Annotated in this window: 104 protein-coding genes, 1 tRNA gene, 1 pseudogene, 1 riboswitch and 1 other annotated feature (2 of these 108 running past the window's edge); of the genes and pseudogenes, 62 read left to right on the top strand and 44 right to left on the bottom strand. The window is 48.6% G+C overall.

Annotation, left to right across the window (positions count from 1 at the left end; all coding sequences use genetic code 11):
• The 21 genes from FN001_RS08430 to FN001_RS08530 form a co-directional block, all read left to right on the top strand.
• Positions 1 to 732, top strand: partial view of an ABC transporter permease gene (locus tag FN001_RS08430; protein WP_142411525.1) — the 3' portion only. The gene continues 213 nt to the left of window position 1, outside the view; only the last 732 of its 945 coding nucleotides appear in the window; the start codon falls outside the window, past its left edge; the stop codon is at positions 730 to 732.
• Positions 732 to 1,712 (top strand): ABC transporter permease, encoded by a 981-nt coding sequence (locus FN001_RS08435; protein ID WP_142411526.1) that lies wholly within the window; start codon positions 732 to 734, stop codon positions 1,710 to 1,712. Before FN001_RS08430 ends, FN001_RS08435 begins: the two co-directional genes overlap by 1 nt.
• Positions 1,713 to 1,725: 13 nt before the next feature.
• A complete protein-coding gene (locus FN001_RS08440; RefSeq protein WP_118532769.1) occupies positions 1,726 to 2,829 on the top strand; it encodes an ABC transporter ATP-binding protein in 1,104 nt (367 codons plus the stop codon).
• Complete coding sequence (locus FN001_RS08445) at positions 2,801 to 3,736, top strand: ABC transporter ATP-binding protein (RefSeq protein WP_118532767.1); 936 nt, start codon at positions 2,801 to 2,803, stop codon at positions 3,734 to 3,736. Before FN001_RS08440 ends, FN001_RS08445 begins: the two co-directional genes overlap by 29 nt.
• Positions 3,733 to 5,214, top strand: a complete 1,482-nt coding sequence (locus FN001_RS08450; RefSeq protein ID WP_142411527.1) for a leucyl aminopeptidase family protein — start codon at positions 3,733 to 3,735, stop codon at positions 5,212 to 5,214. The genes FN001_RS08445 and FN001_RS08450 overlap by 4 nt, the downstream gene beginning before the upstream one ends.
• 217 nt (positions 5,215 to 5,431) lie before the next feature.
• Positions 5,432 to 6,013, top strand: coding sequence for a Crp/Fnr family transcriptional regulator (locus FN001_RS08455; protein ID WP_185911878.1), 582 nt, complete (start codon positions 5,432 to 5,434; stop codon positions 6,011 to 6,013).
• A gap of 251 nt (positions 6,014 to 6,264) precedes the next feature.
• The gene (locus tag FN001_RS08460) at positions 6,265 to 7,461 is read left to right on the top strand and encodes an ABC transporter substrate-binding protein (protein WP_142411529.1); all 1,197 of its coding nucleotides are present in this window, start codon (positions 6,265 to 6,267) and stop codon (positions 7,459 to 7,461) included.
• Complete coding sequence (locus tag FN001_RS08465) at positions 7,458 to 8,486, top strand: FecCD family ABC transporter permease (protein WP_142411530.1); 1,029 nt, start codon at positions 7,458 to 7,460, stop codon at positions 8,484 to 8,486. Before FN001_RS08460 ends, FN001_RS08465 begins: the two co-directional genes overlap by 4 nt.
• On the top strand, positions 8,483 to 9,283 hold the full coding sequence (locus FN001_RS08470; protein ID WP_142411531.1) for an ABC transporter ATP-binding protein: 801 nt from the start codon (positions 8,483 to 8,485) through the stop codon (positions 9,281 to 9,283). Before FN001_RS08465 ends, FN001_RS08470 begins: the two co-directional genes overlap by 4 nt.
• A gap of 34 nt (positions 9,284 to 9,317) precedes the next feature.
• Positions 9,318 to 10,205 (top strand): Rossmann-like domain-containing protein, encoded by an 888-nt coding sequence (locus tag FN001_RS08475; RefSeq protein WP_142411532.1) that lies wholly within the window; start codon positions 9,318 to 9,320, stop codon positions 10,203 to 10,205.
• A gap of 32 nt (positions 10,206 to 10,237) precedes the next feature.
• A complete protein-coding gene (locus tag FN001_RS08480) occupies positions 10,238 to 10,903 on the top strand; it encodes a cupin domain-containing protein (protein ID WP_243022350.1) in 666 nt (221 codons plus the stop codon).
• 263 nt (positions 10,904 to 11,166) lie between these two features.
• Positions 11,167 to 12,045 carry a YicC/YloC family endoribonuclease gene (locus tag FN001_RS08485; protein WP_118298142.1) on the top strand — a complete coding sequence of 293 codons (879 nt, stop codon included), beginning with the start codon at positions 11,167 to 11,169 and terminating at the stop codon, positions 12,043 to 12,045.
• Positions 12,046 to 12,130: 85 nt separating this feature from the next.
• On the top strand, positions 12,131 to 12,757 hold the full coding sequence (gmk, locus tag FN001_RS08490) for a guanylate kinase (RefSeq protein WP_118298143.1): 627 nt from the start codon (positions 12,131 to 12,133) through the stop codon (positions 12,755 to 12,757).
• A gap of 148 nt (positions 12,758 to 12,905) precedes the next feature.
• On the top strand, positions 12,906 to 13,223 hold the full coding sequence (gene rpoZ, locus FN001_RS08495) for a DNA-directed RNA polymerase subunit omega (RefSeq protein WP_118298144.1): 318 nt from the start codon (positions 12,906 to 12,908) through the stop codon (positions 13,221 to 13,223).
• Positions 13,224 to 13,405: 182 nt separating this feature from the next.
• Complete coding sequence (gene rimO / locus FN001_RS08500) at positions 13,406 to 14,743, top strand: 30S ribosomal protein S12 methylthiotransferase RimO (RefSeq protein WP_118321029.1); 1,338 nt, start codon at positions 13,406 to 13,408, stop codon at positions 14,741 to 14,743.
• Complete coding sequence (gene pgsA / locus FN001_RS08505) at positions 14,727 to 15,269, top strand: CDP-diacylglycerol--glycerol-3-phosphate 3-phosphatidyltransferase (protein ID WP_142411533.1); 543 nt, start codon at positions 14,727 to 14,729, stop codon at positions 15,267 to 15,269. The genes rimO and pgsA overlap by 17 nt, the downstream gene beginning before the upstream one ends.
• A complete protein-coding gene (locus FN001_RS08510; protein ID WP_142411534.1) occupies positions 15,269 to 16,003 on the top strand; it encodes a nicotinamide-nucleotide amidohydrolase family protein in 735 nt (244 codons plus the stop codon). Before pgsA ends, FN001_RS08510 begins: the two co-directional genes overlap by 1 nt.
• Positions 16,004 to 16,093: 90 nt before the next feature.
• Positions 16,094 to 16,414, top strand: a complete 321-nt coding sequence (locus tag FN001_RS08515; RefSeq protein ID WP_142411535.1) for a hypothetical protein — start codon at positions 16,094 to 16,096, stop codon at positions 16,412 to 16,414.
• Positions 16,411 to 17,700, top strand: a complete 1,290-nt coding sequence (locus FN001_RS08520) for a hypothetical protein (RefSeq protein ID WP_142411536.1) — start codon at positions 16,411 to 16,413, stop codon at positions 17,698 to 17,700. Before FN001_RS08515 ends, FN001_RS08520 begins: the two co-directional genes overlap by 4 nt.
• A 135-nt stretch (positions 17,701 to 17,835) precedes the next feature.
• Positions 17,836 to 18,237, top strand: coding sequence for a GerW family sporulation protein (locus FN001_RS08525; RefSeq protein ID WP_142411537.1), 402 nt, complete (start codon positions 17,836 to 17,838; stop codon positions 18,235 to 18,237).
• 596 nt (positions 18,238 to 18,833) lie between these two features.
• Positions 18,834 to 19,091: a hypothetical protein gene (locus FN001_RS08530; protein ID WP_142411538.1), complete on the top strand. Its 258-nt coding sequence runs from the start codon at positions 18,834 to 18,836 to the stop codon at positions 19,089 to 19,091.
• Positions 19,092 to 19,166: 75 nt separating this feature from the next.
• Here the strand turns inward: FN001_RS08530 and rpmB are convergent, their stop codons facing one another.
• Positions 19,167 to 19,352, bottom strand: coding sequence for a 50S ribosomal protein L28 (gene rpmB / locus FN001_RS08535; RefSeq protein ID WP_015554580.1), 186 nt, complete (start codon positions 19,350 to 19,352; stop codon positions 19,167 to 19,169).
• Positions 19,353 to 19,604: 252 nt separating this feature from the next.
• Here rpmB and FN001_RS08540 point away from each other — a divergent pair, with 252 nt between their 5' ends.
• From FN001_RS08540 to FN001_RS08615, 16 genes are all read left to right on the top strand, one after another.
• Complete coding sequence (locus tag FN001_RS08540; protein WP_118298152.1) at positions 19,605 to 19,961, top strand: Asp23/Gls24 family envelope stress response protein; 357 nt, start codon at positions 19,605 to 19,607, stop codon at positions 19,959 to 19,961.
• A 16-nt stretch (positions 19,962 to 19,977) separates the two neighbouring features.
• Entirely contained in the window at positions 19,978 to 21,684 is a 1,707-nt protein-coding gene (locus FN001_RS08545; RefSeq protein WP_118514091.1) for a DAK2 domain-containing protein, read from the top strand.
• 220 nt (positions 21,685 to 21,904) lie between these two features.
• Entirely contained in the window at positions 21,905 to 23,959 is a 2,055-nt protein-coding gene (recG, locus tag FN001_RS08550; RefSeq protein ID WP_142411539.1) for an ATP-dependent DNA helicase RecG, read from the top strand.
• 21 nt (positions 23,960 to 23,980) lie between these two features.
• Positions 23,981 to 24,487 carry an HD domain-containing protein gene (locus tag FN001_RS08555; protein ID WP_118298154.1) on the top strand — a complete coding sequence of 169 codons (507 nt, stop codon included), beginning with the start codon at positions 23,981 to 23,983 and terminating at the stop codon, positions 24,485 to 24,487.
• 60 nt (positions 24,488 to 24,547) lie between these two features.
• Positions 24,548 to 25,114, top strand: a complete 567-nt coding sequence (locus FN001_RS08560; protein WP_142411540.1) for a GNAT family N-acetyltransferase — start codon at positions 24,548 to 24,550, stop codon at positions 25,112 to 25,114.
• 162 nt (positions 25,115 to 25,276) lie between these two features.
• Positions 25,277 to 26,236 carry a DUF4340 domain-containing protein gene (locus FN001_RS08565; protein WP_185911879.1) on the top strand — a complete coding sequence of 320 codons (960 nt, stop codon included), beginning with the start codon at positions 25,277 to 25,279 and terminating at the stop codon, positions 26,234 to 26,236.
• Between the two features lie 146 nt (positions 26,237 to 26,382).
• Positions 26,383 to 26,925 carry a chromate transporter gene (locus FN001_RS08570; RefSeq protein ID WP_142411542.1) on the top strand — a complete coding sequence of 181 codons (543 nt, stop codon included), beginning with the start codon at positions 26,383 to 26,385 and terminating at the stop codon, positions 26,923 to 26,925.
• The gene (locus FN001_RS08575) at positions 26,925 to 27,509 is read left to right on the top strand and encodes a chromate transporter (protein ID WP_142411736.1); all 585 of its coding nucleotides are present in this window, start codon (positions 26,925 to 26,927) and stop codon (positions 27,507 to 27,509) included. Before FN001_RS08570 ends, FN001_RS08575 begins: the two co-directional genes overlap by 1 nt.
• Positions 27,510 to 27,828: 319 nt before the next feature.
• Entirely contained in the window at positions 27,829 to 29,748 is a 1,920-nt protein-coding gene (locus FN001_RS08580) for a DNA gyrase/topoisomerase IV subunit B (RefSeq protein WP_118298159.1), read from the top strand.
• A 14-nt stretch (positions 29,749 to 29,762) separates the two neighbouring features.
• Entirely contained in the window at positions 29,763 to 32,009 is a 2,247-nt protein-coding gene (locus FN001_RS08585; protein WP_142411543.1) for a DNA gyrase/topoisomerase IV subunit A, read from the top strand.
• 44 nt (positions 32,010 to 32,053) lie between these two features.
• Entirely contained in the window at positions 32,054 to 32,767 is a 714-nt protein-coding gene (gene deoD / locus FN001_RS08590) for a purine-nucleoside phosphorylase (protein WP_118298161.1), read from the top strand.
• A 143-nt stretch (positions 32,768 to 32,910) separates the two neighbouring features.
• Complete coding sequence (asd, locus tag FN001_RS08595; protein ID WP_142411544.1) at positions 32,911 to 33,996, top strand: aspartate-semialdehyde dehydrogenase; 1,086 nt, start codon at positions 32,911 to 32,913, stop codon at positions 33,994 to 33,996.
• A gap of 53 nt (positions 33,997 to 34,049) precedes the next feature.
• The gene (locus tag FN001_RS08600) at positions 34,050 to 35,099 is read left to right on the top strand and encodes an aldose epimerase family protein (protein WP_142411545.1); all 1,050 of its coding nucleotides are present in this window, start codon (positions 34,050 to 34,052) and stop codon (positions 35,097 to 35,099) included.
• A 10-nt stretch (positions 35,100 to 35,109) separates the two neighbouring features.
• Positions 35,110 to 35,994, top strand: a complete 885-nt coding sequence (locus FN001_RS08605; protein WP_118298192.1) for a DMT family transporter — start codon at positions 35,110 to 35,112, stop codon at positions 35,992 to 35,994.
• Between the two features lie 68 nt (positions 35,995 to 36,062).
• Positions 36,063 to 38,117 (top strand): DNA topoisomerase, encoded by a 2,055-nt coding sequence (locus FN001_RS08610; RefSeq protein ID WP_142411546.1) that lies wholly within the window; start codon positions 36,063 to 36,065, stop codon positions 38,115 to 38,117.
• A 94-nt stretch (positions 38,118 to 38,211) separates the two neighbouring features.
• The gene (locus FN001_RS08615; RefSeq protein WP_118298165.1) at positions 38,212 to 38,889 is read left to right on the top strand and encodes an acyltransferase; all 678 of its coding nucleotides are present in this window, start codon (positions 38,212 to 38,214) and stop codon (positions 38,887 to 38,889) included.
• A 275-nt stretch (positions 38,890 to 39,164) separates the two neighbouring features.
• On the opposite strand, the gene upp is transcribed toward FN001_RS08615, so the two are convergent.
• The gene (gene upp / locus FN001_RS08620; RefSeq protein ID WP_117470249.1) at positions 39,165 to 39,794 is read right to left on the bottom strand and encodes a uracil phosphoribosyltransferase; all 630 of its coding nucleotides are present in this window, start codon (positions 39,792 to 39,794) and stop codon (positions 39,165 to 39,167) included.
• Positions 39,795 to 39,925: 131 nt separating this feature from the next.
• Positions 39,926 to 40,789: a DUF4163 domain-containing protein gene (locus tag FN001_RS08625; protein WP_142411547.1), complete on the bottom strand. Its 864-nt coding sequence runs from the start codon at positions 40,787 to 40,789 to the stop codon at positions 39,926 to 39,928.
• 305 nt (positions 40,790 to 41,094) lie between these two features.
• Here FN001_RS08625 and FN001_RS08630 point away from each other — a divergent pair, with 305 nt between their 5' ends.
• The 12 genes from FN001_RS08630 to FN001_RS08685 all read left to right on the top strand — a co-directional run bounded on the left by FN001_RS08630 (position 41,095) and on the right by FN001_RS08685 (position 52,817).
• The gene (locus FN001_RS08630) at positions 41,095 to 41,808 is read left to right on the top strand and encodes an IMP cyclohydrolase (RefSeq protein ID WP_142411548.1); all 714 of its coding nucleotides are present in this window, start codon (positions 41,095 to 41,097) and stop codon (positions 41,806 to 41,808) included.
• Positions 41,809 to 41,855: 47 nt separating this feature from the next.
• Complete coding sequence (locus FN001_RS08635; protein ID WP_142411549.1) at positions 41,856 to 43,034, top strand: phosphoribosylaminoimidazolecarboxamide formyltransferase; 1,179 nt, start codon at positions 41,856 to 41,858, stop codon at positions 43,032 to 43,034.
• A 72-nt stretch (positions 43,035 to 43,106) separates the two neighbouring features.
• A tRNA-Leu gene (locus tag FN001_RS08640) sits at positions 43,107 to 43,189 on the top strand.
• 103 nt (positions 43,190 to 43,292) lie between these two features.
• Positions 43,293 to 43,640 (top strand): anti-sigma factor family protein, encoded by a 348-nt coding sequence (locus FN001_RS08645; protein ID WP_118532717.1) that lies wholly within the window; start codon positions 43,293 to 43,295, stop codon positions 43,638 to 43,640.
• A gap of 17 nt (positions 43,641 to 43,657) precedes the next feature.
• On the top strand, positions 43,658 to 46,291 hold the full coding sequence (gene polA / locus FN001_RS08650; protein WP_142411550.1) for a DNA polymerase I: 2,634 nt from the start codon (positions 43,658 to 43,660) through the stop codon (positions 46,289 to 46,291).
• Positions 46,292 to 46,885 carry a dephospho-CoA kinase gene (gene coaE / locus FN001_RS08655; protein ID WP_142411551.1) on the top strand — a complete coding sequence of 198 codons (594 nt, stop codon included), beginning with the start codon at positions 46,292 to 46,294 and terminating at the stop codon, positions 46,883 to 46,885.
• Positions 46,872 to 47,669, top strand: coding sequence for an MBL fold metallo-hydrolase (locus FN001_RS08660; RefSeq protein ID WP_118298172.1), 798 nt, complete (start codon positions 46,872 to 46,874; stop codon positions 47,667 to 47,669). Before coaE ends, FN001_RS08660 begins: the two co-directional genes overlap by 14 nt.
• A gap of 191 nt (positions 47,670 to 47,860) precedes the next feature.
• The gene (locus FN001_RS08665; protein WP_142411552.1) at positions 47,861 to 48,133 is read left to right on the top strand and encodes an ACT domain-containing protein; all 273 of its coding nucleotides are present in this window, start codon (positions 47,861 to 47,863) and stop codon (positions 48,131 to 48,133) included.
• A gap of 27 nt (positions 48,134 to 48,160) precedes the next feature.
• Positions 48,161 to 49,525, top strand: coding sequence for a PFL family protein (locus tag FN001_RS08670; RefSeq protein ID WP_142411553.1), 1,365 nt, complete (start codon positions 48,161 to 48,163; stop codon positions 49,523 to 49,525).
• 12 nt (positions 49,526 to 49,537) lie between these two features.
• Positions 49,538 to 50,176 carry a histidine phosphatase family protein gene (locus tag FN001_RS08675; protein ID WP_142411554.1) on the top strand — a complete coding sequence of 213 codons (639 nt, stop codon included), beginning with the start codon at positions 49,538 to 49,540 and terminating at the stop codon, positions 50,174 to 50,176.
• A complete protein-coding gene (locus FN001_RS08680; RefSeq protein WP_142411555.1) occupies positions 50,176 to 51,414 on the top strand; it encodes a class I SAM-dependent methyltransferase in 1,239 nt (412 codons plus the stop codon). Before FN001_RS08675 ends, FN001_RS08680 begins: the two co-directional genes overlap by 1 nt.
• Positions 51,415 to 51,557: 143 nt before the next feature.
• Positions 51,558 to 52,817 carry an FAD-dependent oxidoreductase gene (locus tag FN001_RS08685; protein WP_142411556.1) on the top strand — a complete coding sequence of 420 codons (1,260 nt, stop codon included), beginning with the start codon at positions 51,558 to 51,560 and terminating at the stop codon, positions 52,815 to 52,817.
• A 110-nt stretch (positions 52,818 to 52,927) separates the two neighbouring features.
• Here FN001_RS08685 and FN001_RS08690 read toward each other — a convergent pair whose 3' ends face one another.
• The 4 genes from FN001_RS08690 to tnpA (FN001_RS08705) all read right to left on the bottom strand — a co-directional run bounded on the left by FN001_RS08690 (position 52,928) and on the right by tnpA (FN001_RS08705) (position 57,112).
• Entirely contained in the window at positions 52,928 to 53,971 is a 1,044-nt protein-coding gene (locus tag FN001_RS08690; RefSeq protein WP_142411557.1) for a tyrosine-type recombinase/integrase, read from the bottom strand.
• Positions 53,968 to 54,939, bottom strand: coding sequence for a coiled-coil domain-containing protein (locus FN001_RS08695; protein WP_118532701.1), 972 nt, complete (start codon positions 54,937 to 54,939; stop codon positions 53,968 to 53,970). The genes FN001_RS08690 and FN001_RS08695 overlap by 4 nt, the downstream gene beginning before the upstream one ends.
• Positions 54,940 to 55,590: 651 nt before the next feature.
• A complete protein-coding gene (locus tag FN001_RS08700) occupies positions 55,591 to 56,709 on the bottom strand; it encodes an RNA-guided endonuclease TnpB family protein (RefSeq protein ID WP_142411558.1) in 1,119 nt (372 codons plus the stop codon).
• Entirely contained in the window at positions 56,672 to 57,112 is a 441-nt protein-coding gene (gene tnpA, locus FN001_RS08705; protein WP_142411559.1) for an IS200/IS605 family transposase, read from the bottom strand. The genes FN001_RS08700 and tnpA (FN001_RS08705) overlap by 38 nt, the downstream gene beginning before the upstream one ends.
• Before the next feature lie 419 nt (positions 57,113 to 57,531).
• Here tnpA (FN001_RS08705) and FN001_RS08710 point away from each other — a divergent pair, with 419 nt between their 5' ends.
• On the top strand, positions 57,532 to 57,927 hold the full coding sequence (locus tag FN001_RS08710; RefSeq protein WP_142411560.1) for a phosphatase PAP2 family protein: 396 nt from the start codon (positions 57,532 to 57,534) through the stop codon (positions 57,925 to 57,927).
• 115 nt (positions 57,928 to 58,042) lie between these two features.
• Here the strand turns inward: FN001_RS08710 and FN001_RS08715 are convergent, their stop codons facing one another.
• Together FN001_RS08715 and FN001_RS18435 are read right to left on the bottom strand one after the other, a co-directional pair.
• Positions 58,043 to 58,246 (bottom strand): hypothetical protein, encoded by a 204-nt coding sequence (locus tag FN001_RS08715; protein WP_142411561.1) that lies wholly within the window; start codon positions 58,244 to 58,246, stop codon positions 58,043 to 58,045.
• A gap of 81 nt (positions 58,247 to 58,327) precedes the next feature.
• The gene (locus FN001_RS18435) at positions 58,328 to 58,987 is read right to left on the bottom strand and encodes a helix-turn-helix domain-containing protein (protein ID WP_243121978.1); all 660 of its coding nucleotides are present in this window, start codon (positions 58,985 to 58,987) and stop codon (positions 58,328 to 58,330) included.
• Positions 58,988 to 59,232: 245 nt separating this feature from the next.
• Between FN001_RS18435 and FN001_RS08725 the strand changes: the two genes are divergently transcribed.
• Positions 59,233 to 60,225 (top strand): helix-turn-helix transcriptional regulator, encoded by a 993-nt coding sequence (locus tag FN001_RS08725; RefSeq protein ID WP_118321049.1) that lies wholly within the window; start codon positions 59,233 to 59,235, stop codon positions 60,223 to 60,225.
• Positions 60,226 to 60,872: 647 nt separating this feature from the next.
• Here FN001_RS08725 and FN001_RS08730 read toward each other — a convergent pair.
• Entirely contained in the window at positions 60,873 to 61,736 is an 864-nt protein-coding gene (locus FN001_RS08730; protein WP_142411562.1) for an AraC family transcriptional regulator, read from the bottom strand.
• A gap of 199 nt (positions 61,737 to 61,935) precedes the next feature.
• On the opposite strand from FN001_RS08730, the gene FN001_RS08735 reads away from it, so the two are divergent.
• The 9 genes and pseudogenes from FN001_RS08735 to FN001_RS08780 all read left to right on the top strand — a co-directional run bounded on the left by FN001_RS08735 (position 61,936) and on the right by FN001_RS08780 (position 71,350).
• A complete protein-coding gene (locus FN001_RS08735; protein WP_142411563.1) occupies positions 61,936 to 64,974 on the top strand; it encodes a glycoside hydrolase family 2 TIM barrel-domain containing protein in 3,039 nt (1,012 codons plus the stop codon).
• 48 nt (positions 64,975 to 65,022) lie between these two features.
• The gene (locus FN001_RS08740; RefSeq protein ID WP_142411564.1) at positions 65,023 to 66,420 is read left to right on the top strand and encodes an MFS transporter; all 1,398 of its coding nucleotides are present in this window, start codon (positions 65,023 to 65,025) and stop codon (positions 66,418 to 66,420) included.
• 49 nt (positions 66,421 to 66,469) lie between these two features.
• Entirely contained in the window at positions 66,470 to 66,589 is a 120-nt protein-coding gene (locus tag FN001_RS08745; protein ID WP_207705623.1) for an NAD-dependent epimerase/dehydratase family protein, read from the top strand.
• A pseudogene (locus tag FN001_RS08750) lies at positions 66,543 to 66,702 on the top strand (hypothetical protein); the annotation flags it as partial. The gene FN001_RS08745 and the pseudogene FN001_RS08750, both read left to right, overlap by 47 nt.
• A 400-nt stretch (positions 66,703 to 67,102) precedes the next feature.
• Positions 67,103 to 67,903 (top strand): AraC family transcriptional regulator, encoded by an 801-nt coding sequence (locus FN001_RS08755; protein WP_142411565.1) that lies wholly within the window; start codon positions 67,103 to 67,105, stop codon positions 67,901 to 67,903.
• 246 nt (positions 67,904 to 68,149) lie between these two features.
• Complete coding sequence (gene tnpA / locus FN001_RS08760) at positions 68,150 to 68,590, top strand: IS200/IS605 family transposase (protein WP_486463496.1); 441 nt, start codon at positions 68,150 to 68,152, stop codon at positions 68,588 to 68,590.
• Between the two features lie 8 nt (positions 68,591 to 68,598).
• Positions 68,599 to 69,924 carry an IS200/IS605 family accessory protein TnpB-related protein gene (locus FN001_RS08765; RefSeq protein ID WP_142411566.1) on the top strand — a complete coding sequence of 442 codons (1,326 nt, stop codon included), beginning with the start codon at positions 68,599 to 68,601 and terminating at the stop codon, positions 69,922 to 69,924.
• Positions 69,925 to 70,144: 220 nt separating this feature from the next.
• On the top strand, positions 70,145 to 70,693 hold the full coding sequence (locus FN001_RS08770; protein ID WP_015554548.1) for a hypothetical protein: 549 nt from the start codon (positions 70,145 to 70,147) through the stop codon (positions 70,691 to 70,693).
• Positions 70,694 to 70,978: 285 nt separating this feature from the next.
• Positions 70,979 to 71,350 carry a DUF2500 domain-containing protein gene (locus FN001_RS08780; protein WP_118298043.1) on the top strand — a complete coding sequence of 124 codons (372 nt, stop codon included), beginning with the start codon at positions 70,979 to 70,981 and terminating at the stop codon, positions 71,348 to 71,350.
• A 249-nt stretch (positions 71,351 to 71,599) separates the two neighbouring features.
• On the opposite strand, the gene FN001_RS08790 is transcribed toward FN001_RS08780, so the two are convergent.
• From FN001_RS08790 to FN001_RS08805, 6 genes are all read right to left on the bottom strand, one after another.
• Positions 71,600 to 72,652 carry a tyrosine-type recombinase/integrase gene (locus FN001_RS08790; protein ID WP_142411567.1) on the bottom strand — a complete coding sequence of 351 codons (1,053 nt, stop codon included), beginning with the start codon at positions 72,650 to 72,652 and terminating at the stop codon, positions 71,600 to 71,602.
• Positions 72,652 to 73,536, bottom strand: coding sequence for a tRNA lysidine(34) synthetase (locus FN001_RS08795; protein ID WP_243121979.1), 885 nt, complete (start codon positions 73,534 to 73,536; stop codon positions 72,652 to 72,654). The genes FN001_RS08790 and FN001_RS08795 overlap by 1 nt, the downstream gene beginning before the upstream one ends.
• 262 nt (positions 73,537 to 73,798) lie before the next feature.
• Positions 73,799 to 74,425 carry a hypothetical protein gene (locus tag FN001_RS08800; protein WP_117470261.1) on the bottom strand — a complete coding sequence of 209 codons (627 nt, stop codon included), beginning with the start codon at positions 74,423 to 74,425 and terminating at the stop codon, positions 73,799 to 73,801.
• 38 nt (positions 74,426 to 74,463) lie between these two features.
• The gene (locus tag FN001_RS18080) at positions 74,464 to 74,613 is read right to left on the bottom strand and encodes a hypothetical protein (RefSeq protein ID WP_185911880.1); all 150 of its coding nucleotides are present in this window, start codon (positions 74,611 to 74,613) and stop codon (positions 74,464 to 74,466) included.
• Between the two features lie 230 nt (positions 74,614 to 74,843).
• Positions 74,844 to 74,999 carry a hypothetical protein gene (locus FN001_RS18085; RefSeq protein ID WP_015554537.1) on the bottom strand — a complete coding sequence of 52 codons (156 nt, stop codon included), beginning with the start codon at positions 74,997 to 74,999 and terminating at the stop codon, positions 74,844 to 74,846.
• Between the two features lie 741 nt (positions 75,000 to 75,740).
• A complete protein-coding gene (locus tag FN001_RS08805) occupies positions 75,741 to 77,960 on the bottom strand; it encodes a C40 family peptidase (protein WP_142411568.1) in 2,220 nt (739 codons plus the stop codon).
• 225 nt (positions 77,961 to 78,185) lie between these two features.
• Here FN001_RS08805 and glmS point away from each other — a divergent pair, with 225 nt between their 5' ends.
• Positions 78,186 to 80,003, top strand: coding sequence for a glutamine--fructose-6-phosphate transaminase (isomerizing) (glmS, locus tag FN001_RS08810; RefSeq protein ID WP_142411569.1), 1,818 nt, complete (start codon positions 78,186 to 78,188; stop codon positions 80,001 to 80,003).
• Between the two features lie 139 nt (positions 80,004 to 80,142).
• Here glmS and FN001_RS08815 read toward each other — a convergent pair whose 3' ends face one another.
• From FN001_RS08815 to pyrG, 28 genes are all read right to left on the bottom strand, one after another.
• On the bottom strand, positions 80,143 to 80,775 hold the full coding sequence (locus FN001_RS08815; protein WP_118298039.1) for a cytidylate kinase-like family protein: 633 nt from the start codon (positions 80,773 to 80,775) through the stop codon (positions 80,143 to 80,145).
• A gap of 143 nt (positions 80,776 to 80,918) precedes the next feature.
• Entirely contained in the window at positions 80,919 to 81,830 is a 912-nt protein-coding gene (locus FN001_RS08820; protein WP_142411570.1) for an RluA family pseudouridine synthase, read from the bottom strand.
• A complete protein-coding gene (lspA, locus tag FN001_RS08825) occupies positions 81,827 to 82,342 on the bottom strand; it encodes a signal peptidase II (RefSeq protein WP_118321062.1) in 516 nt (171 codons plus the stop codon). The genes FN001_RS08820 and lspA overlap by 4 nt, the downstream gene beginning before the upstream one ends.
• Positions 82,343 to 82,351: 9 nt before the next feature.
• Positions 82,352 to 83,452: a 3-dehydroquinate synthase gene (gene aroB, locus FN001_RS08830; protein ID WP_142411571.1), complete on the bottom strand. Its 1,101-nt coding sequence runs from the start codon at positions 83,450 to 83,452 to the stop codon at positions 82,352 to 82,354.
• A gap of 12 nt (positions 83,453 to 83,464) precedes the next feature.
• Complete coding sequence (locus tag FN001_RS08835) at positions 83,465 to 84,220, bottom strand: YlmH family RNA-binding protein (RefSeq protein WP_142411572.1); 756 nt, start codon at positions 84,218 to 84,220, stop codon at positions 83,465 to 83,467.
• 11 nt (positions 84,221 to 84,231) lie between these two features.
• Positions 84,232 to 84,744 (bottom strand): cell division protein SepF, encoded by a 513-nt coding sequence (locus FN001_RS08840; RefSeq protein WP_142411573.1) that lies wholly within the window; start codon positions 84,742 to 84,744, stop codon positions 84,232 to 84,234.
• A 17-nt stretch (positions 84,745 to 84,761) separates the two neighbouring features.
• The gene (locus tag FN001_RS08845) at positions 84,762 to 85,445 is read right to left on the bottom strand and encodes a YggS family pyridoxal phosphate-dependent enzyme (protein WP_118298033.1); all 684 of its coding nucleotides are present in this window, start codon (positions 85,443 to 85,445) and stop codon (positions 84,762 to 84,764) included.
• A gap of 11 nt (positions 85,446 to 85,456) precedes the next feature.
• Positions 85,457 to 86,881 carry a biotin/lipoyl attachment domain-containing protein gene (locus FN001_RS08850; protein ID WP_185911881.1) on the bottom strand — a complete coding sequence of 475 codons (1,425 nt, stop codon included), beginning with the start codon at positions 86,879 to 86,881 and terminating at the stop codon, positions 85,457 to 85,459.
• A gap of 143 nt (positions 86,882 to 87,024) precedes the next feature.
• Complete coding sequence (gene thrS, locus FN001_RS08855) at positions 87,025 to 88,965, bottom strand: threonine--tRNA ligase (protein ID WP_142411575.1); 1,941 nt, start codon at positions 88,963 to 88,965, stop codon at positions 87,025 to 87,027.
• Between the two features lie 87 nt (positions 88,966 to 89,052).
• Positions 89,053 to 89,251 (bottom strand) — a binding site (T-box leader).
• Between the two features lie 4 nt (positions 89,252 to 89,255).
• The gene (locus tag FN001_RS08860; RefSeq protein ID WP_142411576.1) at positions 89,256 to 90,395 is read right to left on the bottom strand and encodes an ABC transporter ATP-binding protein; all 1,140 of its coding nucleotides are present in this window, start codon (positions 90,393 to 90,395) and stop codon (positions 89,256 to 89,258) included.
• A gap of 70 nt (positions 90,396 to 90,465) precedes the next feature.
• Positions 90,466 to 91,476, bottom strand: a complete 1,011-nt coding sequence (locus tag FN001_RS08865) for a FecCD family ABC transporter permease (protein ID WP_118533029.1) — start codon at positions 91,474 to 91,476, stop codon at positions 90,466 to 90,468.
• Between the two features lie 186 nt (positions 91,477 to 91,662).
• Positions 91,663 to 92,901 carry an ABC transporter substrate-binding protein gene (locus FN001_RS08870; RefSeq protein ID WP_486463497.1) on the bottom strand — a complete coding sequence of 413 codons (1,239 nt, stop codon included), beginning with the start codon at positions 92,899 to 92,901 and terminating at the stop codon, positions 91,663 to 91,665.
• 50 nt (positions 92,902 to 92,951) lie between these two features.
• Positions 92,952 to 93,890, bottom strand: coding sequence for a hypothetical protein (locus tag FN001_RS08875; RefSeq protein ID WP_142411577.1), 939 nt, complete (start codon positions 93,888 to 93,890; stop codon positions 92,952 to 92,954).
• Positions 93,891 to 94,040: 150 nt separating this feature from the next.
• On the bottom strand, positions 94,041 to 95,066 hold the full coding sequence (locus FN001_RS08880; protein WP_142411578.1) for a sirohydrochlorin cobaltochelatase: 1,026 nt from the start codon (positions 95,064 to 95,066) through the stop codon (positions 94,041 to 94,043).
• Between the two features lie 55 nt (positions 95,067 to 95,121).
• Positions 95,122 to 95,332, bottom strand: a riboswitch (cobalamin riboswitch).
• Between the two features lie 231 nt (positions 95,333 to 95,563).
• Complete coding sequence (locus FN001_RS08885) at positions 95,564 to 96,814, bottom strand: chloride channel protein (protein WP_142411579.1); 1,251 nt, start codon at positions 96,812 to 96,814, stop codon at positions 95,564 to 95,566.
• Between the two features lie 133 nt (positions 96,815 to 96,947).
• Entirely contained in the window at positions 96,948 to 98,180 is a 1,233-nt protein-coding gene (gene ilvA / locus FN001_RS08890; RefSeq protein WP_486463498.1) for a threonine ammonia-lyase, read from the bottom strand.
• Between the two features lie 120 nt (positions 98,181 to 98,300).
• Positions 98,301 to 99,236 carry a signal recognition particle-docking protein FtsY gene (gene ftsY, locus FN001_RS08895; protein ID WP_118321069.1) on the bottom strand — a complete coding sequence of 312 codons (936 nt, stop codon included), beginning with the start codon at positions 99,234 to 99,236 and terminating at the stop codon, positions 98,301 to 98,303.
• Between the two features lie 13 nt (positions 99,237 to 99,249).
• Positions 99,250 to 102,807 (bottom strand): chromosome segregation protein SMC, encoded by a 3,558-nt coding sequence (smc, locus tag FN001_RS08900; RefSeq protein WP_142411580.1) that lies wholly within the window; start codon positions 102,805 to 102,807, stop codon positions 99,250 to 99,252.
• A gap of 55 nt (positions 102,808 to 102,862) precedes the next feature.
• Positions 102,863 to 103,543: a ribonuclease III gene (gene rnc / locus FN001_RS08905; RefSeq protein ID WP_142411581.1), complete on the bottom strand. Its 681-nt coding sequence runs from the start codon at positions 103,541 to 103,543 to the stop codon at positions 102,863 to 102,865.
• Positions 103,544 to 103,612: 69 nt separating this feature from the next.
• Positions 103,613 to 103,843 (bottom strand): acyl carrier protein, encoded by a 231-nt coding sequence (acpP, locus tag FN001_RS08910; protein ID WP_015554516.1) that lies wholly within the window; start codon positions 103,841 to 103,843, stop codon positions 103,613 to 103,615.
• Between the two features lie 153 nt (positions 103,844 to 103,996).
• Positions 103,997 to 105,004, bottom strand: a complete 1,008-nt coding sequence (gene plsX, locus FN001_RS08915; protein ID WP_142411582.1) for a phosphate acyltransferase PlsX — start codon at positions 105,002 to 105,004, stop codon at positions 103,997 to 103,999.
• Positions 105,005 to 105,552: 548 nt separating this feature from the next.
• Positions 105,553 to 106,008, bottom strand: coding sequence for an IS200/IS605 family transposase (tnpA, locus tag FN001_RS08920; protein ID WP_142410635.1), 456 nt, complete (start codon positions 106,006 to 106,008; stop codon positions 105,553 to 105,555).
• Positions 106,009 to 106,239: 231 nt separating this feature from the next.
• Positions 106,240 to 107,673 (bottom strand): Asp-tRNA(Asn)/Glu-tRNA(Gln) amidotransferase subunit GatB, encoded by a 1,434-nt coding sequence (gatB, locus tag FN001_RS08925; RefSeq protein ID WP_185911882.1) that lies wholly within the window; start codon positions 107,671 to 107,673, stop codon positions 106,240 to 106,242.
• Positions 107,670 to 109,145 (bottom strand): Asp-tRNA(Asn)/Glu-tRNA(Gln) amidotransferase subunit GatA, encoded by a 1,476-nt coding sequence (gatA, locus tag FN001_RS08930; RefSeq protein ID WP_142411583.1) that lies wholly within the window; start codon positions 109,143 to 109,145, stop codon positions 107,670 to 107,672. The genes gatB and gatA overlap by 4 nt, the downstream gene beginning before the upstream one ends.
• A gap of 12 nt (positions 109,146 to 109,157) precedes the next feature.
• On the bottom strand, positions 109,158 to 109,451 hold the full coding sequence (gene gatC / locus FN001_RS08935) for an Asp-tRNA(Asn)/Glu-tRNA(Gln) amidotransferase subunit GatC (protein WP_118298020.1): 294 nt from the start codon (positions 109,449 to 109,451) through the stop codon (positions 109,158 to 109,160).
• A 38-nt stretch (positions 109,452 to 109,489) separates the two neighbouring features.
• Positions 109,490 to 110,821, bottom strand: a complete 1,332-nt coding sequence (aspS, locus tag FN001_RS08940; RefSeq protein WP_142411584.1) for an aspartate--tRNA(Asn) ligase — start codon at positions 110,819 to 110,821, stop codon at positions 109,490 to 109,492.
• A 378-nt stretch (positions 110,822 to 111,199) separates the two neighbouring features.
• Positions 111,200 to 112,414, bottom strand: coding sequence for an LL-diaminopimelate aminotransferase (locus FN001_RS08945; protein WP_118321076.1), 1,215 nt, complete (start codon positions 112,412 to 112,414; stop codon positions 111,200 to 111,202).
• 141 nt (positions 112,415 to 112,555) lie between these two features.
• Positions 112,556 to 114,304, bottom strand: a complete 1,749-nt coding sequence (gene pyrG / locus FN001_RS08950; RefSeq protein ID WP_142411585.1) for a CTP synthase — start codon at positions 114,302 to 114,304, stop codon at positions 112,556 to 112,558.
• A 689-nt stretch (positions 114,305 to 114,993) separates the two neighbouring features.
• On the opposite strand from pyrG, the gene FN001_RS08955 reads away from it, so the two are divergent.
• On the top strand, positions 114,994 to 115,343 hold the start of the coding sequence (locus FN001_RS08955; protein WP_142411586.1) for a glutamine synthetase III family protein. The gene runs 1,750 nt beyond the window's last position; the window shows 350 of its 2,100 coding nt (coding positions 1-350); its start codon is at positions 114,994 to 114,996; its stop codon lies off the right edge, out of view.

Genomic DNA, 115,343 nt, shown 5'->3' on the forward strand with positions numbered 1-115,343 from the left:
CTTATGCATAGGGATCTTGGCAAATCGATCGTTTTCCGTCCGAAGGTTCCGATCACAAAGATCATTGGACCGAAAGTTCCGTATTCCGTATATTTTGGACTTGCATCCATTGTGATTTCTCTCGTTGTCGGAATTCCTCTCGGAATGATGATGGCAAGGTTTAAGGGCAGGTTTTTTGATCATCTCGGGACAGGATATGTAGTGCTCATCAAGGCAGTTCCTGCTGCCGTTTATTATCTCTTCCTTCAGCTTTACGTATCGGGAGCGTTTCATGTACCGATGCTGTTTGATGAGAGAAAACCGGTGAGCTGGATCCTGCCGGCGATCTGTATGTCCCTGGGCGGCACAGCGACTTATGCAATGTGGATCCGCCGCTACATGGTCGACGAACTGAATAAAGATTATATCAAGCTTGCAAGAGCCAAAGGACTAAAAAATTCCCTTGTGATGTCCAGACATGTCATCCGGAATGCCTTTGTCCCGATGGCGCAGCAGCTTCCGACACAGATGCTGATGACAATCTCCGGATCCATCTATGTAGAATCTCTGTTCTCGATTCCGGGAATGGGCGGTCTTCTGGTTTCCGCGATCCAGAGACAGGATAATACCCTGGTACAGGCGCTTGTTCTGATCTATTCCTGCGTCGGAATCATGGGATTGTTCTTAGGAGATCTTCTGATGGCCCTTTGTGATCCGAGAATCAAGCTTGGAAAGAAAGGCGGTGGAAGATAATGGGAGCAAAGAAAAAAATCGATGCGCTGGAACAGGACGTGGGAAAGATCACCCAGGACATGTTCGAATTTGCAGAATATGATGCAGAAGCAGCGGAAAGAACCGGTTACTCCAACTACTCATACTGGGCTTCCACCTGGAGAGTATTTACGAAAAACAGGGTGGCAATGTTTTTCCTCGTGCTTCTGATCGGACTGATGACATTTACCTTCATCCAGCCGTACCTCCCGTCCCAGAAGGACCCGATCGAAGTTTATATCAACCAGGAGACAGGAAAGCAGGACAGAAATCAGGCGCCTGGCAGTGAATACTGGTTCGGTACCAATTCCATCGGACAGGATTTGTGGGCGAGAATCTGGAGCGGGACAAGAACCTCTCTCTTTATTGGCCTTGCAGTCGGTTTATGGGATGCATTTATGGGGATTCTGATCGGTTCTCTCTGGGGATATGTAAGAAAGCTGGATCCGCTCATAACGGAAGTGTATAACGTCGTACATAACATTCCCAGTTCGATCATTCTGATCCTGGCATCTTATCTGTTAAAGCCGAGTGTCAGCACAATCATTCTTGCAATGTGTCTTACCGGATGGCTTCCGACGGCGCGATTCATCCGCAACCAGATCGTTATTATCCGTGACCGGGAATTTAACCTTGCCTCCCGATGTCTTGGAACTCCGACCGGCCGCGTGATCACAAAGAACCTCCTTCCACAGGTGGTATCTGTCATTATGATGCGTGTTGCATTAGCGATTCCGTTAGCGATCGGACAGGAAGTATTCCTTACCTATATCGGTCTCGGACTTCCGTTAAGTGTTCCATCCCTTGGAAACCTGATCAATGAAGGCCGTATCGTTATGATGAGCCCGTCCCTGCGCTATCAGCTGATCTTCCCATCGATCATTCTTTCCATGATCACGATCTCCTTCTATGTGATGGGAAATTCCTTTGCTGACGCGGCTGATCCGCGAAATCACGTCTAGGGAGGGAAAGGATATGTTTGATTACAAAAACGCCGAAAAGATCTTGGACGCCCAGGATGTAAGAGTTAAATTCAACCTGAGAGGAAAGACACTGACTGCGATCCGCGGCATTTCCATGGAACTCTACAAAGGAGAAAGCCTTGCGATCGTAGGAGAGTCCGGATCCGGTAAATCCGTATTTACAAAGACTTTTATGGGTCTTCTTGATCAGAATGGCTGGATCGATTCCGGCTCCATTCTGTATTCCGGCGGGACATTCCGCAATCACCCGGCAGACCTGGCCGGATATAAGACAGAAAAAGAATGGCTCGGAATCCGCGGAAAAGAGATCGCTATGGTTTTTCAGGATCCGATGACAAGCTTAAATCCGTTAAAGACGGTTGGAAAGCAGATCCAGGAAACGGTAGAACTTCACCAGGGGTTGAGAGGAAACGCTGCGAAAGAAAAGACCATCGAAATTTTAAAGGATGTCGGAATTACAATGCCGGAGAGACGATACAAACAGTATCCGCATGAATTTTCCGGCGGTATGCGCCAGAGAGTTGTCATCGCAATCGCGGTGGCGTGCAATCCGGAAGTCCTGATCTGCGATGAGCCGACAACGGCATTGGATGTAACGATCCAGGCACAGATTTTAAAACTTCTCCACGAGCTGCAGGAAAAGTACAGCCTGACTATCATCTATATTACCCATGATCTGGGTGTTGTTGCGAATGTTGCGGACCGGATCGCAGTGATGTATGCGGGAGATATCGTAGAAGTCGGCTTATGTGAAGAGATTTTCTACAATGCAAAACACCCGTATACCTGGGCGCTGCTGTCATCCCTGCCGCAGCTCGGCATTAAAGGTCAGCCGTTATATTCCATCAAGGGCACGCCGCCGAACCTCTTCAATGAGATCAAGGGAGATGCGTTTGCCCCGAGAAATCCGCATGCGTTAAAGATCGATTTTGAGATCCGGCCGCCGTATTTCGAGGTCAGTCCGACTCACAAGGCAAAAACATGGCTGCTCGACCCGAGAGCACCGAAGATCGATCCGCCGCCGCTTGTAAGGCGCATGTTCGAAAAATGGAAAGGAGGCGAGGTCCTTGAGCAGAAAGAAGCTTCTGGAAGTTAAAAATCTGGACGTAGTATTCGGCTCCGGCAAAAAGGAATTTAAAGCCATCGACAATGTCAGCTTTGACATTTATGAAGGTGAGACGTTAGGCCTTGTCGGTGAATCCGGCTCCGGAAAGACTACGATTGGCCGCGCGATTATCCGTATCAATGAGGCTGCCGGCGGAGAGATTTTGTACGACGGAGAACGAATCAGCGGAAAGATCAGTGAGGAGATGGACCGGAAAGTCATCGAAAACATTCAGATGATCTTCCAGGATCCGATGGCTTCTTTAAATGAGCGCGCGAAAGTTGATTATATTGTTTCGGAAGGTCTTTATAATCTGCATAAATTTAAAGATGAAACAGAGCGAAAGAAGATCGTCGCGGAAGCACTTTTGGAGGTAGGACTGCTTCCCGAATTTGCGAGCCGTTTCCCTCATGAGTTCTCAGGAGGACAGCGCCAGAGGATCGGGATCGCGAGAGCTTTAGTCATGGAACCGAAACTGATCATTGCGGACGAACCGATCTCTGCTCTGGATGTCTCTATCCGCGCACAGGTGTTAAACCTTTTAATGGACCTTCAGCAGAAAAAGGGCTTCACGTATCTTTTTATCGCTCATGATCTGTCGATCGTGCGGTTTATTTCTGATCGTGTAGCCGTCATCCACAAAGGAAAAATCGTAGAGCTCGCGGAAACCGAAAAACTTTACAGTCATCCGCTTCATCCGTATACGAAAGCACTGTTGTCTGCAATCCCGCAGCCCGACCCGATCACAGAGAGGACGCGCACGGTGGAAGTGTACGATCCGTCCTGTCATCATTACGAGACGGATAAGCCGGAATGGGTGGAGATGGAGACAGGGCATTATGTTCTCGCAAACAAAGAGGAACAGGAAAAATACAGAGAAAGGCTGGGTAAATCATGAAGGTATCGATAACAAAAGAAATTCAGGGTAAATATGACGCGCTGATCATTCCGTTTATGAGGGACACAGCACTCAAAACCTCTCTTTCCGGTCTTGATCCGGTCGCTTCGGATGCAATCCGGAGTGCTCTGCAGAATGAAAAATTAAAGGCTGTTTACGGAAGCCAGTATTCCATGAACCTGTTTGTCGGGGAAAAATTTTTAAAGATCGTACTTGTATATCTTGGCGGTGAGTCGAACACAAACCGGGAAAGCTTTCTTGCCATGGCAAAGGCGTTCAAGAGCTGTAAGGAATCAAAAACTCCGGTGATCGGCGTCCTTTTTGACAATGTCCCTGAACTGGGGGACCGCCCGGATCTGGCAGAAAAATTTGCGGAGCTTCCGCACCTTGTGGCATATGAGTTTCATGCATATAAGACAGCACCGATCTCCAATTGTATGGAGGAGACCGTGATCGTCTCAAAGATTGACGGGATGGAGGAGATCGCAGATGAGGCGGCATGTGTTGCGGAGAGCACAATGTTCGCGAGAGATCTGGTCAATCATCCGTCCATGTATATGACGCCGCAGAAGCTGGTTGAGACAGTAACGGGGCGGTTTGCAAAGGAAGGACTTCCGATCGAAGTGGAGGCTTTTGGCGAAGATCAGGCAAAAGAACTCAGAATGGGGGCGTTTCTTTCCGTAGCAAAAGGTGCTGCCGCAAAACCCCAGGTCCTCGTCATGCGCTATCACGGCGGCGGAGAAGAGAAACCGATCGGTCTGATCGGGAAAGGCGTCATGTTTGACAGCGGCGGATACAGCTTAAAATCCAAGATGGCTACGATGCATGATGACATGGGAGGTGCTGCCGCAGTTATTGGTGCAATCCGCGCCATTGCGGTCCGGAAACTCCCGGTGAATATCGTAGCAATCGTTGCAGCCTGCGAAAACATGGTATCCGGTGAAGCGTATGTTCCGGGAGATATCCTGTTTTCCATGAACGGAAAAACGATCGAGATGCTGAATGCGGACGCCGAAGGCCGTTTGACTTTGGTGGATGCGATCACTTACGCGATCCGAAAGGAAAATGCGGGAACGATCATTGATATTGCAACTTTGACAGGCGCTGCGAAGGGCGCAGTCGGTGGAAGAAGTGCCGCAGTTATTGCAAATGATGATGCATTGTTTGAGAAAGTCAGACAGGCGTCGGTAAGTTCCTGCGAGAAAGTGTGGAGACTTCCGGCAGACAGGGAACTCTTTGACATTCTGCGTTCTGAAGTGGCAGATTTAAAGAGCAGTTGTCCGGGAAATACCATGGGAGGAGGAACGATCGTTGCAGCGCTTTTCATCCAGGAATTCACTGAGAACCACTCGTGGTGTCATATTGATATGGCTCCGGTCAATTGGCTTGCGGATGGAAATGCGTATTGCGTCCATGGAGGTTCCGGATATGGTGTAAGCCTGTTGTACGAAACCGTCAAGATCGCGTCACAAAAGTAATAAATAAGATCCATAAAAAAATGAACCGTCCTGTATTTGCCGGAATTTGGCAATTCAGGGCGGTTTGTTGACATTATGAATCATTTATGATAAGTTAGCTTAAACTAACATATAAAATTAAGGGGATTGCAAAATGTTGGAATATTATGAAATTCTAAAAAAATCCTACCTGTTTTCGGGAGTTGATAGGAGTGCTCTGGAGCACATATTACGATGTATGGAAGCTCACGTCTGCAGCTATGGAAAAGGAGAGATCATTTATCACTATGGGGAAAGAATCTCGTGGGCAGAGATTGTTCTGGATGGAAAAGTGGCCCTGGTGGCACCGGGAAAAGACGGGGAGGAGTCCCATATCCGGCTCGTTGGACCGTCGGAGTCTTTCGGCTGTTCCAATTCCTGCCTGGCAGAACAACCGGCGCTTATGATGGTTATGGCAAAAAAGAAAACGAAGCTCCTGTTTGTAAATCTTTCAAAACTTTTTCGCAGAGAAGCGTTGGGCTGTGCTTATGCGGGTCTGGTTACCGTAAACCTTTTAAAACAGACTGCAGCAGAAAACTTGACCCAGAGTCGCAGAATCCATATCATGAGCCAGAAATCGATCCGCGACAAACTAAAGCTTATGCTGGCACAGTTTTCCACAGATGGAAAAAGTGCCGTGCTTTCGATGAATCGGCAGGAACTTGCGGATTATCTGGGGGTAGAGCGCAGCGCACTGTCCCGCGAGATGGCGCGCATGAAAAAAGAGGGACTGATCGATTACCGGAAAAATGAGATCACGATCCTTTATCAAACAGCATAAAAAGTCCGCAGGAATGTGTGCAGATCCGATCATCGGTGCAGACATCCTGCGGACTTTTTATATTTCGGGGACGTTTGACAGGAATTTCCTGATATACCGTCGTGCGAAACGTAGGGAAGCAGCGGGCGGGAATGCAGCTGGGAATATATTCTTAAAAAAGATAGATTCCGTTGCAGATGCAACTGATTTTTGAAGCAAGTTAGTCTATACTACCCGAAGGTTAGATATAGCTAACCAAATTAGGAGGAGTTATGATGAGACATAATAAATGGACAAGTGCAGCAGTGATCCTTGCTGCATCCCTGGCAATTTCCGCATGCGGAAGCAACGCAGGAGCAAAAGAGACAACGGCAGCAGAAAACGTACAGACTCAGGCTGCAGAGACAGAGAGCAGTGCGGCAGCCGGCACGGAAGCAGCAGACACGGAACAGGCGGACGCAGAAGGGACCCATGAGGTGGTCGACCACGCAGGCAATCATGTTCAGGTCCCGAATGAGATCCACCGCGTCGTGATCGACCAGATTCCGATCCTTTCCACGTACATGGCATATTTTGAAGGTTCCGCGCCGAATATCGTCGGCTACTGCGGATCATTCAAGGACACAATCTCCGAGACGGTACTGAAAAACATCGCCCCGGAACTTATGGAGTCATCCGAGACCGTGTATGCGCAGTCGGACTTGAATATTGAGGAGATCATGAAGCTTCAGCCGGATGTAATCCTCTACAATGCAAACAACAAAGAACACGCGAAAGTCCTGGAATCAAGCGGGATCCCGGCGGTCGCTTTCGCAACAGTAGGTTCCGACAGTCCGGCTGATCCGCTGGAGCGCTACAAACAGTGGCTTTCCCTTTTGGAAGACGTGTTCGGGGAAGACGGAAAGATGGATGCCTTTTTTGAAAAAGGGGATGCGATCGTTGCTGATGTGGAAGGACGGATCGCCAAAATCCCGGAGGATGAGCGGCCGACAGCCATGATCTTATATAAAGTCAACGACGGCGTTCCGCAGGTAGCCGGAAAAGGAATTTTCGGTGATTACTGGCTCCAGCATCTCGGCGTCAAAAACGTGGCAGAAGAGGCGCAGGGATTCGCGCAAGTAAGCTTTGAGCAGATCTATGACTGGAATCCGGAAGTCATGTTCGTGAACGGACCTGGACTCTTCAAGGTCACAGAGACGGATATTCTTGAAAATAAGATCGAAGGTGTGGATCTCTCGACGATCCAGGCTGTGAAAGACGGACGCGTCTATGACACGACACTCGGTATGTGGAACTGGTTTACACCGAATCCGGATGCCCCGCTTGTCCTCGCATGGCTGGCATGCAACACCTACCCGGAGCAGTTTGTAGATTATCCGCTCGAGGACACGATCCGCGATTACTACAAAGAGTGCTACGGATACGAGGTGACCGATGAGGAACTGGAGGAAATGATTCACTTACGATGAAAAATACGATCTGGATTCGAAACAATCATTTTACCCCGCTTGCGATGATCATAATGATCGTTCTTCCGCTTGCGACAGCGCTCATCTGCCTCTGCATCGGAAGAATGAATCTCTCGGTTGGTGATGTCGCGGATACACTGATCCGGGTGTTTCTTCGCGGAGACAGGAGCAGCCAGAATTATTCCATTGTTGTAAACCTGAGACTTCCGAGGATCCTGATGGCGGTGATCGTCGGCGCGGGTCTTACCTGTGCCGGCGACACGTTCCAGTCCCTGTTTTCCAATCCACTTGCGACTCCTGACATCTTAGGAGTCACAAGCGGGACCTGCGTGGGTGCGATCCTGGCGATCTTACTGTTGAAAGGAATTCTAGAGACACAGATCATTGCCCTGATCTTCGGTCTTGTCTCTGTCTGGGTGACGATCCGCCTCGCAGGCAATAAGGACGGACAATCGGTCGTATTTCTGGTCCTGTCCGGTGTGATCATTTCTTCACTTTTCAACGCGATCGGCTCTCTTTTAAAGTACACCGCAGATCCGTCGGATAAGCTGCCGGAGATCACCTACTGGCTCATGGGAAGCTTCACGAGCGCTTCCTATCAGAAGATCATGATTGGCTCCCCGCTGATCTTTGCCGGGATCATTATGATCTATCTGCTCCGCTGGAAGTTAAACATCCTTTCGCTGAGCGAAGATGAGGCGAGAGCCAGCGGGATCGACCTGAAAAAGACCAGACTTGCATTTATCCTGGCTACTACCGTGATCACGGCCTCCAGCGTGTCCATGTGCGGACAGGTTGGCTGGATCGGGCTTTTGATCCCGCACTGCGCAAGAATGCTCACAGGAAGCAACAACCGGTTTGTGATCCCAGTAAGCATCAGCCTCGGCGCCAGCTTCATGATCGTGATCGATACCTTATCACGGAGTATCAGTGTTATCGAACTGCCGCTTTCTGTTCTGACAGCCATCATCGGTGCACCGGTGTTCATCTCATTATTAAAGAAGAACAGGGGGACTCTCAAATGATCTTGGAAGTGAAAAACGGCTGTTTTGGATATCCGAAGCAGCCGGATCTCTTAAAAAATGCGAACCTCAGTCTGGAAGAGGGACGGATCCTTGCGATCCTCGGACCGAATGGTGTCGGAAAGACAACCATGTTGAAGTGCATGACCGGGCTTTTATCCTGGCGAAGCGGGGACAGCTTTTTATACGGGAAAAATGTCCGGGAACTCTCCTCAAAAGAGATCTGGTCCTCCCTATCCTATATTCCGCAGACCCACAGCTTTGCCTTTTCGTTTACCGGTCTTGAGATGGTAATGTTAGGGCGCAGCGCCCATCTGGGAACCTTTGAACAGCCGGGAAAGAAAGAGCTGGAGATGGCGGAGGAGATGATGGAGCGCATCGGCATTACGAGACTTGCGAAAAAAGACTGCAACCGGATGAGCGGCGGGGAACTGCAGATGGTCCTGATCGCAAGAGCGCTGATCAATGAGCCGAAGCTCATCATTCTCGATGAACCGGAGACCGGACTTGATTTCCACAACCAGATCCTGGTTCTGGATCTGATCGGACGGCTGGCGCATGAAGAGGGGATCTGTGCGGTCATGAACACGCATTATCCGACAAATGCACTCTCGATCTCGGACGACGCTTTCATGCTGAACCGGGAGAGCAGCTATATTTACGGAAACACGGAAGAGGTATTGACAGAGCAGAATATTTCCAGATCCTTTGACGTGAATGTGGTCGTCAATCAGGCTCGATTCGGAGACCGGATCGTAAAGAGCATTATTCCGGTGTCGATTACCGGGCAGAGCGCATAAAAAGGCAGAATTTCGGAATAGAAGGAGACGAAATATGGAAGACTTAAGAGAGGTATTAAAACGCAACCGGGCATTGTATGAAAAATATCATGAAAAAATGCCGTATCTCTCGGAATTTGTCATGGGTTATCGCTGGCTCATGGCAGCAGATCAGGATGAGCGGATTTCCCTGGCCCTGCGGGTCGGCGAGGAGAAACCGGCAAGAGAGCAGGCAGCAATCTTAAAGAAATTTCTGGATCGTCCGGCCGATGAAGTTCTGGAAGAGATCATTGATGAGAATGATCCGGAAAAGAGAACCATAGCGGTAGCCCTGTCAAATCTGATGAGCAAGCCGTTTAATACAACGAAACGGCTTGCGGACCGCGGGATTCTCCGCACAGAAGGGCAGAAATTTCCTTACGATGTCGCAGGAAAGAAGGTCGGGATCATCGGATACGGCCTTTACAATAACTTTTTTCTCGGAAAATGCGCCGAATTTCACGCATTTGATTTCCGGAAGGAAAAGGATCTCCTGAGCATCCGGGTCGGAAAAGAGGAGACATTCTATCCGCAGAACATTCACTGGCATCTCGGGGAGAATGCCCTAGAACACATTGATGTGCTGGAAACACTGGATATTGTCATTATGACCGGCTGTACCATCGTGAACGACACGTACCGCGGGATTTTGAATGCATGCAGAAACGCTGAGATCCGCGGGATCTACGGACCAAGTTCCGAACTCAGCCCGGATTATCTGTTTGATCTCGGGTACAACTATATTTTCAGCGCTTCCGTCAGAAATAAAGAGGAGTATCTGAATGCAACTTTCGACGCGCTGCCGAAGGGAAATGACCTGAGTTATATGGATATCTATGAGCTTACAAAACGGCTGCCGGAGGCAGCTGGCGGTCGACAGGAGAATTTCTGCGCGCAGCCATGAAACTGCTGAATCATATGACAGGAGGTCAGGATTTGAAACCGTGTGTATTTGTGATCGCGAATGAACATATTCCGAAAGAGGCAATGACGGTGTCCACCACCGCTCACATGGGGAAGGCGGATCCCGTTCACTATTTTACGCTTGGTCCCGCCACAACGATCAGTGCGGAGACATACGACTGCCCGATCCTTTATATCGGAGCAGGCGGATCCGGGGAATTTCTCCTCGGAGAGCAGGAGAAACATGTCACAGTCCGGAAAAACGAGATCCTTTATGTGGCGCCCGGGACACTCTGCGGCTCCGCCGGAGGGGAGAACGGATTCGTGTATACAGAAATCTTATTAAATGGAGAAAAGGAGATTTCAATGAACAATTTACTGAAAGCAGCGGAGGTGTTCCGCTTAAAAGACATGATCGATTATGAGAAGGACAGCATTGCAAACATCGACCTGGTCGCGGAGAAAAATCTGAAATTCATGATCCTTTCCTTTGACGAAGGCTGCGCTCTTTCCGAACACCGCGCACCCGGAGATGCCCTCTTATTTGCACTGGAAGGCAAAGCAGTTATCGGATATGAGGGAAAACAGTATCCGATTCAGGAAGGAGAGAATTTCCGTTTTGAGAAGAACGGGCTTCACAGCGTGGCGGCAGACGGAAGATTCAAGATGGCACTGCTGCTGGTGAAGGATGCGGAATAAAGGAAAGAAAACTGTATGGAGACATACCGTGTAAAGAAAGGGGCCTGGGATTTAAAACAGAATTCCGGGTCCCTTTTACATTCATGCAGTCCTGCATTTTGTGATAGCAAACGCTTACTTTTCATGAAGGATCCAATCCGTTATATCTGGTCTGCAGTAGGAATAAACGCATATAACAGAATATTTGCACAGAAATCTGGTTGACTGTAATTTTTATTTGCCGTATAATAATGGTTATCTATGGGAAAGCGAGGCATGTCTGAATGATTAAGAGCATGACCGGATTCGGCCGCCACGAGTTAGTGACGGACGAGTGTAAGATTTCAGTAGAGATAAAGGCGGTAAACCACCGGTATCTTGATCTGGGAATTAAGATGCCGAAGAAATTCAATTACTTCGAAGCATCCATGCGTACCCTCTTAAAGGATTATATCCAGAGAGGAAAAGTAGATATATTTGTGACATACGAGGATTATACCGACGCAAAGGTATTCCTCAAATATAACAAGTCTCTTGCACAGGAATATATGGACAGCTTTAAAAAGATGGCTGATGACTTTGATATCGACAATGATGTGAAAGTGTCCATGCTGGCAAGATGCCCGGAAGTCCTCACGATGGAGGAAGTTCCGGAAGATGAAGACCATATGTGGGAGCTCCTGAAAGATGCGCTCTCAAGAGCCTGTGAGGGATTCGTGGAGTCCAGGATCCGCGAGGGCGAGAATTTAAAGAACGATCTCGTAGGAAAGCTCGAATATATGCTGACACTTGTCGACTTTATCGAGGAGCGCTCCCCGAAGGTGATCGCGGAGTACCGCCAGAAGCTGGAAGACAAGGTAAAAGAACTTCTCGCAACCGCATCCGTGGACGAGTCCCGGATCGCAACGGAAGTTACGATCTTTGCAGATAAGATCTGTGTGGATGAGGAGACCGTCCGATTAAGAAGCCACATCGAGGGAATGAAGAAGGAACTTTTAGCCGGCGGCAGTGTCGGAAGAAAGCTCGACTTTATCGCCCAGGAGATGAACCGCGAGGCAAACACGATCCTCTCAAAATCAACGGATCTCGAGATCTCCGACCGCGCGATCCTCTTAAAGACAGAGGTCGAGAAGGTAAGAGAGCAGATCCAGAACATCGAATAAAGCTTGTGTAAACACGGAATGCGGAGCAATCCGCGGTCCGCGAAACCAGCAGAATACATGATTGAGTAATCAGGAGGCATTTGTAATGCAGACAAAAGGAGTCCTCGTTGTAGTTTCCGGATTTTCCGGAGCAGGAAAAGGAACCGTGATGAAGGCGCTCTTGAATAAATATGATAATTACGCGCTTTCTGTATCGGCGACCACGAGAAATCCGAGACCAGGGGAGGAAAATGGAAGAGAGTACTTTTTCCTGACCGAATCCCAGTTCGAGGATATGATCAAAAATGACGAGCTGATCGAACATGCACGTTATGTAGATCATTATTATGGAACACCGAAAAAATATGTGGAAGAAAAGATGGCTGCAGGAAAAGACGTGATCCTTGAGATCGAGATCCAGGGAGCACTCAATATCAAGAAGAAATTCCCAGACGCGCTTCTCGTATTTATCGTACCGCCGACTGCGGAGGACCTGAAAAAACGTCTTACCGGCCGCGGAACTGAGAGCGCGGAAGTGATCGAAAAACGTCTCCGCCGTGCCGCGGAGGAGTCCGACGGAATGGATTCCTATGACTATATCGTAGTCAATGACGATATTGATACCTGCGTGGAAGATCTCCACAGCCTGATCCGCTCCAGCCACTTTAAAGAGTCCGCGAATACGGATCTTGTGGCGAGAATGAAGCAGGAGCTGCACGATATGACAAAATAAAGAATGTATCCGTAAAAATGCTACATGCAAAACCGGATACTTCAGATATTTAAAATTTATAACAAAAAACAGCAAAACTTCTCGCATCTTTACAGATGGAGAGAAAAGCTGCAACCAGGAAACTCATGATCTGAAAGGGGTATATTTTATGTTACATCCGTCTTATACAGACTTAATCGAAGCCGTAAACAGCGACGTTGAGCCGGGCGAGCAGCCGGTCGTTCAGAGCCGTTATTCCATCGTCATCGCAGCATCCAAGCGTGCGAGACAGCTGATCGCTGGTGACAAACCGCTCGTAGCAGGCGCTGCCGGAAAGAAACCGCTGTCCACCGCTGTTCAGGAGCTTTATGAGCAGAAAGTAAAGATCCTCACAGAGGACGAGGAGCCGGAGATCGAGACTGATTTCGAGGTGAAGGAGAGAACTCCGGAAGAGATCAAAAAAGAAGAAGAGTACGCGGAAGAATAAAAGCGATCCGCCCGGCCGTGTGATGCCAAGCCACGGACGGACGAACCGGAGAAATATGTTGGAAAGGAGAGGAAAACGGCTGAATCTGGCTTTAGTTTCCTCTTTTTTTCGCCGGCGGTTTCAAAAATGCCGGATACGGCTGCGGACCGCGAAGCTATACAGAGAAAGGAAAAACAAACAGAATGAATTTACTTTTCATATCACTGGGCTGTGATAAGAACCTTGTCGATACGGAAAAAATGCTGGGAATCCTCGGGAAAGAGGGCTATTCCTTCGTGGATGATGAAAATGAGGCAGATATCGTCGTTGTCAATACCTGCTGCTTTATCGGCGATGCAAAAGAAGAGAGCATCAACACGATCCTTCAGATGGCGGAGTTAAAGAAAACAGGCCGCTTAAAGGCGCTGATCGTAACCGGATGTCTCGCACAGCGCTACAAGCAGGAGATCATTGATGAGATCCCGGAGGTAGATGCGATCCTTGGAACGACTTCCTATGAGGCAGTCGGGGAGGCGATCAAAGAAGTCATGCACGGAGAAACACCGGAGGTCTTCGAGAGCATCGATGCGCCGGTGAGCAAGACTACAGACCGTCTTGTGACGACAGGCGGACATTATGCGTTCTTAAAGATCGCGGAGGGCTGTGACAAGCGCTGCACGTACTGCATCATTCCGTATCTTCGCGGAAAATACCGCAGCGTTCCGATGGAGCAGCTTGTGAAGGAAGCGGAGGAGCTTGCAGAAAAAGGCGTGAAGGAGCTGATCCTGGTCGCTCAGGAGACAACCCTTTACGGAAAAGATCTCTACGGCGAGAAGAAACTTCCGGAGCTTTTAAGACGTCTGGCAGCCGTATCCGGAATCCAGTGGATCCGTCTCCAGTACTGTTATCCGGAGGAGATCACCGATGAGCTCATCGAGACGATCAAGACCGAGGAAAAAGTCTGTAACTATCTGGACATCCCGATTCAGCACGCGAGTGATGCGGTCTTAAAGCGGATGGGCAGAAGAACAAACAATAAAGAGATCCGCGAGCTGATCGCGAAGCTCAGAAGAGAGATCCCGGATATCGCACTCCGCACGACGCTGATCTCCGGTTTCCCGGGAGAAACCGAGGAAGACCACGAGATCCTGATGCAGTTTGTCGATGACATGGAGTTTGACCGTCTTGGCGTGTTCGCGTATTCTCCGGAGGAAGACACCCCGGCCTTCAGCTTTGAAAACCAGGTTCCGGATGAGGTAAAACAGGACCGCCGCGACGAGATCATGGAACTCCAGCAGGAGATCGCTTTCGAGAAATCCGAGGCAATGAAGGGACGCACCCTGGAAGTCATGATCGAGGGCAAGGTTGCCGACGAGAACGCCTATGTGGGCCGCACTTATATGGACAGCCCGAATGTGGACGGACTGATCTTTGTAAACACCGGACTTTCCCTGATGTCCGGAGATTTTCTGAAGGTGCGCGTGACCGGCGCATCCGAGTATGATCTGATTGGGGAGGCAGAGGATGAATTTACCGAATAAACTGACCGTTTTACGTGTGATCATGATCCCGTTTTTTGTAGCTGCACTTCTTTATGACGGCGGTGCAAACCAGAATATGCGCTATGTGGCGGCTGCGATCTTTATCATCGCGAGTCTGACCGATATGCTGGACGGAAAGATCGCGAGAAAGTATAACCTGGTGACAAACTTTGGAAAATTTATGGACCCGCTGGCGGACAAACTTCTTGTCTGCTCTGCCCTGATCTGTATGATCGAGCTCCGTGAACTCCCGGCCTGGATGGTCATCATCATCATCAGCCGTGAATTCATCATCAGCGGTTTCCGCCTTGTGGCTTCCGATAATGGTGTCGTGATCGCAGCGAGCTACTGGGGAAAATTTAAGACAACGTTCCAGATGATCGGAGTGGTACTCCTGATCTTCAACATTCCGGCACTTTCCATGGTGACGACGATCGTGATCTGGATCGCGCTTGCATTGACTGTAATTTCACTTGTTGACTACGTCGTGAAGAATGCCGGCGTCCTTACGGAAGGAAAAATGTGATGATTCGAACAGAACGGGGTTATGCCCAGATCTTTAAAATTTACGGAAAAAGCGAGACAGAGGTAAAAGAGAAACTTCAGGACCTTTTAAGACAGGGCGGTGCGGTCGTGATCTACACGAGACGCCGCGGAAAAGATGTCCACGTTCTCGCTGAGACGGAGGCGGAGGATGAGGAATCCGCAAAGGCAGCCTTAAAACCAGTTGCCAAAGAGATCAAAAAGGCGCTGGGAGATATGTATTATTCCACAAAAGAGAATGAGACGATGGAAGAGACTGTCGTGCGTCTCCTCACAAAATACGGACTCATGGTGACAACCGCAGAGTCCTGCACCGGCGGTATGGTGGCTGCAAAGATCATCAATGTTGCGGGCGCGTCCGATGTATTTGAGCAGGGCTATATCACGTATTCGAATAAGTCAAAGAGAAAGATCCTTGATGTCAGCAAGGCAACATTAAAGAGGTATGGAGCGGTCAGTGAGCAGACTGCAAGAGAGATGGCGCTCGGCGGAGTCCTTGCAGCCGATGCAGATGCCTGTGTGGCCGTAACAGGACTTGCAGGACCGGACGGCGGAACCGACGAGAAACCGGTCGGACTTGTCTATGTTTCCTGCTGTATGAAGGATGATGTGATGGTGGAGGAATGCCACTTCCACGGTACGAGACAGGAGATCCGGGAACATGCGGCTCTGGCGGCACTTGATCTCCTGCGAAGAATGATCGTAAAGTCCAAATGATCGACAGCGTGCATTTTGACACAGTCTGTACAAAAACACGCAGCTCAGTCAGAGCAGCCGCAAAATATATAAGAAATGGGCAGGTGGATCATGCGCTGGTATGAAAGGCTGTATGTCGGGGAAAAGGCGAAAAAGCACAGATATGAGACGATCCAGGCAGTCCGGAACGGACAGGCCTTTGGCTTTTATGTCCTGACACCGGCGGCAGGGGACCGGAATCTTCTGGATATTTACCCGGCACTGACCTTAAAACTTCCTTACTATCAAAAGCAGGATCTTCTGATCGTGGGGATCGCCGAGGATTTCGAAGATGCGTCGATGCTTGCAGGGCGGATCGTTTCTGAGACCTACAAAAAGACCGGCGGATACGATGTGAACTCCTTTCTTTTCGGGAAGGGGTGCTACGAGTGATCCATGTTATACTGATGATCTTGAAGATCATCGGGATCCTTATTCTGTTGATCCTCGGTCTGATCCTTGCGGCAATCCTGCTCATTTTGTTCGTCCCGGTGCGTTATCGGGCAGATATCTCGTTTGACGGGAAACCGGACGGGGAGGCGGCAGTCAGCTGGCTTTTACAGGCTGTCCGGATCCGGGTGAGCTATCACGAACATGCGGATGTATCCGGGCAGGTACTCTGGTTCAAACTGTTTGATATGAGGCTGTGGCCGCCGGAGGATGAAGTCGAAGAGTTTGAATCTGAGTTTGAATCTGATCGGAATGATCCAAAAACGGCAGATGAAGAACCCGGACAGATACTTTCAGAGATAAACGAAATACCGGAGATTCCGGATAGGGGACCCGAAACCGGAACACCGGAAAGCTCTGCTTCGAAACCTTCTTTTTCGGAATCAACTACAGAACAAAAAGCAGATATTCTTGATCTTGAGCTGGAGAAACACGCCGGAAGCAAACTGACGGTTGTTCCAGAAGGTTTAAAGGAAGACGATGAACTCATTGTGCATGCGACAGAGATTTCATCAGGATCAGATGTGCTTCCAGAAGAAGATGCAAAAACTTGCTCTGAAGATCAGCAGATTCCTTCTTCGAAAGGACAACGGAGCGCGACGGAAGAGGAAGATGAATTACTAACTGGTACTTCTTCTCAGAAAACGCCTGCTGCTGATGTGCAGATAACTCAGTCGAATAAAGAAAAGACATCAAAAGAGGAGCGAACAGGATTCGCCGCAAAAATAAGAGAAAAGTTCGCCCAGCTCATAAAGAAACTGCGCGCGCTTTTCACCCGTATCCGCGAGCTTCCGGGAAAGATCAGGAAACTGGCCGACGGGATCTTGAAAAAGAAGATCTCCCTGGAAAAGACATGGAACAGTATTTCGATGTTCTGGCATGATGAACAGAACCAGAAAGCGTTCCGCCTGATCCGGAAACGGATCGGGAAGCTTGTCCGGTATGTGCTTCCGAGAAAACTTTCAGGGCGGATCCATTTCGGATTTGATGATCCTTATGACACGGGACAGGTTCTCACGGCCGTCAGCCCGTTCTATGGCTTTTATGCGAAGACTCTGACTCTTGAACCGGATTTTACAGGAACTGCGCTTGACGGTGAGATCCATTTAAAAGGTCGGATCGCACTGTGGTATCCGCTGTGGACGGCGGCGCGACTGTTTATCAGTAAGGATTTCAGGCGGCTTCTGAGATTTTTGAGGAAAAGAAACGCCAAAAAGCAGAGTAGATAGTTTCCTGCTTTTGCGGATACTTCCTATTATGAACCGGCAAAATCCGTGACGGCTATTGTATTGTGCGAAAATTTTAGTTTATGGTCGTGAAAGTAACTCTGACTGAGATAAAATGTAAATTTAGGAGGAATCGGTATGGCAGAAAATCAGTTTCCATCTACCGTAGATGCACTGTTTAAGGGGATGGATCATTTCATTACATCGAAGACCGTTGTGGGCGAGCCTGTGAAGGTGGATGAGAACACGACGATCATTCCGCTTGTGGACGTGACCTGCGGCATGGCAGCCGGTTCCTTTGCCCAGTCCGCAAAGACAAACGGGGGCGGCGGCATGAGCGCGAAGATGAGCCCGAGCGCGATCCTCGTGATCCAGAACGGCATGACAAAGCTCGTCAACATCAAGCATCAGGATGCCGTCACAAAAGTTCTCGACATGGTCCCGGATCTCGTAAACCGCTTTACCGGCGGAAATGATGTAACTCCGGAGGCAACGGCAAAAGCGGAAGAAATGGCTTCCAAGATGGAGAAAGAAAAATAAATACGGAAAATAAAATTCCCCGGAGCGATTCGGGGAAGCGTTTTATCTGGGAATCATTAGATTTGAGACCGCATAATCTGTCATAGAAATTCCTTTTAGGGAGTATGAGTATGAAGCGATTATGCGGTCTCATGCTGTTCTGCGTGGGTTTTGGTATGACCTGGGCCTTGATATTGCCGACAACCTTTTTTCTTGTGATTACGGCGGCAGCACTTATGATCGTGGGATATAATTTATTTTGTGGGTAAAACAGGACAGATTGAGTGATACCGGATCTGCAATTCTGATTTTTTCGGGCAAAGGAGTCGAAAAACGGCATACCGCATTCTCGCTACTTTCGTGATGAGCAGGTGTGCCAAAATTTTTTATCAAGACGCAGAGCAGACGTTTGCTATATATAAGAACGTTTGATATAATGTAAACACGGAAGTAACTATTCAGTAGGTCTGCGCACTTGCTGCGCTGACCGTAATAAAACATGGGACGGAAGGCAAAAATCTCATCGGCGAAGCCGATCTGGAATGGATTTTTGCTCGTAACTGTGAGGGTACTGAACAGTTACACACGGAAGTATAAAGATGGAAAGGAGGACTTTTATGGGACCAATTTTTGAGGGCGATGGGTGGTTCTGCGTGATAGCGATCATTGTTTCGAAACTTTTAGCGGATATTCCCTGGCTGTCAGCTCAGATGAGACTCCCGGGAATCGTGATGATCTCACTGATTTTTGCCCTGTTTTACGGGCCGGAACCAAAACGGATCTCGAAAAAAGTTTTCATGGGAGGAGTAGTGGGCCTTACGGCTGCTTCGCTGCTTGGAGAACTGGTCGGAAATTTTATTGGAAAAGGTATTTGAATTCAGATCTGAATGAAAAAGGCACCCTCACATGAGGATGCCTTCATTTCATTTCCCTATCTTGTAAAAGGAGGATTAAGCTCTCTCAACGAGACCGGATCTTAAGCAGGAAGTGCATACATACATCTTGCGGGAGCCGCCGTTAACCTTAACCTTTACAGATTTTACATTCGCGTTCCAGATTTTATTGGATCTTCTATGGGAATGGCTTACTCCATTACCAAAGTGAGCCGCCTTTTCGCAAATAGCACATTTAGCCATGATTCCACCTCCTTAATCATTCATACGGTTGGATGCAAAAATCCATAACATGGATATCATAGCAGAAGATTGCGTATTTTGCAAGCAAAATTTTTAAAAATTTCACATTTTTTTGAAAAATAGGTGGAATCCCATGGACAGAGAAAACGGGATATGGTATATTAAGGTTATCAAAGTTCAATAAGAAAGGAACTTTTGCGCCTTGATATCAGGATACGGCGCTTATTATCAGTAGGAATGGAGGCTTAGAGTATGAAGGGATGTATTAACAATAAAATGGGACAGATCCAGATCGACACCGATGTTATCGCTCTTTATGCCGGCACGACAGCGGTAGAATGCTTTGGAATCGTGGGAATGGCTGCAGTAAGTATGAAAGACGGTCTGGTTAAGCTTTTAAAGAGAGAAAGCCTGACTCACGGAATCAATGTTACGATCAACAATAATGCAATTGACATCGACTTCCACGTAATCGTATCCTATGGCGTCAGCATCTCGACCGTAGCGGATAACCTGATCGAGAGTGTGAAATACAAAGTAGAAGAGTTCACGGGAATGCCGGTCGAGAAGATCAACATCTTTGTTGAAGGCGTTCGAGTGATAGATTAAGGAGGAAGTAAGATCCATGGAATTAAAGTCCGTAGATGCCGCTCTCTTACAGAAGGCGGTTCTGGCCGCAGCAAAAGGCCTTGAGGCAAAAAAAGAATGGATTAATGAATTAAACGTATTTCCGGTTCCGGACGGAGATACGGGCACGAATATGACCATGACGATCATGGCGGCTGCGAGAGAAGTGGCAGCGATCGAAAATCCGACAATGGAATCCATCGCGAAAGCCCTCTCATCCGGTTCCTTAAGAGGCGCCCGCGGTAACTCCGGCGTTATCTTATCCCAGTTATTCCGCGGCTTTACAAAGGAGATCAAGGAATCCAATGAGATTACCGTGACAACTCTGGCAAACGCGTTTACCCGCGCGACTGAGACTGCTTATAAAGCAGTTATGAAGCCGAAGGAAGGTACGATCTTAACAGTTGCAAAGGGAATGGCAGAAAAGGCCGTTGATCTTGCGACACAGACTGACGATGTGATCGACTTCCTGACCCAGGTGATCGAGGAAGGTGACTATGTATTAAGCCAGACTCCGGAGATGCTCCCGGTATTAAAACAGGCGGGTGTAGTTGACTCCGGCGGACAGGGCCTGATGCAGGTCATGAAAGGCGGTCTTGACGGTCTTTTAGGAAAAGGAATCCCGTTTGATGCGGTCGCTCCGGCCTCCGGAAATGAAGGATCCGCAAAGCCGAAGGTGGCTGCAGGAAGTGATGATCTTTCTACATCGGATATTAAATACGGCTACTGCACTGAGTTCATCGTAAACGTGGAAAAACCGTACGATATGGAGGAAGAGCAGAAGTTTAAAGGATATCTGGAATCCATCGGTGACTGTGTTGTCGTTGTCTCCGATGACGATATCATCAAAGTCCATGTTCACACGAACCATCCGGGTCTCGCGTTCGAGAAAGGCTTAACCTACGGTTCCCTTTCCAGAATGAAGATCGACAATATGCGCGAGGAGCACCACGAGCGTCTGATCCAGAACGCGTCAAACGTTGCCCAGACACCGGATGCCCCGGCGGAGGCAAAAGAAGAAGCTCCGGCTGCAGATGAGCCGAGAAAGCCATACGGATTTATCGCTGTCTCCATCGGCGAAGGTCTCGGCGAGATCTTTAAGGGGATCGGTGCCGACTATCTGATCGAGGGCGGCCAGACGATGAACCCGAGTACCGAAGATATGTTAAATGCCATCGATAAGGTCAACGCTGACGTGATCTATATCCTTCCGAACAACAAGAACATCATTCTTGCCGCAGAGCAGGCAAAGAGTCTTGTGGAAGATAAGAAGATCTTCGTCGTTCCGTCAAAGACCGTACCGCAGGGAATCGCAGCTCTCATCAACTTCCTCCCGGATCTTTCTCCGGAAGAGAACCTTGAGAACATGACTGCTGAGATGGGACATATCCGTACCGGCCAGATCACCTACGCAGTCCGCAATACAAACATTGACGGAATGGAGATCCACGAGGGCGATATCATGGGAATCGGCGATTCCGGCATGCTGGCAGTCGGTCAGGATGTGGAGGAGACGGTTCTTGAAACCTTAAAACGCATGGTGGATGATGAATCAGAACTCATCAGCGTCTACTACGGCGAAGATGTGACGGAAGAGAAGGCCGAAGCGCTCGTAAAGAAGGCGCAGGAAGCATTCCCGAACTGTGAAGTGGAATTAAACGACGGCGGTCAGCCGATCTATTATTACCTGCTCTCTGTAGAGTAAGCAGAAAAGTGTCCCGGAAATTGCAGGAACCGCTCAGAGTGTTTCTGTACGATCCTGTATTTCCCGACATATGTACAACGACAGAAAAAGCTGCTCCTTTTGGTCATGAGACCTGACGAGGCAGCTTTTTCCGTTGCCGCCCGGTTGAAAGGAATAGTCCGCGGCGGATCCTGGCATGCAGATATGAGACCAGAAGAAATGAGAAAGGAGCATGAAACCGATGGCAAACGACCAGTCCATAGAGACCTTAAAAGGGATCGGAGAAAAAACAGCAAAACTTTTTGAGAAAGTCGGGATCCGCACCATCGATGACCTGCTCCATTACTATCCGAAGGGATATGACACGTACGGGGAGCCGAAGGCGATCGGCGAGCTCTCCGAGGATGAGACCGGCGCTGTAGAGGGTTTTTTTAAGAGCGGAGCGACCGGCGTCCATATCAATGGGCTCTCGATCGTCCAGGCGACGATCAGCGACATGACAGGGAAACTGCGCCTTGTCTGGTATCATATGCCGTACCTGAAAAATACGCTCCGTCCGGACAGTCACTTTATTTTCCGCGGACGTGTGATCCGGAAGAAGAACGGTCTCACGATGGAACAGCCCCAGATGTTTAAACCGGAGGCATATGAGGAACTTTTATCCAGCATGCGCCCGGTCTATGCACAGACAAAAGGTCTTGGAAATAAGACGATCACCTCCGCAGTCGAACAGGCGCTCGCGATCCGCACCCTGGAGAGGGATTATCTTCCGGCCAGCTTAAGGATCTCCAACGAACTTGCGGAGTACAATTTTGCGATCGAGCACATCCACTTTCCGGCAAACGAGGAAGACCTGAGATTTGCGAGAAAGCGGCTCGTCTATGACGAGTTCTTCTTCTTTCTTCTGGCTGTGCGCCATTTAAAGGAAAAACGCCAGAACATCCGGAGCCCGTTTCATGTAGAAAAGCAGGAAGAATGCAGAAGACTCCTGAAAGATCTGCCGTACAGGCTCACGAATGCTCAGCTGAGGACCCTGGAGGAGGTGCTGGGAGACTTAAAGAGCGGCTCCGTCATGAACCGCCTGATCCAGGGAGACGTTGGTTCCGGCAAGACGATCATCGCGGTCCTGGCACTCCTGGCGGTCTGTGAAAATGGGTATCAGGGCGCGCTGATGGTCCCGACGGAAGTCCTCGCGAGACAGCACTATGAGTCTGTGGCGGAATTGTTTGCCACACATGGAGTCGAAAAGAAAGTGATTCTCATCACCGGATCCATGACGGCAAAGGAAAAACGGCTTGCCTACGAAAAAGTCGCGTCCCATGAGGCGGATATCATCATCGGCACACATGCCCTGATCCAGGAGAAGGTCGTCTATGACAATCTGGCGCTCGTCATCACGGATGAGCAGCACCGTTTCGGCGTCGCCCAGCGGGAAATGTTTGGAAACAAGGGACAGTTGCCGCATGTGCTCGTCATGAGCGCGACGCCAATCCCGAGGACCCTGGCGATCATCCTGTACGGGGATCTCGACATCTCTGTAATTGATGAACTTCCGGCGAACCGTCTCCCGATCAAAAACTGCGTGGTCGACAAGAGCTACCGCCCTCGTGCCTACCGTTTTATCGAAAACGAGGTAAAGAACGGCCGCCAGGCGTATGTGATCTGCCCGATGGTGGAGGAGAGCGAGATGATCGAGGCGGAGAATGTCCTGGACTACACGAAGATTTTAAGGGAAAATCTGCCAGGGATCCGGGTCGAATACCTCCACGGAAAGATGAAGGGAAAAGAGAAGAATAAGATTATGGAAGACTTTGCCGCCGGAAATATCCAGGTCCTGGTCTCCACCACCGTTATCGAGGTCGGCGTCAATGTGCCGAACGCAACGGTGATAATGATCGAGAACGCAGAGCGGTTCGGCCTTGCACAGCTCCACCAGCTTAGGGGGCGCGTCGGGCGCGGAGACAAGCAGTCCTACTGCATCATGGTCAACGCATCCGGAAACAAGGAGAAGAACCAGCGTCTGGAGGTCTTAAATAAATCCAACGACGGCTTTTATATCGCTTCCGAGGATCTGAAACTCAGGGGCCCGGGGGATCTCTTCGGGATCCGCCAGAGCGGCGATCTCGAATTCCAGCTGGCAGATATCTATACGGATGCCGTGACGCTGAAAAAGGTGTCCGAGGATGTGAACCGGCTTCTGGCGAGGGATGAGAACCTGGAAGAGGAAGAAAACCGGGAACTGAAAAAGCGGCTTGACCGGTTTATGGAAGAGAAGTACGAGAAGCTGAATTTATAGAAAAAGAGGAGAATGACACACATGACGAGACTTGATGAACTCTTATATGAAATGACACGCTATGACGATAAGGATGTACGACGGATCCAGCACTTTTTAAAGGTGCATGAGTTTGCGAGACTGATCGGTCTCGCGGAGAACCTCGATCCATACACCCAGGAGGTCCTGGAGGCCGCAGCGATCGTTCATGATATCGGAATTCACAAGGCAGAAGAGAAATATGGACGGAATACCGGAAAATATCAGGAGATGGAAGGTCCGGGAGAGGCACGGACGATGCTCACGGCGCTTTCCTGGCCGCAGGAGGTCATTGACCGCGTCTGCTATCTCGTGGGACACCACCATACCTACGACAACATTGACGGAATGGATTATCAGATCCTCGTGGAGGCGGACTTCCTTGTCAACCTCTTTGAGGACGGCTCCACGCCGGATATGCAGAAAAATGTATTTATCCGGAATTTCCGGACGGAGGGCGGAAAACGCCTGTTCCGCCTGATGTTCGAGAGCGGAGAAAACGAAAAATAAACCGCCTGGACCCAATGGTGCCGGGCGGCAACGACGATTGAAAGTAAGAGGAAAGAATCTATGATGATCGAACTGAAACAGGTGTTTTCAGGAAAGCGCCTGGAGGAGGTCCATGCACTCTATGAGACCGCCTTCCCGGCATGTGAGAAAAAGCCGTTTTCCATGATCACCGCCGGTCAGGAGACAGGACTTGTCGAGATCCTGGCGATCGAGGAGAATAACGGATTTCTCGGTCTCGCCATCATGGCGAAAGCAGGAGACCGCGTCCTGCTCGATTATTTTGCGATCGCTGATCAGGCGCGCGGACATGGCGTGGGATCCGCAGCACTTAGGGCACTTCGCGGGAAATATCAGGGCATGCGGCTCATCATCGAGATCGAGAGTACAAAATGTGTGGATGAGGAGGAACTTTTCCTTCGTACACGCCGGAAGGAGTTCTATCTCCGGAATGGGTTCACGATGCTGCCCTACGATATCGATCTCTGGGGAACCGAGATGGAGATGCTGTCGAACGGAATGCCGTGCTCCTATGAGGAGTATCTGGATATCTACACGACTGCGTTCGGGGAAGAGGTCTCGGACCGGATCCACTTTTTGCGGGAGGTTCCGGCGGCGGAGGAAATCTGATCACAGATAGAGCAAAAATGATCCGCATGGGACCGCGTGATCAGGGATATTGCCGCTTTGGAAAGAAAAGGTATGGCAAATTCACAAAAAGTACACAGTGGTGTGCTATAGTTGGCACAAATAAAGCTTTGCCAACAATTAACGATGAGAGGATTACAAAATATGAAAAAACATGTATTATTAGGAGCACTGCTCCTGACTGCAGCACTTTCTGCAAGCATTACCGGCTGTTCTTCTTCCGGCACAAAAGAATCCGGCTCTCCAAAGGTGGAAATCGCTGAGATCCGTGATGAGACCGTGGAACCTGACTTTTCCGGCGCTGATATCGAGGTATATTCCTTAAATGCACCGATCGACTTCGATTATTCCAGTGCGGACACCGACATGATCTTTAAAAAGAAGGACGGAGTATGGCTGGATGCCATGGATTCCGCGATCCCGATCAATCAGGATAAATTTGATGCGATGGCCCGGAACTTCTTAAATCTCCACGCAGTTTCCGAGATCGCGGATGCAGACGGCAGTGATCTTTCTTCTTACGGGCTGAGCGAACCGGCATATACGGTTACGATCACAGATGGAGAAAAAGGAGCAATCACCATGGATATCGGAAATCAGGACGCCGATGGCAATTATTACCTTTCCGATGAAAAGAAGATCTACACGATAAAGGCTGCCACCGTGGACTCCCTGGTATTCGATTACTCTACACTTGTTGTCCGTGACGGTCTTGATCTTCAGATCTCCCCATCGGATATTCAGAGTGTCTCCATCACAATGGATGGAAAGACAACGACCATCAGCAGCTCCGATACGGAAGCGATGACGAAGATCGCAGACGGGGTCAACAACCTCAAGGCATTTGATTATGCGAGCTATCATATCCTGAGTCAGGAACTTACAAATGCAGACCTGACGACGGATACGCGCAACACCTTCCAGGCAGAGCTTACGGTAAACGGAGAGAAGAAATCTCTCACAGTCTATGTCGGAACCTATGCAAATCCGGATCAGACATACCGTTATATCCAGCTTGACGGTTCCAACATGATCATGGTGGTCGACAATAATGTCGTTTTGAATCTTTTAAACGGAATGATCCCGGAAAAAGATCTTCAGTAATGCGGAAGAGACTTGTTTTGCAAAGTTTCTGAAAATTTTTCAGGTCAGAAGGCAAGGAAAAGGAGAGAGAAGCTACCTTTTCCTTGCCTTTTTTTCTTGTTTGAGCTATTATAATACATAACTTTGAAAGTAAAGGAGAGAAAAACATGAATCAATTACTCGATCTCTTCCTTACGTTTGCCAGAATCGGCGGTCTTACCTTTGGCGGCGGATATGCGATGCTTCCGATCCTCCAGAGAGAAGTCGTTGAGAAAAGAAAATGGGCAACGGAAGAAGAACTTATGGACTATTACGCGATCGGACAGTGTACTCCGGGCGTTATCGCGGTAAATACAGCGACTTTCGTCGGTCAGGGACTCGCAGGTCCGATCGGCGGTATTGTTGCAACCCTGGGAGTTGTATTCCCGTCCCTGATCATCATCACGGTCATCGCAGCGTTTATCCAGAACTTCGCACACCTTGCAATCGTCCAGAACGCTTTCGCGGGGATCCGTGTCTGTGTCTGCGTCCTGATCTTCAATGCGGTCGTAAAGCTCTGGAAAAAGGCGGTTGTCGATAAGCCGACACTTGTGATCTGCGTGCTCGTGATCCTCGGCTCCGCGCTGACAGATCTCTCCCCGATCGTATTTGTAATTTTTGCGGCGGCTGCCGGAATTATCCTGAAGAATAAGGAGGTGGCTTCCAAATGATGATCTTGATCCGATTATTCTTCGAATTTTTCAAAGCCGGACTCTTTGCGGTCGGCGGCGGAATGGCGACACTGCCGTTCCTCTATAATATCTCCGACAAGACCGGATGGTTCACTTACGGACAGCTTGCCGATATGGTGGCGATCTCCGAGTCCACACCGGGACCGATGGGCGTCAACATGGCAACCTATGTCGGCTTTACAACGGCCGGACCGGTCGGCGCAGTCATTGCCACACTCGGTCTGATCACACCGTCGATCATCGTGATCCTGATCATTGCCGGCTTCTTAAAGGCATTTAAGACAAACAAATATGTCCAGAACGCCTTTTACGGTCTCCGCCCGGCCTCCACAGGCCTGATCGCGGCGGCAGGACTTTCCGTCCTTTCCCTGGTTCTCCTTCACAAGGACGCCTTCGCGGCGAGCGGAAAGATCACAGACCTGATCAGTATCCGCAGCATCGTCCTTCTCGTGGTGCTCTATTATTTCACCGCGATCTGCAAAAAAACAAAAGGACTTCACCCGGTAGCGTTCATCGCGGCTTCCGCTGTGATCGGGATCGTACTCCGGTTCGGTGGAGTATAAATTTCAGTACATCAGCCTGTGGGAGATCTTCCGCAGGTTTTTTGTTTACGCGAACAGCGAGCCAAAGTCCTCGCTTGCGCGAGACCCTGACGACTGTCGCGATAACAAGGGGAAACCCGCGAAACGTGTTTTTACCTGCTTCCCGAATATATGTTCGATAGAAAACACTTGCAATTCTGGAAGTTTTAAGTGTATAATAAGAAAAGCTGACTACGAAACATGGCCGGAGCATTATGCAGCGGCCACGAAAATAAAAATGAAACTGCGGCGGGGAAATGCTCTCTGCCGCAGTTTATGACTTATAATTGGAGGTCTTTACATGGCGAAAGCACAGTATAATGCTGACAGTATCACCGTACTGGAAGGACTGGAGGCAGTCCGCAAACGTCCCGGAATGTACATCGGAGGCGTTGGAACAAAGGGCTTAAACCATTTGATATACGAAATCGTCGACAACGCGGTGGACGAGCACCTGGCCGGATTCTGTACAGAGATCACGGTAACGCTGGAAGCGGACGGGTCCTGTACCGTAAAAGACAACGGCCGCGGGATCCCGGTGGAGATGCACAAAAAAGGCGTCTCCGCAGAGCGCGTGGTCCTCTCAACTCTTCACGCGGGCGGAAAATTCGACAATAATTCCTATAAAACCAGCGGCGGACTTCACGGCGTCGGTTCTTCCGTTGTAAACGCTCTGTCGGAACGGATGAAGGTCAAAATTTCCAGAGATGGAAAAGTATATTATGATGAATATGAGAAAGGGCATCCGGTCGTTGAGCTGAAGGACGGCCTTCTTCCGGTGATCGGAAAATCGAAGGAAACGGGAACGGAGATCAACTTCCTGCCGGATCCAACGATCTTTGAGAAGACAAAATTCAAGGCGGAGTGGCTGAAGAGCCGCCTTCATGAATCTGCATACTTAAACCCGAAGCTGATCCTTCACTATGTAAATAAACGTGCGGGCGAAGAGGAAAGCGTAACTTACCACGAGCCTGACGGGATCGTCGCTTATGTCCGTGAGCTGAACAACGGAAAAGAACCGATCCATGAGCCGGTATATTTTAAGGGCAGTGTGGACCAGATCGAGGTGGAAGTCGCATTCCAGTTTGTGGACGCCTTTGAGGAGAATATCCTCGGATTCTGCAACAACATCTTTACCCAGGAGGGCGGATCCCACCTGGTGGGCTTTAAGACGAAATTTACCCAGCTGATCAACTCCTACGCGAGGGAACTCGGCATCTTAAAGGAGAAAGACAGCAACTTTACCGGTGCTGACACGAGAAACGGCATGACGGCCGTTGTCGCCGTAAAACACCCGGATCCGATCTTTGAGGGACAGACAAAGACAAAACTTGCCAGTGCCGATGCGACAAAGGCCGTGTTCACGATGACAGGGGAGGAGCTGGAGCGCTTCTTTGACCGTAACCTTGACACCTTAAAAGCGATCATCGCCTGCGCGGAAAAATCCGCGAAGATCCGGAAAGCGGAGGAGAAAGCAAAGACAAACATGCTATCCAAGTCAAAGTTCTCCTTCGACAGCAACGGAAAACTTGCAAACTGCGAGAGCCGTGATCCGTCGAAATGTGAGATCTTCATCGTCGAGGGAGATTCCGCCGGCGGTTCCGCAAAGATGGGAAGAAACCGTCAGTTTCAGGCGATCCTGCCGATCCGCGGAAAGATCTTAAACGTGGAAAAGGCATCGATGGACAAGGTTCTGGCAAACGCCGAGATCAAGACGATGATCAACGCGTTCGGCTGCGGATTTTCTGAAGGTTATGGAAATGACTTTGATATCACAAAACTGAAATATGATAAGATCGTCCTGATGACCGATGCCGATGTGGACGGAAGCCATATCGACACCCTGCTCCTGACGTTCCTCTACCGCTTTATGCCGGAGCTGATCTACGACGGTCACGTTTATATCGCGATGCCGCCGCTCTACAAGGTCGTTCCGAAGCGCGGGGAAGAGCGCTATCTGTACGATGACAAGGCGTTAGAAGAGTACAGAAGGAGCCATTCCGGGGACTTTACGCTTCAACGCTACAAAGGTCTCGGTGAGATGGACGCGGACCAGCTCTGGGAGACGACTTTAAACCCGGAAAACCGTGTCTTAAAGCGGGTGGAGATCGAAGATGCCCGTATGGCGAGTGAGGTGACGGAGCTTCTGATGGGAAGCGATGTCCCGCCGAGAAAGAAATTTATCTATGATCATGCCGATGAGGCGGAGATCGACGCATAAAAGGAGAAGTTACCATGTCTGAAAAAATATTGCGAACTGAATATTCGGAGGAGATGCAGAAGAGCTATCTGGACTACTCCATGAGCGTCATCACCTCCCGGGCGATCCCGGATGCCAGGGACGGTTTAAAGCCGGTACAGCGCCGAGTTCTCTATGATATGAGCGAGCTCCATCTGGACCACGACAAGCCGCACCGGAAATCGGCCCGTATCGTCGGCGATACGATGGGTAAATATCATCCGCACGGCGACAGCTCGATCTATGAGACGTTAGTCGTATTATCCCAGGATTTCAAAAAAGGAATGGCTCTGGTGGATGGTCACGGAAACTTCGGCTCGATCGAAGGTGACGGCGCTGCGGCCATGCGATACACTGAGGCGCGCTTAAAGAAATTCGCGGAAGAAGTTTATTTAAAAGATCTTGATAAGACCGTGGATTTCGTCGCGAACTACGATGAGACGGAAAAAGAGCCGGAAGTCCTTCCGGTCCGCGTGCCGAACCTTCTCGTAAACGGCGCGGAGGGAATCGCAGTCGGAATGAGCACCAGCATCCCGACCCACAATCTGGGCGAAGTGATCGATGCGGTGAAGGCGTATATCGACAACCGCCTTCTCACCGTGGAAGAACTGATGGAATATATGCCGGGACCGGATTTCCCGACCGGCGGTATTATCGCGAACAAGAGCGATCTTTTACAGATCTATGAAACCGGGACCGGAAAGATCAAGCTCCGCGGAAAGATCGAGGTGGAGCTCGGAAGAAGAAAAGCGGACCGCGACAAGCTCGTGATCACAGAGATCCCATACACGATGATCGGCGCCGGGATCAACAAACTGCTCGTCGATATCGCCGATCTCGTGGAGACGAGAAAACTCACCGATGTGGTGGACATCTCGAACCAGTCAAACAAAGAGGGCATCCGAATCGTCCTGGAGCTCAAGAAGGACGCCGATGTCAATAAGATCAAGGCGATCCTCTACAAGAAGACGAAGCTGGAGGACACTTACGGCGTCAATATGCTGGCGATCGATGAGGGACGCCCGGAGACAATGAACCTCAAACAGATCTTAAATACGTTCCTGGAATTCCAGTACCGGAATATGACGAAGAAGTACAATGTGCTCCTCGAAAAGGAACTGGAGAAGAAAGAGGTTCAGGAAGGTCTCATCGAGGCCTGCGACGTGATCGACCTGATCATCGCCGTACTCCGCGGCTCAAAGAACATGAAGGACGCGAAGGAATGCCTGATGACGGGAAATACCGAAAAGATCAGATTCCGTGTGCCGGGCTTTGAGGAGGATGCAAAGAATCTTCACTTTACCGAGCGCCAGGCGACAGCGATCCTCGAGATGCGCCTCTATAAGCTGATCGGCCTCGAGATCCTTGCACTCCAGAAAGCGTATAAAGAGACCCTGCGGAAGATCCGGGAATATCAGCATATCCTCTCCAACCAGAAAAACATGGACGTTGTCATCAAGGAAGATCTCGATGCGATCAAGGCAGAGTTCGCAGAGCCGAGAAGAACACTCATCGAGGACGGCGAGGAGATGGTCTATGTGGAGGCGAAGGAAGCAGCGAAGGAAGTGATCTTCGTTATGGATCGCTTCGGCTACTGCAAGACGATGGACCGCTCCATCTATGAGAGAAACCAGGAAACGGTGGACAGCGAGAATGTCCGCGTCCTCCCGGTGATGACAGATGATAAACTCTGCATGTTCTCTGATACCGGAACCATGTATCAGGTGAAAGTCGCCGAGTTCCCTGCGCTCAAAATGAAGGATAAGGGAATCCCGATCGAGAATGTCAGCAAATTTGACGGCAAGACGGAGACACTTCTCTTTATGCTTCCGGCTTCCGGCCTTGCAGGGAAAAAGTTCCTGTTCGCGACATCCCAGGCATCAGTAAAGATCGTTCCCGGTGAGGAATTTATGACGGCAAACAAGACCGTTGTCGCAACGAAGCTCGCCGAAGATGATAAACTTGTGGAGATCCGGGAAATCGGCACGGAAGTCGACGGGGAGCGAGATGTGGTTCTCCAGACTGTGGATGGAATGTTCTTAAAATTCCCGCTCGCGGAGATCCCGGAACTTAAAAAGAACAGCCGCGGCGTTCGCGGGATCCGTCTTGAAAAGGAAGATACGCTGGAACATGTCTATCTGCCGGATGTCGACGGAACTGCTCACTATAAAGGAAAAGAAGTTGCCCTCGGACGGTTAAAAGCCGCAAAGAGGGATGGAAAAGGGACGAAAGTTCGGTTATAATATAATATATAGGAATAGCATTCGATAAAAAAGGAGGAACTACCATGAACGTACCAACACCTCATATCGCAGCAAAAGAAGGCGAGATCGCACCTTCCATCTTACTTCCGGGCGATCCGCTCCGTGCAAAATTTATCGCTGAGAATTTCCTTGCAGGAGCAAGACAGTTTAATGCCACAAGAAATATGTTCGGTTATACCGGATTTTACCGTGATAAACCTGTTTCCGTCATGGGAACGGGAATGGGATGCCCGTCGATCGGAATTTACACCCACGAGCTCATCGAGGGATACGGAGTAAAGAAACTGATCCGTGTAGGCACGACAGGAGCGATCTCCGAAGATGTTCATATCCGTGATCTCGTATTCGCCATGGGCGCGTGCACACAGACAAACTATGTGAAGGAATTCGGACTTCCGGGAGACTTCGCTCCGATCGCAGACTTTGGTCTTCTGATCAAGGCAGTCTTCAATGCGGAGCAGGAAAATCTTCCTTACCATGTAGGAAATGTCCTCACATCGGATCTTTTCTATGAGCCGGAAAAGAAAAAGCATGACGGACTCCAGTTCGCCGATATGGGAGTTCTCGCAGTGGAGATGGAGACAGCTGCTCTCTACGCGAACGCTGCCCTCGGAAAAGCGCGGGCACTCTCCATCATGACCGTATCCGATTCCATGGTGACAGGAGAGAAGACGACCGCCGAGGAACGCGAGACTTCCTTTGCAGATATGATCCGCGTAGCGCTTGAGGTCATTTAATGCTTGCATTTTTTGTCATTTTGAGTTAGGATAGACATCAACACGAATGTTGCGTACATGGAGACATATGTCCGTGACGGGTGGAAGAATGGCAAGCCGTCAACTGAAGATGACTGTCAGGCAAAGATGAGGAGATATGTGTGATGGAAAAGAAACTTAGAGTTGGTATCCTTGGAGCAACAGGTATGGTAGGACAGAGATTTATCTCTCTCCTTGAAAACCACCCATGGTTTGAAGTGACGACCGTGGCTGCCAGCCCGCGTTCTGCAGGAAAGACATATGAGGAGGCTGTTGGAGGCCGTTGGAAAATGACGACTCCGATGCCGGAAAAAGTAAAAAATTTAGTCGTTATGAATGTAAACGACGTTGATGCCGTATCAAGGACCGTTGATTTCGTATTCAGCGCCGTTGATATGACAAAAGAAGAGATCCGTGCGATCGAGGAAGCTTACGCAAAGACAGAGACACCGGTTGTATCCAACAACAGCGCTCACCGCTGGACACCGGATGTTCCGATGGTGATCCCGGAGATCAACCCGGAGCACTTTGACGTGATCAAATTCCAGAAGCAGAGACTCGGCACAACACGCGGATTCATCGCAGTAAAGCCGAATTGCTCGATCCAGAGCTACACTCCGGCCCTCAGTGCATGGAGAGAGTTTGAGCCGTATGAAGTAGTCGCTACTACATACCAGGCGATCTCCGGAGCAGGAAAGACCTTCAAGGACTGGCCTGAGATGGTCGAGAACGTGATCCCGTACATCGGCGGCGAGGAAGAGAAGAGCGAGCAGGAGCCGCTCAGGATCTGGGGCCACTTAGAGGGCGGCGTGATCGTAAAGGCAAAAGAGCCGGTGATCACATGCCAGTGCGTCCGTGTGCCGGTATTAAACGGTCATACAGCTGCTGTATTTGTAAAGTTCAGAAAGAAAGCATCCAAAGAACAGCTCATCGAAAAACTCGTAAACTTCAAGGGACTTCCGCAGGAGTTAGAGCTTCCGAGCGCACCGAAGCAGTTCATCCAGTACATGGAAGAGGACAATCGTCCGCAGGTTAAGCTGGATGTCGATTTCGAGAACGGAATGGGCGTATCCATCGGACGTTTAAGAGAAGATACCGTCTACGACTGGAAATTCATCGGTCTGTCCCACAATACAGTCCGCGGCGCTGCAGGCGGAGCAGTCCTCTGCGCAGAGCTTCTCACAAAGCAGGGATATATCACAGTAAAATAAAAACAAGGGGCCCGCTTTATCGCGGGCTCTTTTTACGCAGAGGAGGTATTATCATGTCAGTAACAAAAGAGCATTTTGGTGAGATGCCGGATGGAAGAGAAGTAAGCCTCTACACGATCAAAAATAAAAACGGGCTGATGGCATCCGTCACAGATCTGGGGGCTGTCTGGGTCCGCATGATCGTTCCGGACAAAAACGGGGTTATGGACGATGTGATGCTGGGGTTTGACGATGCTGCCGGTTATTTAAAGAACGGTCCGCACTTCGGTTCCGTCGTCGGTCGTATCGCAAACCGCACCGGAAAAGGAAGATTTTCCCTAAACGGGACCGAATACACACTGGCGATCAATAACGGTCCGAATAATCTTCACAGCGGTCTTGATTACTACGACGCAAGACTCTGGAATGCGAAGGAAGAGTCGGAAAACAGCGTCACTTTTACACTCTTAAGTCCGGACGGGGATCAGGGCTATCCGGGAAACGCCATCGTATCCGTCACCTACACGCTGACTGACGAGGATATGCTGACACTGACTTACCGCGTTCTTTCCGATGCGGATACGCCTGTGAACCTGACAAATCACGGATACTTTAACCTTCTTGGAAACAATGGCGGTTCTGTCCTGGAGCACCAGGCGCGGATCCTTGCCGATTTTTATACTCCGTCCGATGAGACGTCGATCCCGACCGGTGAGATTCTTCCGGTAAAGGGAACTCCGATGGACTTTACGGACTTTCATGTGATCGGAGAGCGGATCGATGAAGATTTCGACCAGCTCGTTCAGGGACATGGCTATGATCATAACTGGTGTCTTTCCCACGTTCGCGGTGATTTGGGTCTTTCCGCGCAGATCTTCTCCGAGGAAAGCGGAAGAGCCATGGATGTCTATACGGATCAGCCGGGGGTCCAGTTCTATACGGCAAACTGGCTGGAGCAGGGGAACGGAAAATCAGGTGCTTTCTACCATGCGAGAACTGCTTTCTGCTTTGAGACCCAGAACTTCCCGGATGCAGTCAACAAGCCTCATTTCCCGTCACCGATCGTAAAAGCTGGAAAAGAGTGGAAATCCGTGACAGGATACCATTTCTATATTCATGAGTAAAGGACCAAAAATGAAAAATTTAAATGAACGCAGCGTCAGGATTCTGGCATCACTGGGGCTGATCCTGACGACCATGATCTGGGGTTTTGCCTTCGTTGTGATGAAGAATTCCGTGGATCTGATCCCGCCGACGTATCTTCTGGCGATCCGTTTTTCCATGTCTGCGGTCCTGCTTGCCCTATTATTTCATAAAAATCTGTTCGCAGCGGACCGCCAGACGATCCTCTGCGGCGCGATTCTGGGAATATTTCTCTGCCTGTCCTACCAGTTCCAGACTTACGGTCTGAAATACACGACGGCCAGCAAAAACGCCTTTATCACGACCTTGTATGTGATCATTGTACCGTTTCTCTACTGGATCGTCAGCAAAAAGAGACCGACAGGGCGAAATATCGCTGCAGCGTTTATCGCAGTCATCGGTCTCGCACTTTTATCTCTGCAGGGCGACCTCACGATCAATTTCGGAGATTTTCTGACACTGGTGTGCGGTCTGATGTTCGCAGTCCATATGGTATTTATCGACAAATTCACGGAGCACCATGATCCGATCGCACTGACCGTGATCCAGATCCTTGCGGCTGCCATCATCAACTGGATCTGCGCGCCGTTTCTCGACGGATCCTTTGATTTCGCGGTCCTGGCGAATCAGTCTCTGATCGTAGGCCTGCTGTACCTTGCAGTTTTCTCGACGACCGTATCGTATCTCTTACAGAATATCGGTCAGAAATATTTAAGCGCCTCCACATCGGCGATCCTTCTTTCCCTGGAATCTGTGTTTGGGACACTGTTTTCTGTGATCTTCTTAAAGGATGTGCTGACCGGAAAGATGTTAGTCGGATGCGCCCTGATGTTTGCGGCACTGATCCTGTCGGAGCTTCCGCAGAAGAAAAAATAACGATCCTTTCATCCCGAAGAATTGCGGTCCGGGGTGGGAGAGAATAAGATAACTAGGAAAGAGGTTTCATGGGAAAAGCATTATTTATCGCCGAAAAACCGAGCGTTGCCCAGGAATTTGCGAAGGCCTTAAAGGTTTCCGGGAGAAAAGGAGACGGATATATCGAGTCCGATCAGGCGATCGTGACCTGGTGTGTCGGACATCTGGTGACCATGAGTTACCCGGATGCGTATGATCCGGCCCTGAAACGCTGGAGCATGGAAACTCTGCCGTTTCTTCCGAAAACATTCAAATACCAGGTGATCGACGATGTGAAGAAACAATTTACGATCGTGAGCGGGCTCTTAAACCGGGCGGACGTGGACACGATCTATGTCTGCACTGACTCCGGGCGTGAGGGAGAATATATCTACCGCCTGGTGGAGCAGATGGCAGGCGTAAAAGGAAAAAACCGCCGCCGTGTCTGGATCGACTCCCAGACGGAGGAGGAGATCCTGCGCGGAGTGAGAGAGGCAAAGGACCTCGCAGAGTATGACAATCTCGCAGCGTCCGCATATCTCAGGGCAAAAGAGGATTACCTCATGGGCATCAATTTTTCCAGGGTGCTCACCCTGAAATACGGTCCGTCCGTGGCGTCCTATCTCCGGGAAAAGCGGGCGGTGCTCTCTGTGGGACGCGTGATGACCTGCGTTCTCGGCATGGTCGTCCGCAGGGAACGGGAAATCCGTGAATTCGTAAAGACTCCGTTCTACCGCGTCATCGGCTCCTTCGATGTCCCGGATCACGAGACAGCAGTCATCGAGGCAGAGTGGAGAGCCGTGGAAGGTTCCCGGTATTTTGGAACACCGGCGCTCTACAAGGAGAATGGATTTAAGGAGAAAAAGACGGCGGAAGAGCTGATCCGGTTCCTGAGTGCCGATCCGATGGAGGGAACACTTCTCGCTTTGGACCGGAAAAAAGAGACGAAAAATCCGCCGCTCTTATACAATCTCGCCGAGATCCAGAACGATTGTTCGAAAATGTTCAAGATCAGTCCGGATGAGACTCTAAAGATCATTCAGGAACTCTACGAGAAAAAGCTGGTGACATACCCGAGAACCGATGCACGAGTCCTCTCCACCGCAGTATCGAAGGAGATCTATAAAAATATCGGCGGTCTCCGGAATTTTGCTCCTCTCGCGGATTTTGCCGCGAAGGCACTTGACAGCGGAACATGGAAGCAGATCGCGAAGACAAAATATGTGAATGATAAACAGATCACTGACCACTATGCGATCATCCCGACCGGTCAGGGATTCGGAGCGCTGCGAAGCCTGAATCCGCTGGCTGCAAAGGTGTATGAGCTGATCGGACGCCGGTTTTTGAGCATTTTTTATCCGCCGGCCGTCTACCAGAAGTTTTCCCTGCGGATCGAAAAACAGGGGGAACAGTTCTTTGCAGCCTATAAGGTCCTCGCGGAAGCGGGATATCTGGAAGTTGCGAATGTCCCGGCAAAAAAGAAGGCGGAAAGCAGCGGTAACAGCAAAGCGGAAAATTCCGGTGCGTCCCAGGATTCCCAGGCGGAGGAGCTGGATCCGGGTCATGATGAAAAAGCAAAGGATCTTCTTGCCATGCTCTCCGGGTTGAAAAAGGGACAGAAATTAAAGCTCCTAAAGCTTGAGATAAAAGAAGGCGAGACTTCCCCGCCAAAGCGCTATACGTCCGGTTCCATGATCCTTGCAATGGAAAACGCAGGTCAGCTCATCGAGGATGAAGATCTGCGCGCCCAGATCAAGGGAAGCGGGATCGGAACAAGCGCCACCCGCGCGGAGATCCTGAAAAAGCTGTTCAACATCAAATATCTGGCGTTGGCAAAGAAGACCCAGGTCATCACGCCGACACTCCTCGGAGAGATCGTCTTTGATGTCTGTCAGGCATCCATGAGGCAGCTCTTAAATCCGGAACTCACGGCGAGCTGGGAAAAAGGCCTGACGTATGTGGCGGAGGGAACGATCACGCCGGATGAATACATGGAAAAACTGGAGCGCTTTGTGACACTCCGGACAAACGGCGTCAAACAGACGAACAATGCCTATATGCTGCGCCCTTACTTTGACGCTGCGGCACAATTTTATAAAAAGTAGCAGGAACATGCCTGTAAAAAATGTGCTTTGGCACATTCTCGCGCCGGGTACGGTCGCTTGCGTCGTCTGATCAGACGGCAGATTGGAGAATGATATGAAAAAAGAAGAAACAAAAATCGTGGATCTCTATGATCTTTCCCACACCCAGGCTGCAGACTTTCTTCGCCAGTTCACCTATCCGTGGGAGGCACTGGCCCATATCAAAGAGTTCATCCTTGAGCTTGGAAAGACACTCCCGGAGGATGAATATGAAAAGCGCGGAGAGACCGTCTGGGTCCACAAGTCTGCAAAGGTGATGCCGAGCGCATATCTCGGTGAGAATATCATCATCGGAAAGGACACGGAAGTTCGCCACTGTGCATTCCTTCGCGGAAATGCGTTGGTCGGAGAGGGCGCTGTTGTCGGAAACTCCACAGAACTCAAAAATGTGATCCTGTTCGATAAGGTGCAGGTTCCTCACTATAACTATGTCGGGGATTCGATCCTCGGATACCGCGCCCACATGGGAGCCGGTTCCATCACTTCAAACGTAAAGTCCGATAAACTGCTTGTCAAAGTCCATGCGGAGGACGGCGATATCGAGACCGGGATCAAGAAATTCGGCGCCATGCTCGGCGATTGCGTGGAAGTTGGATGCGGATCCGTCCTGAATCCCGGCACTGTGATCGGCAGAAACTGCAATATCTACCCGCTGTCCAGCGTCCGCGGATGTGTGGATGAGAACTCTATCTATAAAAAACAGGGCGAGATCGCAAAGAAAGTACAGGAATAACTGTTTTCTCTGAAAACAGATAAAAAGAACAAGTCCCGGCAAACAAGTGAAAACACGCTTCGCGAGTTTCCCCTTGTTATCGCAACAGTCGCCAAGGTCATGCGCAAGCGCAGACTTTGGCTCGTTGTTCGCGTAAATAAAAAAGGTAAAAGAAAAACCACGATGCCTGCCAAAAAAACAGGTATCGTGGTTTTTGTCTTTTATCTGTTTAAAGCCTGGCATTCGCGATCTTCTCAGGAGAAAAGACCGGAATGTTCCGGATATTCACGGATCAATTACTTTGTTCCGAAGATACGGTCGCCGGCATCGCCAAGACCCGGGCAGATGTACGCGTTCTCGTTTAATTCACGGTCGAGATGGCCGACATAGATCTGCACATCCGGATGTGCCTCATGAAGCTTCTTTACTCCTTCCGGAGCAGCGATGATGCACATAAATTTGATGTGTTTTCCGCCGTGCTGCTTGATAAAGTCGATCGCAGCGACTGCGGAACCGCCGGTCGCGAGCATCGGATCTGTGACAACGATCGTTCTCTGCTCGATCGGATTCGGGAGTTTGCAGAAATATTCGTGCGGCTCATGAGTCTCCTCGTCGCGGTAGAGACCGATATGACCGATCTTTGCGGACGGAACGAGGGAAAGGACACCGTTTACCATTCCAAGACCTGCGCGCAGGATCGGAACGATCGCAAGTTTCTTACCGGCAAGCATCGGAGTCATACAGGTCTCGATCGGAGTCTCGACCTCAACGTCCTCAAGCGGAAGATCGCGGAGTGCCTCATATCCCATCAGAGTTGCGATCTCCTCAACAAGAGTACGGAACTCATTTGTTCCTGTGGTCTTCTTTCTTAACATGGAGATCTTGTGCTGAACCAGCGGGTGGTCAATATACGTTACATTTTCCATTAATAGATACCAGCCTTTCTGTGATCTGCCAAAGCCTATAGACCGATTGGCAGATCATGTTTTTTCCTTCCCTTTATCATACCAAAACGCAGGATAGAAATCAACCGGATCGTTTCTCAGATCATCTATTGTTATTTTGTTTCCGGTGAATATTTTACAAGGGCATAATCACCCGCCGCATGGCTCACCGGAACGATCAGGTAGATATCTCCGTCTTTTTCGTAGGAAAACGCCTGCGGGAATGTCCCGTCCTTTACGGAAGTAAAATCACATTCTGCAAACACAGTCTGCCAGAGGTCCTTTCCGCTGGACTTGATGGAATCCTTTACTTCAGCTGCTGTATCCGCCGGTTCTACCACCACAACGTCATCGGAAGAAAGATATTCCGCGATGGAATCCGCATCTGCATACGCAGTCAGACCGATCGGTGATCCTGTATTTAAGTTCACAGAGACGGCATAGCGCACATTTGACGGATGGGCTGTTTCTGCAACGTTTACCATTCCGTGGAATGTAAATACCGCCTTGTTTTTATCGAGGGATACCAGATCACAGTTGATGGAAACCTCATCCTTTTCGGTGTCCAGTTCCCAGGCAGTGATGATCGAGGTCGCCTCTTTCTTTAAAAGCTCATTGACGGCCTGGGTCATGGATGCATCACGGAGATTGGAGAGGATCGGGTATTCGATGGAGACCTTTCCGGTCTTTTCGGTCGCGATCTTCGATTTCACGCTTAACGCGTCGGAGGCGTTGGAATCCTTTTGCGTCTCGACCTCAGAAGATCCGGCTTTTGAAGCATCAGTTTTTGAGGAGTCACTTTTTGAATTGTCTGCTGCCGGATCAGCCTTTGTTTCATTGGAAGTAGTTTCCGCCATGGTCTCCGCAGCGGACGTATGAATTCCAGAGATGTCCACAGCCTCGTGTTTTTTGCATGCGGTGATGGCTAATGCGGCAAACATTGTTAAAGCGGCAAATTTATAAAGATTTTTTCTCATAAGAAGATCAGCTCCTTTTATCGTATTTTAATGCGGCACCGGAATAGGCGAATGGAAGAAAGCTTGTCCGGTACCAGGTTTATCTTTCTAAGACAGTTATATTATATCATGAAGACCTGCCTCTTGTACATGAACGCCACATTACGATTTTGTTAAATAAATGAAAGCATTTCATAAGAAAACGCCGGGATCGTTGATAAGTAATTTTAAATACTCAATCTGCAGGAAGTATGTTATCATAAAATTAAAACCCGTCGCCGGTGCAAATTCCGGTGATCTTATACGAAAACAGGAGGAGTACTTCCATGAAGTTATTATCACTTTCAGAGGAGTTAAAAAACAATTCTTATCCGGGAAGAGGAATCGTGATCGGAAAATCAGCCGATGGAAAAACAGCTGTGACCGCATATTTTATCATGGGCAGAAGCAGCAACAGCCGCAACCGTGTCTTTGTGAAGGACGGTGAGGGGATCCGTACCCAGGCGTTTGATCCGTCAAAGCTCGAGGACCCGAGCCTCATTATCTACGCCCCGGTGCGCGTTCTCGGAAATAAGACCATCGTGACAAACGGCGACCAGACCGATACGATCTATGAGGGAATGGACCGCCAGCAGACCTTCGAGCAGTCCTTGCGCTGCCGCGAGTTTGAGCCGGACGGCCCGAACTACACTCCGCGCATCTCCGGAATCATGCACATTGAGAACGGGAACTACAATTTTGCAATGTCCATCTTAAAGAGCAGTGATGGAAATCCAGAGAGCTGCAGCCGCTTTACCTACGCGTATGAAAAACCGGTAAATGGAGAAGGACGTTTTATCCACACCTACATGAACGACGGAAATCCGCTTCCGAGCTTTGAGGGTGAGCCGAAACGCGTGGCGATCGAAGGCGATATCGACAGCTTCACAGAGAATGTATGGGAGAACCTGAACGAAGACAACAAGGTTTCCCTTTTTGTACGATTCATCGATATCGAGACAGGAAAGTACGAGACAAGAATCGTAAATAAAAATCACTGATCCCATAAAACAAAATCATTTCCATATCAAAAGGAGCAAAAGAAATCATGAATGAAATGGAATTAAAATACGGCTGCAACCCGAACCAGAAGCCGTCCCGTGTGTACATGGAAGACGGAAGTGATCTCCCGATCACCGTATTAAACGGAAAACCTGGCTACATCAACCTTCTCGATGCCTTAAATGGCTGGCAGCTTGTAAAGGAATTAAAAGAGGCGACCGGACTTCCGGCAGCAACCTCCTTCAAACATGTTTCTCCGGCCGGTGCCGCTGTGGGACTTCCGATGGATGAAGTTTTAAGAAAGATCTACTGGGTGGATGACCTCGGCGATCTCTCCCCGCTTGCATCCGCTTACGCGAGAGCGAGAGGTGCGGACCGCATGTCCTCCTTCGGTGATTTTATCTCCCTCTCCGATGTCTGCGATGTTGACACCGCAAAACTCATCAAGCGTGAGGTTTCCGACGGTGTGATCGCTCCTGGCTATGAGCCGGAAGCTCTTGAGATCTTAAAACAGAAAAAGAACGGCAAATACAACGTGGTCCAGATCGATCCGTCCTATGTTCCGGCTCCGATCGAGCACAAGCAGGTATTCGGCGTGACCTTCGAGCAGGGAAGAAACAACTTAAAGATCGACAAAGACCTTTTATCCAACGTTGTGACAGAAAACAAGGAGATCCCGGATTCCGCAAAGATCGACCTTATGATCTCCCTGATCACCTTAAAATACACCCAGTCCAACTCCGTCTGCTATGTAAAGGGCGGGCAGGCGATCGGTATCGGCGCCGGCCAGCAGTCCCGTGTCCACTGCACACGCCTTGCAGGCCAGAAGGCGGACAACTGGTTCCTCCGTCAGGCACCGCAGGTATTAAATCTTCCGTTTATCGACAAGATCAAACGTGCGGACCGCGACAATGCGATCGACGTTTACATCGGAGACGAGTACATGGATGTTCTTGCTGACGGCGAATGGCAGAAAGTCTTCACGGAGAAGCCGCCGGTATTCACGAAAGAAGAGAAGCGCGCATGGCTCGACAAGATGCAGGATGTGGCTCTCGGATCTGACGCCTTCTTCCCGTTCGGCGACAATATCGAGCGCGCACACAAGAGCGGCGTAAAATATATCGCACAGCCGGGCGGATCTGTCCGTGACGACAATGTGATCGAAGTCTGCAATAAGTACGGAATGGCGATGGCATTCACAGGCATCCGTCTGTTCCATCACTAAAACTGCTTGCAATTTTCATGTTCTTATGATAAACTTATATGCGGCTGTTGAAATATACAGCCGCGAAGATATGCCGGCGTGGCGGAATGGCAGACGCATCAGACTCAAAATCTGACGGGGGTAACTTCGTGCCGGTTCAAGTCCGGCCGCCGGCAGAAACGAAAAGACATGACTCTCATTAGATGGTCGTGTCTTTTTGCATTTACGCGGACAACGAGCCGGGATCCGCGTATATTCAGGCTGAAAGGAGTGTGTTCCATGACCTGTATGGAAGCAGAAAAGATGGTAGTTCCGTATATGAAGGACGAACTGTCCCCGACGGAGCTGGAAGATTTCCTGGACCATATCAAAACGTGTGAAAACTGCAGGGAAGAACTGGAGATCCACTACATGGTGGATGTGGGGTTAAAAAAGCTGGATGAAGCGGATGGAACATATGACATCGTGGGGGATCTGAAACGAAAGGTAGCGGAATCCTACCGGTCCCTGCGCCATATCTCCACATTCCAGATCGCATCCTACGCGATCTCGACTCTGTGCGGAATGGCACTCATCGTCATGATCCTTTTGCAGCTCCGCATCTGGACAACGATGGGATATCTATAGATTTTAGAGGAGTGAACATGGAAAAACTCGTATTGATCGACGGTCACAGTATCTTAAACCGCGCATTCTACGGTGTGCCGAACCTGACAAATTCGGAAGGTCTCCACACGAACGCGGTCTATGGCTTTTTAAATATTTTATTTAAAGTTCTCGATGAGGAGAAAGCGGACTACCTTGCGGTGGCTTTTGACCTGAAAGCCCCGACGTTCCGCCATAAAATGTTTGACGCCTACAAGGGAACAAGAAAACCGATGCCGGAGGAACTTCATGAACAGGTACCGCTCATGAAGGAGGTCCTGACCGCCATGGGTGTCCCGATCCTCACAAAAGAAGGCTATGAGGCGGATGATATCCTCGGAACGATCGCAAAGCGGGAGCAGAAAGAGGGCTATGAGGTGACGATCCTCTCCGGAGACCGGGACCTTCTGCAGCTCTCCGACACCCATATCAGGATCTGTCTCCCGAAGACGAGCCGAGGGACGACGGAGGTCCACAATTATTACCCGGAGGACGTGATCCGGGAGTACCAGGTGACGCCGGAACAGTTTATCGAGGTGAAAGCCCTGATGGGCGACCAGTCCGACAATATCCCGGGCGTCCCGTCCATCGGTGAGAAGACGGCGACAAATCTGATCGTGCAGTACCAAAACCTGGAGAACATCTACGCGCATCTCGACGAAGTGAAACCGCCGCGCGCGAAAAAGGCGCTGGAAGAGTATAAGGATCTCGCAGATCTTTCCTTAAAGCTCGCAAGGATCTGCATTGACGCCCCGATCGAATTTTCCATGGCGGATGCGAAACTGGAAAATCTCTACACGCCGGAAGCGTATGAATATATGAAACGTCTGGAATTCAAGTCGATCGCGGCGAGATTCGGTGAGGAGATCAAACATGAAAGCGGACCGGAGAAACAGTTTGTTCTTGTGGAGGATTTTTCCGAGGCGGATGTGCTCTTTGAAAAAGCAAAAAAGGCGGACCGCATCGGAATGGAACTTCTCGCAGAAAACGGTTCCGTGACAGCCCTCGCCTTATGTTTTGAGGAGACCGGAAGCTATATCTTCCCGGTCGGCGGCTTTATGACGGAGAGCTATATCGCCGGAAAATATGAGGAACTCTGCCGAACGGGTCTTGCCTGGGTCCTAGATCTCAAGCACTCCCTGCCGTTCGCGGATCTTTCCTACGGGGACACGGTCTATGACGCCGGGGTTGCGGCATATCTCTTAAACCCGTTAAAGGATTCCTACGGCTATGACGACATTGCGAGAGATCTTCTCGGGATGACGGTCCCGTCCAGGGCAGACCTGATCAAAAAGCTGTCCTGTGAGGACGCATACGCGAAGGAACCGGAGAATTTCACCCGTATGGCGGGACTTATGGCCTACACAGCCTTTGCGGCCGGGAAACCGCTCCTGGAGCGTCTGACGGCAGATGGAATGGAAGAGCTGTACCGCACGATCGAGCTTCCTCTGATCTATACCCTGTTCCATATGGAAGCGGAGGGGATCGCAGTCCGCAGGGAAGAACTTGCCGCTTACGGAGAAAAGTTAAAGAAACAGATTGCAGTCCTCGAGAAGGAGATCTGGGAGATGACCGGACAGGAGTTCAACATCAACTCCCCGAAACAGCTCGGCGAGATCCTGTTCGAAAAAATGCAGATCAAGGGCGGAAAGAAGACGAAGACCGGCTACTCCACAGCGGCCGATGTCCTGGAGAAACTCGCCCCGGATTATCCGGTGATCCAGAAGATCCTGGACTACAGACAGTATACAAAGCTGAATTCCACCTATGCGGACGGTCTCGGAACCTATATCCGGGAAGACGGACGGATCCACAGCCGGTTCAACCAGACGATCACGGCGACCGGCCGGATTTCCAGCACGGAGCCGAATCTCCAGAACATCCCGATCCGCATGGAACTCGGAAGAGAGATCCGGAAAGTCTTTGTCCCGCGCGATGGATTTATCTTCCTGGATGCCGACTACTCCCAGATCGAGCTGCGCGTCCTTGCCCACATGTCCGGCGATGAGCGCCTGATCGAGGCGTATAAGACCGCCCAGGATATCCACGCGATCACAGCTTCCCAGGTATTCCACATCCCGCTTGATGAGGTCACACCGTTACAGCGACGCAACGCGAAGGCCGTGAATTTCGGGATCGTGTACGGGATCAGCGCCTTCGGACTCAGCGAGGACCTGAGCATCTCCAGAAAAGAGGCCATGGATTACATCGCTCGCTATTTTGAGACATATCCGCAGGTAAAAACCTTCCTCGACAGCCTTGTTGCCCACGCGAAGGAGCAGGGATATGTCACCACGATGTTCGGACGACGCCGCCCGGTACCGGAGTTAAAGTCCTCGAACTTCATGCAGCGTTCTTTCGGAGAACGTGTAGCCATGAACTCCCCGATCCAGGGAACGGCTGCCGACATCATCAAGATCGCGATGATTCGGGTGGACGAGCGGTTAAGAAGGGAAAATCTCCGTTCCAGACTGATCCTGCAGGTGCACGATGAACTCCTCGTCGAGACGGCGGAGGACGAAAAAGAGACCGTCATGAAGATCCTCTCCGAGGAAATGCACCATGCGGCATCCTTAAAAGTGGAGCTGGAGATCGACATGCATGACGGAAAAAACTGGTTTGAGGCGAAATAGATGAAACAGAAGAAAATTATTGGGATCACCGGCGGAGTCGGAGCCGGAAAGAGCAGTGTGCTCGCGGTACTGAAGAACGATTTCGGGGCGAAGATCATTCTCGCGGATCTTGTGGCCCACGATCTCATGGAGCCGGGAAGTCTGGGACTCAGAAAGGTAACAGAGACGCTTGGAACGTCATTTCTCACCCCGGATGGAGCCGTGGACCGAAAAGCGCTGGCGGACCTGATCTTCCGGGATAAAGAAGCATTAAAGACGATGAACTCCATCATCCATCCGTTAGTCTGGAAGACGATGAAGGAAGAGGCGGAGGCCGCCAGTGAAAACCTCGTGATCATCGAGGCAGCGGTCTTTGACACTGCGCCGAAGAACTTCTTTGACGAGCTCTGGTACGTCTACACGACAAAAGAGAACCGGATCGTCCGCTTGATGGAAAACCGCGGCTACAGCCGTGAAAAATGCGAGGACATCATCGGAAGGCAGGCGTCGGAGGAGGAATACCGCGCGCTCTGCAGCCGTGTCATCGACAACAACGGGGACGAATCCGATATCAAACGACAGCTGAAGGAGATCCTTGACCATGAGATTTGTTAGTATTGCCAGCGGAAGCAGCGGAAACTGCATCTACACAGGGACGGAGGAGAGTCATGTCCTGATCGACGCCGGCATCAGCGCAAAGCGGATCGAGCAGGGTCTTAACGAGGTCGGCTTAAAGACGAGCGAACTGGACGGCATCTGCATCACCCACGAACATTCCGACCATGTAAAGGGGCTGGGCGTCCTTGCGAGAAAATATGAAGTCCCGATCTACGCCACAGAAGGGACACTCGACGAGATCCGGAAGATCAAAGGCCTCGGCGAATACCCGGAGGAGCTGCTGCACCCGATCCTGCCGGACACCGAATTTTCCCTCGGGGATCTGACGATCAAGCCGTTCCACATCGACCATGATGCGGCCGACCCGGTCGCTTACCGGATCCAGTCGGGAAATAAGTCTGTGGCAGTCGCAACGGACCTTGGACATTTCAACCAGTACACGATCGACCATCTCCTCGATCTCGACGCGGTGCTCTTAGAGTCCAACCATGACCTTCGGATGCTGGAGACGGGACCGTACCCATACTACTTAAAACGCCGGATCATGGGAGATTTCGGCCATCTCTCCAACGAGAACGCCGGACGCCTCTTAAACTGCATCCTGAGCGGCCGATTAAAGCACATCCTGCTGGGACATCTGAGCAAGGAGAACAACATGCCGGAGCTGGCCTATGAGACCGTCCGGCTGGAGATCGACATGGGAGACTGCCCATACCATGCGGATGATTTTCACCTGGCAGTCGCAAAGAGAGATGAGATGTCGGAGATCATCAGTCTGTAGCAGATTTTGCTGATGCTGCGAAAAAACACTTGCATCATACCGGCTGTAATGATATATTTTAAGAAAATTTTACGCTTTATCACTGCATAAAGCTACCTTTCCCCGGGATCCATATGTTCCGGCAACGATCTCAGTCCGGACAGATCCGGATCACAATACGCGGAAGGCACAACACAAGGAGGAAAATTTCCATGGATAAAGTTATTATCACCGTAGTAGGAAAAGACACCGTAGGCATCATCGCAAAGGTATGTACATATCTTGCGGACCATAAAATTAACATCCTTGATATTTCCCAGACCATCGTCCAGGAATACTTCAACATGATGATGATCGTGGACGGAAGCGGAGCAAACATTTCCTTCGATGAAATGTCTTCCGGACTCGATGAGATCGGCGCCGGGATCGGCGTCAACATCAAGTGCCAGCGTGATGAGATCTTTACAAAAATGCATCGTATCTAATGACAGCTTGAGGAGAGGGAAACAATTATGATTACACATCTGGAAGTCAACGAGACTAACAATATGATCGAGCACGAGAACCTGGATGTCCGCACCATCACTCTTGGCATCAGCCTTTTGGACTGCTGTGACTCCGATCTCGAAAAATTAAACGAAAAGATCTACAACAAGATCACGACACTCGCAAAGGACCTGGTCCCGACCGGAAAACAGATCGAGCGCGATTTCGGGATCCCGATCGTCAACAAGCGGATCTCCGTGACACCGATCGCCCTTGTCGGCGGAGCAGCCTGCAAGAGCCCGGAGGACTTTGTGACGATTGCAAAGACCCTGGACCGTGCGGCAAAGACTGTAGGCGTCAACTTTATCGGCGGATATTCCGCTCTTGTATCCAAGGGCATGACAACAGCTGATGAGAACCTGATGCGCTCCATCCCGCAGGCGTTAAAAGAGACCGATTTTGTCTGCAGCTCCATCAATGTCGGCCCCACAAAGACCGGTTTAAATATGGATGCAGTCCGCTTAATGGGCGAGATGGTCGTAAGAACCGCAGAGTACACGAAAGACAACGACTGCTTAGGCTGCGCAAAGCTTGTTATTTTCTGCAACGCACCGGACGACAACCCGTTCATGGCGGGAGCATTCCACGGCGTTACAGAGGCAGACGCGATCATCAACGTCGGCGTCTCCGGACCGGGCGTTGTAAAGACGGCTCTCCAGTCTGTCCGCGGCGCTGATTTCGAAACTTTATGTGAGACGATCAAAAAGACGGCATTCAAGATCACCCGTGTCGGCCAGCTCGTAGCGAAAGAGGCATCCGCGCGTCTCGGGATCCCGTTCGGCATCATCGACCTGTCCCTGGCTCCGACACCGGCTGTCGGCGATTCTGTCGCTGAGATCCTGGAGGAGATCGGTCTGGAACGCGCAGGTGCCCCGGGTACAACAGCCGCTCTCGCCATGTTAAATGACCAGGTAAAGAAAGGCGGCGTTATGGCTTCCTCCTACGTCGGCGGACTTTCCGGCGCCTTCATCCCGGTCAGCGAGGACCAGGGAATGATCGATGCGGTCAACGAGGGCGCTCTTACGATCGAAAAACTGGAAGCGATGACCTGCGTATGCTCTGTAGGTCTTGACATGATCGCAGTTCCTGGAGATACGAGCGCAGCGACGATCTCCGGCATCATCGCAGACGAGGCGGCGATCGGTATGGTCAACCAGAAAACGACAGCAGTCCGCCTGATCCCGGTGATTGGAAAGGGCGTCGGCGAGACGGTCGAGTTCGGCGGTCTTTTAGGACATGCGCCGATCATGCCGGTCAACTCATTCAGCTGTGAGAAATTTGTGAACAGGACCGGAAGGATCCCGGCACCGATCCACAGCTTTAAGAACTAAACAGGAGAAACTATGAGAATCTATCTGATCCGTCACGGCAGGCAGAACAGCCCGCTTTGCAACGTAAATGTGCCGCTTTCCGATGCAGGAAGGCGGCAGGCCGAACTCCTCGGCGAGAGACTGAAAAAGGAATCCATCGACGCCGTCTGGTCCAGTGACCTGATCCGCGCCCGTGAGACCGCCGATATCATCAATGAGAAGATCCGTGCACCGAGGATCATCCGGGAAGGACTCCGCGAGATCTCTTTCGGTGATCTTGAGGGACTTTCGGACGATGTGATCATGGAGCGCTACGCGGACTTTTTCACCGCGAGAGCGTCCATGAAACAGGATCTTCCATATCCGGGCGGAGAGAGTGCGGCGGATGTGATCCGTCGTGCCGTTCCGGTCATGGATGAAATCGCAAAGTCCGGCGCGGAGACGGTCGCTGTCGTCACCCACGGAGGCGTGATCCGGAGTCTTGTGACCCACTATCTTCACATGGATGGGGCGTATGTTCCGCTCCTTGCGAGACATCTGGAAAACTGCGGCATCACGGAGTTTTATTACCGGGAATCCGACGGCGAAATGCTGTTAAACCGTTTTAACGATTTTGCCCATCTGACGGATCATCCGGAACTTTTGCGCGGCGGCTGGGGAGAGAAAAAGTGATGGAAAAGAGAGAACTTCACAGTGTACTCACTGATTTTTTAAATGAAAACCTGATCCAGGCGACTGCCAGCGGTCAGGCGGAGAAAAATGATTTTCTGAAGGCACGGATCCGCCCAGTACTGGCAAAGGGCGTCCTGCATTTTCAGGCGGAGGAATTTATCGGAAAACAGGCTTTCCACAAAAATCTGACAGCCGAAGAAGCGGCTGCCTATCTGGAAGGTCTCATGGAAACAAGTTTCCGCCAGCTCCAGCTCGAGGCGAGAGATAAGAGCGGTTCCATTCTTGTGAGCAAAAAGGGAAAGGTGACTGTTAAGGTAACGAAAAAGCCGGTTTCTGGGAATACCTCCGGAAATGGGGCATCAGCTTCCGGAACGAATGGTTCCGACGCTTCCGACGCGGCTCTTCAGGCTGCCTGGGCGAACGGACTTTCCCATAACCGGAAGAAGCGCTACATCCTCGAAGAGGGGATCCCGGTCCCGTTTCTCGTGGAGCTCGGTGTCCAGACGAAGGACGGGGCGATCGTCCATGCGAAGTACGACAAATTCCGCCAGATCAACCGTTTCCTCGAATTTATCGAGGACGTGCTCCCGAAGCTTGATAAGAATAAAGAGACGAGGATCATCGATTTCGGCTGTGGAAAGTCTTATCTGACATTCGCGATGTATTATTACCTCAAGGTCTTAAAAGGATACCCGGTGCGGATCACCGGTCTGGATCTGAAAACAGACGTGATCGAGCACTGCTCGCAGCTTGCAAGAAAGTTCGGCTATGACTCCCTGGAATTCCTTCACGGCGATATCGCTTCCTACGAGGGCACTGACCAAGTGGATATGGTCGTGACACTGCACGCCTGTGACACAGCGACGGACTACGCGCTGGAAAAGGCAGTCCGCTGGAACGCAAAGGTGATCTTATCTGTTCCCTGCTGCCAGCATGAGGTCAATAAGCAGATGAAGAGCGATCTCTTTGCCCCGGTATTCCGCTACGGAATCATCAAAGAGCGCATGGCCGCCCTCTACACAGACGCCCTGCGCGCGGAGATCCTCGAGGCCATGGGGTACCGGGTCCAGATCCTGGAATTCATCGACATGGAACACACGCCAAAGAACCTCCTGATCCGGGCTGTAAAGCAGGGAAAGAAGAAGGAGAACCGGAAGGAGATCGAAGCGATCCTGGAGGCGATCCATGCGGATCCGACGCTTTACCGGCTTTTATTAGAAAAGAACCCAAACGTATAACTGCCGCCGGCAGCTCAAAAAAGCCGCAGATACCTTTTCATGGTGCTGCGGCACATTTTTTATCCGCTGATTTCAAATCCCTGCATGATCGCATGTTTCAATGTAATATTAGGATATTGACAGAAAAAGGAGTACAGCTTACTATGGAACGTTTATATCAGTATGATGTCGTTGTTGTTGGAGGCGGGACAGCCGGAGTGTCTGCTGCGGTCGGCGCTGCGAAAACCGGGGCGAAAACACTTTTGATCGAGAGAAATGCTTATCTTGGCGGAGAGGCGACCCATTCCGGGGTCAGCACCTTCTGCGGCTTTTTTACCTGTGGAAAGAATCCGGTTCGTGTCGTTGAGGGCGTAGGGCAGCTCGTGTTAGATGAGATGGGGGCACTTGGGCCGACCGTGGACTATGTCATTTCCGCGACCGGAAACTACAATGTCAATTTCCAGCCCGAATACTTAAAATGTGCGATGGACAATCTGTTGGAAAAAGAACATGTGGATTACTTTTTGCATACATACATGACCAGTGCGAAGGTGGAACTTGGATCCATTGTTTCTATTCAGTGTTCCGATGATGAGGGAAGCTTTACCATAATGGCAAAAACCTTTGTGGATGCATCCGGAGATGCGAATCTCGCTCATCGCTCCGGGGCAAAACTGATATGGGGCGGAGACGACGGACACCCGCAGGCGGCAACCATGCCATTCCGGTTAAGCGGTGTCAACACGAACTGTGACATGTCACCTGAAGCTGTGGGGCGTGCAGTAAGAAAGGCCAAGGAGGCAGGAATCCCGAACCTTACAAGAGAAAAGGGATTTATCCTGAAAAAAGAGCATTCTGATATTGTCAGTGTGCTTCTTCCGAGTGTAATTCCGGAGGGACTGACAGCCGCAGACCTTACCCATATGGAGCGGGAAACCAGAAAACAGGTGCTCAGTTATGTACAGGCCTTAAAAACCTACATGCCTGGCATGGAGCACGCAGAGTTAGCGGTCATCGGACCGTCCATCGGTTTTCGGGAAACGAGAAGAATGGTCGGAAAAGAAACCCTTACCGTGGATGATGTGCTTACCGGAAAAAAGTGCCAGAACAGTGTAGCCCGCTGTGGATGGAAACCGGAGATCCATAAAGATGTTGACAAGATGGCAACTTATCTGGATGTGAAGGAAGGAAGCTATTTCGACATTCCACTTGGTGCACTGCAGTCAGAAAACATCGAAAACCTATACGGTGCAGGCCGCATGATTTCTTCCGATGAAGCAGCATTTGCGGCAGTCCGCGTCATGGGAACCTGCTTTGCAACAGGACACGCAGCCGGAGTTGCCGCCGCATGTCATGCCCTGGAGGGAACGGCAGAGATAAAATACGTTCAGGAGATTTTGAAAAAGCAGGGGGCATTGGTATAGGATGCGTAGAGAATATCCGAAAAACGGTATCAATTTCTGAAATGCGTCTCGAAAAAGACAGAAGTCTAAAAGAAGACGTAATGATCAGAAATACGGAAAAACCCGGATACTCACAGAATATCCAGGTTCTTCACACTCTTTCTCCGGTCTTCCTCGATCGCCGCATAGAATTTTCTTGTAATATTTACATCATTATGGCCAAGAATATCTGCAACCAGGTAGATATCGTTGGTCTCCTTATAAACAGCGCTGCCATAGCTGCTCCGCAGCTTGTGCGGCGTTATTTTCTTTTTCGGTGCGATGATCGATGCGTATTTCTTTACAAGGTATTCCACGCTCCGCACCGTGATCCGCTGATTGCGCAGGGAGAGAAACAGGGCATTTTTGTGTTCCGGAAATGTCTCGATGCCGGTCCGGACCGACAGGTACTCATTCAGGCGCCTTGCCACCTCCGCATTGAAATACACGGTCGTCTCCTTGCCGCCTTTTCTGCGGATATGGATCCCGCTTTCTTTCATGTCCACATCATCCAGATTCAGTCCGACACATTCCGATACGCGGATCCCGGTTCCCAGCATCAGCGCCAGGAGAGCGCTGTCGCGGAGTCTGGTCCGTTCATGAAACGCTTTCTGTCTGCCTGACAGGCCGGATCCGCTGTCAACTTCCGCCAGCAGCTCCTTCATTTCCTCCGAATTGAGTCGGACGATCTCTTTGGCATGAGTCCGCGGCATCTGCATGGAAAGTGTCGGATTTACCGTTAAAAGTCCCACGCGGCAAAGATATCCAAAGAAACTCTTCAGTGAAAAGAACTTCCGCTTGATCCCCTGTTCCCTGTTCATATTTTTGTGTTCCGGATCATTCGGGCGGTATTTGAGATCTTCCAGGTAACGCTCGATATCCTGCACGGAAATCTGCGAGAGAGCTTCCGTCTGCAGCTGCTCCAACGGAATTTCTTTCCATTCCCCCTTTATCTCCTTCAGAAAATGAAAAAACATCGTCAGATCATACGCATAGGACAGCCGGGTCATGGAAGACGTCGACGGCTCGATCCCGCGAAAAAAGTCTGTACAGCAGGATGGAAGAGTAGAGAGCATTGCCTTCAGCTTTTCTTCATTTTTCTGATCCCGCTGTGCAAAGTACTGCGACTCACTCATACCGTCTGCTCCTTAATATTCCCTGAATTTTTGCCGGAAGAAGCATCAGCAGATGCCCGGAAATGTTCAAGTTCCGCGATGAGGCGGGCATTTTCCCGGTCAAGCTTGCGGAATTCTTCCTGCATTTCCCGTTCTTTGGCTGCAACAGCCCGTTCCATCGCAAGATCCGCCTGCATCTGTGCCTGCTTTAAACGGTTCTGGCAGTCCGTCTCTTGTTCCTTTAACTGGCTGTTTAACCCGGCAAGCTGCATTTTATTTTCAGCAGCCGCATGTTCCAGATCCCGGACCATGGCTGTAAGTTTCCCGATCTGCTCTTCGTAATCCTTTTTTGCCGCAGTTTCATTCGCGAGCTGACGAGAGAGTTCTTCCTGCTGCCTGCTCAGCTGTTCATTTTCTGATTTGATCGCCGCACTGATCTTAACGATCTCGTCATAATGGGCCGCCTTTTTCTGAAGCTGTTCCACCTGGTCTCTCAGCACATGGTTCAGTTCTTCCAGATCATTGGCCGACTTCCGGGCAGCCTCCATCGCCTGTTTCATACTGAGAGCATTTTCTTCGATTTGTTTTTTCTCCTCGGTCAATGCCTCAAACGATCCGGCAAGTTTCTCTTTTTCGTCCACAGCCTGATCGGCCTTTTCCCGCAGTTCATCGATCGTCCGGTCTTTCCGCTGCAGATCCGTTTTAAAACGCTCCGCCACGCGGGCCTCCGTCGTGTTTCCAAGTTCAAGACTTGTGAGATATGCGGCAAGAAGATCTTTTGTCAACCGCTCAAAATTTTCTATCTCAACGGCACGCCCCGGGGTCGCTGCCTTTGCGTTATTTAACTCCAACACCTGGATCAGATGATCGAATCCCTGTGCCTGATTCATTCCATTTGCAGTGCAGAACGACCTGAACGCGTCCGCAGATGCCTGGTCGATACGAAAATTGACCTGCCGGATCTCTTTTTCATTCTTTTCTGTGCTCATTTTACCGTACCTCCTGCATTGTTCTTAGTATAGCATGGCATGGGAGAGGAGTCAACTTTATCATGTGAATGATATACATGTTATACATAGATATTGCTATACATAGCTATTAAGGGACAAAAGTCAGAGAAAAAGCAGGCAAAAGCGGAGAGAACAAAGTTGAATACAGGGAAAAGGTGTAAAAAAGCAGATAAAACGTCAGAAAATTCAAAAGTGTGCGCACACAATTAAAACAATTTGGCTCAGAACCCGCCGAAACGGCCCATATTATTTCGCAAAACCCGAGTTTTACGCAATAATACGGTGTGAGAGACACAGAACAATGGAAGATGCAAGTTGACTATGCTTTTATTGAAATAGAGCGTCAATTCGGAGAAAAATAGCCACTTGCATTGTAATAGTAGAGTTAATATTTTGAATTAGTCCTATAAAATATAAAAAGTAGTTTAAAGTTTGCCATAAAACACTATTTTTATTAAATTGAGGGATATTTTCTTCAAAAAAAGTCCATCCACAATTGTTTTAGAAGTGACATACTCCCACCACTTAGCTCACGCTTGAAGTGGGGGCTTCTCGTTCGATTACCCCGTTGGGCAAAGCATTCACGAGCGATCCCCGTGTGTCCCACGGTTCTTTTTGGCTGATATCTTTTTATGATGCTTTTTCGCTTTTTTCTAATATGATCCCGGACATTCTCAGACCCTCCCGACAGATGTTGGCTGCCGCATTTTCATCACGGTCCATCCGGTTTCCGCAGCTGCAAAGATATACCCGCTCTTCCAGTTTCAGATCATGTTTTATTTTTCCACAACAGCTGCATGTTCTGGAACTGGGATACCAGCGGTCGATGCGGACAAGCTTCTTTCCTTCCCGTTCCAGTTTATACTGCAAAAAATCTGTGAACATTCTCCAGCCGTTATCATGGACACTTTTTCCAAAATGATGTTCCCCACTCATCGTCTTCAGATCCAGATCTTCGATGCATACGATATCATAGAAATTGGTTATCTTTCTTGATTCTTTATGCAAATAATCTTTTCTCTGGTGAGCGATATGTGTATGGATCCGCGCCACTTTTTTCTGCTGTTTTTTATAACGATTGCTTTCTTTCCGGCAATGACTCAGTTTTCTCTGCGCTTTCGCCAGTTTTTCCTCGCTGTTTCTGAAATAGTGCGGATAACCTGCATGTTTTCCATTGGAATCTACATATAGTTCTTTCATGGAAAAATCGAGTCCGACGGCCTGCCTTATGTTCCTTGTTTCCACCGGCTTTTCTTCACAAAAATACAGAAGAGAAACATAATACCGCCCATCAGCTTCCAGACAGACGGATGCACCTTTCAAGCAGGCATCTTCCCGGATCTTACGATGCTGCCGGATCCGGATCCAGCCTGCCTTTGGGAGCTTCAGCTTCCCATCTTTTAACAGGATATTTCCATTGACACTGTTTGTGGTATAGCTTTTAACAGGATTCTTTTTTGACTTGAATTTTGGAAATCCAAACGATGGATCCCGGAAAAAGTTTTTATAAGCAGTCTGCAGATGCAGCTGGGCATTGCACAGAGCAAGACTGTCCACTTCTTTTAGCCATGGAAACTCTGCCTTATATTTTGCCGGAGTGACCTTCAGGTTTTTTCCGGTCTTTTCATAGCATTCCTTCTTTTCTGCCAGCATTCGGTTATATACAAACCTGACACATCCAAATGTTTTTGCAAACAGTTCCTGTTGTATTTTATTGGGATAGATCCGAAACCGGTATACTACGTTCATGTTTTTTCTCCCCCTGCGTCTCGATATACTGGCGGATCACTTCGATCGGAGCTCCGCCGGCACTCAGAAGACAGAAGCTCTGACTCCAGAACATTTCCTTCCAGAGCTTCTGCCGGATCTCCGGATACTCTTTTTTGATCAGACGGCTGCTGGCGCTTTTATAGGCATTGATAAATTTACTGAGTTCCGACTTCGGATGTGCACGGAACATGATATGGACATGGTCCTCATCGTGATTCCACTCTTCCAGGGTGATATGATATTTGGGCGCGATATATTCAAAGATTTCTCGTGCGCGACCCGAGATCGGATCATTCAGGACCTTTTTCCGGTACTTTACGACCAGGATCAGATGATAACAGAGTAAAAATACTGAATGTGCATTATTGTCAAGTTCTCTCATATTTATCAGCCTTTCTTTTTATTTCGACTGATTTAATTATATCACAAATGAAATCATTTGTCTATTACATTTCAGAACATTTGTTCTGTTTGATCTGCAATCTATTTTTCCTTCAGGCTTATTCATTGTATGCAGGATTGATGATATAGCACGACTGCAAAAATCAATATAGGAGAAGTTTACAATACACAGCACAGCTATGTGCAATAATCTGATATCTACATACCAACTATCGCACTATGCAAGAGATGGCAATTCATCTCACCACCTATAGAGGTGGGAGAATTCTTGCTGATTCTTGTTAAAACACTCCTTTCCTAACGAACACGTGGTGCTTCCCAAGAAAAATGTGTTATAGTCTCCTGACAGAAACAGATCATTTTTAATTGTGCCATGCAAAAGAGGAGGAAAATAACACAATGAGAAAAATAAAGCGGCTGTTCGGACAGCAGCTGGAGCCGGAAGATCCGGTAGTCGGAAATGAGTGGCTGAAAGACCTGATCGCGAGACCGCGTCCCTGTGCAGTGGATTCCACCGTTGCGCTGATCGTGAAAAAGCCGGGAAGCTTTTCCTGCCCATCCGTCCATACCTACCTCGCTTTTTCAAGCGCGATGGCAATTTCCCATTATTACAGGAAGGCGGGGATCGGGGTATATGCGTTTGCAGCCATGGTTAGTTTCAGCAGAATGTACTTTTTTGTGCATTATCCGACGGATGTACTGTTTGGAGCTATTCTGGGCGTTGTTACCGCATTTGCAGTATGCTGGCTGCTGGACCGGATCTACGGGCGGATCAGTGGGAATACAACTGAATAGAGCAAAAATTCTCTGCCTTCGAAGATCCCGCAAGTATAGAAAAGCGCATGGGTGTTTCTGTCATCCATGCGCTTTTCCGATCATAATATTTCCAACAATGCTGCGGCCAGGCCACTTACCTGGAGAATACCCATGCATAAAATATAATAAATCCAAGCGGCGGGAATGCGAGCAATGCAACCAGTGCCAGAATCACACATACAGCGCCTACAAGATCCGACCCGGATGAATGATATCCGTATCGTCTTTCGTCACAATTGCAATACGGTCCTTCACAATGGCTGTCATGGTATGAATTATGGTCATATCCGTTACTCATATGGTTTCCTCCTGACTGATTTCTTTGATATTTTTATAATACATCAAAAGCTGTCCCTTAAAAAGGACTCGTAAATTTTTATCATGCAGCACCTCGTTCCTTTTCGATCATTCCCATAAGTTCTTCACAGAATTCCGCATAATCGCTATGACCGAGCAGGAGCGTCTTGTTATACAGTGATTCCATGGTCCTCTCAAAACCGGCGATGTCCTTCTTCCATACCCGGCAGGTAATAATGCAGTACGGAGAACCATTTCGTTTAAATTCATGACCGAATCGTACGGGAACCTGATTCTGCGCAAACAGAGCATCTGCAAGATAGTCTTCATGGTCGACGTACATGTACTGGCAAGAGAGTATGGAAAGTCCGCCCAGTTTCAAAAAATTTTTCATAAGTTTTTCTCTCCTTACACTTTTTCCGTATCGTTTTCTTATAGTATGATTATAAGAGAGACGAGCCGGAATGTCATTGAACCTGTAGTTTAAGAAGATCCGTGAAAAAGAAATATCCCCGTCAATGACGAGGATATCTTCGATACTGGTATGTAACAGTCTGCTGAGGATGATAAAGTTATCCAGGCTCGGCAGAGATTTTCCGGAGATCCATTTATAGATCGCCTGCGGGTTTTCAAAACCAAAAGCTCCCTGGATTTCACGGATCGTATAGTTCTGCTCCGAGAGTAACTGTTTGATCCGCTTCCCGGTTTCTACTGGCCGGATTGACAGATACATTGGTTCCATTTGCTCATTCCTCCATGATTCTGCTCCATCCCGAAACACTGTCCTTATATTAACATAAAACCGAGAAAATGAATAGCAGAAAATTGCTTTTTCATGATAGCTGGTGATTTTATAGGACACCATCTATGCTATGATACAGGTATCAGTTCCGCCAGTCGGATTTTCATTCTGGCAAATTAAAAAATTTATTGTATACTATCACTATATAGTATGAAATAGCTTGCAAAGAAAAGGGAAGTATGATTATGCCAAAAGGAACCAATCAGAAATTAAAATTATATCGTCTGGCTCAAATTATGCTGGAACAGACAGATGACGAGCATTATATCACGATGGCAGAGATCATGGAGGCGCTAAGACGATACGACATCACTGCGGATCGAAAAAGCCTTTATAATGATCTGCGTGACCTGTCCTCTTTTGGAATCGAGGTTGAGGGTGAGTCTGTCGGCAATCGTTACCATTATCATGTGGTCAGCAGACCATTTGAACTGCCGGAACTGAAGCTGCTTGTAGATGCCATTCAATCATCTAAATTTATTACAGAAAAGAAAACGAATATTCTGATCAAAAAGCTCGAGAAACTGGTAAGCAAATATGATGCCCAGAAGCTGCAGCGTCAGGTTTATGTATCCGGCCGGATCAAAACGATGAATGAAAGCATCTATTATTCGGTCAATACGATTCATGCCGCTATTTCTGAAAACCGGAAGATCAAATTTCAATATTACCAGTGGAACGCGAAAAAGGAAATGGAATTGCGGCATAATGGAAAATGGTATCATATCAGCCCATGGGGACTCCTGTGGGATGATGAGAATTATTATATGATCGGTTTTGATTCAGAGGCTCAAAAGATAAAGCATTACCGTGTAGACAAAATGCTGAAAATCAATTTATCAGAAGAGCCCCGTGATGGAAAAGAAGCTTTCTCAAAACTCAATATGGCAGATTATACCAAAAAAAGTTTTGGCATGTATGGCGGTAAGGAAGAAAAGGTTAAGCTTTTGATCCATAATGATCTGGTCGGGGTTATCATTGACCGATTTGGGAGAGATATCATGCTGTTCCCGGCAGATGCAGATCATGTCACCGCCAATGTAGATGTCCGTGTCAGCCGGCAGTTCCTGGCCTGGGTATTTTCACTGGGCCCAAATGTAAAAATTCTCGGACCGGAGGATGTTGTGGAAACCATGAAGAGAGAAGCTTCCCGACTGATGGAACAGTACGGAGGCTGATATGTCAGAAAAGTAAAAAATTTTGTACTTTATAGTTATTGGTTAATAAATGGCTTAGATACAAGGATTATAGCATAAAGTACAAAAATTTCAAAACGTACTTTATTTCAGAATGTACTTTATTTCGAAACAGAATAAAGTACATTTTTTATTGTCCGGATGTAGTGGGGGAGTGGTTTTAGGGAAGAAAATAAAGTACATTTTCAAATCGTTCCATTTTGGAAATTTCATAAATAGTGGAAAATAGAGATGCTGATGATTTCAGAACATGTCAAGATGTTGATACTGTTTGGCTCATTTTGTAATGATCACTATTGCCTGTTTTTAGTCATAATTGAAATCCTTATATCCATTGCATTTTGGCAAATTTAAAAGGAAGGTTCCTTTGCCGTAGCAGATGACACCTTCCTTTAATGACTGGTTTTTCCGTTGCCAGCCAACTGTCCGGCACCCGAAGTCCGGAGAGAAATTCGGATTTTATGTGTTAGGCAACATGATAGGCATATAGCCCATCTACTAACTATAGCATACACAGAATATCTAAATTATGCAACGAGTTTATGAAGCAACTTGTGATAAGAAAACTAGGAATGTAACATTTTTAATCCTCTTTTTAGATAAATTGGATTCTTATAATATTATGGTTTTCAGAACTTATTTCTTATCTTTTGGTATTCTCTAGGTGAATATCCTTTTAGCTTGTGGAAGAGTCGGCTGAAATAAAGCTGGTTATCATACCCGACAATCTTAGAAATCTCATTGATGGAATAAGTTGTTGTTTCAAGTAAAATCTGAGCATTGGTGATTCGGATTCCTACAATAAATTGCATTGGTGTGGAACCAGTGAATTTTTTGAAATTTCGGATAAACCAGCTGACACTCATCCCTCGTGAGGCAGCATAATCGTCAATATTGATATTCTGATGGTAGTTTTCACTGAAAAAGGTAATAGCGATATCCATCTCATGATCAAGATATTCATTTTTTGATATGTGCTCTCTAGTCAGTTCCCGGTGAAAGCTAATTAAAAGATGGCGTAGTAAAAGGACAAGCATTTCCTCATAATTATCCTGACAGCGTTGGAGCTCGATGATAATACGTTTGAAAATCCGTTCATATTCGTTAGATGAACCAACTTGAAAGATACGTTCTTTATCTGGAAATCCATATTGGCGTAAGATATTTTTCACATCGCTTCCTGTGAAGTGAATCCAGTATACTTCTGTCTTATCTTCTCCATAATATTCATATTTCTGAAGTTCTTTCGGTCTGTAAAGTACAAAGTTACCGGCAGGAACAATCGTTTCGTTATCTACATTATCAAAATGGAAATGTCCACAACCAGCAGTGATATATATAATCTGATAATCCAGACGTCCTCTTGGACGGTAGGTGGGGAGTTTGGAAAGGCTGGAAAGACGATAAGTACCACAGCTTCCTACAATCAGTGGACGACTTTTGTCTTTAAAATCCATATGTGAGTGGTTCAAATAACCGGCGTTCATATACATAGGACGGCACCTCTTTTCATACTTTTTATTATTGTATCATTTAGTGCATATTTTGTCCAATCTAATTCATAGACATATTTTGCGGATTAGGATAATCTATATTTAGAAAACAAAGAAACGTAAGAATAAAAGGAAAGAATAAGATTTTCTGTGGGAGAACAAAGAGCAAAAAAGTATATGTTTTGGAGGAGAGCTATCTATGATTGTACCGCGTTATTATGAGAATTTAAGTGTATTGCATGAAAACACAATGCCAGCCAGAGCCTATTATATTCCGGCATCCAAAAGAATGGATAACCTGGTGGAACACAGAGAAGAATCAGATCGTATGCAGTTATTGAATGGAACTTGGAAATTCCAGTATTTTAACAGCATTTATGACATTCAGGATTCTTTCTTTGAGAAGGATTATGATACGGAACACTTTGATGGGATTCAGGTTCCGAGTGTATGGCAGATGGCAGGATACGATGTGCATCAGTATACAAACATCCGGTATCCGTTTCCGTTTGATCCGCCATACGTGCCGCAGGATATTCCGTGTGGAGCTTATGTGCATACTTTTGATTACAGCAGAGATGAGAAAGCTTCAAGAGCCTTTTTGAACTTTGAAGGGGTAGACAGTTGCTTTTATGTATGGATCAATGGCTCTTACGTAGGATACAGTCAGGTTTCACATATGACCAGTGAGTTTGATATTACCGATGTACTTCAGGATAGAACGAATACCGTGGCAGTTTTAGTAATGAAGTGGTGTGATGGTTCTTATCTGGAAGATCAGGACAAATTCCGTATGAGTGGTATTTTCCGGGATGTGTACATTTTAAAACGTCCGGAGCAGGCAATCAGCGATTACCATATAAAAACAAAAATTGAGGATATGATTGCAAAAGTAGAACTTGACATGAAGTTTTACTTCCCAGTAAATGTAAAGATTTCGATAGAAGACAGAAACGGAGCAGTTGTAGCAGTAGGAAGTATTGCCGAAGAAGGAGCTGCTGTTTTAGAAATTGCAAGTCCGGAACTTTGGAATACAGAAAATCCATATCTGTATAAATTGATTCTCGAGACAGAAAATGAAGTAATCGTAGATCATATTGCACTCAGAAAGATAGAGATTAAAGATCAGGTTATTTACTTAAATGGACAGAAGATTAAATTCCGTGGAGTCAATCGTCATGATTCTGATCCGGTTACTGGGTTTACGATCAGCCGGGAACAGATTATAACGGATCTTACGTTAATGAAACAGCATAATTTTAATGCGATCCGTTCCAGCCACTATCCGAATGTACCATTTTTCTATGAAATGTGTGACAAGTATGGATTTATGGTGATAGATGAAGCAGATATTGAGGCTCATGGACCATTTATGCTCTACAGAAAAGAAGACATCGATTATAACCGGTTCAAGCGGTGGAATGAAAAGATTGCTGATGACCCGGTATGGGAAGAGGCAATCGTTGATCGTGTGAAACTCATGGTGGAACGTGATAAAAACCGTTTTTGTATTGTCATGTGGTCAATGGGAAATGAGAGCGCATATGGTTGTAACTTTGAAAAAGCATTAGAATGGACAAAAAAATTTGATCCAGACCGTATCACCCAATATGAGAGTGCAAGATATCGTAATTACGATAAAACATATGATTACAGCAATCTGGATGTGTACAGCCGTATGTATCCAGCTCTTTCTGAGATTCAGGAATATCTGGACAAGGATGGAAGCAAACCATTCCTTTTGGTAGAGTACTGTCACAGTATGGGAAATGGTCCTGGAGATTTTGAAGATTATTTCCAGATGATCCAGGATAACGATAAAATGTGCGGCGGCTTTGTCTGGGAATGGTGTGACCATGCGATTGCTCATGGGACTGCTGAGAATGGAAAGGCAATCTACGCTTACGGAGGTGATCATGGCGAAGAAATCCATGATAGTAATTTCTGCATGGATGGATTAGTATATCCGGACAGAACGGTGCACACAGGGCTTTTGGAATACAAGAATGTTTATCGTCCGGCAAGAGTTATTTCCTATAATAAAGAAAGCGGAGAACTGGTGCTTCATAACTACATGGATTTTGACGACTTGAAAGATTATGTGAAGATCAATTATGAACTGACACAGGACGGGCTTGTAATCAGCAAAGGTAAACTTCCAGAGGTTTCAGCGGCACCACACAGTGAAGGAAAAATAGACCTTAAAATCAATGTGCCAGAGAGTGGAAAATGTTATTTAAAATTTATTTACCATCTGAAAAAGAAATTGCCACTGCTGGATGAAAACTATATTCTTGGATTTGATGAAATTGAGGTAAGCAAAGATGATGCAAAATGTAAACTTGCAGAGAAATGGCTACAAAAAACAGCAGTGGACTCTGAACTACAGGTAAATGAAAATGATACACAGATTCATATCAAGGGGCGTGAATTTGCTTATACCATAGACAAACGTACTGCACTCTTTACAGAGATGAAATTCGCGGGGCGGGAATACCTGAACCATCCGATGGAATTAAATATTTGGAGAGCTCCAACAGATAACGATATGTACATTAAGTCTGAATGGAAGAAAGCACATTATGATAGGGCTTATACAAGAGCCTATACGACAGAGGTCGTGCAGGGAAGACATGGGGTAAAGATTATAAGCCATGCTTCTGTTGTGGCAAAAACAGTACAGAAGATTCTTGACGTGATGATTGCATGGAAAATTGATGACATTGGACGGATTGATGCAGATATTGCAGTAACAAAAGATGATGAGTTCCCGGATCTGCCGAGATTTGGTGTGAGAATGTTTCTGGACAAGAAACTTACAGATGCCAGATACTTTGGAATGGGACCACAGGAAAGCTATCGAGATAAGCATCAGGCTGCGAGTCATGGCCTGTATCGGGCAAATGTAGGTGACCTGCATGAGGATTATATCCGCCCACAGGAAAATGGTAGTCATTATGATTGTGAATACGTAGAACTTAACAACAGCCGATATGGCATTGTGGTATCTGCGGAAAACGCTTTTTCATTTAATGCTTCTTATTATACACAGGAAGAACTTGAGAAGAAAACGCATAATTATGAATTGACAGAATCAGATAGTGTAGTATTTTGTGTTGATTATGCATTAAATGGAATTGGCTCTAATAGTTGTGGCCCGGTTTTATTGGATCAGTACCGATTTGATGATGTATTGTTCCGGTTCCAGTTTACTCTAGTACCGTATGTAAAGGGGTAATAAAATTTCAGGTGACCTGTAAACAAGGAAGGAGAGTATGGTTGTCCTATGGGAGAAAAAAAGTATTTAAAATGGTATAACAAAATTGGATATGGTTCGGGTGATATTGCAGGTAATGTAGTCTATGCGTTCCTGACATCCTTCATGATGCCCTATCTGACAGATTCAGTAGGACTTGCTGCAGGTGTCGTAGGTACCCTGATTGCCGTATCAAAACTATTTGATGGTTTCACGGATATATTTTTTGGATCAATGATTGACAAAACACACAGTAAAATGGGAAAAGCAAAGCCTTGGATGCTGTATGGATATATTGGCTGCGCCATTACATTAGTCTGCTGTTTTGCGGTACCAGTCAGCTTGGGGACGACTGCTAAATATGCATGGTTCTTTATCTCTTATACACTGTTAAATGGTGTGTTTTATACAGCAAACAATATTGCGTACTCAGCACTTACGTCACTGATCACAAAAAACAGCAAAGAGCGTGTGCAGATGGGGTCTTACCGTTTTATCTTTGCGTTTTCAACAAGTCTTCTGATTCAGGCGATTACAGTTGGATTTGTAGATAAATGTGGTGGGGATGTCGCAGCATGGAGAACGGTTGCCATTATCTATGCAATTATCGGCCTTGTCGTAAATACGATTTCAGCACTTTCTGTTAAGGAACTTCCGGAGGAGGAACTTAATGAAGGAGAAGTAAAGAATGATAATGAAAAGTATGGAATGGTACAGGCATTCAAGCTTCTTGTCAGAAACAAATATTACATGATGATTTGTGGAACATATATTTTACAGCAGTTATACGGTGCCATGATCGGAGCCGGGATCTATTATATGACTTGGGTGCTGAAAAATAAAAATTTGTTTGGCCAGTTTGCATGGGCGGTAAACATTCCACTGATCATTGCCTTGATTTTCACACCGACATTAGTGGGTAAGTGGAAGGGTATGTATAAACTGAACTTGAGAGGTTATGTTTTAGCAGTCATTGGTAGAGCACTCGTTGTTGTTGCCGGATATATGGGCAATATTCCGCTTATGATGGCGTTTACAGCTCTTGCAGCATTAGGACAGGGACCATGGCAGGGAGATATGAATGCGGTCATTGCTTCCTGCTCTGAATACACTTATCTTACACAGGGAAAGCGAATTGACGGAACTATGTACTCTTGTACGTCTCTAGGCGTAAAGATTGGTGGCGGTATTGGAACCGCTGTTGTTGGATGGATGCTTGAGTTCAGCGGATATGTCGGAACAAAAGCATCTCAGCCACAATCAGCACTTGATATGATGCAGTTTATGTATTTGTGGCTTCCATTAATCTTTGATGTATTGATTATGTTTGTACTTTCAAGAATGAATGTAGAAGGTGCAAACAAGAAACTGAAAGCAGAAAAAGGAATTGCTGCAGATGAAATAACAGATGCATCAGACATGAATTAGCATTTGACAGGGAAAAAGCTAATCAAAAAAAGAAAAGGAGAAATGATCTATGAGCAGTATTTTGGTATTAGGCGGAGCTGGTTATATTGGTTCCCATACTGTGTATGAGTTGATTGCCGCAGGAGAAAAAAGATGGTACGTGCGTAAGGGATTACATCCATGTGAATGACCTTGCACAGGCTCATATTCTTGCCATGGAATCCTAAATTTGATGATCTTGAGACGATTATTACAACTGCATGGAAATGGCATAGAAATCATCCGAATGGTTATGAAGCATAATATAAGGGCAGTAAAATGATTGATCAGCTGATTTCTGAATTGGTCGCTTATGGATTGCAAAGTGGATTAAATGGATGATCCAGATATAAGAGAACAGAGGAAGGAAAAGTTGTATTCAAAAGATTTATAGAAAGTCTATAAAAAAGACCACATCATTTTGTGAAATGGTCTTAAGCAAAATATTCAGTTTTCACAAAACAGTCTGTTTAGTATTTATACATGGTATGGATGCGCAAAATATTCTGTGTAGAATAGTAAAAGGTCATTCAGGTATTTTTTAAGGTTGCTCATTTGCAATTCCTCCTTTCCTTGTTTACAAGTCGATTATAGGATAGATAAAAAAGGATTGCTTGCCAAATCGAAAGAAGATATAGACAAATGTTGCAAAGGAGAGTATTTCATGCAGTTAAAATATGTTGACACAAAAGAGGAAATTATAGCGGTCAATAAGAAGTCAAAACATATTGAACCTCATCTTCATAATGCACTGGAGATTGTATGTGTAACAAATGGAGCATTAGAGCTTGGTGTCGGACAGGAACTTTACCATATGGAAAAAGGAGATATTGGATTTGTATTTCCAGATATCATTCATCACTATCAGGTACTGACACCCGGTGTAAATACGGCCATTTATCTGATTGCATCGCCATTAGTGATTAGTAAATTTGCAGATATCATGCAATCCATGGCTCCCGAATATCCGATTATCAGAGCGGAAAAGGTTGGACAAGAGGTATATAGAGTTATAAATGCAATTTTAGAGACAGAACAGCCAGATATAACTGTTGCACAGGCATATCTTCAGATTGTGTTAGCACGTTGCATGGGAAAATTGAATTTGGTAGAAAAGAGTAATGTGGGAAGCAGGGATCTGATTTACCAGACGGTTTCCTATATATCAGCAAATTTCAAAAAAAAGTTTTCGCTGGAAGAGATGGCAAAAGATCTGGGGGTAAGCAAATATGTCTTATCTAGGCTTTTTTCTCAAATATTTCATAGAAATTTCAATCAATATCTTAATGATGCAAGGTTAAACTACGCATGTTATCGTCTGGAAAATACGAGGGATTCTATTACAAATATTTGTCTGGATAGTGGATTTGAAAGTCAAAGAACGTTTAACCGAACATTTAAAGAAAGATACAAAATATCGCCGAGTGACTATCGGAGTAAATGCGTGAAAGATATGTTGTTATAAACGGTTCTATTAATGGAAAATGAGCAGAAAACGCAGACCATCGAGACGCTGCGGCAAACCATTAAGGAATGGGACATTTCATGAAGAATTGGAGAAACTGTTTCCAGAATTAAAATAGACACATATAATTGAAAAACGGCACACCGCATTCTCGTTACTTTAGTGATGAGTTAGGTGTGCCAAATCTTCTTGCAAAAAGCAGAACTAGTGTTTGCTATATATAGAAACATATGATATAATTAAAACATGGAAAAAGATATATTTACTATTATGGGAAATGCACTTTCATATGGTAGAGGATATGTGTATTCTTTACAGTACCATCTTGTCTGGTGCACGAAATATCGAAAACAGGTTCTGAAGAATGGGATAGATGCAGAATGTAAAAGGATGCTGTATGAGCTTGCGAAGGAATACAAATTTAAGATTCTGGCAATGGAAGTTATGCCGGATCATATTCATTTACTTCTGGATTGTAAACCGCAATTCTTTATATCAGATATGATAAAGATTATGAAGGGGAATCTGGCACGTCAGTTGTTTCTTTCGCATCCGGAACTAAAACAGGAGCTTTGGGGAGGACATTTGTGGAATCCATCCTATTGTGCAGTTACCGTGAGTGACCGAAGCCGGGATCAGGTAATGGCATATATTGAGGGACAAAAAGAGAAGGAAAAAAGAGAGTAGGGAACTTTATGCAGATTGTATCCAGCTATGGAGTAGAAATTAATAAAAAGAATATACCGCTCTGCTCTACGCTGGATATTTTTCGGAAAGCAGTTTCCTATCTAATCCCGGTGTATGCAGAGACGTGGGAAGAACTTTCCGAAATCAGAAATCCGCAAAAACGCTTTAATGAAGCGGAACATCTGGTACATGAAACGAAAAAAAATCATGCCCGATTTGCGTTTGACCGTCATTTCCCCAAGATGCCCTCCTATCTGAGAAGATCAGCGATCCAACATGCACTCGGAGCGGTGTCCTCCTATTATACACGGCTTGATCTGTGGGAAAAAGGAGAACTAAAAGGAAAACCAAAGCTGGTCTGTGAGAATCATGCGATGCCGGTATTCTATCGGGATGTCATGTATAAGGAAGCAGAACCGGGAGAAGATGTGGCTCATTTAAAGCTGTTTGATGGGCGTGAGTGGAAGTGGTTTCAGGTAAAATTACTTCATACCGATATGGAATATCTGCGAAAAAAATGGAGTGGTAAAAAGGCATCTGCCCCTACTTTGGAAAAGAAACATCATAAATATTTCCTTCGGTTTTCATACACAGAGGAAGTAAGCTTATCAAAAACAGAGGTAAAAGAGCAGGTGATATGCAGCGTTGATCTAGGGATCAATACGGATGCAGTCTGCAGCATCATGAGTGCAGATGGCACTATCCTGGGACGTAAATTTATAAATTTCCCCAGTGATAAAGACCATTTGTATCATGTGCTTGGCAGGATCCGCCGTTTTCAGAGAGAACATTCCTCCGGACAGGTCAAAAGCCGATGGGATTATGCCAAAAGGCTGAATATGGAGCTGTCCCGCAAAATAGCTGCGGAGATCACGAAATATGCTGCAGAGTATCGGGTAGACGTAATTGTGTTTGAGCATCTGGAAATGCAGGGAAAAATATCCGGAAAAAAGAAACAAAAGCTTCATTTATGGAGAAAACGGGATATTCAGAAGCTGTGTGAACATCAGGCACATCGGAACGGGATTCGTGTGTCCAGAGTCAGTGCCCAAAACACCAGCAGGCTGGCCTGTGACGGAAGCGGAGCGGTAGTAAGAAACCCGGAGAACCATAGCCTTTGTACCTTTCAAACAGGAAAGCAGTACAACTGCGACCTGTCAGCAGCCTATAATATCGGAGCGAGATATTTTATACGGGAGCTTTTAAAACCCTTGCCGGAAACGGAAAGGTCTTCACTGGAGGCAAAAGTACCTGCAGTGAAGCGTAGAACCTCCTGTGTTTATGCAGATTTAAGAAAGCTTTATATAGAAGTAAGCGACTTAAAAGCGGCATAAACACAGGCAGATATCCAGCGGACTACCTGTAATGTGGAAACCAGCCGTATCCGGCGTGGAAAAAGTGCGTATCCGCACCAATTCTAAGTTACTGGCGTATCCGCCGATATTTAGTCTTGCCGCTTAAAGCGGCTGAGAAGCACGTGACTTTAGCCATGTGAGGTTCACGAAAAAATATGATATCATGTGAGTAACAAGTCGAAATTTGGAGGTAAAAAGCATGATGAAGCTCGATAATTTTATTAATATGATGACGGGACACTTTAATAACAAAGAGCAGTTTGATAATATGCAGAGAGAAGGGAAAACATATCCTTATGCAGAACACATTAATACAATCTGTAATGAGAAAATTTTAAACCTTCCTAAAGATTTTAATGGTAAATTTGTTGTTGAAGAAAGCTACTATGAGACAAATGGTAAACGCCATGCTTCCCCACATCTTTTCCTTATTACAGAGAAAGAAGACGGAATTGTGTTGTATTCTTATGAAATACCAGAAGGAGAAGATAAAAGTACGTTTTCATATGATTCTATGAAAAATGCTGACTACACTGAATTGAAAAAATCTGAAAAATTCACTCCGGCGCTCTATCATGAGAAAGATGGAATCTGGGAAGGAGGCAGTACAAGCCAGTTTTCACCGGTAATGACCTTTAAGCTTTGGGAAAAGTTTTCTGATAGTTGTCTGGAGGTATCTGAAAGCATGGAAGTTAATGGAAAGAAAACTTTTGGATATGATGAACCAATTATCTATAAGCGAGTATAATCCAAGAATGAAATATTGCGATAAATTTCAAATTTGCAGAATCAAGAGCATGAATAAACTATACGATTTATTAAAATATATTATCTATGCGAGTTTCTACATGATTGTGATTAAAACGGGTATGGATTTCTATGGGTATAAGCGCTTTCCGAAACTATACGAATCGTATTCTGCACCGTGGTATACAGAAGCATTACTGTATATCGCTGCCTCGCTTTTCGTGATTGTCGTATGTTTTGTGCTCAGAGTAATCATTGGACGAAAGATGAAGAAGAGGTGAGCTATATGTTTATGCTGTTTGAGTTTATGTTTCCGATTATCTTCGTAATGGTTTTTGGCATGATCATCTTCCAGTTTGTGACAGGAATCGGAACATGGCATAAAAACAATCAGTCACCGCGTTTGTCGGTGAGTGCAACCATCGTCGCAAAGCGTGAAAATATCACACATCATAGCCATGCAAATGCGGGTGACCTGTCTGGAACGCATGGCTACCATTCGACTTCAAGTACCAGCTACTATGTCACGTTTCAGGTAGAGAGCGGTGACCGGATGGAATTGCCGGTTTCTGGCAGAGAATATGGAATGCTGGCGGAAGGCGACATTGGGAAACTTACGTTTCAGGGAACGAGATATCTGTCATTTGAGCGCGTGTGATTCTGGAGGTGATAGTTTCACAGGCTCTTCTGTGCATTAAAGTCGATATCTTGCCTCTCCAATGCGTAATGACTCTAATAAGCTTTTTGGCCACATGAGTAATGAGACTCGATGTGGTTTGCCTTCTCCGCGTTTCTTGGCAGAGTAAGTTGCAAATGTCATGTCAAAGCGGATTAACGGTAGTTTTCACTTTACACGGAAATAAAGTACGAAATTAGTCTTTTTCATCGAAAATTTTTTTTTACTTTTTTAGCTTTCACGCAGTCTTACAACATTCCGCGCTGATCGTCTGCGTTCTTCCTCCTGAGCCGCATAATGTTTTCTGGTCGTATTGACATCATTATGACCTAAGACGGAGGCGACGAGGTAAATATCTCCGGTTTCCCGGTAAAGGCTTGTACCGTAGGTGCTGCGGAGCTTGTGTGGAGTGATCTTTTTCAGCGGTGTGACAAGTTTTGCGTATTTTTTTACGAGATTTTCCACGCTGCGCACATTGATCCGTTTTCGCTGCATGGAGAGGAAGAGGGCATCCTCATTTCCTGGAACCGCGTCGATCATTTCCCGCTCATCAAGGTAGTTTTCCAGCACATCACGGACTTCATCGCTGAAGTAGATAACGGATTCCTTTCCGCCTTTCCGGTAAACTCTGGCACCGCAGGTATCAAGGTCGATATCATTGATATTTAATCCAACGCATTCAGAGACACGGATACCGGTTCCGAGGAGGAGTGACATCATTGCAAGGTCTCGAACTTTTGTTCGCTCATGGTAAAGCTTCTGTTTTTCGGTCAGTTTGTCACCTTCCTCAACCTCATCGAGGAGCTTTGCAACCTCATCGATCTCCAGACGGATAATTTCCTTTTCGTGGAGCTTCGGCATGCGCACGAGGGCGGCTGGGTTCTTCTCGATCAGTTCATTTCGGAAGAAATAGCTGTAGAAGCTGCGGAGAGAAGAGACCTTCCGCATGAGTCCACGTTCTGTATTTATAACATCTTCATTCGTATCACTCGGATGACATTTCAGATAATCAATATATTCCTCCAGATCTGTCACCGTCAGCTTTTCAAGATCGGACGGTGTGAGAGTATGGGACGGATTGTCAAAGGTGCCGGGATTGGCGGTCTTTAAGAACTGAAAAAATATTTTCAGATCATATGCGTAGGCAATCCTTGTTCTTGTGGACGTGCTTGTCTCGATTCCGCGGAAAAAATCGGAACAGAAAGAAGGGAGTTCCTTCTGCAGTTCCCGAAGTTTCTTGATATTTTCAATATCCTTCTGTTCATGGTAGGAGAGTGTAGCCATCAGAATTCCTCCTTTTTATTCTTGCTTTCACGGTCATTTTCATGGCAATTATGTGATTCGGAAAGTTGTTCTTCCGCACCGGTCTGATCTCTCTGCATTTTCACAGATGTCTCCGATCGACAGGCTTTATCATCCACCCCATCAGAAGTTCCAGCCATTCCGATATTTCCAGAATTCCAGCCTTCAATATTTCCGGAAATTACCGCATGAAACAGCCGTTCCTTAATTCCCGGATTATCTTTATTTAACTGCTTGGTTAAATTTTTAACATATTCGCGTTTTGTATGTCCATCAGCGGGGCATGGATTTTTGCACACAGGAAGATTATACTTATTCTTAAATCCGATCACATCAGCCTCAGAGACATACATGAGCGGCCGGATCACGGTGAGCTCTGTGCGGTCCAAAAATGTCTTTGGTGGGAATGTATAAAAACGTCCTTCGAACATTAAAGACAACAGCATCGTCTCGATAATATCATCCTTATGATGCGCGTAAGCGATCTTATTGCATCCGGCGGCCTTTGCCTCAAGGTTTAGGGCTCCTTTGCGCATTTTCGCACACAGAGAGCATGGATTGGACTCTTTACGGGTCTCAAAAACGATTTTTCCGATCTCGGTGGGAATTATCGTGAGCGGTACCTGAAAACCTTTGCAAAAGGCCTTTATGCCGCTGAAATCCTGAATTCCGAAACCGAGATCGACTGTGAATGCATGAAGCGTAAAATGTTTCGGGTAAAAGCGCTGCAGTTCATGAAGCGCATAGAGAAGAGCCAGACTGTCCTTACCGCCGGAAACACCGACAGCAATGTGGTCCTGATCATCGATGAGAGTATAATCATCAACAGCCTGACGAACCAGGCTTAAAAGTCTTTGTAATTTCATTAGAAAACCTCATTTCATGGAAAACATGGTAGATCACCGGAATTTCGCCACAACTATTCGATAAACTGTTCTTTCACGAATAGTTGGAAATCTATCCATATCATACCCTATTCCATCCCCAATGTCAATATTCCGGCTTTCAAAACAAAAAATGCCATAATATATTGTCGATGTAGGTAAACATGTCACAAAGATGTAGGACACTTATTACAATCACATGGAAATCCCGCTTTTCTACTATTTTTTCGGAATTATATAGGAATTATTCAATATTACTTTTTTTCTCCAGGACATAATTATCATTATCACCGGTTAGCGGATCGCTGCCTATGGTAATCAATGGTATGCTGTTGGTTTGCCATTTTTCATAGATAGCTTTAAAATTCTGTGTTTTGATTAATAAATCCTGCTTATTATCCTCTGAAGTATGTATCGAATCATATGGCAGTTCCTGTGTCTCTAATATTTCTTTCTGGCCCTTCTGATTAAAGGAAAATATTTCAAAATGGTAATTTCCTATGCCATTCCATATCTCAGGTGTATACTGTAGGATATAGTTTTTATGGTCAACAACAGTTAAATAGTACCAACGCCATCCAGCATGGTTATCAGAGGCATGGTCTTTATATATTACAATAGGATTGCCATCTATTATAGCATATATTTCCAATGTGATTTCCAAGGCATCCTGGCTTATAACAAGTAACTCATCATTACCATCATGTGTTAAATCTACCATAAGAGTTCCTGCAATATTCTCTTCGGGATAGCGTGATAAAATATCCTCGAAAAAATTATATTGGTTATTTTTCGTGGCAATAAGAAAACACCCTAATCCCAAAAGTATCATACATATAAAAATCAAAATCTCAAACTTTGTTTTTTTCATTTTTCCCTCTTGCTGTGAAGTTCAAAGTTATGTTTAATTTATACTAAATAATTGGTGAAGCCATTATTGATATCATCTACCGTATAGGTTTTAGATTCCCCCGCCTTTTGATCTGCAAAAGAGGTGGATAAATAGGCAGACAAGAGGAATAGTGTCATGCTGCAGAGTACCAGAAATCTTTTTTTCATAGAGTGCTCTCCTTTTCATTGTTTAGTATGTCTCGTTACTTAGTGTGCAGTGATAGTTATCTACATGGGACATATCCATTGGAATCATCTCCTTTTCAATATTCGTTAATCCTTTTGTTTTCATATGTTATATGAAACAAACTTTCCTATTCACATTCATATGTTACTGCCATATAGCTCTTTGCCACAGAAACCATGTTTTTACGGATTTATTCATCATAGCGACCTCCTTATCCGGGAGGCATCCATCTTAATGGGGCTTTATTAATTATATTTTTCAGGAACTGATCCAACTCAAAATCTATCGATTTGTCCATGACATATTTTGGTCTGTTCACCGTAATGTTCTCCCCGCAAAAAATAATATTATATTGGTATGTTTCCATTGATATAAGGGCTCCTTTGTCCCGGCCATTTGGGTGGAGTGATTGAGAATACAGGTTTCTTTTTTCTGTCATTAAACAGGATTGTAAATTCTTCAATCTTTTGCTGACCTGTTATTCTCTTTTTATAAGGTGGGGACACGAGTATGATCCCGGCGATTTTTTCTGCGTTTAAATTATCAAGCCTAGTTATTTTTCCAAAAAATATTACGCCCATGGTTATCAGCACGAAAATGATATATCTTATTTTAATTTTCTCCTGCCCATACTGCCTCCTGTCTTGGTGCAGTCCGCGTTACTCTTTCCTTTTTTGAATTATATTATCAAATTGTACTGTTTTCAATACACTTCTTCATATCTTCATAATTCGTAATATATTGTTTATATTTTAGCTAATTATCTGTAATTTTTTCTCTTAAAAGCATCAAAAAATTTTTTCTTACAACCCACTCCCGCCATATTTTCTTCAGCGTATCCAATTATCAGCGCAGAACTGCCTTGATTCAATTTTTATTAATTCTTTTTCTTCACTTTCGTTATCGGCAACTAAAGCAAGCACCTTCTCTCCAGCCACATTCCAGTCTTTCTAGACCCCTGATGTGCTGTAAAGAAGGTGCTGCACATGATCCGCACAAAAATGTTCATCACAATCATCAAATCAATTTCATACAGATCAAATTATTTAAAATTACTTTTTAGTCCCCAGAACCAGACAAATCGGTTAATTCCCAGAACTACATTCCATTAATCCAGCAGATTTCTGTAATACGGCCAGTTCGCGTTCATCACGCCAATTGTGACATTGTTCGCGGAACCCGTCTCATGGACACACTGGATCTGTCCGTTTGAGGTAAATCCGAGGAACATGATAACATGCGGCGTGGATCCCGTGATTACCACGATATCGCCCGGCTTCAGATCCTGACGTTTTACCTGCCGTCCAAGAGTCCTTAAGCCCTCTGTGCCCTCATACGGCAGATGCGTTCCTGTAACGGACCAGTATACCCAGTTGACCCATCCGGAGCAGTCGAGTCCCTTTAAGATACGTCCTTTGTGATCCGGGATCGTGACAGAACCGAAATTGTTGCCGGTGTAATTCTGGGCGCTGGCTTTTCCGCCCCAGTAATACGGGACTTTACCGACAGACTGGAGTGCATACCGGATAATGTCCTTTCTCGTCTCCGACAGATCTTTCGGAAGTTTGCTCATGTAGGTGTCGATCTCAGCAGTGGAAAGCGGCGCTCTCGTTCCCTCCACGACTACGTTTAATCCGTAAGTCGCTGTCCAGTCCTGACGGTCGATATGGCTTACGAAAGAAGTCATTCTGCGGTTCCAGCCTTCCCAGCCGGTTCCGTCTGCGGTTACTGATGCAGTCTCTCCCACCGCATTTCCCGCATCATCGATGCTGTAAAGGTTTGCGCTCTCGCTGAGGGTCCGGATGATCGCTGTGATCTTAAGATCGACATGTCCCGGGCAGATCAGCGCATGGGAAGCGGCCGCATGGACGGTGTACTGCTCCGCTGTTTCAGCTTGTTCATCAGAAACAGGGATGAGCTCCGGATCGGTTTCCGGCTCCGCACTTTCCGCGGATGCTGTTATCTCCGCAGGTGCTGCAGTTTCCGCGGCCGCATGGACGATATAATCGGAGCTTGCATCGGAATCTCCGTTGTCACTGACACGGATAACCTTTACCGTGGTCTCTTCCGCTGCCTCAGAAGAAGGTGCTGTTGTCTGCGGCGCTGTCTCCGCCTGTGTCGAAGATGCCGCTGCCTGTGGTGTTGTCTCCGGAGCTTTTGTCGTCTCAGCCGCTGTAGTGGAATCTTCCACACGGACGATCGTCGCCTTCTTCTTCGTCTCCTGGATCACGCTCTCCGCTGTCTCAGCCAGGGAATCCAGGGCACTCGTGGTCGACTCCTTTGTCTCAGCTCCTTCTGTGTGGTTTGCAGCTGACGGCGGTACCGTTGTTGTCTCAGCTGCCGTTGTGGTGCCTTCCGACGCCCCCTGCGCGGAGGAGGCGGACGAAGAGCTGCCGCTGTAGCTCTCCCCGTTCACGGAAACCGTGTCTCCGGCCTGGTCGATGACCTCATCTCCCGCATCTGTCCGGATCTCGGTATCGATATTCCGCCCGGATACGAATGTATCCTCTCCTTCCAGCTCAGAATCTCCCTCTTCCGCGGACGCGTTCGGATCCACACAGCCATCACAGTAGTAGACGTTTCCCAAAACTGCCTGGTAGGAATGTGATTTTGTCCAGAGATCATTGACGTAGGCACGGATCGAATCAAGGTCCGTGATCCCGTTGTAATAAGCATATACACTCGCCATGGAAAGAATGTCCTGGGCATTGGAGACCGCGGATGTGACCTCTCCGTCTCCGTTGTAGAACGTGATCTTTACATTCTTAAAATGTTCCACATACCAGGTGGACGGATCATTTTTATTCTGGGTCTTTGATGTCGGATTGTACTGTCCGAGAACGGAGGATGCCTTGCGTCCAAAGGCAGGCGCCAGCTTTACCGGTGCCGTATTTGCCATATCGTAGATCGCAGCAAACCATTTGGAATCCTTCTGGATCAGCTCCTTCATCAGGATCTCCGCATAGCTTGTCTCCGATCCCTCTGCGTACATATTTGCGAGATTTAATTTATACGGGGCCGGAGCATCCGGATCGATCTCCGCTGTGGTCTCCTCAGTCTCTCTCTCCGTCGGATCCTCGAGGATATCAAAGGTCTCCGGTTCTGTGATCCTCTCTGTACTGATCTCAGCCGGGGCGGCCACCGGAATATATGGCACCATCGCGGAAAACGCGATACAGGTGCACAAAGCCATCGCCAGAAGCGGTCTTGCATTCTGTCTGCGCGTCACCCAGCGCATACAGTCCGCCGCGATCTTTTCGACCTGTTCACGGATCTTTTCTTTATCGAAAGGTAATTTATGAAAATCTAAATGGTCTTTGAACTTCATTTTCGAGCGTACATCTCCTGCATTATGTAAATATAACGGTGTAAGTATAACATAAAGAGGAAGAAAATTTTTTTATTTTTTTTTTATTTTTTCTCATCCCGCCGATACACCAAAACCAGTCACCAATTGACTTTCCTGACATTTAATACTATAATCCTATCAAATTGGCTCTGCCTGGAAACAATGAAAACAGATTCTTTCATCAGGAAATGGAGATGAATATATATGTGTGGAATTATCGGATACTGCGGTCCTTTAGATGCGCAGACAGTATTGCTAGACGGCCTTACCCAGCTCGAATACCGTGGTTATGACAGCGCCGGGATCGCCCTGTTTGATGAGAACTCAAAGATCCATTTTATTAAAAAAGTCGGAAAAGTTGCCGCTCTCCGCAAGGTGTGCGAGGAAAATCCGGTCGTGTCCCACTGCGGGATCGGTCATACCCGCTGGGCAACGCACGGCGGCGTCACCAGTGAAAACGCCCATCCGCATGTTGCAGGGAAGGTGACGATGATCCATAACGGCATCATAGAAAACTATCACGCCCTGACGGAAAAATACCACCTGGAAGGAAAACTTCACTCCCAGACGGACACGGAAGTTGCCGCAGCAACCTTAAACGAGATCTACAACGGTGACCCGATCCCGTCGATCCGGAAATTTTTAAACCAGCTGGAAGGCTCCTACGCCTTCTGTATCATGTTTGAAGACCGTCCTGGCGAGATCTATGCGGTGAGAAACGTAAGTCCGCTCGTAGCGGCTTACACGTCTTCAGGCGCCATGATCGCCTCCGACCTGACCGCACTTCTCCCGTACTCAAAGAAATACTTCGTTGTTCCGGAAGGAAAGCTCGTACAGCTCACCGCCTACCACGCTGATCTCTACGAGCTTGACGGCACAAAGACTGAGCCTGAGATCCTGGAGGCATCCTGGAACACGGACGCTGCCATGAAAAACGGATTCCCTCACTTTATGATGAAGGAGATCCACGAGCAGCCGGAAGTGTTAAAGAAAACGATCCTGCCGCGTCTCACAAAAGGTCTCCCGGATCTCACCGACGAGAAGATCCCGGATGAGCTCTTAAAACGGACCACAAATATCCGCGTCATCGCCTGCGGAACTGCCATGCACGCCGGGATGGTCGCAAGAGCCCTGATCGAGCCACGTCTCAGGATCCCGGTCACGGTGTCCATCGCCTCCGAGTTCCGCTATGAGGAGCCGCTGATCGATGACTCCACGCTCACGATCGTGATCTCCCAGTCCGGCGAGACGATCGATACCCTGGCGGCGCTGCGCCTCGCGAGAGAATGCGGCTCCACCGTGATCTCGGTTGTAAATGTAAAAGGTTCCACGATCGCCCGCGAAAGCGACTATGTGATCTACACGCATGGAGGTCCTGAGATCGCCGTGGCGAGCACGAAAGCCTACACGGTACAGATTGCCGCCCTCTATCTTCTTTTCTGCCGTATGGCGCTTATACGCGGCGTATACACGGAAGAACATGCAGAGCAGTTCATGAGTGACCTCTTAAACTGTGCCACCTCCATGGAGACCATGATCCGGGAGGAAAATACGATCAATGAGATCGTCACCCATATCGTAAACTACCCGGATGTCTTCTTTATCGGCCGCGGAATGGACTACGCATTCTCCCTGGAGGGCGCGTTAAAGCTGAAAGAGATCTCCTACATTCATGCGGAGGCTTACGCAGCCGGTGAGTTGAAGCACGGAACCATCGCTCTGATCACAGACCATGTTCCGGTCATCGCGATCGCGACCCAGAAGCATATTTTCGCAAAGACGATCTCGAATATCCGCGAGGTGAAAGCGCGAGGTGCTTATGTGATCCTCCTCGTCACGGAAGATACCGCTGTCGACGAGGGCATTGCAGACGTGATCATCCGCATTCCAAGGGAAGATGACAAATTCACCGTGTTCCCAATCGCCGTTGTCCTTCAGCTCATCGCCTACTACGCTTCCGTCCAGAAAGGTCTTGATGTGGACCAGCCGAGAAACCTGGCAAAATCCGTGACGGTGGAATAAGTAAAACAAGTTTATACAAAAAACCACCGGTTCAGGCAGATACATCCTCGCCCGGACCGGTGGTTTTTTACGCTTTATTCTTCTTTTATATCCATTCTGATCCTTCTGTACGTTCGCCGGATGGCTTCCGCCAGAACCACTATTTCTTATAAGCGCCCTTGATCTTCGCAAATTCCTGGATCATCTTCACAACTCCGTCATATCCGATCTTGCTGCTGTTCATGCAGAGATCATAGCTCTTGGAATCGCCCCAGCGCTTGCTGGAATAATAGTTATAGTAACTGGAACGCTTTTTATCGGTCTTGATCATGAGATCCTTCGCCTGAGATTCCGTGATCTTATGGCGCTCCATCAAAGTCTTGATCTTCACATCCTCATCAGCTGTAATAAACACGGATACTACGTTCGGATAATCAGCCAGCGCGTAGTCAGCGCAGCGTCCGATAATTACGCAGGATTCTTTATCCGCAAGATTTTTGATCGTATCAAACTGCGCAAGGAAGATCTTATGGTTGATCGGCATATCCATATATGCAGAGTTCGTATATCCAAGGGAATACGTATCCATTACCAGAGAATATAAGAAACTGCTCGTCGGTTTCTCGTCATGGGTCTCAAACAGCTCTTTGCAGAGACCGCTCTCTTTTGCAGCCAGATTCAGGAGCTCTTTGTCATAACATTTTATACCGAGTTTTTCTGCTAACGCCTGCCCGATATGTCTTCCTCCGCTTCCACATTCTCTTCCGATCGTAATAATAAGGTTATCACTCATATGCCACAGCTCCTTTCTGTCATCAAGCTTTCTGATAGCTATATTATACAAAAATTATAGGCAATATGCAAGAGTTATTCCATAAATTTTCTGAATTTTTGTATCAGTATATGCATAAAGCAGAATAAAAAAGCCGGGAAAAATTATCCCGGCAATTTTCTTAAAAGCTCCTCAAAATACTCCGGCAGCGGCGCCGAAAACTCCATATATTCCCCAATCCGCGGATGAACGAACCCTAAAATCCCTGCGTGCAGTGTCTGCCCCTGGAGCCTATACGGACATTTTGCCGGGCCATAGACGGCATCCCCCAAAAGCGGATGTCCGATGCTCGCCATATGGACGCGGATCTGGTGAGTCCTTCCCGTCTCCAGCCGGCACTCGATATGGGTGAAATCCTTGAATCTCGCGATCACCCGGTAATGGGTCACCGCGGATTTTCCGTTATTGTAATTGATCGCCATCTTCTTCCGGTCTTTCGGACTTCTTCCGATCGGCGCGTCGATCACGCCCTCATCGTCCTTTAAAACGCCGTGAACGATCGCCTGGTAGCGGCGGGTGATCGAATGTTCTTTCAGCTGTGCTGCGATGGAATTGTGGGCGAGATCATTCTTGCAGGCGATGATGACGCCGGTCGTGTCCATATCGATCCGGTGGACGATCCCCGGGCGCAGAACCCCGTTGATCCCTGAGAGATCTTCCTTACAATGGTACATCAGCGCATTCACCAGAGTCCCTGTGTAATGTCCTGCTGCCGGATGGACCACCATGCCCTTCGGCTTGTTCACCAAGATCACATCGTGATCCTCATATAAGATATCGAGCGGGATATCCTCCGGAACGATCTCCGGCTCCACAGCCTCCGGCACCTCGAAGGAGATCGTATCCCCCTCTGCCGCCTTGTAGCTCGCCTTCACCGGGCGCCCGTTTACCATGACTTCCCCGGATTTTAACAGCTTCTGCAAAAACGAGCGCGACAGATCTTCATACTGTTCCGCAAGGAACTTGTCGATCCGGTCTCCAGCCGTCTCCTCGGTCACAAAACATTCTTCTCTCACTGCTCATTCTCCTTTTTTGATGAGAGGAAGGAAAGCTCATCCTCCTTGTAGAAAAAGCCGATCAGCAGGATCAGAAGTCCGGCCGCGCAGACCACGTAGCAGTCCGCCACGTTAAAAATCGGGAAGTCGATGAGGCTGAAATAGAAGAAATCCACCACGAACCCCCGTACCGCACGGTCGATCAGGTTTCCGACAGCTCCAGAAAGGAGAAGGATCATGGCGATATAAAGAGGCAGGTACCGGCTTCCGGACGGAAGTTTTGCCACAAAGACAAGGACCGCGATCACAACGGCCGCAGCCACCAGGAAGAAAAACCACTGTTTTCCCTGGAGGATCCCGAAAGCCGCTCCCCGGTTTTCCGAGTATAAAAGCTCAAAGACTCCCTTGATCAGCACCAGCGGTCCGTTGACGCGCAGCGTGCTGTAAGCCATACTCTTCGCCCACTGGTCCAGGGCGATGAGCAGGGCAGAACAAACGGCAAGAATGCCGTAGCGTTTTCCGATCGTATTCATAAAACACTCCTATCTGAAAATGGCTGCAAGGGCGCGCTCCATCTCCTCTTTTGTGACGGTCCGGTCGATGTAGGCATGTCCCACACGGTCCAGAAGGATGAACTTGATCACGCCGGCCTCCATCTTTTTATCATTTTTCGTCGCCGCGACCACTTCCTCCGGATCGAGACCGGAAACAGATGTCGGAATGGAGAAATACTCCATCAGAGCCCGGTATGCATCGATCTCATCCTGGTTTACAAGACCGCGCTCCTTACAGATATTCATGGCTGCAAGGGCACCGACCGCAACACAGTGACCGTGGAGCATCGTAAAATTCTTTAATTTCTCGATGGCATGCCCCAGCGTATGACCAAAGTTTAAGGTCGCACGCTCATTCTGCTCGGTCGGATCGATCTCAACGACCTCGCGTTTGATAAAATCGCTTCCCTGGATCAGAAGTTTTAATGTATCCGCATCCTTTGCGAGGATTTTTTCTTTGTTGGCCGCGATCCAGTCAAAGTATTCCCGGTCACGGATCAGACCGTGTTTGATGACCTCTCCCATGCCGCCGGAAAACTGGTTGTCCGGAAGTGTGCGAAGAACGGACACGTTCGTGTATACAAGTTTCGGCATATGGAAGGCGCCGACCATATTTTTGTAGGAATCAAAATCAACCCCCGTCTTTCCGCCGATCCCGGAGTCCACCTGGGATAACAGGGTTGTCGGGATCTGGACAAAATCAACGCCGCGGAGATAGGTAGCTGCGACAAAGCCGCAGAGATCGCCCGTAACGCCGCCGCCCAGTGCGACGAGAAGATCTTTCCGGTCATAGTGGTTTAAGATCAGATGTTCGTAAGCTCCCTGGACCGTCTTTAAATTCTTGTTCGCTTCCCCTGCCGGGAACACATAGGAAGTCACCTCGCGGCAGCAGCCGGAAAGGATCTTTGTCACCTCATCGAGATAGATGTCAGCGACATTGGAGTCCGCGATGATGCAGATCTTCTTCTTTTCGGTGCCGAGAACGGAGATCTCCTTTGCAAGTGAATCAAACGAGTCCTCAAGGACAATATCATAAATAGTCTTCCCGTCCATGTGGACCGGGATCCGGTTTACATGTTCTTTGATCATAAGGATAACCTCCTATTTGTAGCGGTACACCACGACGGATGTACGCCCCTTTTTCGTAAGATTTCCCGGCTCTCCGAACCGGAATTTTCCGATCCCGCGGATTGACAGGATCTCTCCGCCCCGCAGGTTTAACGATACATTTGTGCAGACAGCTCCGTTTACGGAAACCTTCTCACCTTCAATATAGACTGCTGCCTTTGTCCTGGAAAGTCTCGCGCACAGTGCGACGACCGAGTCCAGGCGGACCGAGCTCACCGTTCCTGAGATTTCCTCCGTCTCCGGTTCCGGGAGATCCGAAAAATCCGACGTGATCTCTGTGATAACAGAAGTGTGCCGGATCATCGTGAGGTTCTCCGCAAGGTATCTGCTCATCTTTTCCATAACAAAAACCCAGGCATTCCCCTCCTGCAGAACAATATCTCCGATCATGGACCGCTCGATGCCGAGATTCATGATCGCACCGAGATAGTCCCTGTGTGTCAGCTCCTCCGCAAAACGCCGGTTCGCGGGCGCGATCTTTAAGCACACAAACGGCGGAGCGTAGAGTTCCTCCTCGTAGGACGCCAGAAAACATAAAACCTTCCGTTCAGACATCGGAAAGCCGCCGGAAAGTACGAACTTCACCGGCGGCAGCGTAGCCGACATATTCTGGAAGACAGTCTGTTCTGCAAGTGTCAGAAAATCTGTGTGAAGCGGGATATCGCGGGAGTAGGCATTCTCTGCCAGTTCCTGGATCCGCTTTTTAAAAAGCTGTTCTTCCTTTTCCATATCGATCCTTTTTACAGATGAATGTTGAGTCCGGATACGTCTAAGTTTCCTCCGGAAAGAAGATCCTGGAAGTCACCGGACAGTTCAACGGACTGCGGGGTCGCAATAAAAATGTAATTGGAAATCTTCTGGAGATTTCCGTTCATGGAATAGGTGGATCCGGATGTGAAATCGATGATCCGCTGTGCGGTCTCGGTGTGAATCCCCTCCATGTTAAGGACTACTGCCTTTCCGGCAAGCAGATAATCGCAGATCTCCTTTGCGTCATCCAGGGATGTCGGTTTGATCAGAGAAACCTCCATCCCGCTTCCGCGGCGCATCGGAACGACTTTATTGTTGTTTGTGGCGCGAGGTAAGAATTTCGGTTTCTCCTCCTCATAATCATCCAGATCATCGGCTGCCTGTTTCTTAAAAAGGCTCTTTCGTGCCGGTTTTTCATCCTCATAATCGTCATCTAAGAAATAATCGTCATCTTCATCGTCGTTCAGACGCATCGTATCCATAATCTTGCCTAAAAAGCTCATATCTAGTTCTCTCCAATCTATCTGGAACCAAAGATTCCGGTCCCTACTCTAATCATGGTTGCACCTTCCTCAACAGCCACCTCGAAGTCGCCGGTCATACCCATGGAAAGCGCAGTCATAGTACCATTATCAATGTTTTTACTTTTGATGTCAACATATAATTGATATAATTCTTTAAAATATTTTCGATTTTCTTCCGCGTCTTCGACGTTCGGAGCGATCGTCATCATTCCCTTTACGCAGACATGCGGGAATGCCTGGATCTCTTTCAGGTTCGGGATCACATCCTCTAAGAACATGCCGAATTTGCTCTCCTCCCTCGCTACGTTGACCTCGAGGAGCACGTTTGCGATCATATCACGCTTCGCCGCCTCCTTCTCGATCTTCTCTGCGAGATGGACGCTGTCACAGGAGTGGATCAGGACCGCCTTATCGATGACCTGTCCGACCTTGTTTGTCTGGAGATGTCCGATCATATGGAATCTCGCATCCTCCGGGATCTGCGGACGTTTTTCCGTGATCTCCTGCACCTTGTTTTCACCGAAATCACGCTCCCCGGCCTCATAAGCTTCCATCAGCATGGAAACCGGCTTCGTCTTGCTGACGGAGATCAGGGTAACTTCCTTCGGGTCTCTTCCCGCACGAAGGCAGGCCGCATTCACGCGTTCTCTCACATTTTTTATATTCTCTGCAATTGACATGATAAAACCTCCTACTGATAGATGATCATTCCGTTTCCGGTCACGGCATTCGCGTCAAGGACAATGTGGTCGTAGACGGACAGACCGTAGTCCGTTCCCTTTTTGATCGTGTAATATTCATCATTCGAAGAAAGAATCTCAATTCTCCGGAATACCGTATAACCGCGGTTGATATTGTAGACACCCTGTACAGACTGGGTCATTCCGATCTGATAGCGCTCCCCGGAATCATCCTTCGTGAGGAAGTCCCCGGCTTTCAGCTCGCTGTTTTCCCCGGCGTCCACGTAATAATATTCGTCATCCGCATAGTAGATCGTACACGGAGTGACAACTCCCACCGTCTTTCCGTCCGCATATGTCTCTTTCCGGAAACCGCTCTGAGAGACTATCGAGGTGTCGGAAGAGTCTTTCTTCCCGCTCACATAGTAGTCTTTCGGGATCACATAGAACGTCACATCGGTCACGGAACTTCTCGGGATCTTGAGTCCGCGCACTTCATCCGTCACGATCTCAAAGTCCACATAGCGGTCCGATACAAACTGCTCCATATATTTGGAAAAATCGAGTTTTCCGTATGTTTTTCCGTCTCCCCCAGTCACGGTGGAGAATGCCCCCGAAGTCTCCAGGTCACGCCCTGTAAACTTTACTGTCAGGGATGTCTTCCCATTATAAGTGGTAAGATCTTCATCGGAAAGCGGAAATACGATCGACCAGTCCTCGGAGGTAATGATCTTATAAGCCGGAGCCCCCGTCTCCACGAGCTGCCCGGAACGGATCCCGGATTTTTTATAGCTGCTCTTGTCAAACATCTCAGCAGTCACCTGGTTTGGTGTCAGAGTCTCCATCGAATCAATGGAGTACGAAACAACACCGGCCACATCGGACCGCACCTGGGTAAAATTCCCGCCGAGTTCTGAGATCGCGCTGTCCAGATTTTTCAGTGTATCCACGCTGACATACTCCAGGACTTCTGAATCCAGAGTATTCTTTGTATCATAGACTTCGCGGAAATCCTCGTTGGTGAATGTCTGGCTGAAGCTCGACAGCTGTTTTTTTAAAGAAGCAAGATTCTCCTTTGAGAGCGCGACCGATCCGTCTGTTTTCTCCGCGAGCAGAGCCGAAAGTGTTCCGGTCTCATCGATCGAGTAGACTCTTGTGCCAACGGCTGCTCTCTTTCCCTCACGCATATAGAAGTTGATGTTTCCGGCACGGTCCGTATATTTCGGCTCCTCCGTCCGGAGAATGATCCCGGTGTGCCTCGTATCATTTACGATACTTCCTTCCACAACTTCATAAAACTCCACCTTGTCCCTGCGAAGGTAGGTATAGAGATAAAACGCCATATATAAGAAAATGAGGGCAAAAATGATCATGCCCACATTGATATTCAGGGGCCGGCGATAACGAACGACTTTCCTGTTCTTTTTCTTCGCCAATTGATAAAACCTCCCAACGGTCATATTCCGCTTTATGATACCATCATTCAGAAAAAAGTTCAAGCGGACAGACAAAAAAGCAGAAAAAAGCCGGTCCACGGAAAATTCCGAAGACCGGCCTGCAATTTATCTCTGGATCGAGATTATTTCTCTTCTTCTTTCTTTACTTCAACCGGACGGTTGATGCGTGCTGTGATCTCAGCCTTGATATTTGCGATAAATACATTCAGATCCTCTGCACCCTCATCGCCTTTGAAGCGGCTTCTTACGGATACGGTTCCGTCTGCCTGCTCTTTCTGTCCGACAACTAACATGTACGGGATCTTCTGACCCTGTGCCTCACGGATCTTGTATCCGATCTTCTCGGAACGGAGATCTATCTCGGAGCGGATATCCGCTGCGTCAAGAGCTGCCTTGACGGATTTTGCGTACTCCTCGTATTTCTCGGAGATCGGAAGAACCTTGACCTGAACAGGTGCAAGCCATGTCGGGAATGCGCCTGCAAAGTGCTCGATCAGGATACCGATGAAACGCTCGATGGAACCGAAGCATACACGGTGGATCATGATCGGTCTGTGCTTCTCACCGTCAGCTCCGATGTACTCAAGTTCGAAACGCTGCGGAAGCTGGAAGTCAAGCTGGATCGTACCGCACTGCCATGTTCTGCCGATCGCATCTACCAGATGGAAGTCGATCTTCGGACCGTAGAATGCGCCGTCGCCTTCGTTGATCACATAGTCGAGTCCGAGATCATCAAGAGCGCCCTGTAAGGAGCTTGTTGCGAGCTCCCAGTCCTCGTCGCTTCCCATGGAGTCTTCCGGTCTTGTGGAGAGCTCTACATGGTACTTGAAGCCGAACAGGGAATATACCTGGTTGATGAGGCCTGCTACATTCTTGATCTCGTCGCGGATCTGCTCCGGAGTCATGAAGATATGGGCATCATCCTGTGTGAAGCAGCGTACACGCATAAGACCGTGAAGCTGACCGGATTTCTCATGACGGTGAACGATACCAAGCTCGCCCATACGGAGCGGAAGGTCACGGTAGGAACGCGGCTCGGAAGCGTAAACAAGAACGCCGCCCGGGCAGTTCATCGGTTTGATCGCGTAATCTTCGCCGTCGATCACAGTTGTATACATGTTATTCTTATAGTGATCCCAGTGACCGGATGTCTCCCAGAGGCTTCTGTTTAAGATGATCGGTGTGGAGATCTCTACATAACCTGCTTTTTTATGGATCTCGCGCCAGTAATCAAGCAGTGTATTCTTTAAGATCATTCCCTTCGGAAGGAAGAACGGGAATCCAGGACCTGCATCGCTCATCATGAAGAGACCGAGCTCTTTGCCGAGCTTTCTGTGGTCACGCTTCTTCGCCTCTTCCATCATGGTAACGTAAGCTTCCAGGTCTTCTTTCTTTGCGAAAGCTGTCGCATAGATACGTGTGAGCATCTTGTTCTTTTCGCTTCCGCGCCAGTAAGCACCGGCGATGTTCATGAGCTTGAATGCCTTGCCGACTTCCTTTGTGTTCATGAGGTGCGGGCCTGCACAGAGGTCTGTGAACTCGCCCTGTTTGTAGAAGCTGATGATCGCATCTTCCGGAAGATCCTCGATGAGCTCTACTTTGTACGGCTCATTCTTTTCTTTCATGAATTCGATCGCCTGTGCTCTCGGAAGCTCGAAGCGCTCTAACGGAAGAGCTTCTTTGATGATCTTCTTCATCTCAGCTTCGATCTTTGCGAGGTCATCGGATGTTACCGGCTCATCGCGGTCGATATCGTAGTAGAAACCGTCAGCGATGGACGGACCGATCGCAAGCTTTGTCTCCGGCCAGAGTCTCTTGATCGCCTGAGCCATCACATGGCTTGCTGTGTGGCGGAGTGCTGCAAGACCTTCCGGATCCTTTGCTGTGAAGATATTTAATGTGCAGTCCTTGTCAACGATCGTGCGCAGATCCTTTACTTCTCCGTCGAGCTCTGCGACACAGGCCATTCTTGCAAGGCCTTCGCTGATATCTTTTGCGATGTCGATGACAGCCATCGGCTGTGCGTACTCTTTAAAAGAGCCATCTTTTAATGTTACTTTCATGGTCATTCTCCTCTTTCTTGTGGAAAAATTTTATGCTGTTTTCCGTTTCGCGAAAAAAAAAGTCCCTTGACTGTACACGAAATACAGTCAAGGGACGAGATTACCCGTGGTTCCACCCTGCTTGTATAGAAAATCTATACCACTTCATTTGATGATAACGGAATCACCGTTCCCGATTAAGGGACACTCCAGGGCGGTCTTCGGTTCGTTCCGTGCAGGATATTCTCACCAAACATATCCCTCTCTGAGCATTTTCCGAACTTACTCTTCCTGTCAACGTGTTATTTTTTTCACTTGTAAATCAGTATATCACCGGAATCAGATTTGTCAAGATTTATTTGCCGTAATTTTCCGAGTTCCTTCGCAGACCGCCAAAGCTCGCGGTTCCTGCTATTCATGGTCCCGAAGACTGTGAGCGGGCAGAGAACAGCTTCGCAGGAATCCAGAAGTTTTTCTGCCTGAAGATACGCCTGCTCTCCCACCGGCTCAAACGGGATCTCGGAGACCACCTCTGCCGCCAGCGCCATCGCCGTCTGGTACTCCACATCATTTTCATGGATGACCCCGGCTGCAAACGCGATCCCGGCTCTGTTTAAGGCGTGGTACACAGGGATCCCGCTCCCCATCCCGCCGATGACAAACACCTTCGGAGTTCCGTCTGTCCGCGGAAGCTCCGGAAATCCAAGCGAAGTCAGATAGCTCCCGTGCCGGATCCCGTAGAGGTTCGCGATATACTCCTTTTCAAACACTTCCTTCGGGGTTCCTGCTCTTCCGATCGTCCCGTGTTCCGCACAGAGCACGTAATCGGAGATCCGCTCCGCAAGGTCCAGCTCGTGGAGCGACATGAGGATTGCCATATTTCTTTCGTGAACCAGCCGTTTCAAAATATCAAGGAGCTCGAGTTTATGCCGGATATCAAGAAAGGAGGTCGGCTCATCGAGGACCAGGAGTTCCGGTTCCTGGCAGATGGCGCGAGCCAGAAGAACGCGCTGCTTCTGTCCATCACTCGTGTTCCGGAACAGGACGTCCGCAAGGTCTTCGCACTGCACCATGGAAAGGGCGTCCCGGACTTTTTTCTTATCTTCCCCGGACAGGATCCCGAACCGGCCGGTATACGGATACCGCCCGGCAGCGGCCACATCAAAACACGTCATGAGCTCCGGATCCGGCCGCCCGGTCATGACCACGGCAGTCTTTTTCGCAAACTCATGGTCGGAATATTCCCCGATCCCCCTGCCGTCCAGATAGACGCTCCCGCCCAGAAGGGATAGCTCACGGATGATACTCTTTAAGATCGTGGACTTTCCGGCCCCGTTCGGTCCGATCAGCGTGACGATGGAGCCGCGGCGGATGTTCATGGAAATATCGGAAATGATCGGTTTTCCACGGTATCCGACGGTCAGGCAGTCGGCTGTCAGGTAGGTCTTCATACGTTCTCCTTTCATGCTGCTCACAGGCTGATAAGCTGTGGTCTGCAAGCTGCTCCATACTTTCCCGGTATCAGCGCTTTGCTCTCTTTATCATCATCACGATCACCACCGGTGCTCCGAACACTGCGGTCACGGAACTGATGGAGAGCTCCGTAGGCGCGAATAATGTCCTCGCCAGCAGATCGCTGAACAGGCAGAAAACAGCCCCGCCGAGGAAACATCCCGGAATCACAACGATCGGCTTCGCGGTCTTAAAAAGCTGCCGGATCACATGGGGCACCGCGATCCCGACGAATGAGACCGGACCGGCAAACGCAGTCACTGTGGCTGAGAGGATGCTGGACAAAAGGATCAGTTCGATCCGGAACCGTCTGATATTGACTCCCATGTTTCTCGCGTAGACTTCTCCCAGCTGGTAAGCTCCCATGGCTTTTGAGAGCAGCATGGAACCAAGAAACGCCGCTGTGACTACAAGGGAGCTGATCTTCACCCCATCCATCGAGATCCCGGAAAAGCTTCCCATGGACCAGTTGTGGAGATTTACGATATTCGAATCATCCGCGAACGTCACGATAAAATCCGTGGCCGCAGAACAGATATAGCCGATCATAATGCCGCTGACCACCAACATGGACATCTGAGGGATCTTTTTTGAGACCGTCAGGACAAAGCCCATGGACACCATGGCGCCGAGAAATGCCGCAAGGATCATGGTCCAGGAATTCATGATCAGTCCCTGTCCGAGGAACACGACCATAAAGACCGATACGACAAGCTTTGCTCCGGACGAGATCCCGAGGACAAAAGGTCCTGCGATCGGATTTGAGAAAAATGTCTGTAAGAGAAAACCGGATACGGAGAGTGCTCCGCCGAGGGTCAGGGCAGCGAGCATTCTCGGAAGCCGGATATCAAAGAGGATATGCCGGACCATATCGGTCCCCTCTTTCGCCGTCAGGGCCGCGAGGAGATCTGCTGCCGATACCCGCACGCTGCCGACCGCCAGGCTCAAAAAGCCGAGTCCTCCGAGCAGCACGATCAGGAGCAGATAGGCGCGGATGATCCGCTTTGTCTGAACTTCCATAGCTTCCATGTCTCCTTTCATCGACCGCGGTTTTTAAGCTGTTTTGTAACTATTCAATAGGTCAGCGCACTTGCTGCGCTGACCGTAATAAAGCACAGGCTTGAAGGCAAAAATCCCATCAGCGAAGCCGATTTGGAATGGATTTTTGCTCGTAACTGTGAGGGTACTGAACAGTTACGTTGTTTTTTATTTCAGCTGGTGCAGATACGTGAACGCATACTCCCGGTTTCCGGAGAACACTGCATTCATGTCCCGGATCATGTCCCCGAGCCCCATGGTCTCCTGGAACATGTTTTTCCCGGTACACCAGACATTGTCCTCTTTCACTGCCTTGAAATCCGCAAAGAGCTGATTTTTTGCACACAGTTCGTCGATCGTGGTAAGTTCCCCGTCGATCGTACTGTTGTAGATCAGGACATCCGCGTCTTTTGCGGCGGCATAGAAAGACTCAAAATCCATGTTCATCGTGGAAAGCGCATTCTCACCGGTCCCGGCATTTTCCGGCACATACGTTCCTCCGGCGATATCGATCATCTTCGCGATATAATCCCCGTTCTTCCGGACATTGACGCTTCCGGAATTTGTCACATAGAAAAATGCAGCTGTCTTTCCGGACGGTTTCATGGCGAGGACATCCGACAGAGCATTCATATTTTCCTGAAAGATCTGATCGGCCTCCTCCTCTTTTCCCGTCAGAAGACCATAGAGGCGGATCCACTCCATTCTCCCGAGCGGATGGCTCTCATAGCTGGACCGCTCCACGAGGACCGGGATCCCGAGGCGTTCCAGCTGTTCCTTGACCTCCGGGGTGTGGTAGATCATCGTGGATTCCACTGCAAGCTCACAGGAACTGCTTACGATCGTTTCGTAATCCGGCGCGCTGTACTTTCCTGCATAGGCGATCCTTCCCTCTTCCATCGCAGTTTTCGCCTCCGGAAGGTACCATCCGGTCTCCTTTGTCCCGGAAAGTGCAATGGAATCCAGGGCATCCAGGCGGATAAAATCATCCATGGCGGAGGTCGCCACAAGATAGATATTTTTTACCGGTTTCTGAAGGACCGTAATCGAAGCCGGAAGTCCGTCAGGCGCGGACACACCTTCCGGCAGCAGGAGAAACTGATCCGCATCCCCGATGGTGATGAGGGCGATGCCGTCCTCATAGTAGTCTGCTGAAAACTGGTCGGCGTAGAGAAGTTCCATGGATCCTGTCGGGGACATCTCCTCCCAGTTAAGAACCGGCAGATCTTTGTTTTGCTGAGCCTGAAGATTTTCCTCACTGCCATCCACGGAAGCGGTCGTGCGGTTTTCCCCTGTAGACGGCGCAGCTGTCCCGGATTCCGTTTTTTTCGAACAGCCGGAGCAGGCAAACGCAGCAGTCATGAGGATTGCCGCAGCCAGAACAGGTCTAAAAAGTGTATAACGCACCCGCGTCCTTCTTTTCTGCTTCCTGGGATCAATTTGTCTTCTTTTCATATTTACTGTTTCTGCTCCGCCAGGGTACTTGAATCAAAGGTCAGCGTATACTCGATCTCATGAGGCGTGCTCATGGCAGTTGTATCCGCAAAGATCGTAAGCGGGCTGTCAAATCCAGCTACCGGGATCACAAATGTGGAGTTTCCCTCTGTATTGACCGGGAGGAATTTCTCTTCCTCTACCCGCACATAGTCATAATTGGAGCTGCTCCAGATGATCGTCGCCTCCGCTTTTCCGTCTTTGATCTCGATCACAGCCGGAGATTCCACGGATGCACGTCCGGATCCGCCGCTCAGGGAGACTTCCGCGGTGTAAGTTCCATCCGCAAGGGAGAGATCCTGGACGGTTTTTAAGGAAGAATTGAGAAGCGCGTCTGCAGGGATCCCGGATGCCTCAAAGACAAGCTCCCTGTCATACCATTTCTCTTTTTTCTTGCTGAATGCAGCGCACGGAAGCACCTCATTTAAGGCCTTGACCGGAACAGTAAAGCTGTGTGTTCCGTCAGAATTCTCCTCGAAAGGAATCCGGTCTGTCTCCGCGGTCTTTGCAGCCTCCTCTCCGGTTCCCATATAGACATACAGGTATCCGGTCCCGCCCATCGTCATTTTCGCGGTCATGGCGCCGTCTTTGACTGTCAGCGTACAGGATGTGATCTTAAACATGGAAGAGCTGGACTCCACGGAAATCTCGTAGGTTCCCTCTTTCAGATCCTCTGCAGATACCGGGACGAGTCCCGTCGTGTCAAGTGTCTGTTCTGCGGCAGTCTCCTCGCCGGATGCAACGGCTGCCTTTGTCTCATCGGCCGAAGCAGTTTCCGCTGTTGTCTCCGCCGTGGTCTCTGCAGAAGCAGCTGTCGTTTCTGTCGACCCGGACTGTCCGCAGGCTGTGGACAGAGCGCAGGCAACTGCGAGTGCTAATGAAAATTGTTTTAATTTACGCATAAAGTTTTCTCTCCTTTTGTAACCGGAAATCATCGGGGCATCCTGTACGGTTTCCTGAAGTTCCTTTCGCAGGCTGGAGTTTCCCGCAAGTGCACCTCCCGGTTATATAAAAAGGCGGCCGAATCCTCGACCGCCCATATCTAAACATTCTTATTTTGCGAGACTGTCCACTGCAGCCTGGGCATGCTGTACGAAGAGCTGCTGGATCGGCTCAAGCTCACCAAGACCTCTTACAAGGCAGGTTACCTCATAGCCTGCAGCCTCAAACTGGCTCTTCCAGGAGTCATCGTCGTCACCGGCCATATCGTTGTTTGCGTGGTCACCGGCTACGATCATAAGCGGCTCAAGAACAACTTTCTTGTAGGAACCTTCTTTTACCTGATTGATGACATCTTCACAGGACGGAGTTGCCTCAACGGTACCTACATAGTAGTTGTCAAAGCCCTCTTCCTTTAACATATCCTGCATTTTCTGGTAAACGGCGTTGGAATCAGCCTCTGTGCCGTGACCCATGAAGCAGATCGCGGTCTCACCGTCATCGTACTCTTTTGTTGCGTCTGTGATCGCGGAGATCACTGCCTTGAAGTCATCATCAGAAGTTAAGAGCGGCTCACCGACAGCAACCTGCTCGAAAGCGTCGGAATTATCAGCTAACTCGTTTACAAGATCTGTGTACTCAAGACCGTTCATAAGGTGGGTCGGCTGTACAACGAGAGTCTTGACACCGTTGTCAACGGCACGGTTTAAAGCCTCTGTCACGTTATCGATTGAAACATTGTCTCTCTTCTTTACATGGTCAATGATGATCTGGCTTGTGAAACCTCTTCTTACGGAGTAATCCGGGAATGCTTTTTCGATCGCATTCTCGATCGCGCCGACTGTCAGTCTTCTGCTGTCATTGTAGCTTGTACCAAAGCTCACAACAAGAAGTTCTTTCTCGCCGATCTCATCCTGATTTCTTGTGTTATCCATGGAAGCGTCTCCTGTATTGTAGTTTTCCTCGTCCTCTTCTGCAGCTGCTGTCTCTGCGGCTGTAGTCTCCTCAGCTGTTGTCTCTGCAACGGTTGTGGTCTCCGCAGCTGTTGTCGCTGCTGTCTGGCTTCCGGAGCATCCGGAAAGGATCGCCATGGATACGGCTGCCGCTGTCATAACGGCGTAGATGTTTGCTTTTCTCATTTACTCTTCTCCTCGCTTGAAAAATGATTTTTTAAGGTCCCCGGCTGGTTTTTCCCCTCCAAACGGACATCCGGCAGGTTTCCTGGCTCATCCATCATCATGCATGAAACGCCTTCCCGGCAGGTTTCGCCAGTGACTGTCCGCATAACACGGACAATATTCATGCACTCCGGATCTACAGTGACGGGCTCGCACAGGCGTCTGACCTGTTTCCCTTTTAACTCTCAGAGATCGCCGTTTGGGATATCGTACAACCATCCTCCGGCGGTCTGTGACAGCACCGCATGTAAATAGACCTGTATCGTTTATCATAACACCTTGGCAGTAAAAAAGCAACCGGATATCCCGACAATATTCACATCCGGTCCCGATCAATGGATACCCTGCGGGATTTCCGATCTGAAAATCCCCGGTCATCGGGTTCTGCAAATATTTTCCGAAATATCCGATTGCTTTTGATCATTTTTTCTAACTGAATCCCCGGAACCGGACCTTGATCAGTGGGCTTTCCGGTTGATGAACTCGGTCTTTGTCTTTGAATATGTGAACTTCTGGCTGCTGTAAAGCCCGTAATATCCCGACAGTGTGAAGCTGATGGCAACGGCAACCGCAAAATACGGCATCGCCTCAAAGCCGAAGAGCTCGAAGCCGAGGAACATGGTCGCGATCGGGCAGTTTGTGACGCCGACGAAGGTGGCGAGCATGCCTGCTGCCGCACACAGGGACGGTTCAAAGCCTGTGAGCAGTCCGAACGTGCACCCGAATGTGGATCCCACTGCCAGTGTGGGAACGATCTCTCCGCCCTTAAAGCCGCCGCCGAGGGCCACCGCCGTGAAGACCATCTTGAAGAAGAACGCCAGGTATCCGGCATCTCCTTCCACCGCCTGTTCCACAAGATTAAATCCGGCTCCGCAGTAATCCCTGCCGAACACCAGCGCGAGTCCGATGGAAAGGACTGCTGCCACAAGAATGCGCAGATAAACGTTGTCGATCTTTTTCTTGTAGAGATGCTGGGTCTCATGGAGCAGGATGCAGAAGCAGACGCTTAAAAGCGCACAGGCCAGTCCGAGTCCGACGGTGTAGAGCGCCGGTACAAGGGAAAATTCCGGAACATGGATGATCTGGAACGCTTCCCCGTGAAGTCCGAGCGCACCGGAAATCTGGGCACCGATGAAGGAGGCAAAGACGCACGGCACGAGAGCCGCGTAATAAGCGACACCGATGCTGATGACCTCGATTCCGAACATGGCGGCAGCCAGAGGCGTCCCGAAGATCGCCCCGAAACAGCCGCTCATGCCGCTCATGATCATGACTTTTTTGTCCCTCTCATCCATATGGAAGAGATCCCCGAGATAATTTCCGATGCAGCCGCCGATCTGTAAGGCAGCTCCCTCTTTGCCGGCAGACGCGCCGACCGCCTGGCTTAAGATCGTGGAGACAAAGATACACGGCAGGGTCGTCATATGGATCTTCTCGTTGGATGAGATCGACTCCAGGATCAGGTTCGTCCCGCGGTTACCGATCTCGTGGAACATCTGGTGAAGAAGGACGATCAGAACACCTGCCACGGGCATGAGATACAGCATAAAGCTGTAAGTTTTAAACAGCCGCTGAGCGTAGATGACCCCGTATCCGAAAACGGTCCCGATGAGACCGCAGACGGTTCCCATTACAATAGAGATCGCGGTCCAGCGGAGAAAATACAGGATATTCTTGCTGAGAGCAGTATGAGTTTCGCTTCTGTACATACATTTTCCCCTTATTCAGCAGACCGTCGGGCATTTCACGAAGTTTGACAAATTGATATATGCCTGACCGCGTTCCATGACCGGCGGTCCGTTCATCACACCTCCCGCAGAGGCGGGAGAATCCCTGGGATCATTACATATAAATTCCGGAAGGCTTGGAGATTACCGGGCAGTAGCCTGCTGTTTCCAGAGCCTTGATGATCTGGTCCTTGTGCTCAGTTCCGAAGGACTCTAATGTGATCGTAAGTTCCACACCCGCTGTGCGGTTTACATTTGCGAATACGTTGTGCTCGAGCTTGATCACGTTGCCCTGCTCTTTTGCGATCAGTGCAGAAACAGCTGCCAGCTGGCCAGGCTTATCCGGAAGCATCACGCTTACCGTGAAGATACGGTCTCTCTGCATCAGTCCGTTCTGGACAACTGTCGCCATCGTTAAGACATCCATGTTTCCGCCACTTAAAACGGATACGACTTTTTTGCCTTTGAAGTCAAGATGCTTTAAAGCCGCAACGGTCAAAAGACCGGAGTTCTCGACGATCATCTTATGATTCTCTGCCATATCGAGGAAAGAAAGAGTCAGTTCGGAATCGTCCACTGTGATGACCTGATCCACGTTTGCCTGAAGATACGGGAAGAGCTTGTCGCCCGGCGTCTGGACAGCGGTACCGTCCGCGATCGTGTTGATCTTGGAGACGGTGGTTACCTCTCCGGCCTCTAAGGATGCCTTTAAGCAGGCAGCTCCTGTCGGCTCAACAGCGATGACCTTGATCTTCGGATTTAAGAGTTTTGCGAGTGTGGAGACGCCTGTACAGAGTCCGCCTCCGCCTACCGGAACGAGAATGTAATCCACAGTCGGGAGTTCTTTGATGATCTCCATCGCAATGCTGCCCTGGCCGGTCGCAACTTCCAGATCATTGAACGGGTGAACGAAGGTATATCCGTGCTCGTCTGCAAGCTCGTATGCATGGGCACATGCCTCATCGAAGACATTTCCGTAGAGGACAACGTCGGCACCGTAGGATTTTGTGCGGTTTACCTTGATGAGCGGTGTTGTCACCGGCATAACGACGGTTGCTTTCACACCGGCAAGTTTTGCGGCATAGGCAACGCCCTGGGCATGGTTTCCGGCAGATGCGGTAATCAGACCGCGGGAACGCTCTTCCGGTGAGAGCTGGCTGATCTTATAATAAGCGCCGCGCACTTTGTATGCACCGGTACGCTGCATGTTTTCCGGTTTAAAGTAGATCTTGTTCCCGTAGCGCTCAGAAAAATATTCACTGTAGATCAGTTTTGTCTCCTGAGTGACCTTTTTTACGATCTCAGATGCTTCTTCAAATTTTTCGAGTGAAAGTTCCTGCATTTCCATTTGTATTCTCCTTCATATTCATTCCTGATCGATCTCATCGATGGAACATTTTTCTGTCTTTCCCATAGTTGTCTGCTATACTGGCATTTATCTGGCTGTTTTCTGCCTGAAATGCATCGGTCATTCCGGCTGTTTCGCAAACAATGCGTTTACGAAGTCTTCGGAATTAAATTTCTGAAGGTCGTCGATCTTCTCCCCGACACCGACATATTTGACCGGGATCCCGAGTTCCGACTGGATTGCAACCGCGATGCCGCCCTTTGCAGTACCGTCAAGCTTTGTGAGGATGATGCCCGTAATGTCGGCAGCTTCCATGAACTGGCGGGCCTGGACCAGAGCGTTCTGTCCTGTCGTTCCGTCGAGAACAACGAGTGTCTCACGGTAAGCTTCCGGGTACTCCTTATCGATGATGCGGTTGATCTTTTTTAACTCCTCCATGAGGTTTTTCTTGTTATGGAGTCTTCCCGCGGTATCGCAGATCAGGACGTCTGCGTTTCTCGATTTTGTCGCGGAGATCGCGTCGTAGATCACGGCAGCCGGATCGGATCCCTCTTTCTGGGCAATCAGCTCCACGCCGGCACGGTTTGCCCACTCTGCCAACTGGTCGATCGCTGCGGCACGGAAGGTATCAGCCGCCGCAAGAACAACCTTCTTTCCCTCTGCCTTTAACTGGTCTGCAAGCTTTCCGATGGACGTCGTCTTTCCGACTCCGTTGACACCGATGACGAGGACAACGGATTTCCTGTTTTCAAACTCATACGCATTCTCGCCAAGATCCATCTTTGCACGGATGCTGGCGATCAGCGCCTCCCGGCATTTCTCCGGTTCTTTGATATGCTGCTCTTTTACGGTCTTTTTCAGGTCTTCAATAACCGCCATGGTTGTCTGGATTCCCATATCTCCCATGATCAGAGTCTCCTCAAGCTCCTCGTAGAAATCATCATCAATCGCGGAGAAGCCGGAAAAGATGGAATCCATTCCGGATACAATGTTTTCTCTGGTCTTCGTGAGACCTTCCACAAGGCGCGAAAAAAAGCCCTTTTTCTTCTCTTCCATATGAATCCTCCAATTATTTCAGATCGTTTTCGATCAGGTTTACGGAGACAAGCGTGGATACGCCTTTCTCCTGCATCGTGATTCCGTAGAGCCGGTCAGCCGCGAGCATCGTGCCTCTTCGGTGGGTGATGACGATAAACTGGGTATGTTTTGTCAGTTTGTGCAGATATTTCGCATAGCGGTCGACGTTGGAATCGTCAAGCGCCGCCTCGATCTCATCAAGGAGACAGAACGGGGACGGTTTTAAGTTCTGGATCGCAAAGAGCAGGGCGATCGCCGTCAGTGCCTTTTCACCGCCGGACATCTGCATCATGTTCTGAAGTTTCTTTCCCGGCGGCTGGGAGATGATCTGGATCCCCGCCTCCAGGATATCTTCGTCCTCGATCAGCTCAAGGCTTCCGTGTCCACCTCCGAAGAGTTCCCGGAATACCTTGTCAAACTCCGCCCGGATCAGGGCAAATTTTTCTGTAAACTGCTTTCGCATTCCGATATCCAGCTCTTCGATGATCTTATAGAGGGCATCCTGTGCCGCGACAAGGTCATCATGCTGGGTCTTCATGAACTCGTAACGCTCAGAGATCTCTTTATAATCCTCGATCGCATTGACATTGACATTTCCGAGTCCGCGGATTGCATTCTTCCGTTCAGCGATCTGGCGTTTCATATCCGCCGCATTCGTCAGGGTCTCATCCCGGAGAAGCTCCGCTGTTGAGAAGGTGAGACCATATTCATTCCACATATAGTCCACCTGGGAATCCTGGCGTTCCGCAAGCTTGTCGTTCTGGTTCTGAAGACGGATCAGCTCCTTATCGAGATCGGAGATTCTCGCAGAGAGCGCTTCCCGCTTTTCGAAGAAGCCTTTCTGTGCCTCGTTTTTCGCGGCTTTTTCTTCCTGGGCAGCAGCCATCTCCTGACGGTACGTTTCCGCATCCTTTCCGGCATCTTTGATCTTTTCCTTCAGTTCTTCGATCTGTGCCAGACGTTTTTCCACCTCATGCTTACTGTCCGTGTGTCCGTCATGCAGAGACATTCTTTCGGAGAGCAGCCGCTCTTTTTCGTCTTCGAGACGATGGATGTTCTGGTCGAGGAAGGAATCCTGCTGCTTTAAGTTTGCTGCTTCCAGCTGGACTTCGGAGAGCGCCGCAGATGCAGTATCCCGGTCGGCCTTTGCCTGTTCCAACGCGGTGGAATCCGTCCCGATCTTTGTCTCCCGCTCCGTGTTTTCCTGTTCCAGCCGCTCCATCTCTTTCGCGATCGCGGCGAGACTTGCGCGGAGTTCATGGATCTGTTCTTCCAGCTGACGGTTTTCCAGGTTCATGTCCGCGGAGGATTCATAGAGTTCTTCTTTCTTTCCTTCCAGCTGTTTTAACGCGATCTTTGTCGTATTCTCTTCCAGATATTTTTCCTGGAGAGCACTCTTTACCGACTCCAGCTCCCCGCTCTTTTCCTGGAATATGCCTTCCTGGAACACGGTCTCCGCCTGGATCTTATCGACGGTCGTCAGCGCGCGTTTACATGCCTCCTCCAACTCCTCCATCTCTCTCTTTCTTCCGAGAAGATTGCTGGAGTTTCTAAAGGCACCGCCGCTCATGGAACCGCCCGGATTTAAGAGATCGCCCTCCGGCGTTACGATCCGGATGGAGTGCCGGTATTTTCTCGCGATGGCGATCGCATTGTCGATGTGATCCACCACGAGGACGCGGCCGAGGAGATATCTGGCAAGTGCCTGATATTCCGGACGCACGCGGACAAGATCTGCAGCGATCCCGATCGCTCCCGGTTCTTTTAGCGCGCCTGGCGTCTTAAATCCATCCCCGGATGAGATCGCGGATAACGGCAGGAAGGTCGCACGACCGAACTTGTTCTTTTTCAGGTGTTCGATCAGGACTTTTGCTGTCTGCTCGGAATCTGTGACGATGTTCTGGATCGATCCGCCGAGCGCTGTCTCGATGGCGATCTCATATTCTTTCGGAACATCGATCAGATCAGCCACAACGCCGTGGATCCCTCTCACACGGTCCCTGACTTCCATGACACGCTTGATGCTGTTTCCATATCCATCATAACGCTCCGCAAGGTTCCTTAAGGATTCCAGTTTTGTGTGGGCCGTATGGTAATCCTGTTCCGTGTGGCTTAAGTTTCTGTTTAAACGGCGGATCTCTTCGTTCGCCGCCTTCACCTCTTCCTCCAGGGATTCCGCCTGGGAGAGGAGTTTTTCGATCTCCGCATCGATGGCAGTCAGACGCTCGTTCTGCTCTGAGATCTGGTTATCCCAGTTTTCCTCATCACTCTTTACTTTTAAGAGTTTCTGGGCTACCTCAGATCTGCGGACCTGGACCTGCTCCAGCGTGGTGACATCCTTCTGCTTCTTTACAGAGAGTTCTGATTTTTCATTCAGTGCTTCGATCTTTGCACTCTTTAACTCTTCGATGGACTGTTCGAGACTGTCAACGCGGCTGCCGGAAGTGTTTACGGTGTTCTCCGCATCGGAAAGTCGTTCTAACACTTCCCGGATCCTGGTCCCGAGAGCCTCTCTCTCCTGCCTGATCGATCCCTGTTCTTTCTCTTTGGCCGCCAGCTCCTCATCGATGGCAGCCGTCCTGTTTTTGATGTGCTCCGCATTCAGTTCCTCTGTGCGGATCTGCTCCTTTATGACATCGATCTGTCCTTCCAGGTTTCCTGCGGACAGTTTCGCCTCATTTTCGGCATTCTGCTTTTCCGTGATCTTTTCGTCCAGCAGACGGACCGCCTCGGAGATCCGGTCATATTCCTCTTTCAAAGCTTCGGCAGCGGCTTTGGAATCTTCCATATCGCCGTTTACGGTGTTCTCTTTCTGTGCGAGTTCCCGTTTCTGATCCTCGATCGCTTTCAGGTCTGCGAGGAAGAGGTTCACATCGAAACGCTTCAGCTCTTCCCGGAGTCTTAAATACTCTTTCGCCGTCTCCGCCTGTTTTGCAAGAGGTCCCACCTGCTTTTCAAGTTCGCTCAGGATATCCGATACGCGGACGAGATTCTGCTTCTCATCCTCGAGTTTTTTCTGGGCGATCGCCTTTCTGCGCTTAAACTTTACGATCCCGGCCGCCTCATCAAAAAGCTCTCTGCGGTCTTCCGGGCGTCCGCTTAAGATCTTATCGATCTGTCCCTGCCCGATGATGGAGTAGCCTTCCTTACCGATACCGGTATCATAAAAAAGCTCATTGATATCCTTCAGCCTGCAGGCGCTTCCGTTTAAGAGGTACTCACTCTCACCGGAGCGGTAGATCCGCCTGGAGACCGTCACTTCATCGTAATCGATGGCAAGCTGGTGGTCGGAATTGTCCAGGGTGATCGCCACATAGGCAAATCCCTGGGGTTTTCTTGTCTCTGTGCCGGAGAAGATCACGTCCTGCATGGACGCACTTCTGAGCTGCTTTACCTTCTGCTCACCGAGCACCCAGCGGACCGCGTCGGCAACATTGCTCTTTCCACTTCCGTTCGGACCAACGATGCCGGTGATTCCGTTGTGGAATTCAAATACGATCTTATTTGCAAAGGATTTGAATCCCTGTACTTCGATACTCTTTAAATACATGCGTTATTTTCCTATTTCTATAATGTGACCATTCCGGTCCTCACGGGTCCCGATCTTATTTGATCCTGCAGATCCCGTGGTAAGCGGCAACCTGCTCGGCCGCTTTTTTCGTGCGTCCCAGACCTCTGCCGATCTCCTCATCGCCGATCTTTACGCACACCTCGAAGGACTTGTTGTGATCCGGTCCCTCTTCCTTTATCAGTTCATAGACAAGTGTTTCTTTGTACTTTGCCTGAACCATTTCCTGCAGGATAGTTTTGCTATCGTAAAAGAGCTGCTTATGTTCGATATCATTTAAAATAAATTTATGGATAAACTCTTTTGCATTAGCAAGACCACCATCCAGATAGATCGCACCGATCACCGCCTCCATCGCATCGGAGACAACAGACGGACGTTTTCTTCCTCCGGTCAGGTCCTCGCCCTTTCCGAGCAGCAGATAATCACCTAACGGGATCACTTCCGCGCAGTAAGCGAGCGTCGGCTCACAGACAAGACTGGCACGGAGTTTTGTCATCTCGCCCTCCGGCATGGACTCATAAGTATGAAACAGAAAATCACTGGAGATCACCTCGAGCACGGCATCGCCCAGAAATTCCAGGCGCTCATTGCAGCGCGTCTTATCCCAGTGTTTTTCGTTCGCGTAGGAACTGTGTGTCAGGGCGTGAGTCAGAAGTCCCGTATCTTTGAACCGGTAGCCGATCACTTCCTGAAGTTTTTCGAGTTTTTCTTTCATTCGATTTGCCTTTCTTCTGCCATGTATCGCAAAGAAGGTGTCCCTTTGCGGAGACACCTTTTCCTGCTACTAATTTAATGCGTTTTTGATCGCCTCAACAGCATCGCCGACACTCGCGATCTTCTCAGCTTCCTCAGTCGGGATCTCGATGTCAAACTCTTCTTCGATTCCCATGATGATCTGGAATACATCCAGAGAATCCGCGCCGAGATCGTCAACGAATGTTGTATTCATTGTGATCTCCTCCGGGTCAATGTTGAGAACCTCTGCGATGATCTGCTGTAATTTTTCGAACTCCATAATTTCCATCCTCTCTTATTTTGCTTTTTACGGAGACACAAAACTGTGCCGTTCCATATATTTAATTTTTGCATCCGGACTGTTGCCGGTTGTCTTCTGATGTAATTTTATGCGGCGATGTGAACTGCCGCATATTGGTGTTTTTCAACCTGTCTATGCAGTTTCTTCCGGTGCAAGGCATTCCCGGATCTTATCCGAGATCTCATTCTCCTTGAATGAGATGCACTGGATAATCGAATTCTTTACTTCTTTTGCCTTGGAACTTCCGTGAGTCTTCACAACGAGTCCCTTTAAGCCCAGGAGCGGTGCGCCGCCGTACTGGCTCGCATCAAAGCTCTTCAGCGTGGATTTTAACGCCGGTTTGATCAGAAGAGCTCCGATCTTGCTTCTTAAATTGCTCATCAGGCCTTTCTTCACCATTGTCATCATCGTTGCGCCGACGCCCTCATAGAGCTTTAAGATCACGTTTCCGACAAAGGCCTCGCAGACGATCACATCCGCGCCGCCGTGCGGGATCTCACGGGCTTCGATACTTCCGATAAAGTTGATATTTTTACATTCTTTTAAGAGCGGGAAGGTCTCTTTCACGAGAGCATTTCCCTTCTCCTCCTCCAGACCGATATTGACGATCGCCACTCTCGGATTTTCGATTCCCATCACATATTTCATATAGAGGGAACCCATCTGGGCGAACTGTACCAGGTGGGACGGTCTCGCGTCAACGTTTGCTCCACAGTCGATCAGAAGGGAAACTCCCTTTTCCGTCGGGATCAGCGGTGCGAGCGGCGGGCGCTCTACGCCTTTGACGCGGCCGACGATGACCTGGCCGCCTACGAGGACGGCTCCTGAGCTTCCCGCAGATACAAAGCCGTCAGCCTCGCCGTTTTTCACGAGGTTCAGACCGACTACAAGGGAAGAATTCTTTTTCTTACGGATCGCATTGACCGGCGGTTCTCCCGTCTCGATCACTTCCGGGGCGTCAACGATCTCGATCTGCTCTTTTTTATAGGTATATTTCGAGAGCTCTTTTTCGATGACATCTTTCTGTCCTGTCAGACAGACCGTAATGTCATTTCGCTCTGTGACCGCGTCAACGGTACCCTTTACGATCTCTCCAGGGGCGTTGTCTCCGCCCATGGCATCTACTGCAATTTTTATCATGTATTTTCTCTCCAATTCCTGCCCGCGGCGGGAAGTTTTTCTAAATATTCCCAATACGCGGATCATCCCATCGAACACCGCAAAATGATACGGCTGCTCTCAGGGACTTTTATAGTAACTAATATACTAAATACCATTCATAAAATCAATACTTTTTTCGTGAACAGAATATGTTCCTTTTTTAACATTTTTCGCAGTCAGGTTTTTCCGAACGGGAAGTCCCCTGCAATACCGCTGCGGCTGCAAATTTTGACGATTCAGAATGCAAAGCACCGGAAAACTCATACATTCCGGCAACAAGTACATTATATATAGAAGAAACAGGCTTGCTGCGGCTGCACCGCTCCGGAATGAAGTCACCACCACCCTTCAAAAGGGTGGTTTGCACTAGGGCTATAAGCCCACCGTTACTAGGCCAGCGTCTCAAGGCGCTGGCTTTCTCTTTCAGCTATGGGAATCCTGCTTACGCAGTCTTCCCACAGCTCCGTTCAAGCCATATTGCTCTTGACTCGTCGCTACCCCTTAAGGGGTGTTGATACTACTTAGCCTCAACCCTTGAAAGGGTCTTCATATTCTTTTACACTTAATTTATCCATTGCAATATCATGCTTTTCCTGATCTTGAATATATTTCTTGATTGTGGCTTCATTTAGTCCTACTGTACTAACATAATAACCTTCTGACCAGAAATGACGATTACCAAATTTATACTTTAAATTTGCGTGCTTGTCGAACATCATTAACGCACTCTTCCCTTTTAAATATCCCATGAATGAAGATACACTCATTTTCGGTGGAATACTTACTAGTATATGGACATGGTCCGACATCACATGACCTTCGATGATTTGTACGCCTTTATAACTGCATAATTGTTTTATAATGTCTCTAATGTCTTCTCTGTATTGATAATAGATTACTTTTCGTCTATACTTAGGTGTGAAGACGATATGATATTTGCACATCCATTTCGTATGTGCGAGTGAATTTTCTTTCTTCGCCATAAATTACCTTTCCTTTCTGCAATATAGCCTGAACAACTTTATTGTAAACGGAAAGGTAATTTTTTGTATAACAATCGACGCGCACCCGCATAGCGGGTGGTTTATTGTTTCGCCCATCTCCATTTTTCGGATCAGCGAAAAACTCCAATGGGCTCAACAGACTAAAGTCCATAACAAAAAGGGCCATGGCAGCTGCACCGGAGCTCCGGCCAGCTGTCATGGCTTCTTTTATTATCCCTGCACAAGTTTTCGGATCATCTCGCTCACCTGCGCCGGGTTCGCTTTTCCTTTCATCTCCTTCATGACCTGTCCCATGAGGAATCCGATGACTTTATCTTTTCCTTCCTTTAGCTCTCCGACCGCTTTCGGGTTTGCGTCCAGGATCTTTTTCACGGTCTCCTCGAGAAGACCGGAGTCGCTCTCCATCTTCAGCCCGTGTTCCTCCACATAGGCAGACGGATCCACGTCGGACTCGAACATCGCGGCGAACACCTCTTTCGCAGTCTGGTTATTGATCACGCTCTTTTCAAGGAGTTCGATCAGTGCTGCCAGATGCTCTGCGGAAAAGACGATCTTTGATGCCTCCATCTCCTTCTCCTTTAAGAGACGGAGTGTCTCCCCGGTCAGCCAGTTTGCCGCTTTTTTCGGAGCTGCTCCGGCTTTGATCGTGTTCTCAAAGAGCTCTGCAAGCGCCTTATCGGCAGTCAGGATATCGGCGTCATAGGCACTCAGACCGTACTCCGACTGATATCTCTTCGATTTCGCCTTCTTTAACTCCGGCTGTGCCTTGCGGATCGAGGCGATCCAGGCATCGGAGATATCGATCGGCGGAAGATCCGGATCCGGGAAGTAACGGTAATCCTTTGCATCTTCCTTGGAACGCATCGCGTGGGAAGATTCCTTGTTGTCATCCCAGCGTCTCGTCTCCTGAATGACGGCACGGCCGTCCTCGAGAAGCTCGATCTGGCGTTCCCGCTCTCCCTCGATAGCATGGGCGATCGCCTTGAAGGAGTTTAAGTTCTTCATCTCGGTTCTCGTTCCAAATACCGGATTTCCCACCTCACGGACAGAAAGGTTTACGTCGGCACGCATGGAACCTTCCTGGAGACGGCAGTCGGAAACACCGAGATACTGCATCGTGGACTGAAGATGCTCCAGATACTGGATGACCTCGTCGGCACTTCTCATATCCGGCTCCGACACGATCTCAATTAACGGCACGCCGCTTCGGTTGTAATCGACTAAGGAACTGTCGGTCCACTCGTCATGGACCAGTTTTCCGGCATCCTCCTCCATGTGGATCTCATGGATCCCGATCCGCTTTGTTCCCGCTGCCGTCTCAAGCTCCACGTAACCGTCATGGCAGATCGGCAGATACAGCTGGGAAATCTGATAGTTTTGCGGGTTATCCGGGTAAAAATAGTTTTTCCGGTCAAATTTACAGAACTGGTTGATCTCACAGTTTAACGCAAGTCCGGCGCGGAGTGCGAACTCCACAACCTGCTTATTTAATATAGGAAGAGATCCCGGCATACCTGTACAGATCGGGCACACATGTGTGTTCGGCGCAGCGCCGAAATCTGTTTTGCATCCGCAGAAGATTTTTGTCTTTGTGGCAAGTTCTACATGGACCTCAAGACCGATGACTGTTTCATACTGTTTCATGATAAGGTCTCCTTTCTGGCAAACGGAAGTGTCCATTCACCGCGGACATGTTCGATGGCGGATGCCGCTGCAAATAATGTCTTTTCCCTGAAGCAGTCGCCGAGAAGCTGGACGCCGATCGGGAGTCCTTTTTCGTTTACACTGCATGGAACGGTGAGTCCCGGAAGACCCGCAAGGTTGACAGCAACCGTATAGATATCGCTCAGGTACATCTTCATCGGATCGCTCAGGGAGGTTCCGATCTTCGGAGCCGCCGTCGGAGCTGCCGGTCCTAAAATGATGTCATACTTCGCAAATGCTTCATCAAAGGCTTTTTTGATCAGTGCACGCACCTTCAGAGCTTTCAGATAATATGCGTCATAATATCCGGAGCTTAAGACGAAGGAACCGAGCATGATCCTTCTCTTGACCTCCGGTCCGAAGCCCTCGGATCTTGACTTCTTGTACATGTCATGAAGTCCCTCGTAGTCCTTTGCCCGGTAGCCGTACTTGACGCCGTCAAAGCGCTCTAAGTTGGAGCTTGCCTCCGCGGCCGCAATGACATAGTAGGCCGGAATCGTATATTCCATGAGACCGAGATCAAAGTATTCGACCTCCGCCCCGCATTCTTTCAGGTAAGCCGCACACTGTTCCACCGCTTCCCGCACATCTGCGTCAAGACCGTCGGACAGGTACTCTTTCGGGATCCCGATCTTCATGCCGCGGACATCTTTTCCGATCGCCGAAGTGAAATCCGTATCCTCCCGCTCCATGGAAGTGCTGTCCTTCTCATCATGGCTTGTGATCGTCTCAAGAAGCGCTGCACAATCGGCCGCATTCTTTCCGACCGGTCCGATCTGGTCGAGAGAAGACGCATAAGCGACGAGACCGAAACGGGAGACGGTTCCGTATGTCGGCTTGATCCCCGTGACGCCGCAGTAGGAACTCGGCTGGCGGATGGATCCGCCGGTATCAGAGCCGAGCGCCGCAAAGCACTCACCCGCAGCGACCGCCGCACAGGAGCCGCCGGACGAACCGCCCGGAACGTGTTCCGGATCCCACGGGTTTCTCGTAACCTGAAATGCAGACGTCTCTGTCGTACTTCCCATCGCGAACTCGTCCATGTTTGTCTTTCCGAGGATCACCATTCCGGCATCCGTGATCCGGGTGACTGCCGTTGCGTCATAGAACGGGACGAAGTTTTCCAGGATCTTTGACGCACATGTCGTCTTCATTCCCTTTGTACAGATATTGTCTTTCACTGCGATCGGGACACCTGCAAGCGGCCCTGTATATTTTCCTGCGCGGATCCCCGCATCCACTTCTCTCGCCCGTGCCAGGACCTTCTCCTCATCCACGATGAGGTATGCGCGGATCTTCTGATCTTCCTTCGCGATCTGTTCCAGGGACGCTTTCGCGGCTTCCTCGGAAGTGATCTCGCCTGCTTTTATCTTTTTTGCCAGCTCTGTGGCGGAAAGTTCCAGTATCTTCATATCCGTCTCCTCCTAACCGATCGTCTTCGGAACAAGGAACTGTCCGTCCTTTTCCTTCGGTGCATTTTTCATCAGCTCTTCCCTCGGGGTGCTCTCCAGGACAACGTCCTCACGGAACACATTTTTGATCGGGAAGATATGGGTCAGCGGCTCCACATCGGAGGTATCCAGCTTATTTAACATGTCCACATAGTCCAGCATCTGCTGAAGATCGTTTCTTGATTTCTCTTTTTCTTCATCCGTCAGATGAAGTTTTGCCAGGATCTCGATCTCATCCATGGTCTTATCGTTGATCATCTCTGCCATAATTATCCGTCCTTCCTGAATGGTCTGCGTTTTTTCCATCACGGTTTTAATCTTGTCATATCTCTCGGGAACAGGCACGCCTCACGGACGTTGTCCTCGCCGATCATCTTCATGGTCAGACGCTCAAGTCCAATCCCGAGACCGCCGTGCGGCGGCATTCCGTATTTGAAGCAGTCGAGGTAATCTTCCATTCCCTCTGTATCCATGCCTTTCTCCTCGATCTTCTTTAAAAGTGTCTCATAATCGTGGATCCTCTGGCCGCCCGTCGTGATCTCAAGGCCACGGAATAAGAGGTCAAAACTCAGGGTAAATTCTTTGTTTTCCGGATCATCCATCGCATAGAACGGACGTTTCTTTGACGGATAATGGGTAACGAACACGAAATCTGCACCGTACTCTTCTTTGAAGTACTCACCGATCAGTGCCTCTTCCTCCGGCTCCAGATCGTGCGGGCTTCTGATCTGTCTGTCATACTTCTCAGCGATCAGGCGCTTCGCCTCATCAAAGCGGACATACGGGATCTTTTCCACGTTCGGAAGTTCGATCTTTAAAAGTGCAATCTCTTTCGCGTAATCTTTCTTCAGAAGTTCTACCACATACTGGAGCATCGCTGTCTCCATTCTGCAGATGTCCATGAAGCTGTCGATGAATCCCATCTCAAAGTCAAGACTCGTGTACTCGTTTAAATGTCTCTTTGTGTTGTGTTTCTCCGCACGGAACACCGGACCAGTTTCAAAGACTCTGTCGAAAACGCCGACCATCATCTGTTTGTAGAACTGCGGGCTCTGTGCCAGAACTGCCGGTCTGTGGAAATACTGGAGCTTAAAGAGGTTTGCGCCGCCCTCTGCGGATTTTGCACCGATCTTCGGGGTATGGATCTCGGTGAATCCCTGGCTTGTCATAAATTCACGGAAGCCGCGGCAGATGCCTTCCTGGATCCTGAATTTTGCACGCTCACGGACATTTCTGAGGGCAATGGCACGGCGGTTTAAGTTCGCTTCCAGCGATGTCGGAAGTTTCCATTTGTCGATCGCGATCGGCATCGGCTCTTCCGGTTTTGAGAGGATTTCTGCGTCCGCAAGGTGGATCTCGATCCCATGCGGTGCACGCTCTTCCCTGAATACGGTTCCTGTCACGCGAACCGCCTGTCCTTCACGGATCTCTTTGAGCGTCTCACTTCCGATCCCGTCCTGGACTACGGTCTGTAAAAGACCTTCCCGGCTTCTTAAGATCACGAAGGAGATCTCTCCCATATCGCGGATGCTGTGTACCATTCCTTCTGCGGTAACTTCGGTACCAACGGACTCTTCTCTTTCCAGTTCTTCAAGAGTTTTTACTTTGCTGTCTTTTAATCCTGTTACAAACTCCATAATCGGTTCCTCCTCGTTTTGTGGGGTAATTGAGGCTTTCAGAGTAAGCAAAAATCCCGCCCCGGAGAATTTTGCTCTTATCATTCTCCGGGACGGGATCTTTTTATTTCCCGCGGTACCACCCGCATTGCATTTTCATGCCACTCATGAGTCGCCGCTTGCGCTGTCGGACCATCATCCTAACGACTCGGCCGCGTAACGTGCGGCTTGCGTGCTGTCCTACCATCGTTTCCGATATCGAGCAGCCGGCTCCGGAGCGTTCCCGCCTTTCTCATCTCTTCCGCGCTCTCAGCTGTCACACGGTTCTCTGTAAAGTTCTTCGAAAGGGAGTTTCCTTCAACGCCTTTGTTTGATATTTTTTTGATGTCTCTTGTTTTATCAGAGATTTTTGATTCTGTCAAGTGCTTTTAAAGAATTTTCATAAGTTCCGAATGCAGTAATCCGGAAATATCCTTCACCGGACGGGCCGAAACCTGCACCAGGAGTACCCACGATTCCCGCATTGTTTAACAGGAAATCAAAGAAATCCCAGGACTTCATGTTATTCGGGGTCTTTAACCAGATATACGGGGAGTTTACGCCGCCGTATACGGTATATCCGGCATCCTTTAAGCCGTCATAGATCGTCTTTGCGTTCTTCATGTAGCGTGCGATCTGCTCAGTAACCTGTACTTTTCCCTCCGGAGAGTACACTGCCTCGCCGGCACGCTGGATGATATACGGAGTTCCGTTGTACTTGGAACCCTGACGGCGCATCCACATCGCATTTAAGCTCACATCGCCGCACTTTAAGTCCTTCGGGATCACGGCAAAACCAAGACGCATACCGGTAAATCCGGCTTTCTTGGAGAAGCTGCGGAGCTCGATGGCACATGTCTTTGCGCCCTCACACTCATAGATGGAGTGCGGAATGCCAGCCTCAGTGATATATGCCTCGTAAGCAGCGTCATAGATGATCACAGCGCCGTTCTTGTTTGCAAAGTCTACCCATGCCTGGAGATCTGCCTTCTTGATCGCCTCACCGGTCGGGTTGTTCGGGAAGCAGAGATAGATCAGGTCCACGTGCTCCTTCGGGAATTCCGGAAGGAAACCGTTGTCTGCAGTACACGGCATGTAAACGATCTTGTCAAAACGTCCGGTCTCGCTGTTGTAGAGACCGCTGCGACCTGCCATAACGTTGGAATCCACGTATACCGGGTATACCGGGTCGCATACTGCGACTACGCTGTCTAAGGAGAATAATTCCTGGATATTTCCGCAGTCACACTTTGCACCGTCGGATACAAAAATCTCATCTGCGGAGATGTCGCAGCCTCTCTCCTGGAAATCCTCTTTTGCAATGATATTTCTTAAAAAGTCATAGCCCTGCTCCGGAGCATAGCCGCGGAAGGTCTCCGCATGACCCATCTCATCGACAGCTTTGTGCATTGCCTCGATGATCGCCGGAGCGATCGGCTGAGTCACATCACCGATACCAAGGCGGATGATCTCCTTTTCCGGATGCTCTGCCTGGAATGTGGATACTCTCTTCGCGATATTTGCGAACAGATAGCTGCCCGGCAGTTTGGCAAAATTTTCATTGACTTTAAACATGGTCTCAATCCTCTCTTTCTGTCTGTAAATGCATTTAGGATATTTTTCATGAATAAATATACCACACAAATGCAGGAACTGCGATAATAATTTGGCTAACGCATTAACTTTTTTTAATGATAAACAGTTAAAGTCAAACCATTAATCTTCCTGGATCAGCATTGTGACCATATGGGCGCTCTCCGCCATGGTCCGTCCTGTATCCATGCTGGTCTTCTGAAGATACCGGTGTGCCTCCGGCTCAGAAAGATGGTTCCGCTTCATGAGAAGCTTTTTCGCACGTCTCAAAACCCCCTGCTCCTCAGCACTCTCAACAAAACCTGCAAAGAGCGGATGTGCATGGTTCGGTCTTGACTTGAATTCCGGATGTGCCTGGATCCCCACATAGAACGGGTGATCCGGGAGCTCGATCATCTCAACGATATGTCCGTCCGGGGACTGTCCGGAGATCATCATGCCGTGAGATGTAAAGTCATCACGGTAGTCATTGTTGATCTCAAAACGATGTCTGTGGCGCTCGTTGATCATATCTGTTCCGTAGAGGGAATATGCTTTCGACTTTTTATCAAGGACACACGGATAGGAGCCGAGACGAAGCGTTCCGCCAAGGTTCTCCACGCCGTTCTGATCCGGCATCAGATCGACAACCGGATGAGTTGTCTCCGGATCCAGCTCGGAACTGTTTGCATCCGCATAGCCGAGAACATTTCTCGCAAATGCCACCATGGCCATCTGCATGCCGAGGCAGATCCCGAGGAACGGGATCTTGTTCTCTCTCGCATAGTTTGCAGCCAGGATCATGCCTTCGGTTCCTCTGGAGCCAAAACCGCCCGGGATGATGATGCCGTCAACACCGGCGAATGTATCGTCGAGAGCTTCCGGTTTTAAGAACTCGGAATCGACCCATTTGATCGTCACTTTTGTGCGGTTTGCGATCCCGCCGTGCTTTAACGCCTCCATGACACTCAAGTACGCGTCATGCAGCTGGATGTATTTTCCTACCAGTGCGATCGTGACCTCGCTTGTCGGATTCTTTAATGCATCGACCATCTGTTTCCAGTCACCAAGCTGCGGTTCCGGACACGGAAGATTGAGGCATTCGCAGACCACATGAGCCAAGCGCTCTTTTTCCATGGCAAGCGGCGCTTCATATAAATATTCTACATCCAGGTTCTGGAGAACATGGTCTTCCGGAACGTTGCAGAATAAAGCGATCTTGCTCTCGATACCGTCCTCGAGCGGAACCTCTGTACGGCATACGATCACATCCGGGGAAATTCCCATTCCCTGAAGTGCCTTGACGCTCTGCTGGGTCGGTTTCGTCTTTAATTCTCCTGACGCCTTTAAATACGGAACGAGTGTCACATGGATCAGAACGGAATTCTGATATCCGATCTCGTGGCGGAACTGGCGGATCGCCTCCAGGAACGGCTGGCTCTCGATATCGCCGACGGTGCCGCCGACCTCGATGATCGCGATGCGGTCCTCGTCCGGGGATTTCGCGCGGTAAAATCTCGCCTTGATCTCATTTGTGATGTGGGGGATCACCTGTACGGTACCTCCGCCGAAGTCTCCGTGGCGTTCTTTCTGAAGAACCGTCCAGTAGATCTTACCAGTGGTCACGTTGGAATTTTTGTCAAGGCTCTCATCGATAAAGCGCTCATAATGTCCAAGGTCCAGGTCGGTCTCTGTTCCATCGTCGGTGACGAACACCTCTCCATGCTGGATCGGATTCATGGTACCCGGATCAATATTGATATAAGGATCGAACTTCTGCATCGTGACCTTGTACCCTCTTGCCTTCAAGAGACGTCCAAGGGATGCGGCTGTAATACCTTTGCCGAGTCCGGAGACAACGCCTCCCGTGACGAATACGTATTTAACTGCCATACCTTACCTCCAAATGTATATTGTGAATGTGGGGAACTTGTAACTGTTCAGTATTTTTCACAGTTACGGGAACTTTTCCTATGATGTGCGAAAACTGTCTGCTTCATGCTCATGCAACATTGCATGAAAAAAGGTGACAGAAGTACTAAGACTCTGACACCTTTGTCTAATCAATCACATCATATGAAACTCATTTTTACGCAGGGATAATTGCTCATAGGTTTTGTTGCTGCGTTAAAAAAATATGGAACTACTATATTCCATTTTTTCGAATTTGTAAAGTAGTTTTTTTACAGTTTTCAAAAGTTTTTTATCCGGAATCACAGGACCACTTTCTTCTTTATCCGGGTCTTGCGGCGTCATCAGGTATCCCGCCCAGACTGGTGAAGCAGAAAAACTTAATAATAGGAACGCTGTCTGTGATCGGAAAAATTTTCAAAAAAATGTGTTGACAAATCCCGGAAAATGAGTATATTATACCACCATAAGAGCAAGGGCGCTTGGGTGCATGATACATACACCCCGGCGCCCTTCTCGCATTTCACGGATCTTCCCCACAAACCCCCATTTGGAATCCGCGAAATGATGACTGTCTGTTCCATACCCCGGAGCAGACAGCAAACTTTGTATAATTTCCCGCAGACAGGGAGCAAGGAGGTTCCCCAGCGGAGTTGAAAGGAGAAATATCTATGAGCAAAAGTATTCCTGAACTGTATGGCAGTCTTGTATTCAACGACTCCGAAATGAAAGCACGTCTCCCGAAGGATGTCTACAAAGCCCTTACAAAAACGATCAACAGCGGTTCCCATCTGGAGCTGGATATCGCGAACTCTGTTGCAGTCGCAATGAAAGAATGGGCGCTCGAACACGGTGCGACCCACTTCACTCACTGGTTCCAGCCGATGACAGGCATCACAGCTGAAAAGCATGACAGTTTCCTCTCTCCGACCGGTGTCGGCGAAGCGATCATGGAATTTTCCGGAAAAGAACTTGTAAAAGGTGAGCCGGACGCCTCCAGCTTCCCGTCAGGCGGCTTACG

This window comes from Clostridium sp. Marseille-P7770, from assembly GCF_902143525.1.
GTDB lineage: Bacteria > Bacillota > Clostridia > Lachnospirales > Lachnospiraceae > Pilosibacter.

Excerpts from the sequence above, each read along its gene's own strand:
- ilvA (WP_486463498.1), bottom strand. The coding sequence starts at position 98,180 with ATGGAAATGCAGGAACTTTCACTCGAAAAATTTGAAGAAGCATCTGAG.
- FN001_RS08795 (WP_243121979.1), bottom strand. The coding sequence starts at position 73,536 with ATGAAATTACAAAGACTTTTAAGCCTGGTTCGTCAGGCTGTTGATGAT.
- FN001_RS08545 (WP_118514091.1), top strand. The coding sequence starts at position 19,978 with ATGGAATTAAAGTCCGTAGATGCCGCTCTCTTACAGAAGGCGGTTCTG.
- FN001_RS08630 (WP_142411548.1), top strand. The coding sequence starts at position 41,095 with ATGAAGTTATTATCACTTTCAGAGGAGTTAAAAAACAATTCTTATCCG.
- FN001_RS08725 (WP_118321049.1), top strand. The coding sequence starts at position 59,233 with ATGCCAAAAGGAACCAATCAGAAATTAAAATTATATCGTCTGGCTCAA.
- FN001_RS08485 (WP_118298142.1), top strand. The coding sequence starts at position 11,167 with ATGATTAAGAGCATGACCGGATTCGGCCGCCACGAGTTAGTGACGGAC.
- FN001_RS08835 (WP_142411572.1), bottom strand. The coding sequence starts at position 84,220 with ATGGAAAAGGAAGAACAGCTTTTTAAAAAGCGGATCCAGGAACTGGCA.
- FN001_RS08670 (WP_142411553.1), top strand. The coding sequence starts at position 48,161 with ATGATTACACATCTGGAAGTCAACGAGACTAACAATATGATCGAGCAC.
- FN001_RS08510 (WP_142411534.1), top strand. The coding sequence starts at position 15,269 with ATGATTCGAACAGAACGGGGTTATGCCCAGATCTTTAAAATTTACGGA.
- rimO (WP_118321029.1), top strand. The coding sequence starts at position 13,406 with ATGAATTTACTTTTCATATCACTGGGCTGTGATAAGAACCTTGTCGAT.
- rpoZ (WP_118298144.1), top strand. The coding sequence starts at position 12,906 with ATGTTACATCCGTCTTATACAGACTTAATCGAAGCCGTAAACAGCGAC.
- rnc (WP_142411581.1), bottom strand. The coding sequence starts at position 103,543 with ATGAAAGAAAAACTCGAAAAACTTCAGGAAGTGATCGGCTACCGGTTC.
- FN001_RS08450 (WP_142411527.1), top strand. The coding sequence starts at position 3,733 with ATGAAGGTATCGATAACAAAAGAAATTCAGGGTAAATATGACGCGCTG.
- FN001_RS08615 (WP_118298165.1), top strand. The coding sequence starts at position 38,212 with ATGAAAAAAGAAGAAACAAAAATCGTGGATCTCTATGATCTTTCCCAC.
- plsX (WP_142411582.1), bottom strand. The coding sequence starts at position 105,004 with ATGATAAAAATTGCAGTAGATGCCATGGGCGGAGACAACGCCCCTGGA.
- FN001_RS08945 (WP_118321076.1), bottom strand. The coding sequence starts at position 112,414 with ATGTTTAAAGTCAATGAAAATTTTGCCAAACTGCCGGGCAGCTATCTG.
- FN001_RS08815 (WP_118298039.1), bottom strand. The coding sequence starts at position 80,775 with ATGAGTGATAACCTTATTATTACGATCGGAAGAGAATGTGGAAGCGGA.
- FN001_RS08840 (WP_142411573.1), bottom strand. The coding sequence starts at position 84,744 with ATGAGCTTTTTAGGCAAGATTATGGATACGATGCGTCTGAACGACGAT.
- FN001_RS08635 (WP_142411549.1), top strand. The coding sequence starts at position 41,856 with ATGAATGAAATGGAATTAAAATACGGCTGCAACCCGAACCAGAAGCCG.
- FN001_RS08575 (WP_142411736.1), top strand. The coding sequence starts at position 26,925 with ATGATCTTGATCCGATTATTCTTCGAATTTTTCAAAGCCGGACTCTTT.
- tnpA (WP_142410635.1), bottom strand. The coding sequence starts at position 106,008 with ATGGCGAAGAAAGAAAATTCACTCGCACATACGAAATGGATGTGCAAA.
- FN001_RS08555 (WP_118298154.1), top strand. The coding sequence starts at position 23,981 with ATGACGAGACTTGATGAACTCTTATATGAAATGACACGCTATGACGAT.
- tnpA (WP_142411559.1), bottom strand. The coding sequence starts at position 57,112 with ATGAGAGAACTTGACAATAATGCACATTCAGTATTTTTACTCTGTTAT.
- polA (WP_142411550.1), top strand. The coding sequence starts at position 43,658 with ATGGAAAAACTCGTATTGATCGACGGTCACAGTATCTTAAACCGCGCA.
- FN001_RS08440 (WP_118532769.1), top strand. The coding sequence starts at position 1,726 with ATGTTTGATTACAAAAACGCCGAAAAGATCTTGGACGCCCAGGATGTA.
- ftsY (WP_118321069.1), bottom strand. The coding sequence starts at position 99,236 with ATGGAAGAGAAGAAAAAGGGCTTTTTTTCGCGCCTTGTGGAAGGTCTC.
- gatC (WP_118298020.1), bottom strand. The coding sequence starts at position 109,451 with ATGGCAGAGATGATCAACGATAAGACCATGGATGAGATCGAGATCCTG.
- FN001_RS08880 (WP_142411578.1), bottom strand. The coding sequence starts at position 95,066 with ATGAGAAAAGCAAACATCTACGCCGTTATGACAGCGGCAGCCGTATCC.
- gatB (WP_185911882.1), bottom strand. The coding sequence starts at position 107,673 with ATGAAACAGTATGAAACAGTCATCGGTCTTGAGGTCCATGTAGAACTT.
- gatA (WP_142411583.1), bottom strand. The coding sequence starts at position 109,145 with ATGAAGATACTGGAACTTTCCGCCACAGAGCTGGCAAAAAAGATAAAA.
- FN001_RS18080 (WP_185911880.1), bottom strand. The coding sequence starts at position 74,613 with ATGAAAAAAAGATTTCTGGTACTCTGCAGCATGACACTATTCCTCTTG.
- FN001_RS08465 (WP_142411530.1), top strand. The coding sequence starts at position 7,458 with ATGAAAAATACGATCTGGATTCGAAACAATCATTTTACCCCGCTTGCG.
- FN001_RS08570 (WP_142411542.1), top strand. The coding sequence starts at position 26,383 with ATGAATCAATTACTCGATCTCTTCCTTACGTTTGCCAGAATCGGCGGT.
- FN001_RS08695 (WP_118532701.1), bottom strand. The coding sequence starts at position 54,939 with ATGAGCACAGAAAAGAATGAAAAAGAGATCCGGCAGGTCAATTTTCGT.
- rpmB (WP_015554580.1), bottom strand. The coding sequence starts at position 19,352 with ATGGCTAAATGTGCTATTTGCGAAAAGGCGGCTCACTTTGGTAATGGA.
- FN001_RS08685 (WP_142411556.1), top strand. The coding sequence starts at position 51,558 with ATGGAACGTTTATATCAGTATGATGTCGTTGTTGTTGGAGGCGGGACA.
- coaE (WP_142411551.1), top strand. The coding sequence starts at position 46,292 with ATGAAACAGAAGAAAATTATTGGGATCACCGGCGGAGTCGGAGCCGGA.
- upp (WP_117470249.1), bottom strand. The coding sequence starts at position 39,794 with ATGGAAAATGTAACGTATATTGACCACCCGCTGGTTCAGCACAAGATC.
- FN001_RS08515 (WP_142411535.1), top strand. The coding sequence starts at position 16,094 with ATGCGCTGGTATGAAAGGCTGTATGTCGGGGAAAAGGCGAAAAAGCAC.
- gmk (WP_118298143.1), top strand. The coding sequence starts at position 12,131 with ATGCAGACAAAAGGAGTCCTCGTTGTAGTTTCCGGATTTTCCGGAGCA.
- deoD (WP_118298161.1), top strand. The coding sequence starts at position 32,054 with ATGAACGTACCAACACCTCATATCGCAGCAAAAGAAGGCGAGATCGCA.
- FN001_RS08665 (WP_142411552.1), top strand. The coding sequence starts at position 47,861 with ATGGATAAAGTTATTATCACCGTAGTAGGAAAAGACACCGTAGGCATC.
- thrS (WP_142411575.1), bottom strand. The coding sequence starts at position 88,965 with ATGAAAGTAACATTAAAAGATGGCTCTTTTAAAGAGTACGCACAGCCG.
- aspS (WP_142411584.1), bottom strand. The coding sequence starts at position 110,821 with ATGGAGTTTGTAACAGGATTAAAAGACAGCAAAGTAAAAACTCTTGAA.
- FN001_RS08875 (WP_142411577.1), bottom strand. The coding sequence starts at position 93,890 with ATGCGTAAATTAAAACAATTTTCATTAGCACTCGCAGTTGCCTGCGCT.
- FN001_RS08645 (WP_118532717.1), top strand. The coding sequence starts at position 43,293 with ATGACCTGTATGGAAGCAGAAAAGATGGTAGTTCCGTATATGAAGGAC.
- aroB (WP_142411571.1), bottom strand. The coding sequence starts at position 83,452 with ATGATCAAAGAACATGTAAACCGGATCCCGGTCCACATGGACGGGAAG.
- FN001_RS08605 (WP_118298192.1), top strand. The coding sequence starts at position 35,110 with ATGAAAAATTTAAATGAACGCAGCGTCAGGATTCTGGCATCACTGGGG.
- FN001_RS08610 (WP_142411546.1), top strand. The coding sequence starts at position 36,063 with ATGGGAAAAGCATTATTTATCGCCGAAAAACCGAGCGTTGCCCAGGAA.
- asd (WP_142411544.1), top strand. The coding sequence starts at position 32,911 with ATGGAAAAGAAACTTAGAGTTGGTATCCTTGGAGCAACAGGTATGGTA.
- pgsA (WP_142411533.1), top strand. The coding sequence starts at position 14,727 with ATGAATTTACCGAATAAACTGACCGTTTTACGTGTGATCATGATCCCG.
- FN001_RS08805 (WP_142411568.1), bottom strand. The coding sequence starts at position 77,960 with ATGAAGTTCAAAGACCATTTAGATTTTCATAAATTACCTTTCGATAAA.
- FN001_RS08755 (WP_142411565.1), top strand. The coding sequence starts at position 67,103 with ATGCAGTTAAAATATGTTGACACAAAAGAGGAAATTATAGCGGTCAAT.
- FN001_RS08455 (WP_185911878.1), top strand. The coding sequence starts at position 5,432 with ATGGAAGCTCACGTCTGCAGCTATGGAAAAGGAGAGATCATTTATCAC.
- FN001_RS08715 (WP_142411561.1), bottom strand. The coding sequence starts at position 58,246 with ATGAGTAACGGATATGACCATAATTCATACCATGACAGCCATTGTGAA.
- lspA (WP_118321062.1), bottom strand. The coding sequence starts at position 82,342 with ATGAATACGATCGGAAAACGCTACGGCATTCTTGCCGTTTGTTCTGCC.
- FN001_RS08600 (WP_142411545.1), top strand. The coding sequence starts at position 34,050 with ATGTCAGTAACAAAAGAGCATTTTGGTGAGATGCCGGATGGAAGAGAA.
- FN001_RS08525 (WP_142411537.1), top strand. The coding sequence starts at position 17,836 with ATGGCAGAAAATCAGTTTCCATCTACCGTAGATGCACTGTTTAAGGGG.
- FN001_RS08710 (WP_142411560.1), top strand. The coding sequence starts at position 57,532 with ATGAGAAAAATAAAGCGGCTGTTCGGACAGCAGCTGGAGCCGGAAGAT.
- FN001_RS08865 (WP_118533029.1), bottom strand. The coding sequence starts at position 91,476 with ATGGAAGTTCAGACAAAGCGGATCATCCGCGCCTATCTGCTCCTGATC.
- FN001_RS08460 (WP_142411529.1), top strand. The coding sequence starts at position 6,265 with ATGATGAGACATAATAAATGGACAAGTGCAGCAGTGATCCTTGCTGCA.
- FN001_RS08780 (WP_118298043.1), top strand. The coding sequence starts at position 70,979 with ATGTTTATGCTGTTTGAGTTTATGTTTCCGATTATCTTCGTAATGGTT.
- FN001_RS08435 (WP_142411526.1), top strand. The coding sequence starts at position 732 with ATGGGAGCAAAGAAAAAAATCGATGCGCTGGAACAGGACGTGGGAAAG.
- FN001_RS08730 (WP_142411562.1), bottom strand. The coding sequence starts at position 61,736 with ATGTATATGAACGCCGGTTATTTGAACCACTCACATATGGATTTTAAA.
- FN001_RS08745 (WP_207705623.1), top strand. The coding sequence starts at position 66,470 with ATGAGCAGTATTTTGGTATTAGGCGGAGCTGGTTATATTGGTTCCCAT.
- FN001_RS18085 (WP_015554537.1), bottom strand. The coding sequence starts at position 74,999 with ATGGAAACATACCAATATAATATTATTTTTTGCGGGGAGAACATTACG.
- tnpA (WP_486463496.1), top strand. The coding sequence starts at position 68,150 with ATGGAAAAAGATATATTTACTATTATGGGAAATGCACTTTCATATGGT.
- FN001_RS08530 (WP_142411538.1), top strand. The coding sequence starts at position 18,834 with ATGGGACCAATTTTTGAGGGCGATGGGTGGTTCTGCGTGATAGCGATC.
- FN001_RS08675 (WP_142411554.1), top strand. The coding sequence starts at position 49,538 with ATGAGAATCTATCTGATCCGTCACGGCAGGCAGAACAGCCCGCTTTGC.
- smc (WP_142411580.1), bottom strand. The coding sequence starts at position 102,807 with ATGTATTTAAAGAGTATCGAAGTACAGGGATTCAAATCCTTTGCAAAT.
- FN001_RS08580 (WP_118298159.1), top strand. The coding sequence starts at position 27,829 with ATGGCGAAAGCACAGTATAATGCTGACAGTATCACCGTACTGGAAGGA.
- FN001_RS08845 (WP_118298033.1), bottom strand. The coding sequence starts at position 85,445 with ATGTCAATTGCAGAGAATATAAAAAATGTGAGAGAACGCGTGAATGCG.
- FN001_RS08765 (WP_142411566.1), top strand. The coding sequence starts at position 68,599 with ATGCAGATTGTATCCAGCTATGGAGTAGAAATTAATAAAAAGAATATA.
- FN001_RS08740 (WP_142411564.1), top strand. The coding sequence starts at position 65,023 with ATGGGAGAAAAAAAGTATTTAAAATGGTATAACAAAATTGGATATGGT.
- FN001_RS08660 (WP_118298172.1), top strand. The coding sequence starts at position 46,872 with ATGAGATTTGTTAGTATTGCCAGCGGAAGCAGCGGAAACTGCATCTAC.
- acpP (WP_015554516.1), bottom strand. The coding sequence starts at position 103,843 with ATGGAGTTCGAAAAATTACAGCAGATCATCGCAGAGGTTCTCAACATT.
- FN001_RS08735 (WP_142411563.1), top strand. The coding sequence starts at position 61,936 with ATGATTGTACCGCGTTATTATGAGAATTTAAGTGTATTGCATGAAAAC.
- FN001_RS08565 (WP_185911879.1), top strand. The coding sequence starts at position 25,277 with ATGAAAAAACATGTATTATTAGGAGCACTGCTCCTGACTGCAGCACTT.
- FN001_RS08690 (WP_142411557.1), bottom strand. The coding sequence starts at position 53,971 with ATGAGTGAGTCGCAGTACTTTGCACAGCGGGATCAGAAAAATGAAGAA.
- FN001_RS08770 (WP_015554548.1), top strand. The coding sequence starts at position 70,145 with ATGATGAAGCTCGATAATTTTATTAATATGATGACGGGACACTTTAAT.
- FN001_RS08860 (WP_142411576.1), bottom strand. The coding sequence starts at position 90,395 with ATGAAGACCTACCTGACAGCCGACTGCCTGACCGTCGGATACCGTGGA.
- FN001_RS08625 (WP_142411547.1), bottom strand. The coding sequence starts at position 40,789 with ATGAGAAAAAATCTTTATAAATTTGCCGCTTTAACAATGTTTGCCGCA.
- FN001_RS08885 (WP_142411579.1), bottom strand. The coding sequence starts at position 96,814 with ATGTACAGAAGCGAAACTCATACTGCTCTCAGCAAGAATATCCTGTAT.
- glmS (WP_142411569.1), top strand. The coding sequence starts at position 78,186 with ATGTGTGGAATTATCGGATACTGCGGTCCTTTAGATGCGCAGACAGTA.
- FN001_RS08790 (WP_142411567.1), bottom strand. The coding sequence starts at position 72,652 with ATGGCTACACTCTCCTACCATGAACAGAAGGATATTGAAAATATCAAG.
- FN001_RS08700 (WP_142411558.1), bottom strand. The coding sequence starts at position 56,709 with ATGAACGTAGTATACCGGTTTCGGATCTATCCCAATAAAATACAACAG.
- FN001_RS08560 (WP_142411540.1), top strand. The coding sequence starts at position 24,548 with ATGATGATCGAACTGAAACAGGTGTTTTCAGGAAAGCGCCTGGAGGAG.
- pyrG (WP_142411585.1), bottom strand. The coding sequence starts at position 114,304 with ATGGCAGTTAAATACGTATTCGTCACGGGAGGCGTTGTCTCCGGACTC.
- recG (WP_142411539.1), top strand. The coding sequence starts at position 21,905 with ATGGCAAACGACCAGTCCATAGAGACCTTAAAAGGGATCGGAGAAAAA.
- FN001_RS08470 (WP_142411531.1), top strand. The coding sequence starts at position 8,483 with ATGATCTTGGAAGTGAAAAACGGCTGTTTTGGATATCCGAAGCAGCCG.
- FN001_RS08540 (WP_118298152.1), top strand. The coding sequence starts at position 19,605 with ATGAAGGGATGTATTAACAATAAAATGGGACAGATCCAGATCGACACC.
- FN001_RS08475 (WP_142411532.1), top strand. The coding sequence starts at position 9,318 with ATGGAAGACTTAAGAGAGGTATTAAAACGCAACCGGGCATTGTATGAA.
- FN001_RS08585 (WP_142411543.1), top strand. The coding sequence starts at position 29,763 with ATGTCTGAAAAAATATTGCGAACTGAATATTCGGAGGAGATGCAGAAG.
- FN001_RS08680 (WP_142411555.1), top strand. The coding sequence starts at position 50,176 with ATGGAAAAGAGAGAACTTCACAGTGTACTCACTGATTTTTTAAATGAA.
- FN001_RS08800 (WP_117470261.1), bottom strand. The coding sequence starts at position 74,425 with ATGAAAAAAACAAAGTTTGAGATTTTGATTTTTATATGTATGATACTT.
- FN001_RS18435 (WP_243121978.1), bottom strand. The coding sequence starts at position 58,987 with ATGGAACCAATGTATCTGTCAATCCGGCCAGTAGAAACCGGGAAGCGG.